We start from the raw sequence: 115,343 nt of genomic DNA, 5'->3' as shown, positions 1-115,343 counted from the left end.
CCTTTCATAAATTCCTGATGAAAATTCGCATAAGCATAAGCCGTACAATCTGCCGCAATTAAAAGTTTTGCTCCATCAAAATAAGGCGCATTGACCGGCACTAACTTAATCTGGCATGGCCACTGACCAAGCTGGGACTGCTGGACTCTTCTGGCAGTTTCTTCTTTTTTTATACTTTCTTCTCTGTTGAATTGATGCAGGGCATGTCCTGGACATCCGGAAAATACTGTTTTTCCTGATTTTTCTTCTTTGTCTTTCCTTTCCTGCGCTTTTCTTTTCATATTCTCTTTTACTGCTGTTTCATCATAAGCGGCTGCTTCTCTTTCTACAAATGTAATTGCTCCGGTTGGACAATTTGGCAGACAGTCTCCAAACCCATCGCAGTAATCATCTCTGGTCAGCTTCGCCTTTCCGTCAATCATCTCAATTGCTCCCTCATGACAAGCTGATGCACATGCCCCACATCCATTACATTTTTCTTCATTTATCTCAATAATTTTACGAACCATAAAAAAAATACCTCCGTTTGTTTTAGCTCTGTCTTGTTTACAAACACATAGTAAAACAAATGGAGGCAAAATTATGTTGTTGGTACAACAAATTTAAAAATCTTATTTTTAATTCTGAAGCATTTGGATTTCCATTTCAAAAAAACGTTCCTGAAATTCCACCAGTGCTGCAATCTGCTCTTTGCTGTATTTTTCTTTTTCCTTACAGACAACCAGCTTGTCTTCCACGTCATTTTTTCGTTTAATCACTGCCACGACATATCCCTCATAAGCTTCCACAGCTTCAAATTCTCCGACAACATAAGCATCGATTTCCTCTCCATCTCCAGATACGGTATCTGGAATGAAACCATAGTTTAAGCAATATACAAATCCGTGCTCTGGATGTCTTGAAGCAAGGGGACGGTCGATTTTCACCTTTATAAACTTTCCAAGGTAAGATTCCAGTGAAAGTGTTGTGTTTATATCTCTGTTCTTCATTTACATTTCTTCTTTCTATTCTTCAGCTCACATCGGAGTTCCCACTTCGATTAGATTTCCATCCAAATCATAAAATCGAACAATCTTTTTCCCAAAATCATTCTCCATCAGCTTGTTGACATATTCTACTTCTGGATACAACTGCTCTAGTTTTTTTACAAATTTTTCTATATCACGTTCTTCAAAATATAGCTCACTGGCATGATTTTTTTGTTTCACTTCTTTTTTCAAAAAATCCTGCCAGATTTTTTTCTGCTGTAATACAAGTCCTTCTGTTAAGATTACGGTCTCGTTGTTATCCAGAACAACTTCCAGACCAAAAAGGTCGTGATAAAAGTGTTTGGATTTATCAATATCTGTTACAATAATTAATACGTTTTTTAATCTCATGGACTCTCCTTTCCGCAGCCATAGCCAACATAAAGAACTACTTCGTTTTCATCTTTCAACAAAGTTTCTGCACCTGAAACAGCAGCACAATTAATATTAATGCTTCTTTCACGTTAATCTTATTATAACAGATATTGTCATTTCCGTGTTAAAAACAGGCTTTGGCAAACATTCTTTTGAGATTTTTATATGAATATGATAGACTACTAACTGTAATATATATTGGATTTCTTACTAAGAAATACTTACAAAAGAAAGGCTTTTTTATTATTTATGAAAGAAAAGATATTTAACATCATTCAAATTGGAGATAAAAGCAATAAAATCAGTCGTGCATTTGATATTTTTATTACGATTATCATTGTCGGTAATATTATTATCACTTTTTTGGAAACGTTTGACCAGTTAGCCTCTTTTTCCGGTCTATTTAAAACAGTAGAGGCTGTCACGGTTTTTGTTTTCTGTGTTGAATACATCTTGCGCATCTGGACTGCAAACTATCTTTACCCGGAAGTAACTGCCGGACATGCACGTTTTAAATTCTTGATTTCTTTTGATGGAATTATTGATTTACTGACCATCATTCCGGCTTTTTTCTTATCCGGTTTTGTCATTTTCCGTATGCTCCGCGTTGCCAGAATTTTTCATCTGTTTCGTCTCAATGCAAAATATGATTCATTTAATGTCATCACAACGGTTCTTTATGAAAAACGAAACCAGATTATTTCTTCGGTTTTTATTGTCTTGATTTTGATGCTCGCAAGCAGTCTGTGTATGTACAGTGTGGAACATGAAGCACAACCTGCCGTCTTTCGCAATGCCTTTAGCGGAATCTGGTGGAGCATGTCAACTCTGCTCACCGTCGGATACGGTGATATTTATCCGATTACAGCCCTTGGACGTATCATGGCAATCTGTATCGCCTATCTTGGTGTCGGAGCAGTCGCTATTCCAACCGGTATCATCAGCGCCGGTTTCGTAGAGCAGTACCAGAGAAAAAGCAGTATTTCTGATTTAAAAGATGCGGACATTCAGGAAATTGCAGAAGTGTTTGTTGATAAACGCTATGCCGGAAAAACTGTAGAAGAAATGGAAGAAGCACAGCAAATCACCATCTTTCTTGTTTTACGTGATGATTTTTCTGTGCTTCCTCAAAAAAATACGGTTTTGAAATTAAATGATATTATTATTATTCGGGTGGAAGGGGAGTAGTCAGGGATGAGACTTTCGTCCCTGATTATTTATCCTTGTTTATAAACTCACAATCTTACACTCAAACGGTGCAAGCGTGATTTCTCCCTGTTTCACTTCATGCGCATTATGGTTGATATACATAACCACTTTCTGTGTCTCATTTCCTCTGGTTACGATTTCCACACCTTCTTCAGAAGGTGTCATCTTAATTTCACATTCTTTCATAATGTGTTCCATCAAAAGATTGGTAATCTTTTCTTCCAGACCACATCCTACATAATAAGTCGTTCCTTTTTCGGTTTTCTTTCTGGTAATTGCTGCAAATTCTTCATAGAACTGGTCGCCATAATGGAATAACACTTCTGCATCTTTGACTTGAATCATATCTCTGAAAATTCCGCCTTTTCCGGAAATCCCTTCAAATTCACCAGTTCCGATTACCGGAAATGCCTCATAATCCTGAAGACTTTCGGTTTCTTCTACACTAAGACCGGTTAAGTCTCCATAATGAACCGGCATCGTTTCACCAAATGGAATATTATTGTCCACATCTTTTACTGCATGACGGTAAGTAACTACCACTGTTCCGCCATTTTTTACAAATTCATGGATACGTTTTTCCATCTCCGGTTTTGTAATAATCATCTGTGGCAGAATCACTACTTTATAGTCAGAAAAATCTCTATCTTCCGGAATCACATCCACACCGACATTCTGATCATGGAATGATTTATAGAATTTCTGCATTTCTACCGAACTGTCTAACAAAATGCTCTGTCGCTGGATTCTGAAAGATGCCAGTGAGTCATAGTCATATACAATCGCAACCTCATTTTTAATCGGGGCTTCCATTGCTTCTTTATAATTGGAAATATCCCGGAAGAAACTCTGTACTTCATAGAATTTTCTACGCTTTACATTATCTGCATCAATGACTCCATAACAGAACTGTTCTGCACCTTTTGTTGCACCTCGATATCTAAAATACATTAAGGAATCTGCACCATGCGCCATACTCTGATAGGACCACATTTTTGCCTGATTCGGTCTCGGAAGAAAACCTGTGACATCATGACCCTGAGCTCCCATAATGGCTTCTGTAATCCAGAAATTTTCCCCTTTTAAGCCTCTGATATAATCCAGTCCAAATGCAATTTCATGAGGTTGAATTGGCTCTTTCTGACCTCCCCACACCGGATAATTATTATAGGCTACCTGGTTCAGACTTTTTGCTACTTTTGAATAATCCACATGTTTTCCTAATCCTCCACCTGGAAAATCATGCATGACAACTGCATCCGGTATGATTTCTCTTACAAGATTTGCCTGAAACTCCATGAAATCCACAATCGACTGACTGCGGAATCTCTCCCAGTCCTGTCTCAAAGCCGGATTATGCGTTGTAATCGTCTCCATAGGGATTGGGATTTCTGAGAAATCATTGTATTCCTGTGACCAGAAAGTAGTTCCATAAGCTTCATTTAACCGGTCAATATTTCCTGCAAATTTTTCAGAAAGATAGCTCTGGAATTTTTTCTGACAGTTTTTACAATAACATATATCACTGCCTTCATGACCAATCTCATTATCTATCTGCCACGCTACAATACTCGTTTCCTCTTTATAATGTTCTACTAATTTCCGAATGATTTTCTCAGAATATTCATACATCCGTGGACTATTGAAACAATACACATGTCTTCCACCAAAAGTTCTCTTTTTTCCACCCTCAAATTCAGAAACAATATCCGGATATTTTGCCGCAAGCCATGCCGGAATTGTAGCCGTCGGTGTTCCCATAATAATTTTTAAGTTTCGTTCTTTTGCTTTTTCTATTACATGGTCAAAAAAGGAAAAATCATACTGCCCTTCTCTTTTCTCCATCAAATGCCAGGAAAATTCAGCAATTCGAATCACATTACAGCCCAGCTCTACAATTGTATCCAAATCCTGTTCCAGCATATCAGCATGCCATTGTTCCGGATAATAATCTACTCCTAGCCACATAATTTTTCCTCCCTAATCTTCATATAATCTCGGATTCTTTCCTGCACTTGCTTTTTCAAGTACGAGAGTACGTTTTCTAACTATATGGTAGCAAATAAATTTTTACCTGTCAACAAAATTTTACTAAATTTATTTATTTTTATAGTAAAATTTTTACTTATCATTATTTTCCTGCTTTTTGATACTTCCACGAATAACCAAACTACATGGAATGACAATTTTCCTTGGAAGTTTCTCTGCATTCCAGAATCTCTCAAGTGCAAACGTCGCCTCTTTTGCACTTTCTTTTAAATAAACCTCTATGGAATCAAGTGGAGGTGTACTGCTCTCAGAAAAGGTTGTATTATTATAAGTTACGATATTACAATCCCCAGGAACCAAGAAGCCATGTTCACGAATAGATTTCAAAATACCTGCTGCTGTAGCATCACTGGAAATAAAAAGTGCCTTGGGAGGTTTTTTATTTTTTTCTAAATAGCGTTCCATCGCCTCATAAGAACTTCCGGAATTCATCTCACAGTCAATCACCAGATTTTCATCAAACAGATTTCTGTTAATCATCGAATTTTTATAATAATAAAATCTCGGATCCATCGTAAGCATTTTCACCCTGTTATACGTATAAACTGCACCTGCATAGGCAACTCTCTCATATCCCATCTCATCAAAATGATTGAGCACCAGACGTATTGCCATATGATAGTTTGGAACAATACTGTAATACTTCATCTCATCCGGCGAGGAATCAATAAATACAATATTGGATGTATACTTTTCAAAACTGTGAATTTCTTCTGTTGTAAAACGTCCTATTGCCACTATTCCCTCTAAATTTCCATCACTGTTTTTCACAAAATTCCCATCACTGTTTCGATATAAACTTACTGTATTCCAGCCATTAGAAAAGCACTCTGCTTCTACCATATTTTTTAACATCATGTAATAAATATCATCCTGAAGCTGTTGCATTTCAAACATCTGTGCAATTCCTACCGTAATGTTTTTGCTGTTTTTAATCTTTTCCTGATTTCGAACTCTAGTATCCTTGTGCCTTTGAGATACTGAGCGATATCCCAACTCCACTGCAATTTTCGTCACTTTCTCTCTTGTTTCTGCCGCTACATTCAAAGTACTGTCGCCATTTAAAATTCTTGATACCGTTCCCTGAGATACACCGGCTTTTAATGCAATATCTTTTAATGTTGCCATAAGTTCCCCTTCCACAATATTTAAATTTTTACTAAAAATCTATTAAATTCATTAAAAACAGTTTATCACAAGAACTGCTGTAATGCAAAAAAACCGACTGAATAAGCCGGTTCTTTTGCGTTTTTATTCTAACTATTTTTCTTTTTATCCGTATTTACTTTTTTCAAAATTTCTTCCAGATAAGCGCCATCCAGCTTATATCCTTTTGCATAGATTACAAATGCAAGCACTGTAATGATGGTCGGAATCACTCCCATAAGAACTCTCATTCCCATGATAGTCGATGCAGACTGTTCTGCATTTGCAACATATCCTACAATTGTAAGACCCACACCGATGAACCATGCAGAAACAGCAGATGCGGTCTTAACAAGCAATGTCTGGAAGGAAGCAATAATACTTTCATTTCTGCTTCCAAGTTTCACTTCGCCATAATCAATGACATCGGCTAACATAACGGTTGTCGCACCTAATGTCAGACCCGAGCCCATTTTGTAAAGTACACCGCAGACTGCAATAATTACTACATTTTGCGGAGCAAAGAATCCGCTGATAACCAATCCTGCAAGACCAATTGCCGGACTGAAACTTGCGATTGCAAATACCTGTTTTTTGCTCAAATCTTTTGAAATCATTGGGAAAATAAACAGTGCCGCAATTTCCGCAAATTGAGAAGCCGTTGTGAAGATTGGATACAAGCTGTTGCTTCCTGCTACATATTTAAAGTAATAAATTGCAATACCACCTGCAAGCTGAACAACCAGATTGTAGCAAAGTACAACACCGATAAATACTTTTAACTGATCATTTCCAAGGATAACATGAATTGCATCTTTAATTGTTGTTCTTTCTGACTTTTTATCTGTTGTTTCATAACAACTGCGGTCTTTTACAAAAACAACTGTAATAACAGAAGTCAGTACAAAGATTACAGCAATTCCAATTGCCAGATAAAAATATCCTTTTGCATCATCGCCTTTTCCCAGCATGGAAACCAGTTTGATTGCAAATGCTCCCATTAACAGCCATGCAAGACTGGCAAAAATTCTCGGAATTACGGACATGGAATCTCTCTCTTCTTTTGTCCTTGAAAGAGAAGGAAGCATAGACCAATATGGGATATCAATAATGGTATAAGACATTCCCCAAAGGATATATATCACTGAAAAATAAGCATACATCGCAGTTCCTGTCATTCCAGCCGGTTTGTGGAACAAGAAGATAAGAATAATGGAGTTTACCACTGCTCCAATTAAAATCCATGGTCTGAATTTACCCCATTTTGTTTTAGTGTTATCAACAACAAATCCCATCATCGGGTCATTAAATGCATCCCAGATTCTGGCCACCAGAAACAGGTTACCGACAAACAAAGGTGTCAGTCCTACAGTATCTGTGAAATAAATCATCAGGAAATAAGAAATGATGGCATAGCACAAGTCTTTTCCAAGTGCACCGATACCAAATGAAAATTTACTAAAATTTGTTAACTTCATATGTGTTCTCCCTCGTAAGTTTTATTACTTTTATCATTCTCCAATGTAAAAAAGCAGGGGAATGCTTATCTGCAGTAAAGCGGACATTCGCAATCCGCTTCGCTACTTGCTCATGAACGCAGTCGCTTTGCGATCTGTCAGTGGGAGCTTTCAACTCCCACTGACAGAAGCATTCCCCTCACCCGCCGCTTAGTGCTCTGCGCACTTGAAGCGGTGGAATGCTTATCTGCGTTCAATTTCTTTAAATTGGATTAATGTACTTGCATAATCTCCTGTCAGACAAAGGTCAAAACCGTGCTGCATCAGATATGCACCACTCTTTTTAATTTCTTTTGTTTCAAGAATAACAGAATATACCGCCTCTTTTTTCAAGCCTCTTAATTTTACAGTCACTTTGCGGTGTCCGATTTTGGTCTGAGGAAGGAATGCGAAAACCAGTCCTTCTGCATCTTTTGTATATTCATAAAGATGATAGTCATTTTCAGAAGTATTTTGCAGACGGTAGAAATCTCCTTCCTGAATGATTGGTCTGATTTTCTTATAAAGTGCAATCATTTCTTTTGACAGATTGCTATCTTCCTCTGTAAATTTCAAAATATTACAGCCAATTCCAAGTGTTCCCATCATTGCACTGTGGAAACGGAATTTCATAGAAATCATACGATTTGAAATAAAATTCGGACAATCTGTTACCCAGGCACGCATTGCCTTGATTGGATAAATATAAGAATAACTGTCCTGAACAGTCAGACGATCATAAGCGTCTGTGTTATCACTGGTCCAGAAATCATCAAAAATCCCAAGGATTCCATAATCAATTCTTCCGCCACCAGAAGCACACGCTTCGAATAATACATTTGGATGCTTTTCTTTTAGTTTTTTCACAATATCATAGACTGCTTCGATATGTCGGTACCAGATATCTTTGTGAAGATTGGTCTGTGAAATTGGTCTGTTTGCATCCCATTTGATATAATCAATTTCATGATAAGAAAGCAGGTCATCTAACATTTGATAAACAAAATTCTGCACTTCCACTTTTGTCATATCCAGTACATACTGACCTCTTGAAGTATCACTTTCTCTTGTATCAAAGTGATAAATCCAATCTGGATGTTCAGCATAAAGTTTTGTTGGTGGATTTACCATTTCCGGCTCTACCCAGATACCAAATAAAAGTCCTAAAGATTTTACTTCTTTTATTAATTCATCTATACCATTTGGGAATTTTTCTTCATTGACATACCAGTCTCCCAGACCATTTTCAATGCCATTTCGTTCTCCAAACCATCCATCATCCACAACAAAAAGTTCTGCTCCAAGTTCCTGTGCTCTTTTTGCAAGCTTCTTTTGTTCCTCACAGGTAACACCAAATTCTGTTGCTTCCCAGGAATTATATAAAACCGGACGAAGCCCAGCTCTTAAGATAAAGTCTTTTGCAAAGTTATGAAGATTATGAGACATTGTTTCAAATCCACTATTTGAATAACCACAAATAATTGCAGGACTTGTGAATGTTTCTCCTGCCTGAAGCTTAAGACAAAAGTCGTGCGCATTTAAGCCCAGCTGCACCAACGTCTCACCATACGGTGTCTGCTCTACCACTCCACTGAAATTTCCGGTTCTGCGAAGCGCACCAAAATATACATCTCCACTTGTCTCCGTTGCATCTTTATCTAAAATAAAATATGGATTATGATTGTGAGAAGAGATTCCTCTTCGATTTTCAATTAAAATCTTTCCATAGCTTACCTTCTGTACAAACCTTTGCTGCTCAGCGCCCCAATGACCATGCACATTTGTAAAATTTAAGTCTTCATACGGAATATGAAACTGTCCACTCTGTAACTGCTCGACCTCCATTGCCTCATTGGATTCATTATGAAGCACTACAAAACGCTCCATCAAATCATACTTTTCATACACTTTATAATGTAATTCTATTTTCAAAGCATAATATTGATCCTTCAGTTCAAGAATCAGCTCATCATATGCTTCTGTTTTTTCAATTTGATATCCCACATACTCATATACAACTTCTCTGGTTCCATCTGCAAATGTTACTTTCAGACAATGCTCTTTATAACGCAGACTTCCGTAAACCGGAAATTCTTCTGGAGTAATCTCATAGACCGGGTCATTTGTAGATACCTCTGTCAACACCGGCATTTCAAAGTCCTCAACTGCTTCAATTCGCTTTCCCCAGTATAAGTGTCTCACTAAGCCCTGGTCGTCAATTCCAAACGCATAACTATTCGAAACTGTTTGTAACAAGAAAACATTTTTTGAATTGTTGATCACAATACTCATTTGCTCTTCCCCACTTCTTTTCTTTTAAAGTATCACTATTTTTCATTTCAGTAATAAATTTACCACAATTTTTTACTTTAAGTCAAACTCTTTTTACCATTGCTTTAGTAAAAATTTATCTATTTATTTTGTGAAATTTGCACAATAAATATTATTTTTTTTAATAACAAAAAAGACCCCTTTCGGAGTCTTTTCTCTTAACTTTTAAAATAGAAGCTGAAGTCCCATCACAATGTTCCACATATATGCACATGTCTTTTAATCCATCATATTCCCTGTCAAGTTCTGAAGTATCCATGCTGCTTCCTATCTGCTTACGAATTTCCCGAGCAAACTTTGAATTCTTCACAAATTTGCGGATAATTCCCTCAACTGCCGCATTAATCCTGTCCTCATTCCACTGTCTTTTATAAGTACAGCGGTGTCCGTTCACAAGCTTTCTATGTTTGAAGGCATATTTGATCTGTCTTCCAGTTTTTTCCTAGTGAATTGACAAATGCATAGATTCCATAATCTACACCTCCACGATTTTAAGCTATCCCGAAACATGAGACTATTCGATCACTTTTTAACAAAAAATCCCGAAGTTAAGTCAAGCGGATATTCGCAATCCGCTTTCGCTACTTGCTCATAACCAAATAGCTGCTACGCAGCTTATCAGAAAGGGCTTACCCCCTCCTGATACAAGCAAGTCCCCACCCTTGCTTATTGCTTTTTGCAATTAAAGCAGGGGACTTCCTTGATTTGGTTAAATTGCCATCATCCAGTTTTTTTCCAACTCTGTATCTTCATTTTCTTGTTCTTGTAAAATTCGGTAAATTGTTCTCCAATAGTGTTTTTTTACTTCCTGACAGATTTTTTCGCAATCTCCTTCTTTACAAGCTGCTAAAATTGCAAGATGATTTTCATACTGACGCTCCAAAATCTCTCCTTTATCTTTCAATAATTCATAGCCTGCCAAAAGATTACTGAAATATAACTCTTTCCATGCTTTTTCAAGACGCGGAAGTTTTGACATTATCACTAACTGCTCGTGAAATCGATTATCATATTCAAATACTTTGTCAAATTTTTCAATTGGAATATGTTTCATATGCTCCAAAATACTTTCCATTTTTCGAATCGTATCTTTCGGTATTTTTCCATTTAGCAAACGTATACTGACAATTTCATAATTTGTACGCAACAAATAAGCTTCATAAGAATCCATAAGAGAAAACCTTCTCACAGAACACCCCACGTTTCTTGTATACTCTACAAGCCCCTCAATTTCCAACTGGCGTAATGCCTCACGAATCGGTCCTCGACTGGTATGAAATTCCTGTGCCAGCTCCAGCTCCACGATCCGCTCTCCGGGACGAATCTGACGCTTCATAATTTTCGTTCGAATGGCATTTACTACGCTTTCTCTTAATGTTTTGTATAATAATTCACTCATATATCTCCTCTTACCACAAAGTGTTCTATGTGAATCCGTTACCACTGTAAAATTTATCACAAAGTATTTTACATGAATTTTCTTTCACTGTAAAGTTTTATCACAAAAACATCACATTTTTTTGATGATCTTCTTAACGATTTCTACGGATAAATCCATTCCTTCTACCGTTATGTGCTCAAATGGACCATGGAAGCCATCTCCACCGGTACCAAGATTCGGACATGGCAAACCTCGGAAACTCAGACGCGCACCATCTGTACCTCCTCGAATCGGAGAAACATCCGGTTCTACTCCTGCTTCTTTGCAAGCTGCTTTTGCATACTCAATTAACTGCATACATGGCTCAATCTTTTCTCTCATGTTACGATAAGATTCTTCGATTTTTACCTCTGCGGTTCCTTCTCCGTAAATAGCATTGATTTGCGCTACTGCCTGACGTAGTTTCTCCTGTTTTACATCAAATAATACCGGATCAAAATCACGAATAATATATTTCATCACAGCCTGCTCTACAGTCCCGTTAAATTCCATCAGATGATAAAATCCTTCATATCCTTCCGTCTTTTCCGGACACTCCGCTTTTGGAAGCATTCCGTGAAGTTCCATTGCAATGGTCTGCGCATTCTTCATAATATCTTTTGCGCTTCCCGGATGAACATTCACTCCATGCACAATGACTTCCGCACCGGCTGCATTAAAGTTTTCAAACTGAATCTCTCCTTCATGGCTACCATCTAAAGTATAACCGTAAACTGCGCCAAATTCGGAAAGTTTCAGGTAATCTGCTCCGCCTCCGACTTCTTCATCCGGTGTAAACGCAATACAGAGTTTTCCATGAGGAGTTTTTTCTTGCATCAGTTCTTCCACTACGGTAAGAATCTCTGCAATTCCGGCCTTATCATCTGCGCCAAGCAATGAAGTACCATCTGTTGTGATTAACGTTCTTCCTTTATAACTGCTTAATCTTGGAAAATCTTTTACCGTAAGCACTTTTCCAGAAGTACCAAGTTCGACATCTTTCCCATCATAATTTTCAATCAGCTGTGGCTTTACATCACGTCCATTATAATCCGGAGCTGTATCCAAGTGTGCGATTAAGCCAAGTGCCGGAACTGCCTCCATACCCTCGGTAGCAGGAAGATAGCCATACACATATCCATATTCATCCATTTTTACGTCTGAAAGTCCCAGTGCTTTCATCTCTTCTACAAGAAGCGCTCCAAGATCCAGTTGTCTTTTTGTTGTCGGAACACTCTTGCTGTTTTCATCACTTGCAGTCCAAACTGCAATATATTTTAAAAAACGTTCATAAGCTTTCATCTTATTTTTTCCTCTTCATTTTCAATTCTTATTAGAAAAATACAGCCCGGAGTTCAATGTCCGGGCTGTTTCATTATCATAACAAATTTTTATTACTGATGGGTATATCCAAAGAAGAAGTATCCCAGTGGACAGCAATATAAACCTTTGATGCCATCTGCCAGCATGTATTTCTGAGTATAGAAGTAAATTGGAGCTAATACACTATCTTCACCAACCAGTTTATCTTCTGCCTGATGTAACAGTTCCATACGTTTGCTGGTATCTGTTTCTGCTTTTGCTTGTGCAATCAGGCTATCATAGTCACTGTTAGAATACTGACAATCGTTATTTCCTCCGCCAGTCAGCCACATATCCAGGAAGGACATTGGATCATTGTAGTCAGCGATCCAGCTGTTACGTGCGATAGAATAATCTCCGTCTTTACGTGTCTGCAGGAATGCAGCCCATTCCTGGTTGTTTAATGTTACGGTTACACCAAGTTCATTTTCCCACATAGACTGCAGTGCTTCTGCTACTGCTTTGTGAGCATCACTTGTGTTGTACAGATATTCTACAACCGGGAAGCCCTCACCGTTTTCATATCCTGCTTCAGCAAGCAGTTTTCTTGCTTCTTCACAGTTCGCTTCATAGTCTGCATCTGTAGGTTTATAATAATCTCCACCAACTGTACGGAAGTCATCTCCGTCAGTGCCTTCTGCGTCATAGATACCAGCCGGAACGAATCCACCTGCTTCTACCTGTCCGGACTGTGTTACCTGGTTTACAATATAAGTACGGTCAATTGCCAGAGAGAATGCTTTACGAACTTTCGGATCGTTAAATGGCTCTTTCTCTGTCTGGAAACATACATAATAAGTTCCGATATAGTCTACGATTTTCATATCGCCGGAAGCGATCAAACTTGTAATTTCTGCCTGAGGCGCATCCTAGATGAAATCTAATTCGCCGGATTTAAATCCGGATAACATTGCGTTCTGGTTGTCCATTAATTTGAAAGTAATGGTTTCCGGTCCCAGATTTTCAAAATCATAGTAGTTTTCGTTCTTTTCTACTACGATCTGAGAGTTGTGTGTCCACTCTTTCATTTTGTAAGCACCGTTAGATATATAAGTATCAACGTTGAATGTCCACTGATCTCCGCCTTTTTCGATCATGTCCTGACGTACCGGCATCATAGCAGGGAACGCACATAATTCTTCAAAGTAAGGTAAATCATTTACTAAAGTTACTTCAAATGTTTTGTCATCTACTGCTTTAACAGCCAGTTCATCTGCTGATTTGTTACCATCGATAATATCCTGTGCATTTACAACACAGTCTAACATATAACTGTAGTCTGCTGCGGTTTCTGGGTTTACCAGACGTTTCCATGCATATTCAAAATCATTTGCTGTTACATCCTGTCCATCGGACCATTTGATTCCATCACGAAGTTTAAATGTATAAGTTACAGTTCCGTCATCATTTGCTACTTTTTCATAACTTTCTGCCTGTCCAGGAACCAGTGCAGCACTGTTTGCAGTACCATCAGAACCATTTGTCTCTTTTCCACTGTCTTCCCATTTCATCAGACCTTCAAATAAGTGATGAGCCATTGTTCCGGCATCTAAAGAAGTACTTAATGTCGGATCCATTGTCTGTGGCTCAGAAGCCAGGTTTACTGTGATGTTAAACTCTCCATCACTTGCGGTGTCTTTTTTTTCTGCATCGTCTGCCACATCTTCTTTCTTAGCTGCACCGTCATCCTTCGCTGTACTGCTTCCGCAGCCTGCAAGCATAGATACTGTAAATGTTGCAGCTAACAGGATAGATAAAACTTTTTTCTTCATATCTTCTCTCCTTTTCTTCTTTTATTGATAAACAGGAATCCCTGTATTATCCATGTGAGAACAGCTCGTTTCCCCGTGTTACTTACCGTTCCAAAAGGTGGCACGCCACCCAGTGTTCTTTTTCATACTCTTTAAATTTCGGCACCTCTTGCTTACATCTCTCTGTAGCATATGGGCAGCGAGTATGGAAACGACAGCCACTTGGAGGATTCATTGGAGATGGAATATCACCTTCTAATACAATTCGCTGTCGATTTTTGCTCACCTGCGGATCCGGAACCGGAACTGCTGAAAGCAAGGTTTTCGTATATGGATGTAATGGATTACGGTTCAACTCATAACTTTCTGCAAGCTCTACCATTGTTCCAAGATACATAACACCAATACGATGTGAAATATGTCTTACAACCGATAAGTCATGCGCAATGAACAAATAGGTCAATCCCAATTCCTGCTGCATATCTTCCAGCATATTAACAACCTGAGACTGAATGGATACGTCCAATGCAGAAATCGGTTCATCACATACAATAAACTCCGGATTTACTGCTAATGCCCGGGCAATACCTACACGCTGCTGCTGTCCACCGGAGAACTCGTGTGGATAACGATTCGCATGCTCAGTGTTTAAGCCTACATGGCTAAGTAACTCTTTGATTCTGTCGGTTCGATCTTTTTGATTCGGACATAGCTTGTGAATGTCCAATGCTTCACCGATAATTTCTCCAACTGTCATACGTGGATCCAAGCTGGCAGATGGATCCTGGAAAATGATCTGCATCTTCCGACGATATGGAAGCATATTTACCTGTTTTGCTTTTGGAACTTTCACCGGATGAAGAATTCCATTTTCATCTCTTTTCCAAGGATCTTGTCCTTCAAAAATCGTCTCTCCATCATATACAATTTTTCCGGAAGTCGGATTATATAACTGTAATACGGTACGACCAAATGTTGTTTTTCCACAACCGGATTCGCCTACCAGACCAAGTGTCTCTCCTCTTTTTACTTCAATGGAGATATCTTCTACAGCCTGCACTCCAGGTCCTTTAACACCTTTGATTGGGAAATATTTTTTCAGGTGCTCAACCTGAACAAGAGTATCTTTTTTCTCACTCATGGTTGTCTGCCTCCATTTTTTCATTATTATTTTTTGCTGCTTCTTTTTGTGCTTTAATCTGCTCCTGTACGCACAACCAACATGCTGATCTGTGATTTTCTCCTAATTCTACATATGGCGGCATTTTCTGTAAGCAAATTTTCATCGCGCTTTCACAACGAGGTGCAAACGGGCATCCTTCCGGCGGGTTTAACATATCAATTGGTGTTCCTTCAATTGGAATCAGTCGCTCATAGCTATCCGCATCGACACGAGGCATAGAGCGAAGCAGTCCTCTGGTATAAGGATGACCCGGCGCATAGAAAATATCTTCTACCGTTCCCTGCTCTACAATCTTACCTGCATACATAACAGATACTTTGTCACAGATTTCTGCTACAACACCAAGGTTATGGGTAATAAAAATAATACCCATTCGGTTTGTTTTCTGAAGTTTTTTCATTAATTCCAGAATCTGCGCCTGAATTGTTACATCAAGCGCTGTAGTCGGTTCATCCGCAATCAGAAGCTTTGGATGACAAATCAACCCCATTGCGATCATAACACGCTGACGCATACCACCGGAAAGTTCATGTGGATACTGCTTCATACGTTTTTCTACATTGTTGATACCAACTTCTTCCAGCATTTCCATCGCACGTTTCTGTGCTTCTTCTTTGCTGATGCTTTTATCATGCGCTTTTAAAGCCTCCATCAGCTGATTTCCAATCGTATAGACCGGATTCAAGCAGGTCATTGGATTCTGGAAAATCATTGCTACTTCGCTTCCACGGAAATCTACCATTTCTGACGGAGTTTTTGCCAATACGTCCTGACCTTCAAATGTGATAGAGCCACCGATTACTTTTCCCGGATTTTGTAACAATCCAATGATAGAATATGCTTCCACACTCTTTCCGGATCCGGATTCCCCTACCACACCCATTACTTCATTATAATCTAAATCATAACTGATTCCATTTACTGCTTTTACCTCTCCTGCCGGAGTGAAGAAAGAAACCTGGAGATCTCTGACTTCTAACAGCTTGTCAGTTTTATTATTCTGTTCCATTACGTCTCTCCCTTTCTTATTTTTTCAGTTTCGGATCTAATGCATCACGCAGACCGTCACCAAACAGGTTCAAAGACAGGATCATAACACTTAAGATCACTGCCGGAATGAGCAGTCGGTACGGATAGGTGCTTAATCCGCTTAATGCTTCGGAACACATGGAACCCAGACTGGTAAGCGGAGCAGATACACCAACACCCAGGAAAGATAAGAAAGATTCCAGGAAAATTGCGGATGGAATCTGCAAGAAGGTTGTTGTAACAATCTGTCCGATACAGTTCGGAAGCAGATGTTTACTAATGATACGTCCACCTTTCGCACCCAGTGCTCTTGCTGCTGTTACATATTCCTGCTGTTTTAACTGTAAAATCTGACCACGGATAATACGACTCATGGTTACCCAATATAACAGACCAAATGCAATAAACATAGAAATCAGGTTCGGTCCAAGTAAAGTTACCAGACGCTGTAAAACACCATCACCAGAATTCTGGAACTGTTCCAGAGCCGGTTTTAAAGTTGCAGAGAGCAACAAGATAATCAGCATCTCCGGAATAGAGTAAATAATTTCTACAATTCGCTGCATAACACTATCGACTACACCACCGCAGTAACCGGAAATGGATCCGTAAATTGCACCAATGATCAATACTAAGATTGCTGCACAAATACCTACGATAATGGATACTCTGGCACCAACCATAACACGCACCATAATATCACGGCCCTGATCATCGGTACCAAACACATGAGGGAATACTTTCTCTCCGGCTGCTTTCTTTTCTAATTCTACATTCGAATATCCAAACATACTATGTTTGATTTTCAGTGCTTTTGCTGCATCTTCTTCTGTCACTTCTTCACTTTCAGCTTCCTGCTGAGATACATTTGCTTTTGCACGAATTTTTGCTTCATCCACACGAGATAAGGTTTCACCTTTGGCTTCTGCCTCTTTACGTGCTTTTTCTACTGCTTCATCCGGTGTCAGGTTTCCTGCACCGTTATGTTCTTCCATATAAGCATTGATTTTTTCCTGTTCTTTCAGGCTGTAATGCCAAGGATGCAACGCTTCAGAACCACGAATCTGCTGTTTATAAGTATATGGTACAATAGATGGTCCTACAAACGCAAAAAGCGCCAGCAGGATAATAATTACCAATGCAACCATTGCAACGGTATTTTTACGAAGACGTCTCCATGCATCTTTCCAATAAGACACACTTTTGCGTTCCTGAATAAAATTCTCTTTCTCTTCAGAGGTTGCCGGTTCAAACGCATCTGCCGGCAAATCATTCCACTGGAGGATATCCTCAATATTCGGCTGAAGAGAACCTGGTTTATGATATCTTTTCTTTTCAGACATTACCTTAATTTCCTCCCTTTGCCAGATTGATACGCGGATCGACCAGTTTATAACATATGTCTACGAGCAAGTTCATGATGATAATAAATGCTGCCAGGAAAATAGTTGTTCCCATAATTAACGGATAGTCACGATTCTGAATTGCCTGTACAAAATATCTTCCCAGTCCCGGAATAGAGAATACGGTCTCTACAACCAAACCGCCGCAAAGTGTAAATGCGATCTGTGGTCCCAAATAAGTAATAACCGGAATTAATGCATTACGTAATGCATGTTTGAAAATAATTTTACTATTCTTCAAACCTTTTGCTCTTGCTGTTTTAATATACTCCTGATTGATTGCATCCAACATAGATGTTCTGGTCTGTCTGGACAAATAGCACATCGGATAAAAACCAAGGGCTACACACGGCAACACATAACTTTGCGGAGTACCATCAAACAACGCCGGGAAAACTTTGATTCCCTCAACACCACCACAGAATGTATGTAATAATAAAGTTGCAACTACAAACCCCGGCATGGAAATACCGATAGTACACAGCACTCGCAGAAAACTGTCAATCCAAGTTCCTCTCTTAAATGCTGCAAGACATCCCAACGGAATGCCTAAAAGCACTGCCCATAAAAGAGCAAGGCTACCTACTTTTGCAGATACCGGGAACATTTCTTTGATAATTCCCAGAACCGGACGGTTCTTCTGCATCTTGATGGAAGTTCCAAAATCTCCCTGTGCCAAGTTTTTCAGATACTTGCCCAGCTGAACATACATAGGCTGATCCAGTCCGTATTTTGCATTCAATGCCTGGATTGTCGCCTCAGACGGTGTTTTTTCTGATAACCATGGATTACCCGGAATCGCATTCATCAAAAAGAACGTAATACAAGCAACAAGCAGCAATGTAACAAATGCCATACAGATTCTTCGTATTGTGTATTTTGTCATCTTCTATACCTTTCCTCTCTTTCTCATCTCTCCTGTCGATGTAAAGCGGACATTCGCAATCCGCTTTGCTACTTGCTCATGAACGCAGATAAGCATTCCCCCACTTCAAGTGCGCAGAGCACTAAGCGGCGGGTAAGGGGGATGCTTATCTGCGTTCAAATTGTAAATTGTCGACAATATGACAATATTATACCCATTTTAACGCATTAATGTCAAGATAAAACAACCATTTTTATATTTTCTCTCCCACACAATTGTGCGTATATTATGGACATTTACGTTTTATAATCTCATACGGCTCGCTATACCAAATTTTTGGCTCATCTGCTTCATTTTTTTCTAAAACTTTCCTCATTAAGCCATCTATTTTTTCCACCTGATCTTCTACATTATTATCCACTGTCCCATAGATTTCGCCACTTAAGACCTTTTCATTCATTTCCTGACTATTATTGATTCCAAGAATTACCGGCACATCTAATTGATTGGCTTTGTAATAATCATAGATTCCAAGTGCCATGTCATCATTATTGCAAATAATAACTTCTGTATCTTGAATCATCACTTCCTCAAGCGCTGCGAACTTTTCAAATGCAAGTTCTCGTTTCCAATCTGCTGAAAGATTTTGTAGCTGATTTAATGGCAATTCTTTACTTGTTTCTAAAAATCCATTGGTCCTTCGAATCGTATCATAATGAGATTCTTCTCCTTCTACCAAGATATACTCTATCTTTCCGTTTTGATTCTTATCTACCGTCTCTTGCTGTTTTTCCCAAAGCTGTGCTAACATCTTTGCCTGGATTTTCCCGGCTGCTTCCGCATCTGTCCCTACATACCACACATCCTTTTTTATTTCCAAATCTTTTTCTTCCACTTCTCGATTAAATAGGATTACAGGTGTCTTAGACTCATTTAACTCATTTAAAACCCTGGCTGCAAATGATGGTTCAAGCAGATTAACAAGCACTAAGTCATATTCTTGTGCATACATATACTGTAACTGTTTCTCCTGCTGTGTGCTAATTCCTCTCGCATCATAAATTTCATATGATACTTTTTTTCCTGCTATATTATGCTCTTCAATCTGCTCTTGTAGTTCCTCTATATAGCTTTCAATAAAGGAATCTCCTAAATCATAGACGGCAATTCCCACATGAAAATACAAATCCTCTCTTTTTTGTAGCTTCCAAACCACAATAAACACCAATAATACCAGAATTAAGCCTATTAATATCATATTGTATCGTTTTGTTTGCTTTTTCATCACATTCCTCTAATCTACTAATAAAGCATCCAAGCTTCCATCACCCAGGGTTTCTTTGTTTAACTCGATTGGATTTATGCAAATGGTGCCCAACTGCTTTTGCTTTCCATATTTTGCAATCATATACATACTCTCATAGCCAAGCTGATACGTGTTTTCTAGATAAATATTTTCTTTTTTGCCATTTGCTATTGTTTCTAAAACGGATTTCTCAATCGGTAAACGGACTGTTTCTGCCTTTATCTCTGCAAACGTTGCATAATTTTTAAAAGACTCCTGCATGGTATCCGTAATTGCCAATACGTCTTCATAAGTATCCCCATCTTTTTGCTTTTTTAAATACTTTTCCGGATAAACTAACAGAATTCCTATAGAATGATTTTTCCTTTCTTCTTCTGCTAATTGCTGCAATTCTTTTGCACTCATCTGACTTCGATACCACGTATCAAGCTGTATCTGATTTTCATAGGCATAATCTCGGATTCCTTCTTGCAGCATACTTATGTCCTGTTGCGGCAGTTTAGGAAATACAACCGCTATTCGCTGCGTCTTTTCTTTATAGGCGCGATTTTTCATAAATGAAATAGAAAACACTGCAATAAGAATCAACAAAATCATTAAAATGAGATGTTTCTTTTTACTAAGTTTCATCAAACTCCTCCATTTTGGGAATCGTAATTGTGGCAACGGTACCTTCATCTAGTTCACTTGCAATCGTAATTCCATAATTTTTCCCATAGATCAGCTGAATTCGTTCATTTACATTTCGCACTCCAATCCCAGACCCCCGCTTGCTTGAAATCACTTTATTGTGCATAATATAGTCCAGCTTTTCTGCTGTCATTCCAGGTCCATTGTCTGCTACTTCAATCTTGATTGCTCCCTCTTTTTCATAAATTCGGATTTCGATTTCCCCATCTTCATACATGCCTTCCATTCCATGATAAATTGCATTTTCAAGCAACGGCTGAATCGAAAGCTTCGGGCACAGATAGTTTAATAGATTTGGGTCTGCATTCACTTGAAATTCAAACTTATCCTTAAATCTAATATTTTGAATTGCCAGATAGCTGGTCGCATGCTCCAACTCTTTTTTTAACGGAATCATATCTTTTCCCTGACTTAAAGAAATACGAAAAAATTTAGCAAGTAAAGAAACCATCTCTCCAGCTCCATCATATTCTTCACTTCGAATCATCCAGATAATCGAATCTAGCGTATTATATAAAAAATGAGGATTAATCTGAGATTGTAACAATTTCTTTTCCATTCGCTGTTTTTCTTGCTCATTTCTTCTAATTTCTTCCATTTGTTCTTCCAGCTTGTCTGCCATAACGTTAAAATGTTTGATTAAATTTTTCAATTCCCCAACACCTTTTTCTTTTGCTCGCACCTTATAGCTTCCTGTTCCAAATTTTTCCATTGTATAAAGCAAGCGGTAAATCGGCTCTGTAAAATTTCGAAAAACAAGTGTATCAATAAAAGTCAAAATAATTCCTACTAAAAGTAAAGTCAACCAGGCAACAAAATGCAAACTATAATTTTCTGTCGCTAAACTTGATATTGAGTTTACTACGACAAGATTCCATCCTGTATACCCAATCTGCTGCTGCTCGATTAACCATCTTTGTCCTTCCATTTTTTGCATTACATAATTTTTATCAGTAAATGCAGTCTGAATTGTTTTTTCAGTATAAAGCCCTGATGCAATTTGCTTGTCAAACGGATGGTAAAGTAGCTGCCTTTTTGCATCTAAAAAATAGCAATACGAGGTTTTTTGATTTTGATATTGATTCAAAATTTCATCAATTGGAGCCATATTATATTCCAATAAAAGAACTCCTGATTTCATCGTTCCTTTTTCAAGATATTCCACATATCGACTAACTTCCAGAATATTTGCTTTTTTGCTCCAAATTAGCTTTTTTGTTCCATAATGAATCGTTTCAATGTTATTTTTAGCCTGTATAAACCAAGCTGTCGCTTCGGCATTTACATTTTCTGGTTCCAAAAATTCATCTGACTTCCAAATACATTTTCCATCCCCGTCATACAGCCCGATTCCATATATATTTTTTGATTCTGTAAGCAACTTTTGCTTAAGTTTTGCTTCAAATTCTGTACTTCCCACATCATATTTTTTAATTTCCTGGTAATAAATCTCATTTATCCACTCATTCATACTTCCGATTTCTGTTTCCAGATTCTGCACAAGAAACTTTTTTTGTTTATCTACTTTCTCTATTGCATTTTTTTGAAAATATTTAGAAAAATAAGAAGAAAACAAAATCATGCAACTAATCACGCAAACTGCAATTGACGCTGAGATCATAACCGGAACCAAAACTCGAATACTTACTTTTTTACTTTTCATCCATTGCTCCCAATTTTCTATATTTTACCGGTGATATGCCGCAATTTTTTTTAAATACATAGCTAAAATAATTTGGCTCCGGATAGCCCACCATCGTTCCAATCGCATGACTTTTATAATCCGTCTGTAACAACAATTTTTTCGCTTCTTCCATTCGCCTCCCAATCAAATAGTTTAAAAATGTGCCACCGGTTACCTGCTTAAACACTTTAGAAAAATAAGAAGTACTAACGTGTAGCTGATTGCATACAGACTCCACGCTCAGCTCCGGATTTTGAAAACTTTCTTCTACAATCTTTTTTGCATTTTCTGCCAGCACTACATTATTATCCACTTGCTTTTTCTGAATTAAAGAACGAATAAGCAAAAAATAATTCAAAAGCCAGTGATCCAATTCTTCTCCTGTACTTAATGAAAGAATTTTTACCGCCATCTTTTTCGTACCTGCAAATTCTGTATCCGAAGTAATCTGATATTTTTTATAAAACCTTGCAACTGAAAAAGAAATTTCTAAAATCACAATCTGATATTCATTTAATGTATAATGTCCTTTGTGAAGCCAACGAAGTAGCTCCTGTACCTGAACTTTTAGTTCTGCTTCTGTCATATATGGAATCTTCTTTCCAATCATCTCAACTTGTATGCTCCAGTCCTCTTCGACTTCCTGATGAGGCATAATATCGTTATAATACGTATAGTTTTCATCTAGCAATACCAAATTATAATCCAATGCTTCGAGTGCCTGCGCATACAATAGTGGCATTTCACTTAGGTTTTCACTACACCCACTGATTCCACAGGAAATTCTTGCACCAAAAAGACGTTCAATCATAACTTCCGCTTCTTGAATACTTCTTGTAATTTTTCCAATTTCATGTTTTTTTTCTCCGCCAAGTAAAAAAATCTCTTTCTCACCCATACCAAATTCATAGACATGTGCGATATTTTCCAGTGCTTCTTTTAACGTTTCTTTCATTGACCATTCATTTAAAAAGTCTTTTTCTTCTTCCTTTTGTATTTTCACTGCCACAATAGAATATGCCAAATCAAAAAAATCCAATTTTAAGTTTTTAATCTGCAATTCTCGCTCGGCCTCTTCCATCGGTTCCGTTACTAACTGAGAAAAAAATTGCTGTCGAAGTAAAGGCAGACTTTTGGTATACGCCTCTTCTAGTCGAACACGGTTAATTTTTTCATTATATTCTTGATCTAATTCTTCATGCATCTCCATTAATAATTTTTGCATTTCATTATAGTCAATCGGCTTCATGATATATTCTGAAACACCATAGCTGATTGCCAGACGCGCATATTCAAAATCATCCCAACCGGAGAACAAGATTACCTTTGTATTTATATAATTTTCCTGAATTTGTTTTGCCAACTCCAGACCATCCATAAACGGCATTTTAATATCACTTATCACAAGATCGGTATGAAATTCTTCCATTAATTCTAAAACTTCTTTTCCATTTTGTGCTGTTCCGACTACGGAAAATCCAAGCCTTTCCCAATCAAGCCCTTTTTGCATTCCATAAAGAATATTTGGCTCATCATCTGCTAAAATAATACGAAATGTTCTCACCAATTCCCCTCCTCTCTTTTTTTATGTACTCTCGGAATCTTTTCGATAGTACATTTTTATCATATCATATCAAAAGAACAGATTCAAAAAAATGAGCAGAAGAACCCCTTCTTCTACTCATTTTTATTTTTGTTTTTATTTTTCTGTGCCGTTTAATTTTGCCACAACTTTTTTCATAAATGCATCATTCAGTTTGTACTTACTCTTGTATACCACATAAGCAAGAATAACACCGATAGTCGGCACAACGCACATTAATACTCGAATGGAATTCTGTGTTGCCAAAGACTGCACTGCATTTGGAACATATCCGGTTAACTCCAGTACAAATCCGATTGCCAGTGCGGTAAATGCTGCAGTTAATTTTACAATTAACGTCTGCAGTGAAAATACAACACCTTCATTTCGATTTCCAAGTACATATTCACCATAATCTACAACGTCTGCTAAAAATACGGTTGCACATCCAAGCTCCAGACCGGTTCCTGTTTTTACAACAATACCTGCGATTGCTGTTAATGCAATATTATTCGGGCATACAATTCCGACGATCAAAAGCAAGATTAATCCGATTGGAGGCAAAACACATGCAACAAAGAATGCTTTCTCTCTGGATAAAATTTTTGTTACTTTTGGGAAAATCAGAAGTCCCACTACTTCTGCAACTGAAGCACTAATCATAAACGCAGATAACATGCCTGCATTGTTACATACATAACTAAAGTAATAGGTTGCAACTCCCATGATTGCCTGAATTGCCACATTATATAATAAAATTAACAATACAGCCCATCTTAACTGATCATTCTTTTTGATAACTGTAAAAATGTCTTTAAATTTCATTTTTTCTTTTTTCTCAACATTATGCTGAATTTTTGGAAGGTTTAACACACATACAGCCATTGTGAAAATAAAGGTTGCTGCAATGATCAACGCAAATCTATGATATCCTGTATAATTTCCACCGAGTCCTTTGATAATCTGTACACCAAACCCTGCAATGATCAACGACTGACCGATACTTGCAAAAATTCTCGGTAATACCGACACTTTTTCACGTTCTTCCGGATCAGATGTTAAGTTTGGAATTACTGACCAGTATGGGATGTCCATGATAGTATAAGTCATTCCCCATAACACATAAACAACGGATGCAAAAACACAAAGGCTTATGCCGGATAAATGAAAATCGGTAAATACAATTACAAATACAAATGCATTTATCAGCGTTCCGATTACAAGCCACGGTACAAACTTACCAAAACGGCTTCTTGTATTATCTACAACCATTCCCATAAATAAGTCATTAAATGCATCCCAGATCTTTGCCACAAAGAACATGGTTCCGATAAATGCCGGCGCGACTTTAATAATATCAGTAAAATAAATCATGGAAAATGTTGCTATCATTCCATATATTAAATCTTTTCCTAATGCGCCAAAGGCAAATGAATATTTTACTTTTCCGGGAATTTTTCCCTGATAAACGACACTGCTTTTACTGTTGTTCTCCATTCCTTTTCTCTCCTTTTGTGTTTTACATACAGTTTTTTAACCGTTGCTAAGTGTAACACTTTAGAATGGATATGAACATTTGATATTCTATTTAAAAACTATGAATTTCTATTTTAATTGCTATTTTTTACTCGTAAATCCAACCCTGCATCTCTCGAATATAAAATGCGATATGATAAGGCAATTTCTCTTCCGGCGTCTTTAATTCATTTCCCAAAATTTTTTTAATATTTCCAATCCGATATAATACGGTATTACGATGTGTATACATTTCAGAGGCTACCGCCTGAATGCTCCCATTGTGTTTTAGATACGCATGCAATGTTTCCACATAATTTGCATGGTATCTGCGGTCATGTTCTTCTAATGCTGCCAGACATTCCGCTTCCAATTCTTTTAATATCCCTTTGTCCTCTACCCTATACAGTAATCGAAATAAACCACATTCATCAAATTTTATTACTCGTTTTTTTTGCACGATCGCCATATGCGCTGCTACCTTTGCCCTATGATAGCTTACCGAAAGTTTGGAAATATCCATACACCTGCTTCCGACTCCCACGCACAGTTCGAGCTCCGGCATACGCCTCTCTCCTCTTTTTATAGCTCCTTCTATTAATTGGTACAAAAGTTCTTCCGGAATGGATTCAGACCGAGCGTTATATGTATTGTAACAATTTTGTAAACGACTATATGAAATCTAATCGTTTTAGTCTTCTTTCTTTTGTCAGACATCTGTTTCACAGATAATCATATACCTCTCTTTTTGAAAAAAAGGACATCCGATTCGGGTGTCCTTTCTTCTTTTGGATGCTTTTTTTCTACATCCGACAGTTTTCTATTTATCTAAAACTGCAACCTGAATTGCCTTTACTGCCTCCTCCATGTATTTGACATCTTCCTCACATAGCTTAATATCCAGACATTTTACGGTATCTTCTACACTGGAAGCTTTTCGCATTCCAACCAGAAGACTCATTCTGTCATACTGAGACAGTGCCCAGGATTCTACTAATGCCGCAAAACTGCAATTGTATTTTTCACAAAGCGATCTCCAAGTTTTAAAAGCTCTGCGCAACCTCTCCTTCTTCTCCGGAGCTGTCCAAGGTATTCTGGATCGGATGTCAGTTTTTGCAAATTCACGTTCCATAAAGACCGGAGAAGTTAAGAATCCTTCCTCCAGTACACCATAAGTTTGAAATACCGTATTATACTTTTTACACAGTTCAAAATATTCTCTGCCATGGAAAGGAGAGAGAATACTGAAAAATTCTTGCACAACAGATACTCTTCCACCAGCTTCCTGATATGCAGCCAAATCCGCCGGCTGACTGTTAGAAAGTCCATAGGTGCGGATTTTTCCTTCACGAACCAGATCCTCCAAAGCCCCAACCGTCTCCTCCACAGGAAAGCTGCCGCAAACATAATGTACAATAATAGAGTCCAGATAATCGGTTCCCATTCTTCGCAGCGAATCCTCAACATCCTTTTTCACTGCTGCTGCTCGGGTGTCATTATTTACGGTATAACCGTCTCGTTCGTAATGGAAATTACCACCCTCATCTCTCCAATTCAATGAGCATTTGGTCTGCAAAATAAAATCTTCTCTTCTTCCCTTAAGCGCCTTACCAAGCAGCTCCTCACTTACGCCTGTGCCATACACCGGTGCGGTATCGATGTAATTCACGCCATATTCATGGCAAACGTCAAGCAGACGCTTCGCATCCTCAACTGTAGAATCTTTATCTGTCCAAACACTTCCGCCCCCAAGTCCCCAAGTACCTAATGCAACCACAGAAACATCGATATCCGTGTTGCCAAGCTTTTGAAATTTCATTGTAATTCCTCCGTTTTTGTTGTTTTCTATGCTATTGAGTAAAAACTATTAAGTCTATCCAAAAGTTATTTTCTATATTTTTTGTAGACAACAGACCGTTTCGACTGTGTTTTCGTTGAGCAACCGAATTGCTTCGCCTTCAAAACCTTCATATTATTTCTTCAATCGTCATCTCATATACTTCTGTTACTTTTTTCATTGCTTCTGATATCCCCGGCTGCTCTCCGGTCCTATCTCTCAAAAGTTCTGTTAACTCGTTACTAACCTCATACAGACGGTCAAAAGAAAGATTCTGGCAAACCCCTTTCAGTGTGTGTGCACCGCGGAAAGCATCTTCAAAATTTTTATTTTCCAATGCCTGTTTTAACTGTAGATAACTCTGGTCTTCAAGGAACTTTAATGTAAATCTCTGAATCAGTGCTTCGCTGTGAAGGCGCCCCAGGACAGCTTCATAGTTTCCTCCAATAGCTTCATAGCACTCTCGCATTGTCATATTTTAGTCCTCCTGTCAATTGTATTCCACTAATTCATGAACCTCTGCTAATCATTATGAACATACCTTAAAATCGTTTTTATAACTTCCTCAATCACAATCGGCTTTGACAAATGTGCATTCATTCCTGCATCCAGTGATGCCTGAACATCTTCAGCAAATGCATTGACTGTCATTGCTATAATAGGAATGTTTTTTCCAGCCGGTCTGTCATTCATCGCCCTGATTGCTTTTGCCGCTTCATAACCCTTCATTTCAGGCATCATGATATCCATCAGGATTACATCAAATGTGCCTTCCGGATGAAATCCGCAAACTCTTTATCTCGTGAGCTTCCGTTCAAAAGTGCTACACGCATACCATTGTAAGTACTGTAATCGCCATCCACAATCGTGCTGTTGTCACTGCGGACGGTCAGCATCCCATAATTGGTTCCGATCGGACGTGAAAAATCAAACTTTTCTTCTCTGTCCGGTGTTTTGCGGGCAGATGTTACCATATCAATCTCGCCATCTTCAAGCATCTGCTGCATATCATCCCAGCTCTGATCGTATCCGACATATTCGTAATCTACATCCCAATAACGGGCCATCAACCGAAGGAAATCATAGCCATAACCGCTGCGGTTCCCCTCTTCATCCATCATGTGATAACCATCCATGGCAAAGAAACCGACTTTGACAGTTTCATGCTGCGAACTGTCCTCGGATGCATATGCAGTCTGGGGAGAAAATATCATACACACGCATACAAAAACCAGTAACACTGCCACATATTTCTTTGCTCTCGAAATCATATTAAATCTCCTGTCTGTCAAATATATTTCTCTATACGTCTCCTTGTCAACCTCCTGTTTTAATAAATTTTCACCTGTCCCTACTGCTTCTCAATTCTTCGCATATAGTCTGCTTGATTGTTTTATCATCTAATGGCTTTGCAAGATGTGCGTTCATTCCTGCTTCCATACACCTTTCGGCATCTTCCCTGAATGCATTTGCAGTCATAGCAATGATAGGGATTGTTTTTGCATCTTGCCGTTCCAGGGATCTTATTGTTTTTGTAGCAGTAAGCCCATCCATCACCGGCATCATGACATCCATTAAAATAACATCGTATGTTCCCGGTTCGGAAGCTTCAAAATGCTGAACAGCTTCTAACCCATTGTTCACTGTTTCTACTTTAGCTCCATTTTCCGTCAGCATAAATTCTGCTATTTCCACATTCAGCTCATTATCTTCAACCAGCAATACCCGGATATCTGATATATATGCATCAAAATCTTCTTTTTCTTCTGGCCGTGCATTCGTATCAATTTTAAATGGAAGTATTACAGTAAAACAGCTTCCTTCACCAAGCTTGCTTTCAACTGTTATGGTTCCGCCCATCTTTTCTACAAGTTGTTTCACAATAGGCATTCCCAGACCTGTCCCATTATAATCAGAACGTGGGGAATTATCTGCCTGTACAAATGGAGTAAACAATTCATTTTTTATAAATTCTTCTGACATTCCAATTCCATTATCTTTTATTTTAAATTCACATGTCATATGATCTTCTGATCTTTCAATCGTTCTCATGCTCATGTAAATAAAACCATTCACCTTATTGTACTTCATACTGTTTGTAAACAGATTCATCAATATTTTTTTCAGATGAACTGCATTGCTCCAAACATATATACCACTGTAATCATCATGTTCTCCTATAACATGAAGTCCTTTTTCTTCTGCCTGAAAAGATAGTGACTCCGTGATTTCCTGACATACCTGATCCAGATTGATGGATTCATCACTAAAAACCACGGTATCAGATTCTAACTTTGCCATATCCAAAACATCATTTACCAATGATAATAGCAGTTTCGAAGACTCATTTATTTTATTCAGGCAATCTTTTGCCCGCTCACCATCATTTCCGCTTTTTTCAAGAATTGTAAGCATGCCCATAATGCCATTGATCGGTGTCCTGATGTCATGAGACATGTTATTTAAAAAGGAAGTCTTAGCCTTATTGGCACTCTGCGCTTCTGCAAGTGCATTTTGTAATTCCTGCTGTTTTTCTTCAAGCTCCTGATTCAGCTTCAATGCCTGCTCAGCAGACTTCTTGGATTTTTCTTCCGCACGTTTTGATTTTTTCAAAGAATCAAGAATTATACACAGGGTAACAAAAATAGAGATTCCAACTATGAGTGAGACAGCCAGTAAATTGTCCTGAATAAAATCCTTCGCTGTAACTTTTCGTGAAGAAGCATTATACGAAACTACTGCACCTGAAAATTGAGCTGTAGGCATAGATGTCAGTGTTTTATTCAAAATGGACAAAAGAACCGGTTCTCCCTGCTGAACAGCAAATGAAACATCAGCTTCTTTTGTCAGAAAAACACTATGAAGCTTATTATTTTTCAAATAGTCTGAAACAGTACCTGAATTGCTTACAATACAATCCGTCTCCCCTTTCTGCATTGCTTTTACTGCTGCATCTGATGTCTCATATTCCACAACCTCCCATTGCGGATAATTGTATGAAAGATATGCCTTCAATGCAAAATTATCTTTTTCAACGGCAACTATATTCTCTTTATTTTCATCAAAAGAATCCTTTGCCGTAATTGCTGCCATATTGAGAGTCAATAGCGTATCCGACAAAGCAAATCCATTTGTTTCTGCAAAGTATGGATTCTGGTTTGCATGAAAAATCAGGTCTATTTTTCCATCCTGCAATGCCTGAAGCAGTTCACTTCTTGTATCATATCCATTTAATTCAAATTCCAGAGTCTGACCTTGCAGACAATTTTCTGCAAGATCCACATAATCTGTGATAACACCTGTCAATTTACCTGTTGATGGATCTACACTGCTGATACCTCCATCCTGCTTCAGATACCCAATCCTGAGTGCACCATGCTGCCCGATCCACTCCCTTTCTTCTTTTGAAAGAAACGAGCTGCTCTGTGCAGAAAGATAACGCCTGTAGAGATCATCTGTGTAAAATGGGTTGTCATCCTTGATTCTGCGCATAGCACTATCCAGTGCTTCTTTGATATCCGGACGTTCTGGATTTATAGCGAAATAGATTTCTGTCTCTCCAATACTTGTAATCGGTGAAATATCCGATTCTTCCCAACGGGATTCTTCTACCGAAACAAAGCAGTCAATTTCATGTTTCGACAGTTTGTCCATAACTTCTGCGGTATTAGAAACATTGATATGCTTCGTATGCAGACCATATTTTGATTCCCATTCATTAAGCACATCCTCCACTATATTATCTTTAGACACACCAATATTTTTTCCCTCAAAAGAATCCAAATTTCCTGCTGTAAGATCCATATTGGATGCATCCGTATAGATGTAATATTTCTCTTCCCCCATAGGCATATCGGAAAAAAGCATATTTTCAGCACGTTCGTCTGTATAGGAAATGCCACCAAGAATATCAATCTCTCCATTTTCCAACTGTGTAAAGCAGTTTTTCCAATCACTTGTTATGTATTTATATGTCCATCCTGCATAACCTGCAATATCTTGAAGATACTCATAACCATATCCTCTTCTTTCCCCCTTTTCATTGACGGTATTATAAGTTTCTTCAAAAGATCCTACCCGGATAACATTGTCAGAGTTTTCTTTGGCAAATGTAGGAACGGATAAAACAATAAAACATATAATTGTGCAAAATATAATGTAACAAAATTTGAAATTCATTATATTCTGTACTAATTTGCACTTCTTCATCTTTCTCCCCTCCTCTAGGCTACAGTTGCTTGCTTCCAGATTTTAATTTTACATTCATTAATTATCAATAACCTCCCCGCTATTTTTCACAATATTTTTCCAAACAGCTTCTGTATTACTTATTCAAGTGCTCTACCAGAACAAAGCGGACAAGTCCGCTTCAAACTCCCTCAATCCCTCAATCTTTGAGGGACTTGTTACGCTTTGCGTCCCAGACTTTCATCTGGTTTGCCGATTTCCATATTATAGCTTTAATACTTATGCAAAAAAACTGGTTTTATTATACTATAGCACTCTACTGTACACAAGAAAAAACATTACCGTTTTAACGCCTGAAAACAAAAAAAGAACAGCCGATACATATACTCGAACTGTTCTTCTACTTCCGAAGTCCACGCAGCATTGACATTACTGTTTCCTGCTTCTTAGGTTGACGGCTAGATACGCATTAGAGATGTCTCCATTGTAATGCTATTTCTTCTAATGGTAACCATACTAACTGTTCTCCGTCATCAGTTTTACTCTTACACAATTTTAAATCTTCATCCAAAATTTTCATAATCTTGTTGCACCAAAATCATTTCAATATCGTTTTTTTATTAAATTAAAAAGTCTATCTGCAGTATCCGGTCCTGTTTTGCCAGTTTGCTTTGATTGATTGACTCCTACAAATGAATTCTTCGAAAGCCTTGTTGCAAACACGAGATAATCCTTAAACAACTCGACAGCTTCATTCTGAATAACATTTGCAGCGATAATAACGTCAATGCCTGGATTATGATTCTTTAACTCATCAATAATCCTCATTATTGATTTTCCAGTATTAATCACACTATCAACAATAACTACTCTCTCTGTATTAATCACAGGAGCATCATCTTGCTTCGGGTTCATCGAATAAAAAATGCCGCCTGCTCCCATATATACTCCGTCACCAAAAAACCTGCCACCTCGTTCCAAAACTAAGATTGATGTATTTTTCTCTGGAAATACGGTAGCAATGTGCCTTCCTATTTTTTCTCCTAAACGCACATGTGCTGCTGCCAGCCTACTTCCACTTATTCCTGAATTCGATTTGCAGATAGCAATATCAGCTTGTACTTCTTCGTCCTCATCAGCCAATATCACCAAAGAATGATCGTAAATCGGCACCAAGCCTGATAAGCTTTCATTCTTCAATGATCTGCTTATTCGCTTACCAATATACAGAAATCCTTTATCAGCCTCGCGTAACATATATAAATCAATCTTGCTATCTCCATAGGCAAAAATAGTGTATCCATGTTCTCGCAATTGCTTTACGACATAATACTTAACATCTGCACTTATGTATGGACTAGCAAATATAGTTCCAAGATTCTTAGCATTAGCAATATCGCTCCACAAATCTTTTATTCCGGAAGAAAGCACAACATAATTATTCGATGCAACTATGTCATACACTTCATTATTAATTGTTATCTCTGCAATTTTAGATTTGTCAATAGACGCGGTTTGTAATTCCTTTTCAAAAAGAAATGATTGATAGCCAGTATAAAAATCTCCATCGAAGATCTTTGTCTTACCATTACAACAGAACCTATATGAATCTTGAATAATAATGGTTTTATCTCCGTCAACCATATACAAGATATCCTGCTTGTTGAACTGCTCCATTATTTGATTACAGATATCTGTCGCTAAATCGTAGGAGCTGAAACCTTCTCGAAGTAAAGATAAGAAATCAAAAAACTTATTCTGTTCTTCTTCATTATCACTTACAACGTAAAAGTCCTTATTTCGCCTATGACATTCCTCTCTAAGATTATTTATTTCAAACTCCTGCCATTGTCTTAACGACTCAATGGACTCGCCAGCAAACTTAGCATTTTTCTCTGACAAAGCATATCTTTCCTTAAGATTTTCCGGAGAACAATACAGATAAATAAAGATGTCGTACAAATCTCCGTCAGCCTCAGTAAATGCAACAGTTTCCATAAATGAATAGTGTCCATCTGAAACAATTACTTCATCATTCAAACCATTAATATATTCTGTGTATTTAATTCTAACTTGATGTTTCTCTTCTTCTGATAGTTCCAAAAAGGAACCACCGCAAATACGTCTCAACTCCTGGCTGCCATTAATAACCTTTGCATCAGTTATTCTATCCATCAATGTACTTTTGCCTGCACAAGGCATTCCATATAATGCTATTTTCAACCAGTAAACACCTCCTTGAAACAACAGTTTCTGTCAAAATCGATAACGTCAAAACTGACCTCATTTAGAGGTGTGTCGTAAGGCATTGAAAAAGGTAAATCAATACAATTACCACATATGAATATCTTTCCATTTGCGTAAAAAATATTATCCATTCCTGCACCACACATACCACCATACATGGTACAGTCGTAGCCACCAGTTCTAACATTCAATCGTTCCATCGCCTTATTCAAGAACGCATTAAAATCAGGTAGCGATATCCCCTGTTTTCCAATCATCCTAGAAAACGTAATCCTATTACCAAATTGTTCAAAGAACCCTATGGTCGCTTCCGGATTATCAATTATCTCTTTTCCAACAGTACAATTCATAGAAGGATACTTCCCATTCACTTCTTTGTATAAAGCTATATTTTCCATCACTCGCTCATGAGTTCCACATCTATACTTGTCGTGAATAGCAGAGATTCCATCTACTGAAAAGCCAACATTTACATTGTATTCTTTGAAGAATTCTAACTTCTCACAATCAACTAAAAGACCGTTTGTAATGGTGTATGCAGCAATTCTTCCAGATTTCAAATAATCGCCAATATGAGCGATATACTGCTTAAGTTTTTCATAATCTAACATTGGTTCTCCATTACCCACGAACCCTAACTTAAACAAATCAATATCGTTGTCTTCAATATGCGAAGTAATAATATCAAGGATAGTAATTACATCCATATTGTCCTCTTGAATGTAATTCTTCTTCTCCTGAAAATGGCAATAAGTACAATTGAGATTGCATCGATTATTTATCGATATACAAGCTCGTGTTACCATCTTCTATTCCCTCTTTTCTGACTATTCTTATTGTTACCTCTATTAAACTGCTTTCTTGTAGGACCAGATTCATGATACTCACTAACCCAATCAGTAGCAGTTTTACCATCAATGTCAACGATCTTCTGATCAGCTCCTGCATCAATGAGTATCTTTCGAATATCCCAAGTATGCTTTTCCTTATTATTTTCAAAGTGACCATTCATGCAGGCCTTCATGAGCGCAGTAAATCCATTAGCGTCCTGCTGGTTAATACTGGTTCTTTCATCCTCACATAAAGCAATTACAAAATCCTTCTTTCCCTCCCAGGCAGCAATCATTAATGGCATATTGCCCTCATTCTTCTGGCGTACTTTTCCGGCATCAAAAGGATTTCTACTTCCAACATTAGGATTTGCCTTACACTCTAAAAGCAAAAACATAAACATCTCATAATCCTTCATCTGCACTGCATGCGATATAGCAGGGAAATATCTACGACTGCAATCACGCTTATTCACATCTGCACCAAGCTGAATGAGCCATTTGATTTTTTCTTTTCTTTGCTCAATTGTGACCCTATTATTTCTTACAGCAGAAATAATAAGGGTATTTCCATCCTGAAGATATGCATTAACTTCGTCTGCTGTCGGTTCTTCGCATTCCTCATATGAATCTGCGTAATAAGCGTCAATTCTAGCCAATTTAGTCATATTGATAAGATCCTGCTTAGTAGCCATATATTCTCTAAGATGTAATGCTGAAACGGATTCATGCCCTTTAAGATATGCTGAATAATCGGTGTCCTCTGTTATGATATCTACTTTGCAGTGATATGTATCAGAAGCCTCCTGTGCAATATATATTATTTTGCAATCTTCGTTATCTTCATCAGCATCGCCATTATATTCCATAAGAATTGTACGAGAACCATAGCTAATACCACGAATAACTTCCCAAGCCTTTCTCCCAAGAGAACCTGAGTTCTTATTCTTTATATTATCTAATTCATCAACAACTACCTTTGGAATAACTACCTTGCTATATTCCTTGTTCAGTTCATCAATTAACTGTGAATTCTTAAGTAACGCTGAAGTATCTGGAACTGCAACCTTCTCCCCTCTTAAAAATTGTTCGGTCTGTGATTCTGACATTCCAAAAACCTTACAATATTTTCTTGCCATTTCCAATAGAGTTTTTTCTGCAGTTTTTCCACCTTCAACACGTGAAATAGACGACTTGTTCATACCAGTTCCTGGTTCCAAGCCCTCTAATACATCAATCTTCTTTGCCATGCCATCCATGGTACAGCCATTCTTTTCACGAAGCTCCTTCAATCTCGAACAAAGGAAAGCTATCTGATTATAATTTGCCATAAGTAACGCCCCTTTCATAGGTATGTATGTAATTTGATTATTTGCTTTATCTCATACTCTCATTATATACCTCGTTATATTTTTCACAACGAAAAGGTGTGTTTTTGCAACAAATATTCAAAAGGCGCAACTCATCACTTCATTTACTTAATATATGCAACTAAATGAAGCTACTTGCAACAACACAAATAGATCAGTTGCATTAACCAGCTATTCAAATTTCTAAATGCATCACTACTTCTTATAATATCGTTGTCTATTCTCCGAATTATCCGCTCTGTCATTTCCATCTGTGTCACACTTCGGTCCAACTTGAGCCGAAGTCATATGATTTGCTTCATTACCTGCCAGCACTTCTGCTCCATTATCTGACAGTGAATCATCCGATAACCGCTTTCCCTGATGTTTCATGGCATCCAGCTTCATCTTATACGCAAATGCTTTCTCACTTGGCTTCAGATTCTCTCTATGCAGGTTAGAGTCAACCATTGCCACAACTGCCTGATCATCATCCAATTCTCTTATCACAACCGGAATCTTCGTCTCTCCTGCCCATATAGCAGCTTCCTTTCGCCTATGACCGGATATTATCTCATATCCATCCCCATAAGGATTCGTCCTTACCAGAAGTGGCACAATCACTCCTTCTTTCTCAATACTCTTCATCAGCTCGCATAATTCCGTATTTACTTCCACCTTAAATGGACGATTCTTAAAATCATGCAACTGGTTTATTTCCACATTCCGTATCGTCTCCATAAAATCGCCTTTCTCGAATACATCGAATTCATCTATTCTGAAATCCATCTGATACGATGACTTTCAGATACAAAGAAAGACCGCTCACTTTCAATTTTTCTTGAAAATGAACGGTCTTTCACGCTTCTGTTATTTAGTTGAATGATAAATGTATTACTTTCTCTTTGATGTGTTTCTGAAACCGCAGTCCAATACCACAGACACGTTTACTCCATCAGAAATAGCCTTTTTATACGTTTTTCGGTCACTCTGGTCAAACCTGAAAAACCTCTCAAAGTGCCTAAAATCAAGGATTCTTACAAATCGGTCCGATGTAGTGCAACTATTGTCTCTATATGCGTCTGCGTTTCTGCAGATACTTCTGTTACGATTGTTTCCTGCTCTGTTGCTGCTGTACTTTCTGTCTGTGCCGGTGACGGTGACTCAGAAGAAGTCTGGTCTGCTGCAGGTGCTCCGGAGCATGCTGCCATAGACATTGCCATTACAACAGCAAGCATACCCTTCATCATACTCTTAATTCTCATAATCGTTTCTCCTCTCTGAAACATGTTTAGTTTTTCCTCTGCTTCACTATACAATACCGTTGTAAAAACCAATGTCCAAAGTAGGAAAAATTTGAGTAAATTCCGACACTTATTTTATGCAGTTCTATCTTTATGAGATTTCATCAACATCATAATACTTAAAATCCCGGAAGCAGGCACTTCCTCCTGTTTCCTCTGCCGCATAGCAGAACAGACCAAACCGGCAACCAGTAAAATGATCCAGTTTGAAGTACAGCTTATGCACGGTTCCGATGGGTAGCCAGTCTCCCTTATTTACCCGGTAATAGCAGCGTGCTTCATCCTTCATGTTACAGAAATCTGCTTCAAGACGAAAATCCATCTGGTGTGATTCAACAACAGTTCCTTCCGTCATATCCAATATACCATCTTCTTTTTTATCCAGCATAAGGACTTCATATTTTCCATGATGTTTTGTAATGCCAACTGCAGCATAACAGCTCTGCAACACACACAAACCTGCGATATCGCCCTCTTTCAATGCAGAAGCATCAACAGTAACCTCAGCTGCGCAGGACGGATAACTCATCCTTTGCGTAAGCGTATTTACTGCCTGTGTAAGCTCTGTACAAACTTCCCGTGTTGTAATTGTATAGGTTCCCTGCAATGCATCCAGATGATAGTACCGTGGATCTGGATCATGATTAAACTGCCAGCGCGGAAGCAACCCATTACAGAAATCATCACTTCCCACTAATGGCTGATAAATATATCCTGGTCTGGTACTGTGAACCTCTATTTCTTCCGGCACATGTCCGTTCTGTCCAAAAAACGGAAAATGATCCTTCCAGGTAACCGGAAGCAGAATAGGAATCCGTCCAACTGCTCCGGAATCCTGAAACAGCATTGCATACCACTTTCCATCCGGCGTATCCACTATTCCTCCCTGTGCCACGCCCTGTCCACAATATCCACGATCATCACAAAGTACATCTCCACCCGTGAATTCTCCTTCCAGAGAATCACTGTAAAAGCATGCTTCCGTCCGCATCCAGCGGTCTCTCAGGGAATGAACCAGAAAAATATAATAATAGCCGTTTATTTTTTGAATATGAGAACCCTCATAGCCTAGCTCCGGGTTCTTATGATCACTGACTAAAAGACGATGTAATCCGTCCTTCTTTGGTGCAGTCAAATCTTCATTCAATTCTGTAATCCAAATTTCATCATTTCCATATACAATATAGTTTCTGCCATCCTCATCAAATAATAAAGAGCCGTCATGATAAAAGCCTTCTATCAGCTGCTTTTTCCATGGACCATCTATTTTTTCCGAAGTATACAAATAAGTCTTACGGGTATCATTTGCCACAAAGCAGATATAAAATCGGCCTTCATGATAGCGCAGGGAAGCTGCCCACATGCCCTGTCCGTAAATATTCTGACCGCTTTTCAGTTGCTGCGCATCCGTATGATCCAACGTCTCATAGACATAAGTCACATGCTCCCAGTGCACCAGATCAAAAGACTGCAGAATCTCACAGCCCGGCATAAAGTGCATGGTTGTGGATACCATATAATAGGTGTCTTCTACGCGGATCACGTCCGGATCTGGATAATCCAATCTTGTTATAGGATTTACATTCATTGTTTATTCCTTTCTGTTTTATCTCCATATTCTTTCTTTGTTCTATTCTATTTTTACTATTTTATCTTTGTTTCTTATCCGTCTGCCTTTTCAACTCTTCTCTGCTCCATTTCACTATTGCTAATATCACAATCTCACAGTAAAATATAATCCTGTCTTTGACAGTTCAATAGGCAAAAAATCGCTATAGGACTTTAAACTTAAGGCTTGTAGCGATTTTGGTTTTCGTTTTACAATGTAGTAATTTATCTCCTTTTACTAATTTTTTGAATTTCTTTCATCTTTCGTTTGGTAATGAATTGATAATCCGTGTTAAAACCACTTATATCATGAAGCGTATCTGTAAGTTTTGATCGTCTGTAAAGGGGCTTGAACTACCCCAACCGACTAACGTGAGGGCACTGAAAAACTGTTTTTACATACAATATATAGTAGTGTAAAACATATAAGTATGCTTTACCTTGTACCGTTTTGTGTAAAATAAGGACTTTTTCAGTAGCGTCGACTCGTCGGATGGGGTTTTCTGCTCTATAATAGATAAACGAGAGCAGACAGAATGGCATTTATATCGAATTTGAAATCATATTTATCCCGAATCTTACGGCAAGTCTTGTCTAGCTGCAAGCCATAGTAAATGTATTGTAGAAAGAGATAACCACCACAATAAAATTTTTGCTGGTTGAAATCAAGTCTTCGGTCGGCATGAAATGTTATCTGCACAGATTTCTCAGCCTGTTCCTTTTTATATTTTTCCGTTTCGAGTCGGGCTTCTTCACGTGCCCAAGCCATAACATCATCGCGTGTTGGCCCATGTTCTTTTAATAATTCATTAAACACGCCTAATTTTCTGACAGTGGCAGAAGTGCTTTTTCCTTTGCTGTTTTTAAAACTTTTGGTGATATAAAAGGATTCTGAATTTTTCTATTTGTTCGTTGTAACTCTCATAATTTCTCTATCTTTTTTAGTATAGCATACTATTAAGAGAATTACCACTAATTACTACTAAATAAAACAGAAAATTTGACATAAAAAATGCCGGTAGATCAATACCTGCGACCACTTTTTCTAATATTCAACTGTCAAACTCCCAAATACGAAGCATCCGTAAACCCGAATGTTTCAGCTATTACCATTCATCCCGATTTGTTTTCTCGGCTGGGCATCTTGAAAAATGCCATATAGTGCTTGCATATTTCACTTGTATAGATAGCAATTGGGGTATGTGTTTGCGGACACATACTTGGAGGAGTCTGTAAATTTTTTATCATTCATGCCTTCTAATTTTTCTAATACCTGCCCGGCAATATCTTCCATATCGCTGTCCTTTATGTACGGCATTATCCGTCTGATTTCTTCCATCATCTTCATTCTGTTCTGTGTCTCAAAAACACACATGAAATTGATTTCTTCTACTGTGAATTTATTCATCATCCTATATCCCCCTATATGAATTTTTTGGTTTTTCCAGTTCCTTCGTATCCTTATTGTTTCCCTGTGTTGCTTCCTTCTGCTTGGCTGCCAGTCGCTCCTTTAAAGAAGAACGTGCTTCTGACTTTTCCTGCTGTTCTTTCTTTTCTTCCTCACGATTGAATTTTCCCACGCCATTGTTGAGCCTCTCATCAATCATGTTATAATTCTGCTCCTCCAGTTCCTCAATCTTAGCAAGCGACTTGTATTCTGCCAATTTCACAAGCAGTTCCTTTGCCTGTCTCTCACTGTCCTCGTCTATTCCTTCGTCAATAGATAATTTTAATGTCACTGCCACACAGGACAGCTTTCTGTCAGTAGTATTAAAATATCGCTGCCAGATTTTGTTTACAACCAGAAGCAAACTGGATGAATACTGTACTCTGCCATTAAAAGAAATAGAGGATATGAACGCTCTCTTCCAGCTGACATCAGTATTTTATTCAGAGGCAGACACGTACCGGCCAACAGTTGAAAAGATCATCGAAACTGTTCACTCTCATACTTTTGCCGTGGAACTGGCAGCAAAACTTCTGGAAAATGGAATCTCAACTCCAGACCAGTTATTAACAAGACTTCAGGTGGAAAAAGCATCTTTCCATAACGAAGATAAAATTAAAATAATCAAAGATGGACAAAGCAGCAAAGCCACCTATTACAGTCATATCCATACGCTGTTTTCGTTATACACTTTATCTCTTAAACAGCAGGATATCATGTGTAATATGTGCTTTCTTCCTTCCACCGGTATTTCTGCCCGTATATTTGCCAAATGGCTGGAACTGCCCACACTAAATGAGATCAACGATTTAATTGAGACTGGTTTTGTCCAGACAACAAAACGTCGCACTATCTCTCTGCATCCGATGATTCAGGAAATCACCCTTTCAGAGACAAAACCATCTGTAACTCGCTGCCACATATTACTGGATTCTTTACAGAAAATATGTTTAATGCATGGGATTGAAGTTGATTATTACAAGAAGCTGTTTTAGACAGCAGGAAACATCATAGAATTGATTGAAAAAGATGATATACCAAAATATCTACTTTTTCTGGAAAATGTTTTTCCATATATGGATAATTATAATTACCAGAAAGGTATGAAAGCAATCATTCAGGAATTGAAAAATTTTTTGAAGCGTAAAGACATTGGCACCGATTCTGACCGGGCATTGTTACTGGATTTTCAGGCTACTCTTGAAATCAAGCCAGAAAAAGCAATAAAACTGGAAAAGGATGCACTTGCCCAGATAGAAACTATCACTGCTGACAATGCTCGCCTTGTTTCCAACCTTCATGCCAATCTCGGTGGACTTTACCGCATGAACGGTCATCCCGATCTTGCAAGAGAACACATGGAAAAAAGTATCTCACTACTTGACCAATTTAACCTGCTTCATATAAATGACAGCATACCTCAGATTGCCAATTATGCAATGTTCCTAGCAGAACAGCAGGAACCTGAAAGAGGAATCTCCAAATTACAAAGATTATCCGGCATCATCAAAGAATATCATTCCGATGACTGTCTGGATTATGCCAAAGTACAGGAAACCCTTGGAACCATTTATCTGATGACTGCCAATCTTCCGCAGGCCAAAACACATTTTAAAAGAGCTTTCAAAATATATAAAAAGATCTGGGCTGATGAACCAGAAATGATTAAAGCAAAATATCAGGAGATTCAGGAGTTATATCCACAGATTGGATTTTCCATTGGAAAAACTCTATCTGGTCTTTTAACATAATACGTGCAATTTAAGGCGGGCAACTTGCCCGCCTTAAATCTTTAAATTATGCTTGATTTTTCCAGAAAATATTTTACTTACTTTGTTTTTCATGAGTATGAATACAATTTTTACTTATTTCCGTATCTGCGAAAACTCTTATAAATAAAAGGCAGTAAGGCTATTGCCATCACGGTATACATTACCATTACAAGCGGAATTTGTCGAAATACACAATTCCCAATCTGATAAATAAGTGGGACTTTTACACTTGCCTGTACATTTGTCAAAATTGTTGGTATCAGATTGAAAAGCGTTGTATACCCAGAAAGTGCCCGTCCTATAAATGGCAATAAGCAATATAAAAAGAACGGAATGCAAACAGCGACACTAATTGTATGCATTTTAGCCGCTACTAACATAGACACTGAAGCCGCCAGCATACTGGCTATAAATCCACATACAACTGTCAACAAATAGTATTGCCCATATGACATAATGTAAATACTATATGCCTGATACATTTGATAGGGTGTATTCATACCACTGGTTCCCATAATTCCAAAACAAATCACACTAAGTAATATAATTCCCATACAATAAATCATAACTGTCGTAGCTATTCCTGCCAGTATTTTTGTTTTAACAGCTTTTGTACGTCCATACTTTGTAGAGAAAAATACTGCATCTGCTTTTGTCTGAAAATCATCTGCAAATATTCCAGCACAAATAAAACCAACTATGATTGCCAGAATAATAGAATACGTTTCTACATACATAATCATAGTATCCCATGAACTATAAGATTCGTATTCTACTGGTAATTTTATTTCATTATATTTCTTTTCCAAGTATTTTTTCTGTACAGAAGTCTTTCCACATTCTTCTGCCATCTTTTCCATATTTTTATGATAAGTGTCATAGAACTCTTGCACATTTTCTTCTGTAATTTGATTCAGAACACTTTCATCATATTCTGCATCCGGTGTTAATACCGATATTATAAAACTCCTAATATCATCTATCGGTTGTAATGTCGTTCCGTAAATCGCATTTTCTTCTTCTGAGGATTGTGTCACCGAATTTTTATTTTGTTCTATAACTTTTCCAAGTTCATCTTCTGTCAATGTACCTTTCCATGCTCGTCTGTTATCTGTAAGTTTTCTTGTTGCCATAATTCCAGTACTAGCATTTCCATTCTCATCCACATAGCGATTACTTGTAACTGCAAATCCGCTAAAAATGACAGCAAGTATCAATGCCAATCCGATTGCAAATACATTAATTTTCTTTGAAAAAACTCGTTTTAATTCTAATTTAAGCATCTTGTTTTTCCTCCGATTTTTCTCCAAAATAAAATAGAAATGCATCTTCCAGATTTTTTTCTACAGCCACAGCATCTTCTGTTGGCTTTTCTATTGAAATAATTCTAAGCTCTGCTCCGGTTTTTGTTGTTTTTATATTTCCAACCAAATATTCATTCATATATTTGTCTATCATACTTCTCGAAACATTACATTGCCATACCTTTTCTTTCATAGAAGATACTAAATCTTCCGCAGTACCTGCATAAAAAAGTTCTCCATCTTTCATTAACATAATGTTATTCGCAATGTACTCAATATCCGATACAATATGTGTAGACAAGAGCACCAAACGTTCTTCCGACAATTCACTAATTAAATTACGAAAACGTATTCTTTCATTCGGGTCTAATCCAGCGGTAGGTTCGTCCAGGACAAGAATTTGCGGATCGTTTAACATCGCCTGTGCTATTCCTACACGTCTAACCATTCCTCCAGACAAATTCTTCATTTTTCTTTTACTGAATTTTTCCATTCCTACTTGATTTAATAATTGCTTCACTTTATTTCTGGCAAACGGCATTTTTAACCCTTTTATAGAAGAAATGTACATCATGTAATCATATACGGTCAAATCTGGATAATATCCAAAATCCTGTGGTAAATATCCCAGAACTTCTCGGTATTCACCTCCTAGTTTCCATATATCTTTACCATTCCATAATATTTGTCCTTCTGATGGTTGAACAATCGTACAAAGCATACGCATTAATGTGGTCTTTCCTGCTCCATTTACTCCAAGCAGTCCATAAATTCCTTTTTCCATAGCACAATTCACTTTATTAACAGCATTTACTTCTCCGTATTGTTTTGTTACATTTTTAAATTCTAATTTCATACGTGTAATCCTCCAAAATTTTTTCATCAAATACCAATGACTTCTGAACACAAAAAATAAAATATACAAAAGTCAATATCAGCATAGCCACCCATACCGGAGTTACAATTTTCTGATAAATAACATCATTTGCAACAATTATCATCCATAAACCAACCCATACCAGACAGGAAAGCACTGCTATATATTCTGATTTTTCCCATCTGCTGTACAATACACGAAAACATATACAACATGAAACATTTACTGGAAGCAAAAAATTAACCACCAAATCACTTAACGAGAGTATTGTTGTTTGATATGTAATTGCCAAAAACACCATAACGATCACCAGATCCACTACTCCAAACATTAACATTCTTGCTGTACAAATCTGACGCAGTGTGTAATAAGACGCCTGCTCAATTTCAATCGCACCATTTCTTCTGTTTTTCCAAATTTCCGGGACAATCAGAACCACAAATATTGTGGCAGATATTCCCATAATCCTCATCATATCTTTTATGTCTGACGTATAACTACTCAACCATATCCATAGACACATAAGAATACAACCTTGTAAAATCCACCATCTTTTTTTTATGAATTTTGTCTGCTCATACAAAAATTCAAAATAAGATGTTCTATGCAATTGTTTCGATAAAACCGACTCTGACAAAATATTCTGACATGCTTTTACTGTTTTGTTCTCTGCTTCAGTCCTTACATACTTTTCTTCAATCTCCTCTTTATATTCCTTTATTTGTTGCTTATAATTCTTCATCTTTTTTCACCTCCAACTCTTTCATTAAAAGTTCTTTTGCTTTTCCGATTCGATATTTTACAAGAGAAAGTTTGATATGAAGTAATTCTGCAATTTCTCTTTGCTTCAATTCCTGAAAAAAATATAAAACTGCCGTTTCTCTAATTTCTTCCGGTAACTTTCTCACTGCCTGTTCAATCGTTAATCGGACTCCTAGCTCTTCTACATGATTTTTACTACAGTCCTCTGATTTTAGCAGTTCCTCTGATGGAATATCTTTTTTCTTTTTGTAATAATTTTTAACGGTATTTCCGGCAATTGTATAAAGATAATTCTTAACTTTTCCATATTCTTTATATCTATATAAATTGGAAAAGAAACGTGTAAACACTTCTTGTGTCAAATCCTCTGCCTCATAGGGATCATTGATATGTAGCAAACAATATTGATATATGCTTGAGTAATATTTTTTGACCAGTTTTTCACACGCATCTTCATCTCCTGCTCTTGCTAGATGTACTAACAAAGAATCAGTTTTGTATTCCATTCGCAAATTTGCCTCCCTCTGTTTTCTAAATAATATAACAATCCTACTATAAAAAAAGTTAGAATTTTCTTTTGTTTTTATTTATATTTTTCTAAATATTCTTCCAAACATAAATTTTCTTCTTTCATTATTTTAGCGACAGTCGTTCCAACATAACGGTAATGCCATGGTTCATTACTAATTCCTGTTATATCCGTTTTATCTTCCGGGTAACGTTTTACAAACCCATATTTATATGCATTTTCGTCTAACCATTGATATGCTTTTTCAGAAGAACATTTGTCGGTATCCGCATTAATATCAACACTCAGTCCTAATTGGTGTTCGCTTGTATCGGGAATTGCAACATATTTCTCGGCTCTTTTTTTTGCTTCTTTCGCAGAATATCCTTGTTTTTCATATTCATTGATTTTCTCGTCCATAATTTTTTGTTGTTCTCCTGTTGTTCGATATCCTTCTCTAACAAACAGTGCTAGCCCCTCAGCTCTTGCATCATTAAACATTTGTTGTAACTCTGGATAAATCCGTGAATCTACTTTTTTACCATTCGACAATTCTGTCAATTCTACTTGATAATTATTTGGAATATAATGATTTCGATCGACCAAAATAAGATTCCATTCACCCGAAGTGTCTGCAAAGGACTTTTCTGACTGCAAAATTTTCGGTAATGTTAATTCTCCAACCTGCACATCGATTTTTATTGTTCTCCACATTACAACGGTTATTATGATAGTCATTAAAAGAATGAATACACGTAAAATATTCTTTCTTCTGCGATTGCTGTATCTTCTTTTGTTCATTTTCTCTCCCACATTTTCATTATCAAAATATTTCTACTTTTAATATAATTAACAACCAAAACAACAAAAGAGTTAGTATCTAAACTTATTTATCAATAAAAAGTTTATTTTTTCTCAATTCCAGCTCAATTTCCCCTCAATGCCTTTTTCCTCCGATTTTCGTATGCTTATCCCACAGCAGAGCAGTACCACACCGGTACGACCTGCTGAATCAATCAATACGAAAAAAGGAGGGGATAAACCATGCAGAACAATATCCGCAACACAAACCTGCGCTTTAATCTGGACAAAGAACAACAGCGGAGAGCCTGGGAATATTTACAGACGATGGACAGGCAGGATTTTAAATCTTACAGTCAGGTAATCTCTCTTGCACTGGTAGATTATTTTGACCGCTACTACCGCACACAGGCTGATCCTTATCTGGAAACAAGAGAACGGGAAGAACTTTTTGTTAAACAGATTGTAGATGCAGTGGAAAACAGTCTGAAACAGGCATTGCCACTTTTTCTTTCCGGACTGACTGCAGGCATGGCGCAAAGGGAGCCCCAAATCAGTTAATGACATTACCCAAATCAGGGCGTCCTTTCCAACACCTGAAAATTCACAGCCAGATAATGATGTAGACTGGGATTTTCTTGGAGAATAACTGATTGGAGGTGAACACATAACGGACTTTCTGACAGCAGACACCAACCTGCCATCTTATATGATGTTTCCCCGTTTTCTTCTGGACATGGGAATAAACGAAACTGCCAAAATGCTTTATATTATCCTGCTCGACCGGGCAAGGCTTTCCTAGAAAAATGAGGGCTGGTCAGATATCGATGGTCATGTGTTCATTTACTTTACAATTGAAGCACTGGCAGAAGTTCTCCACAAAAGCCAGATGACGATTAAAACTGCTCTGGCAGTGCTGGAAAAACAGGAGCTTATCTTCCGAAAACGGCAGGGACCCGGACAGCCCAACCGGATTTATGTAAAACTCCCAAAAGAAACCATCCACTATACAGACAGATTTCTTTCCCTAAGACAGACAGAAAACTGTCCTATTGACAGACAGGATTCTTTCCCTGATACAGACAGAAAACTGTCTGGTAATAAGAAAGAGATAAAAAAGAACAATTTAGAAAAAAGAGGGAGTAAGGAGCCACTCTCACCCTATGGAAAATTTCAAAATGTTTTTCTGTCAGAAAAAGAGCTTGAAGATATCCGGCAGACAATCCCTGACTGGAAGGATTATATTGAACGCTTATCCGGTTATATGGCTTCTACCGGAAAGCAATATCAGAACCATGCAGCTACCATCATCAACTGGGCAAGACAGGATCATCCTGCTTCCCGGCAAAGAAATTACGAAAGTGAGGAATACGAAACACTATGACAAGATTTACAGAAAAAGCAACCGCTATAACACCAAACAGAGAGCTTCAGCCTGATGAATATTTTAACAAAACAGACCACCTGATCTACTGTTCCAAATGCAATACGCCAAGACAATGCCGGCATGAATTACAGGGAAAGGTTCTTATTCCTTCCATCCGCTGTAAATGCCAGCAGGAAATCTTTGAGCAGGAAGAAGTCCAGAGAAAACTTCATGAAAAACAAATGGAAATAGAGCATCTTAAAACCAGCAGCTTACAGGACAAAGTCCTCTATGACTACACTTTTGCCAGAGATAACGGCATCAATCCGGAAATAAAACTGGCACACAATTATGTAAGCAACTGGGAAGAGATGAAAGCAAACGCTTCCGGACTTCTCATCTGGGGTGATGTCGGTACTGGAAAATTTTTTTTGCAGGCTGCATTGCCAATGCCCTTCTGGAAAAAGGCGTTCCTGTACTGATGACCAACTTTTCCCGGATTCTGAATACCCTTACCGGAATGCATTTTGAAGACAGAAACCAGTTCATCAACTGTTTAAACCGCTACAGTCTTCTGATTATTGATGATCTCGGAATTGAGCGGAACTCTGACTTTGCACTGGAACAGGTATTCAATGTGATCGACAGTCGTTACCGCAGTAAAAAGCCCCTGATCATAACGACCAATCTCACTTTATCAGAACTGAATAACGCCGCTGATATCGCACACAAACGAATTTATGACCGTATTCTGGAGAGATGTCAGAATCCAGATACGTCCTGATTTTCGGGATAAGCTGATTGAACAGCTCAAGGGACTTTCGGTAAATATTATGACTATCACCGTCGTGATATTGCAGCCAATGAGGTGGATTATCTCAATGTGGAGGATCCTGATGTTTTCTCCCATCGTGCATGGGATCTTGAATATCAGAGGAAACAGGAGATGCGACGAAATCAGCCTGTTCGAGCTAAGAAAAGGTCACATGATATGGAATTATAATTTCCTTTAAAAAGAGGCGCATGGATCCATCAAATCCATACGCCTAATTTACACATTGTTATTATTCTTTCCGAATCCTTTCAACAATGCTTTCCCGACTCATCTTTTCAAACTGATACTTTGGTATCACATACGCAATCCCAACCAAAATTGGAATCATAAGCACACATGGCACTATCGTAAGATGCAGCCGGAAGAAAAATGCCGTACCGAGTGTATTTATTAAAATCTGCTTTGCTCCAACCACAACTAACAATACTGCAATCATAAATGCGCCTCCCAAATATAGGAATCCCTCAGCCACTAGCATTTTCGATATCTGTTTTTTCGTCATTCCAACAACTTCCAAAAGTGCCAGTTCTTTTTTTCTGCTAATTACAGAAGTTGCTGTTGTATTAAAGAAATTCATAATGCCAATAAATGCTAAAATAACGACAAGAAAACTACCGATCATATAATATTTACTGACATACCGCTGAAAACTCTCTTTCATGTCCAATACAGAAAACACATTGATCATTTCATTTTCTTTCAAAACATTTTCATCAATGTATTCTTTTATCTGCTTATCTGCTCCTTTCTTTGCATCGATGGCAGCATACATGGCTGATTCATTTCCCGTCTGGGTAATATACTCATCTTCTGGAACTAATACCGTAATATAGATAAGGTCTGCATACGGATAATCCAATGCATATGGCATCAGTGCTTCTCCAATGACTTCGTAATCTTTTTGGTTTCCATTTTTGTACTCCATCTGAAAAACATCCCCAGTCTGATAATAAGAAACCGGATGCTCTGCATATTTATCACCATAATCTACAAGCACATAATTTCCGCTTTTAAATGTATCCCAAGAGCATTTTTCCCCTCTCCATTCTAATTTGTCAAACACCGACTCGCTGATTCCGAGAAAATGAACACTTACTGTATTGGAAGCCTTTGCATCTTCCCAAACCTGTTCTTCATAATCGGTCCAGTTTTTTTCATATTTATCTGCGAATGCTTCCCATGTTTTCAGAAGTTCCGGCTCCATCTTGTGGGTTTCTTCAGAATAATACACATATCCTGTCTTAGCACTATCAGGACATTCGTCCAAAATCTCTTTGATTTCAGGTGTAATACCGTTGAAATTCGTATTTGACAAACTTCCCGTCATCTGATCCAGTTGAAAATCGGAAGCTAAAAACACTTTTCGGTAAGAATCAAAATCATATCCCTGCACCAACATCACGATACAGTTGACCACTACCATAGAAAGAGCGATAGAAAGCATAACAATCAATCCCTTTTTCCAGTTACGGAACACATTTTGAACTGCCATTCCCCACCAGGTTACAGAAGTATTCTTTTTTATTTTCTTCTGTGACTGCTCTCCTTCTGCCAAATGTAGGGCTTCCACAGGCGAAACTCTTTCCACCATTTTACAAGCCTGTAGACTGGATAAATACACCGTTAAAAGTGTCAGAAGAGCTGCTGCAAAAAAAATCAAAGGATTAGCTGATACTACTGTCTGTGTAGTTTGTCCTGCCTGTGCACTGATTTGGGCATCTGCTGTCAGAGCCGGCGACATACGAAAACCTGCAAGATAACCGAAGATCAATCCGATTGGAATCCCCACTGCTGACAATTTCCATGCCTGCATACGTACAATTTTTTTCAATTGTTTTCCTGTTGTTCCCACGTTCTTCAATAATCCGTAGGCTCTAATATCCGTTTTCACGGATATATTAAAAATATTATAAATAATTAAGTAACCAGCCAATATCACAAACAGTACCATTACAATAAGGGAAGTGAATGAAAATGAATCCTCTTCAAAAAGATTATATGCCGGATTGATCTCCAATCCTGTCCCTGCTTTCGTAAATCCTGCTGTCTTAGATATATTTTCTGTTTTCTTTTCCAGATTCCAAAGATTCTTGTACCAGACAGAATACTCCTTTCCCCCATTATAGATACCATTTTCTAATTCTTTCTGTGTAACAGGATAACAATTCTCCTTCGCATAGGCTTCAGATACCCAGACCATCTGACCTAAAACAGCCTTATCACCCTGCCAAAATCCACATATCTGGAATGTATCTGTTTTGTATTGTTTCAGCATTGGATTTACTTCCCACGTCAGCGTGACTTCTTCCCCAATCTTTGGTGTAACTCCCAGTGCTTCCAGTACCAAGCTGCTGACTGCTACTTCATTTTCCTTCTCTGGCAGTCTTCCTGTAGTTGGCAGACAATTAAAGCTTTCTGCCATATTTTTATCTGCATATCTAATTTCTACTGAAAAGCCAAAATGTTTATCTCTTCCTGCTCCCAGAAAAATGCCTGTTCCATATCGTTCCACCTCATCACTTTGTTCTATTGTTTTTTGCAATCTCTCCGCATCTTCTTCTGACAAATTCTGCGCAATAGCATGGGATGAGTCCATAAATTGCTTAATTTCCGTTGCTCTTTTGGAAAGTATCATGGATACGCTCCCCACAAAGAGGCTTGTAAATAACAGTGATGTCAACATGATTGCAATAACAGCAATAATATTTCTTGCTCGGTTCATTTTCATAAAACGTTTCGTCAATAATCGTAACGTTTCTTTATTTTCTACTTTTACCATATAATCGCCCTCACTATACCAAACCACTGTCTGAAACAATTTTTCCGTCTTCAATCTGTAAAATCCTGTCAGCCATCTGGGCAATCTCCTCATTGTGAGTAATCATTACAATCGTTTGATGAAAACGCTTACTGGTGACTTTTAAAAGTCCCAATACATCCTGACTCGTTTTGGAGTCCAGATTGCCTGTCGGTTCATCTGCCAGCAAAATAGCAGGTTTTGCCGCTAATGCTCTTGCGATTGCCACCCTTTGCTGCTGACCCCCTGACAGTGCACTTGGAAGATTTTCCAGTTTTGTCCGAATACCCAGTGTATCTATGATTTCATTTACATAACCTTTTTCAATCTTTTTTCCATCCAGTTTTACAGGAAGAACAATATTTTCCCATACATTCAGCATCGGAACCAGATTATACTGTTGAAATACAAATCCAATATTTCTACGCCTAAAAATAGTAAGCTCTTCATCTGACATATGGCTTAAATTCTGTCCGTCAACAATGACCTGACCGGATGTTGGATTATCCAAACCACCAATGATATGAAGCAATGTAGACTTTCCACTTCCAGAGGTTCCAACAATCGCTACAAACTCCCCTTTTTCTACTTCCAGGTTTATACCATCAAGAGCCCTGACTTCTGTTTCTCCCTGCCCATATATTTTTCGTAAATTTACTGCTTTTAATATATTCATGCCATCCTCCCATCAAAAAAGCCTGTATTGATCTTTACAATACAGACTTTATCATAACAATGTCTCCATCTAGTTTCTGAAATGTCACAGTTTTAATACTATTCCTTCTTTGCTATCGGAAGAAACACAGAAAATGTAGAACCCTTTCCTCTCTTTGATGTCACTTTTATATACCCCTTTTGTGCCTGAATGATCTCTCTTGCAAGGAATAAGCCAATTCCTACTCCTGGCTGGTCTGCCACTGACAGACTCCGATAAAACCTTCCAAATATCTTTGGTATTTCTTCTTTTTCTATTCCAATGCCATCATCAATGATATCGATCTTTACAAAGAAAGAATACTGCTCGGCTTTTATCTGAACATTTTCCCCACATGCTGTGTACTTAATCGCATTGTCTACTATATTTCCAAGTGCTTCCACAGTCCATTTTGCATCACACATAGCATGTAAATCCGTGTCAAATAGATTCAGGGAAATATCCTTCTCCATTGCTTTTACATTAAACTGCTGCTGTACAGATGCAAACATCTGTGCAATAGCAGTATCCTCCGGATGTACTGCTATAATTCCGCTCTCCATTCGTGATAATTTGACCAGTGATTGTATCAGAAAATCCAATTTCTCCGTCTGCTCCAAAATGGTAGCTATCTCCTCTTGATTTTCATTACTCACTTCAGAGAGTATTTCTCCATAGACTTTCAGATTTGAAATGGGAGTCAGTGTCTGATGCGCAATATCTGAAATAAGTTTTTGTATCACTTCTTTCTGTTCCTGTTGATTTTTTCCTGCCAGAAAGCTACTGTCTATATATTGTTTCATGCTGTTTTCAAGAGCAGAATACTTTTCTTCTGATATTTCTGTCCGTTCCAGTTCTCCATCTATTGCACAATCCAGCATTTGCTGCAGCCGGTTCAAAAGCTTTTTTTCTTTCTGATAAAAAAAGCTGTACCAAAAAACTCCGCTCAGGACAAATATAACTACAATCAACATAATTGTTTCTATCATCCATTCACCGCCCAGGTATAACCAATTCCATAAACCGTCTTGATATATTCAGGCTTCTGCGTATCATCTTCTAATTTGTCTCTGAGGCGTTTGATTGCAACAGTCAAGGCATGGGCATCCACAAACTCTGTATCTCCCTGCCATACCTCGTCAATCAGATATTCCCGTTTCAATACTTTTCCTCTGTTTTCACACAGCACTCTAAGGAGCTTTTGTTCTGTCTTACTAAGTTCAATAGGTTCTCCATCTTTGAAAAATTCCATTTTATCGAAATAGAACTCAAATCCATCAAGCTTCATAGAATTCTTAGCTGCTGCCTCTTTATTTCTAAGCTGCACAGACACTCTTGCACGTAAAACCATCAAGCTAAATGGTTTCGTAATATAATCATTTGCCCCAGCTTCCAATCCTGTTACAATATCTACTTCCATGTTATTTACTGTAAGCAGGATAATTGGCACCTGACTGTTTTTCCTTATTTCTCTTACAAAATCAATCCCATTCCCATCCGGCAAGTTCACATCTAATAAAACCAATGTGATATCTTCCTTTTTCAAGACTTCTCTAGCCTCCTGCAAAGTCTGGCACTGATAAAAGAAATAGGAATCATCCTTCAATGCGAGACGTATTCCATCATTTAATTTTTTGTCATCTTCAACAATCAGTAACTTTTCACTCATATTTTCTCTGCTTTCTTTCAAATTACGCTAATTGTATCATTGCCAGTTTTTTGAACTACCCCAACCGACTAACGTCGGATGGGGATTCCTACGGGATTTCGCCCGATACCCACTCGTTCAGCTCATGGGTGTTCCAACAGAGAACAAACCCTTTTTCAGGAATGTCTTTGTATGTTGGCGTAAGTCAGATATCCCCGTCCATCCAGCTCCCTGCCCACTCATTCAACTGACTAGTACAAAGTGACTGGTAAGAATATCCGAATATTTCTTCTATTTCTATATTTTTGTATTTCGCTTTTTCTTTTTTCTATCTTCTTTTATACATACTCATATCGATTATTTTGCGTCCATTTTTTCATTTCCGATGCAATGCTTTTTAAAGTTCCTTTTTTTCTTTCTTCTAAGACTTCATAAGGCAGTTCCCGGTAAAAACTATGGGGCGAAACTCCACGAAATGCTTTTGTTAACTGTTTCCATGCTGGAATGATACTCACAATATCGGTTCCATTTTTTAGTTTTTCTTTTGCCTTTTCTAGTAATAACGCAAGTAACCGCTCATCCGGTAACAGTTTTTCCCGAATTCCCATTCCTTTTAATCCAATCGCATACGATGCTGCTTCATGAATGGAAAGTCCGAATGGTCTTAAATACAAAAACTTCCCCATTTGGCTGGTATAAGCCGGATTCATTTTATAGATTCCAAAACTTTGTTTATAGGCTTGATTTTCCAAACAGGTCGTCATTTTTCGGTAAGCAAACAAAGAAGCATGTCGATTTTTTTTCTTACATCCATACTTCATTCCATGTTTTGCAAGCGTGGTATCCAAATCTTCCATAATAAGCGGTTTCCTCCGTTCGGCGCAATAACGTCCTACCTTTGCCATAACTCTTCCGATTTCTTCTGAAATCTGCCCTTTTGTTTTCAATTCCGGTGAAAAACGAATGACTGTCCCACCCAGACGATTTCCTTTTTCATCTAATTCTGAAACTGCTACATGGTCATAATTCAAATCAATCGAAACACAGCCTTTTTCCAAAGATTCATTGCAATCTTTATTTTCCAGTAAAAGCGTCACCGATACAATCAGATATCTTCGACCAGTTTTCTCTCGTTTCAACTGAAAATTATAACAAATCGCTTTTCGTTCCTGTTTTTTTGCCTGAAGCATTTCTTCCCAAAGTTCCTGTTGCCTTGCAAGATGGAACTGTTTAAATACCGTTTCTTTTCCATCCATACATTTTACAATCAATTTTCTTTCTTCTTTTCTGACCAGAAAGTTACAGTTTTTTGAAGTATGACGTCCCGGAAGGCTCATTGAAGCATGGCGGGATTCAAAGAATTCCTGTTTCCACTGTTCACGATCGACTTTTGGATTGTCTTTCTTTTGATATTGTTTTCTTCCACCAAATACAATTCTCTTCGGCGGAAACTTTTTTAACCATTCCAGCCTTTGAATGGCTCTTTTCTTAGAAGATTCCAGTAATGCAATTCTTGTTTTCAATCGACGAATGGAACGTTCTATTTTTCTTTCGTATTCTTCGGCTGGAAAGTATGTTCCATTTGGAAGAAAAATTTGGTTTCGTTCCATTGTAATTCTACACTTTGGATAAGGACGCTCCCAGATTCCGCTTTTAAAATAAGTTCGCAGAGAAGATTTGATTCCCTGCTTCTTTTCCAATTCTTCCTGTGTTCGTTTTATCTTTTGATTCCGTGTCTCAATGTCTTTTTCTTTTGTTCTCTGATACAATCGATTCAATTCCTTTTGAGAAGAAAGAACCGAAGAAGCATAAGTATAGATGGCACAATTATAATAGTCCGTTGTTCCATCGTTCCTTTTTAGCCAGGAGCTGTATGTTCCTTCTAATAACGGACCTCTTTTTAAAAAGGATTTGTCATACAAGCAGTTATAGAGCTTGATTTTGATATGATTAAATCGTTCCATCGTCTGAATCAAAGACTCTACGTTCTGGATTTCATCCTCATCCAGATAATACCGCTTATCTGCATTTATCGTTCTGGTTAACTGCATGAAAACACTCCTTTTCTCAAAACGGTTTGTCGGTTAAAAATATAATAATAATTGAAATAATCCTTTATTTATAGTATAATTATAGCACAAATCAAGCTATTTTACAACATCGGCTATTTTAAAGAAAGGAGAAATTTATGGACAACAAAACTTATACCAGAAATGCTCATTCTGTCTGCTGTCTGACCTATCATGCTGTTTTTGTCATTAAATATCGAAGAAAAGTAATCACTCCAGAAATCCTTGCTTTTATGCATAGTCACACAGATTACTTAATTTCACACCGTTATCATGGAACACTTTTGGAATTTAATGGTGAAGAAGACCACATCCATATCCTATTTGAACTTCCGCCATCCGCTGCACCTTCTGTTATTATCTGTAATTTAAAGACTCAGCTTTCAAAAGAAGTCCGAAAACGCTTCTGGGAACAAATTCACAATCAATTATGGAAAGATTCTTTTTGGAGTGACAGTTACTTCTTATCAACAACTGGAGGTGCAAATCTGGAATTTCTGGAACAGTACATTCAACAGCAAGGAATTGAAAAACCAAAACGAAAATATATTCATCACAAGAAAAAATGAGCAGAAAACCCCAACCGACTCGTCGAGGGCACTGAAAAACTGTTTTTACATACAATATATAGTAGTGTAAAACATATAAGTATGCTTTACCTTGTACCGTTTTGTGTAAAATAAGGACTTTTTCAGTGGTGTCGACTCGTCGGATGGGTTTTTCTGCTCTATAGTAGATAAACAGCCGAAATCTCCCGAAGGAGCTTTCTACGCTTTAAATATACACTAATTCTTTCAACACAATCTCTTCTGCAGCATTCCGGACATTATTTACCGCTCTGACCCATTCCATCTGATCACGAGCTTTCAATTCTTCCGTAATGCCCTGCCTATCCATCATCTGACGCACCAGAATATCCATTCTCTCCTGTGCTTCATCGTCCACAAGATTCAGATGTTCTGTCAGTTTGTCTTCCAAATTTGCGTTTTACCTGAGAAATATATAAACTTGAAACCTTCAAGCCAGATTCTTTCAGCACATAATCCTTGATTTCCTGATAGGTTGCTTTCAACTCGGCACTGGTGGCATCCAGCTCATCCAAGTCTAAGTCGATCTCTATCGTGTCATCTGGTTTTTGTTGGGACAAAAGAACAACCGTCTCTATATGTGTTGTCACTAGCATAGGAACACACATCCTTTACCTCGTCTGCGATATGGGAACACATTTCTTTCGCTTTTTCTACTGCTTTTGATTTCTTCCCAAATCGTTCTTTTGCGTTTCCAATTTCATTTTTGAATCCTGTTTTATATACGAAAATGATTTTATAGGGATCTTTCTCTCCATTTTCATCGTAACCACCGACAATAACTTTTTCGATGATACTTTCAAATATTCCTCTGTCAAATTCTTCTAAAATCTGATTTTTTGACAATGCTTTTCTAAAATCTGCCAGTCTTCTTTGCAAGCTGCCTTCATTGTCATATTGTTGTTCCAACATACTTAACTGTGTTTTTGCTTCAGACAATTTCTTTTCATACCCCACATCTGTTTCCTCATAAATGTTTTTAGCTACAACACCCTCTAAATAGTTTTCCAGCAACTTTTTTCTCTTATATTGAATATTATAAACACTTCTATTGAGTTTTTCAATTTTATCTTCTATCGAGTCCTCTGATAAAGTTTTCTCGACTCTCTTAATAAATTCTTCCAACACATCTTTATGATCTGTACATAACATACGGTAAGATTCAATAAAAGCATCTTCTATAACCTGCTCTGGAATTCCTTTACTATCTGGACAAAACCTTTTACCATGTTTTGTTGATTCTACACATTGCCAAATAGTTTTTGTATATTTCGAACTGCTATGCCACCTTCTCCTTGATAAATTCGCACCGCAAAATCCACATTCAAGCATACAACTAAAAGCATATTGTCTACTGAATTTTTCTCGTTTTCCAGGTGCTACTCCCTTTTTGCGTCCTCCATTACGGCGTTCCCGTATCTCCTGAGCTCTTGCAAATTTTTCTTCTGATACAATCGGTTCATGATGATTTTTGATGTAAAACCGATCTTCTTCTCCAAGATTTTCCAGCCTTCTTTTTGATATCGGATCTACTGTAAAGGTTTTTCCTAATAAAATATCACCTTTGTATTTTTCATTATTAATAATTCCCATTACACTGGAAGAAGTCCATGGATTCCCTTTAATAGTTGAAATTCCCTGTTCATTCAGTTCTCTTGCAATCATCGTACTTCCAGCACCTGCAACATATCTATCAAATATGTATCGGACCGTTTCCGCACCTTCTTCGTTAATAGACAGCGACTTTGTTACTACATCGTAATCATATCCAAGGCAGCCCTGAAAACCAACAAGTTCTCCACGTTTCATCTTCATTTTCAAACCTTTTTTTACATATGCAGATGTATTTTCCACTTCCTGCTGTGCAACAGAACTTAAAATAGTCAGTAAAAATTCTCCATCTTTTAAGGTATTAATTTTTTCGACTTCAAAATATACCGCTATATTCCTCTCTCTTAACATTCTTACATATTTTAATGTATCTAATGTATTTCGTGCAAATCTAGGAATGCTTTTTGCAATCACTAGATCAATATTGCCTGAAAGGCATTCCTGAATCAGTAATTGGAATTCTTCTCTTTTATCTGTTTTCGTGCCTGTAATTGCTTTATCAGCAAAAACTCCTGCAAAAACCCATTGCTTATTACTCTTTATCAAGTCCGTGTAATATCTGACCATTGAATTATAACTTTTAATCTGAGCTTCATCATCAGTACTAACACGACAATATGCGGCAACTCTTAATCTATCAATCTTTCTTCCCGTAGAAGTATCCTCACCAGCACCCTTCGCCTTAATGATTTCAACTTCCATTTCACCGCTCCTTTCTTTTTGTGTTCCTACCGTAGTGTTGATATAATCTTACAACGCAACACTCCGATAGTCAAGCGGTAATATTAGAAATAACACCATAATCTTTTTTTAACTTTTTCTCTACCAGCTGATACTCTGCTTCACTTATAAGTTTTAACGAGCGTAATTGTTTCAACATTGACAGCTGCATACAATATGGCAAATAGCACCATTAATCCAAGAAGTACCCATGGCAATGCAGCCGAAATAAAATCAATGAACGGATTGCCGTCAAATACATTACCAAGAATAATCATAACAACACCGATTACGATAGATATCCATACAAATTTGATAACGTTATTTTCGGCTTTGGCTACTTTCATGTCTCTTTCAATTTTATTAAGCAATGTCGCATCTCCTTTCAATAATTCATTCAGGCTTAAATCATATAATTCACTCATTCTTATAATGCTTACAATATCAGGTAGTGATTTTCCATTTTCCCAGTTAGAAATAGTCTGCCTGGAAACATTGAGGTCTTCAGCAACCTGTTCCTGTGTAAGTTTCTTTATAGTACGAGCATTTTTAATTTTATCAGCTATCATAATTCTGTATACCTCCTTTCTTCCATGAGATTACAGCAAACGTAGTAGTAACGTCTATCAAAAGGCTTTTACATATTAGATAAAATCATGTAAAATTTCTTTTACATAGCTTAATTGCAGTCTATTTAGCTTGTTTCTTGACTACTCATGAAAAATATTTTTACTTTCGCCCCACCTGTATTTTCAGAATTTGAAAGTTTAATCCCTCCGCCATATTTTTCAGCCACAGTTTTTGCAAAAAATAGCCCAATCCCATAATGGGCTTCTCCATTTCTACTTGTGTCATCCATAAAAAACTGCTCTGTGCCATGCAATAATGCTTCTTTTGTAAATCCTGATCCACTATCCTCCACAATGAATGTCAACCGACCATCATGCTCCTTTGCACCAATATAAATGATTCCATTTTCTTTTGTATGCTCCACTGCATTCTGAATCACATTCATTACTGCCCGAAACATTTGATCATAGACAATCATTACCTTTTTATCACTTTGCTTTGCCTTCCAATCTATTTTCTGGTGATAGATTTCTGCCAGCCCAAGTGCCTGCTCCTTTATATCTGTAAAAAAATCTTCTAACATCACCGTTGTATAGGTAACATCACTGCAATTCCATGATTTTGTGACATCTATCAACTGCTGGACATAACTTTGTATCTGTGTTGTACCGTTTAAAACATAGGTAATATTATTTTTCTGTTCCGTGGTCAGTTCAGTCTCTGAAAGTAGTTCTGCATTTCCCCTTACAATCGTAAGAGGTGTTTTAATATCATGCGCCAAAACAGACATCTGCTGGTTCTTTTCCTGCTCTGTTTTCCATTGCTTTTCTAAGGATTCCCGCAATGCATCTCGCATATCATCGATTGCCGATAAACAATCATCAAACTCTTTGATACCGGAACCAGATGTCCCATACTCCAGGTTCTGATTCTTTATTTGATCGATGGCATCTAACACAGGCTGCATCTGCTTTTTGATTCTTTTTCCAAAACATATGGACGGAATGATGATAATCGCTATCGCTCCAATCACAGCCATAATACTCATCACATTCTGAGGTCCTATAAAATGCTCCCTCAAAAAAGCCGAATGATACTGAGGTGTCAGGCGATATTGCAAAACAACATATTCATTTTCCCTTGAAATTACTTTATAAAAATATTTCCCGGATGCGGTTCCATACTTTGCAACATTCCATGCTATCTGTTCGTATTGTTCTGGAAGATTTCCACCTATTTCCTCTCCCTTCTCTGAAAAAATGACATAATTACAAAGTGCAGGAATCATCTCAGCAGTCACTTTATCTGCATGCAAAATCGTATCATATGCTTCATTAATCTTTTGCTCTGCATAATTCGCCGGATAAATGCAGCCTACACTGATCAAAAGGTAAAGTAGCAGATAAGCAACAATCACCAAACCGACTAATGATCCAAGCATGACAAGTACATATCTCATAAAAATCCTGCTGAGTGCATTGCTTCTCTTTACTCTTCCCATTTATATCCAATCCCCCAGACTGTTTTTATCGGTGTATAATTATACTCCGCAAATTTCGATCTTATATTTTTGATATGTGTAATAATGGTACTGTCATTACTCTCACTGTCAAAACCAAAGACCTTTTCTAAAATCTGTTCCTTCGAGAAAACCTGTCCTCTGTTTTTAGCCAGAAATTCACAGATTTCGTACTCCGCTTTCGTAAGAGGAAGTTCCTTATCATCAACCAATAGTTTCTTTTGAGATATTTGAATACAGACCCTCCCCAAAACCATCCGGACAGAATGTTCCCTGTGCTCTCTTCTAAGATGTGCATTGATCCTTGCCCGAAGTTCCATCACTCCAAATGGCTTTGAAATATAATCATCTGCTCCTAAAGAAAGTCCGTTTACCAGACTGTTTTCCTCCGTTTTTGCCGTAAGAAACAAAATCGGACAATCCACAAGTATCCTAATTCTTTTGCATAATTCGAAGCCATCAATTCCAGGCATCATAATGTCCAGTAAAATCAGGTCATAACGATGTAATTCTTCCATATTAATTTTTAGTGGATTACTTACTTTGGTAACCAGATGTCCATCCTTATTCAAAATGCTTTCTATCATTTCCAAAATTGCCGGTTCATCATCAACTGCCAGTATTTTTGCCATAGTTTCCCTCGATTCTATTCCGATATTCTGTTTCCTTCCCAGTGGTTTACCCACCAAAAATAGTATACCATACTAATCCCTGTAAATATTAAGCAACCTGGTATGAATGACAACCATTCACCTACACTAGTTTCTCCCAATACAGATTGCAGATAAGTATATGGTACTCTACCCGTCCAGCAGACAAATACATATTTCCACACATAATCTCCAAGTCCGGTAAGCATCAATGCACTAATTAGTCCTGATATAATCCCTGCTCCAATGGATACCCCTTTTCCAAACTGAAAAGCCAGAATCAGCTGCCACAGATAAAGTGGAACACTGCTTCCCCACAGCAGCAATGCTGCAAATATACATCCTTTCATGATTTCGATATCGCTTGATGCGATTCTTCCAAATCCAATTCCGAATATGATTGCTGTCAATAGGATAGAGCACAGACACAAAACCAGTAGCATCAACAGTTTCGATAAAAATGCTGCAGGTTTATCCGGTAAAGACAACAGATTTTGAAAATCACCTGCATTTTGTTCCTGTTCCATCACACTTGCTGTAAAAATTCCAATAAGTACCGGAAGTCCTGCTCCTATTGCCTGATAAAATGCAATCACTTTCATATTTTCATTCCATGGTGAAAAAAAGTAATATATTAAAAATATAACGCTGGTTATAATCGGAATCAGTAAGTGTGCCAGAATCACAGATGTTCCTTTCATCTTTCGCAAGTCTGCATTAAGAGATCTTCCAATCATCTTATTTCACCTCTCTTCTCTCAAACCATTTCAAAAACAGAACCGTTACAAAAACAAACCAGATGATTGAGAGACACATTCCCGGAACAATGACTCCCGTATCCAAAAGAGGATTCCCTGCTTCTGCGGCAAGTCCATTTGGTAAAACATGAAGCAACGGGCACATCATTCGCATAGGGATTGCAGAAACAAGTACATACCAGATTCTGGTTTGTGATATTACCACACCGCTGACGGTAATAAATAGGCAGACGAACAGGTTTACAATCATTCCAAATCGTTCACTTAAAAATAAAGCTACCGGAATCTCCCATAACTCAGAAACCGTCAGAAACAATACTGCAATCAACGCTCCTCCAACTGGAACATGTGTCGTTAGAAGAAAGCCTCCAAGCGTTGCTCCTGCAAACACAATCATATTAGAAAACAAAATCATGTACCCAATATAAATAATTTTCCCCAGCAACAATTTTCTTCTGTCTGTGGGAATAGTCATTAAATGATAGTATTTTATCTTTTTCTCCTGCGCCACAGAAAGATAACAAAATAGAGCAATCATCCCCGGCAGCAAAAGTGTATACCACCAGTTCCAAACACTTTCTGCATAAGCATTTGTCATCCCAAGAGTAAATATAAATGCCATAACAAATGTAAGAAGAGGAAATCCCCAGATAAACTTTTTTCGCATGGTTCTTTTGGCTTTTTGATGTTCTGCTTTTATAATATTAACCATGGATTTCACCTGCTTTCTGGTTTTTTCTTACCACATTCATAAACAAATCTTCAAGATTATCTCCCTGCTTTAATGCTCCTTCGTATCCTAAGATTCCACCTGAAATAATCCCGACTTTATCTGCAAGTAACTGTACCTCTGAGAGAATATGACTGGAGAGAATTACAGTGATTCCCTGTTCCGGAAAAGACCGGATCAGCTCTCGTAATTCCTCGATGCCTATTGGATCTAATCCATTCGTAGGTTCATCCAATATCAAAAGTTCCGGTTCTCCAAGCAATGCCATTGCAATGCCTAGTCTTTGCTTCATCCCCAAAGAAAACTGTCCTGCTTTCTTCTTTCCGGTGTTTATAAGTGATACAATCTGCAAGACCTCATCAATTCTGTTTTCATCTGTACCAAGCAATAATTGTCTTACCTTCAAATTCTCTCTGGCGGAAAGATTTTCATAAATAGGCGGATTTTCAATTAACGCTCCTATTTTTGATAAATCTTTCCTATCCAAAAGTTTTCCATCAAAGTAAATCTTTCCTGCAGTTGGTTTCATCATACCAGTCAACATTTTCAATGTGGTAGATTTTCCCGCACCATTCGGTCCAAGCAGTCCATAAATCTGTTCCTTTTCTATATTAAATGAAACATTATTTACCGCTTTCTGCTTTCTAAAATATTTACACAAATTTTGTGTCTGCAACATCATTTCCATCTTTACTATCCTTCCTTCCATATTTCATTTCTTACTGAAATATAACCTAACAGAAAAAAATAAAGATTTGATGAAGATTGCTAAATAATTCGTCTACTCTATTTTTATTCTCGTATGGAATAAACCATCAATTGAATATCATTATCAGAACTCGGCTTTCCACTGAAATCAGCAAAGCTGTTACAAATACGAAGTCCTAATTTACCGAATATCTCCGTGATTTCATCCAAACTATATAACCTTATAGGATTTCCTTCTTTCATTTCAGGCTTATAAAGTGCTTCTCCATACATATAGTCTACCTGCCCATATATCAGCGTTTTTCTATCCTTCTCCCATTCAAAAGCAGATAATGTAAGTCCCTTTTCTCCTGCATCCCATAACTTGCAAGGGAAATGTGTTTGGGCATAGCTTCCATTCATGATATCCATAAAGTGCTTTCCACCATTTTTTAATGCTTTCACAATGACAGAAAAAATCTTATGATTTTCCCCATCGTCTTCAAGATATCCTATTGCTCCATCCGCCATATTCAGCACAACATCAAATTCCTTATCAAATGTGATCGTGCGAATGTCCTGACAAATGAACTTTGCATTCAAATTTTCTTTTTTTGCCTGCTCGTTTGCATAATCTATGTACGCCGGTGTAATATCAATACCGGTAACATCATACCCACGTCTGGCAAACTCCAGTGAGTGCCGACCAAATCCACATGCCAAATCAAGTATTTTTTCCGTCCCTTTTAACTGCAACTGATTGATTAGAAAATCTACTTGTCTGTTGGTATCTTCTACCCATGACATATTGTGGATATCCAGAGTCCAATTTTTCTGATACCAGTCTTTTTTCATTGCTTTCATCTAAATTTATCTCCTGCCTTTCATCCTTCAAAAATCTGTCCCGGTAGTTTTTTCTTTTCTAAATATGGAAACGCTCTATCAAATTCTTCTGCTTCATTTTCATCCACCAGATACCCTGCTGGTGTTGCATATTCACCTGTTATGCCATCTAGATAACCCGAAATCAGTTCTTTACATAAAAAGAATGAAGCATCATCCCCTTCTTCCAGACCATGGTAACGAATACCAAATTCACTTGCTTGTTTAAATCCGCTTTTCCCATAAAAATCAATATTTCCTTCAAAACATAATGCTCCGCATCCAAGTTCTTTTGCTTTTTCTAAAGAATAATCCAGTAAAATCTTTCCATACCCTTTCCTTTTAAGCTCCGGTGCAATACAGATCGGTCCCATAGTCATAATGGGAATACTTCTGCCATCATCGGCTACAATCACAGCCTTCATAAACATATTCTGTCCAATCAGATGTCCATCTAATGTCATAACAAAATCCAACTCTGAAACAAATGCCGGATCATTGCGAAGCTGATGGAGTACATAATGTTCCAGACAGCCTGGTCGATCCTCCCAGTCTTTGTAAAAGCAATACTCTGGATAACGGATTTTAATGGCTTCCCAGAAATACCGGGCATATCCACAGCAAAACAGATCCTCTACGGTATAACACTGACATTCTTTCAACTGATCTTCTTCTGCTTCGTAATCTCCGACGCTTGGTGTTCCATTACAATACAGGTTAAATGCCATACGGACAATTCGTAAACTTCCACTGGTCTGCCACCCTTCCTGCAGGCATTCCGTTTTTACACATCCAGTTTTAAAATTATAGATTTTATTCACATTATTTCTTGTGTCTCTGTCGATATCCAGGCAATAAACCAAAGCCCGATGGTAGACATCCTGATATCTGCATTTTTTCAGATATTCCTCATAAAATTTTTCGTGTTCCCTGCTCTTGAAAGTAATTGTGCGAGAATTGCTATTCTCTGCTCTTAACGCTGTGTTTGTCATTTTCATTTTCCTCCTGAATTTTTAATATTTTGGTATAAAAAAGACACTCCATTTCTGGAATGCCCCATAAAAAATAGGGACACCCGCTTTTAACAAGTATCCCTATAATCTATCAATGATCTGATAGCTCTCTATTCATTTTCATATTCAAGATTCTTTGTGTTCCCCGTCCCGAGGTCTAACGCAACAACAACGGTTACTTTCTTCACAAGGCTCTTTTCTTTGTGATTTTCACCTATTTTTTTGAAACTGAAAAACTCCACAAAGTGCGTAAATTCAAGGATTTCTACATATTTTTCCTTTGTAGCAACACCACAGTCTCCACATGCTCGGTCCAACTAAACATATCAACTGGCACAGCGCTTTTTGCCTCATATCCATGTTTTGTTAAATATTTTAAGTCTCTTGCAAGTGTTTCCGGATTACAGGAAATATACACCACTTTTTCAGGTGCAAGTTTAATCACAGAACTCAAAAATGCCTCATCACTTCCGGCTCTTGGCGGATCCATAAATACAACATCGACTTTCTTACCCTGTCCGGCCAGATTTACCATGAATTTTCCGGCATCACCCTGATAAAATCTCACATTTTTAATTCCATTTCGTTTGGCATTGATAATCGCATCTTTTACAGCGTCTTTATTTAATTCTACACTGATGACTTCTTTTACATGACTGCTTGCAATCAGACCAATCGTTCCAATTCCGCAATAAGCATCAATGACTTTCTCTTCTCCCTGTAATTTCGCCATTTTAATTGCTTTTTGATACAGTTTTTCAGTCTGTACTGGATTGACCTGATAAAACGAAGCCGGAGAGAGGCGGAAGGTACAACCGCAAAGCGTATCTTCAATAAATCCTTTTCCATATAAAGTGATATTACGTTCTCCAAGTACCATGCTTGTCTTTTTGTCGTTTACATTTAAAATAACCGTTGTAATTTCAGGATGAAGTTTTCTAAGAGCTTTCACAAAATTATTTTTTGATGGGAAGATTGGAGAAGCACATACTAATACTACCATTACCTCACCGCTTGCAAATCCTCTCCTTACCATGACATGACGTAGTAACCCATATCCGCTGTCCTCGTTATAAACTTTTATCTTAAAAGATTTTAATAAGCCTCGGATATCTCTGATAATTGCATCCGCAGTCTGGTCTTCTATCAGACATTCATCAACCGGAACAATACGATGTGTTCCTTCTTCATAGACTCCGGAAACAATACTGCCATCTCGTCTGTGTGCAAACGCTGCATTGACTTTATTTCTATAATGATATGGATTTTTCATACCAATAATCGGTTCTACCGGACAGATATCTTTCAAAAGTTTTCTGATCTGCTTTTGCTTTTTCTTTAACTGTTCTTCGTAAGAAATCCCCTGCCAACTGCATCCGCCACATTTTTTTGCCACTGGACATACTTTTTGTTCTTCCATTTTATAACAACTCCAATTTTATTTTTTTGTTTCATTATATCAGATTTCCTCTTTGCTTAAAAGCTATGTTATTCTGTACTTTTTTTACAAAATATGCTATTATTTTATTTTGTAAACTTTTATAAACCTATTAAAAGAGAGGAATACAAAAATGCTCCAAACAATTGAAGCAGTTAACTCTGCTGTAAACAACTTTATCTGGGGTGTGCCTGCCATGATTTGTATCATCGGTGTCGGTCTTTACTTAAGTATCCGTACCCGATTTTTGCAAATCCGCAAGTTCCCTTATGCAATCAAAACCACAATTGGACGTGTTTTCCGTAAAAGAGAGGCTTCTGATGGCGCAATGACTCCATTTCAGGCAGTCTGTACGGCACTTGCCGCCACAGTCGGTACCGGTAATATCGCCGGAGTTGCAGGTGCAATCGCAATCGGCGGTCCAGGTGCCGTATTCTGGATGTGGATTTCTGCTGCCCTTGGCATGTGCACTAAATTTTCAGAAGTTACCCTTGCAGTTCACTTCCGTGAAACCAACGCACGGGGAGAACTGATCGGCGGACCTATGTACTACATAAAAAATGGTCTTGGAAAGAACTGGAGATGGCTTGCTGCTTTATTCTCTCTTTTCGGTGTCTTAACTGTATTCGGCACCGGAAATGCTACACAGGTTAATACAATTACGACCGCCATCAATTCTGCATTATTAAATTATCATCTTATCAACGAAGATGCTGTTTCCACCAGCAATCTGATTATCGGTATTATCATTGCCATTTTAGTTGCCACTGTACTTCTTGGAGGCGTGAAACGAATTGGACGTGTAACGGAAAAACTTGTTCCATTTATGGCACTTATTTACATTGTACTGTCCCTTGGTGTGATTTTATTAAATTTAAACCGTGTACCTTCTGTTTTTGCTTCTATTGTTGAAGGTGCTTTTTCTCCGGCATCTGTAACCGGAGGTGTCGTAGGAAGCTTCTTCCTGAGCATGAAAAAAGGAGTCTCACGCGGTATTTTCTCAAATGAAGCAGGTCTTGGTACCGGTTCTATCGCTCATGCCTGTGCGGATACCAAAAAACCGGTAAAACAGGGATTTTTCGGTATCTTTGAGGTTTTTACAGATACAATTGTAATCTGTACTTTAACTGCACTGGTTATCTTATGCAGTGGAACCCCTGTCGGATACGGAGAAGCAGCCGGTGCTGAACTGACTATTTCCGGCTTTACTTCTACTTATGGAAACTGGGTTTCCATTTTCACTGCAATTGCACTCTGCTGTTTTGCATTTTCCACTATCATTGGATGGGGACTTTATGGTGCACGTTGCATTGAATATCTGTTAAAAGAAAAATCTATCAAACCATTTATGGTTGCTTATTCTCTGGTTGCCATTATCGGTGCAACTGCTGATTTAGGTCTGATGTGGAGTGTTGCTGAGACCTTTAACGGTCTGATGGCAATTCCAAACTTAATTGCTCTGTTCTTACTTTCCGGAACGGTGGCCCGTTTAGTTAAACAGTATTTTGAAACAGAAGGAAAAACCAATTAGTTTTTTCAATAAAAAAAGCCGAAAGCTTTAAGGGGTTACCTTAACCTCTCTCAGCTCTCGGCTTTTTTCTTACTCTTCCCGTTCTAATTGTTTCAGCAGATATCTTCCTACAATCCCTGAAAATCCTGCCACATCCCGAATATAGGCAAAATCTTTTCCAAAGATCTTTTTTTCTGCCGGTAAATCTTTCTCTTCTCCTGCAAATACTCCAAGCACACAAACACCTTTACTTCGTAATTTACGTACTTCAAATGCAGTATCTGAAATCGCATACTTTCCCTGATAGGGTTGTGGATTTCTTGCATTTGGACGGTTTAAAATCACATCATAAGGTCGTCCGTCACTTAGTACAATCAGAATCTTATGTTCCTCTTCCCGATTTAACAATTCATACCCTGCTGCCTTAATTGCCAACCCATCGCGGTTATTGGAAGACGTATTATATTCAAAAATATTTTCATTGGCACTTCTATCATCTTCATATTCCCGAAAACGGTGCAAAATCGTATAATCCCAGAAGGTGCAAAAACTCATAACCCGATGTGGAACATTTGCGATGCTCAATGCTTCACTTAAAATATATGCCTGCATCGCCACCTGCCCCTGCCGTTTTCTCTGTGAGCCACTTGCATCAATTAAAACATCCACTACAAAATCACTGTTATCGTGATTTAGTTTTCTTAAAAACACTCTTGAATCATGACTTCTTCCAATTCTCCAAAGACGTGACGGCACAATTCTTCCCCTGTCAGATATTGTTTCCTGTACTTCATCACGCATCACCAGTGCTTTTTTTAGCATATCTGAGAGCTGTCGGATGTTATTTTTCACCATCCTGTGATTGTTATAATATTCATAGCGGTTTTTATCTCGCTGTTTTTTTGCATACTCATACTGATAATTACGAAGAACCGCATGTTTTAATACTCCTTCTGTAAAATACAGACTGCAGTCACTGTGAATTCCACGACATAATAACAGGTTTCGTCTTTTCTCTTCAGTTTCAGAAAGATATCCAATTCCGTAATTTCGCTGAACGTAACTGTGCATCTTAGAAAGTGCCTCTTCATCTACAACCAAAATTTTCTTTTTCTGACTTGTCTCTTCTTCGGATTCTTCTTTCTTTGTCTCCTGGTTTAATTCCATTTTATCCAAATTGGTCATTGCTTCATTTATATGTTCCAGATAGGTGCCAAAGCTCTCTTCTAATGCCTCTTCTTCCAGATAATCTTTCCAGGAAAACTCGGCAAGCTCTTCCAGCGAAACTGCAAGTACCGTTTCAAGATTTCCATAACGTTTTTCAAAATTAGGATCTACCATAGCGTTATATAACTTATCTATCGTGTGAATCAGCTCTATCGTTTCTTTTGCATCAGAAAGTGCCTGAACCTGTTCCATAAATGCTCTCATCCGGTTTGTAGCAGGCTCAGAACCGTTTAAACATTCTTTAAACAGCATTAGCTTCAAACGCCCTGGCTCAGAAGCTGCAAGGCGTGAAAAATCCATTTCCAGTATATCTTCAAGCGCCTCTTTTCGGATTTCTTTGATTCCTTCCCGCTCTTTTGTAATCCGCTCGGCTACCGACCATTCAATACAAAGCTGTGCAAGGCTCATAAGAGGCCCTTCTTCCCCATGCAGATAGATTTTCTTCATTAAGTATAAAGAAAGCTCTTCTCCGTTAAAATAACGTGCAAATGCGCCCTGTTTGATTCCGTCATAAAGCCCAACTGCATGAGAACGATGATAACTCTCAATGTCTGGTTTTACATCCAGCGTATAATCTCCACTTACCGTCCAAATCAGATTTTTGATCCGGTTTTCTAATTCCAATTCAAATTCTTCTCTCATTCAAATACATCCCCTGGATTCCAGGACTCCGGTATTCTTGTCATTACGACATCCTGCACAATTTCCTTCTCAAAAATATCAAAGCATTTATTTACAACTCCCATTTTCACTGCGAGGGACGGTTTTAATCCGCAGGAAATCGTGCGCAGTGCCCCAATCATCCCTCGCAAATCCAATGCTTTTGTTGTAATCTCGCTGTTATCTGCCTTTAACTGCAAATCCAAGAAGAGTCCAATCCATTGCTTTAACGCTTCCTCTTTGATAGTTGGAAATTTCGTTTTAAAAACGTACTCAAGTGTCTCTTCATTCTGACCCGGCATATCTATCACAAGGAAGCGGGAAACTAATGCTTCATTTAACTCTTTTGTTCCTGCATAACCATAATTCATCGTTCCGATAAAACGTGTTGCGTCGTCCATCTCAATTTTATCATATCCCGGCACATCAATACTTCTTCTATGATCGAGGGTAGCATGTAAAACGGAGACTGCATCATTTTTTGCCATATTAATCTCATCAAGGATTCCAAAACCACCATATTCGGCACAGCGGTAGATACTTCCTTTTCTTAATTTGACTTCATTATTTTCAAAGGTATCTGTACCAATTAAATCTCCACTGTCTGTATTGACATGAAAGGAAATATTATAAACCGGTCTTGCGAAAATCCATGCCAGATTCTCAGCCAGTATGTTTTTACCGGTTGCCTTTGGTCCTGTTAAGAGCAGATTTTCTCCCTTTAATAAAGTTGCAATTCCCATCTCTAATACTTCTTTTCCAAAAAATGCCATATCTGGCTTTATAATACGGTTTTTCACCCTCTCATCCACTTTATGTTCCGCACGAAATTCTGCAACCGCTTCAATCAATCCCTTATCTACTTTTTGTTCCTCTAAAACCTTAAGTTCTTGTTCCATTTTCTCCATCCTGTATTTTTTTACTTTTATTCTATTCTATTTCACCATATCCATCTGTTGGATTTCCAACATTTTTGAAAATCAGGCGCTACACTTATCATAGAATAAATTTTTCATATAACTAGAAAAGGCATCTGGATTTTCCAAATACCCTTTCTTTTTTCTCAATTTCTATTTTTATACATCAAATAATAAATCACCATAAGATGGCATCGGCCACATATCTTTGTCAACAATCATCTCAAGTTCATCAACCGGTGTACGAAGTGCTTCCATTGACGGCATTACTTTTTCATGATAGAACATTGCACTTTCTTTTCCTTCTTCTTTGGTCAGTGCTTCTTCTGTTACTTTCTTTAATTCATTTAATGCATCTTTTGTTTTCTTTAATAAGGCAGAAGTTTCTCTTAAGAGTTCTGTCTGTACTTCTACTTCTAAAACACCTGCTGCAACAACCGCATTAATAGAATCTGCAAGCTGTCTTGTATATTTAATTACTGCCGGAATAATCTGTTTGCTTGCCACATCAATCATAGTCTTAGCTTCAATATTGATTGCTTTTGAGTAAGCTTCGTATTTAATTTCTTTTCTGGATTCCAGTTCTGCTTTTGTAAATACACCAAATTTTTCAAACAATTCAATGGTCTGTTCGCTTGTCAGTGCTTCTACTGCATCTACCATACATCCGATGTTTGGAAGTCCTCTTCGTTTTGCTTCTTCCACCCATTCATCTGAATAACCATTTCCATTAAATACAATTCTCTGATGCTCAGTAAAGTTTTTCTTTATCAAATCATGTACAGCCATATCAACGTCTTCTGCATTTTCCAGTACATCGCAGACTTCTTTAAACGCTTCCGCTACGATTGTATTTAAGACAACATTTGCCGGTGCAATAGAATCTCTTGAACCAACCATACGAAATTCGAATTTATTACCGGTAAATGCAAATGGTGACGTACGGTTTCTATCGGTTGTATCACGCATAAATTCCGGAATGGATTTTACACCTGTCTCTAATTTTTCACTTCCGATACTGTGGTCAGCCATACCTGTTGTAATCAGCTGATTCATAACGTCAGTCAGCTGAGTTCCCAAAAATACAGAAATAATAGCCGGAGGTGCCTCATTTGCGCCAAGGCGGTGGTCATTTCCAACATCGGCTGCCGACTCACGAAGCAGAGCTGCATGTTTATCTACCGCTTTTAAAATACAGCTTAATACCAGTAAAAACTGCACATTTTCATGCGGTGTATTTCCAGGCTCTAACAAATTCACACCTGTATCTGTTGTCAAGGACCAGTTATTATGTTTTCCGGAACCATTGACTCCTGCAAACGGCTTCTCATGAAGCAGGCATTTCATTCCATGCTGGCTTGCAACACGTTTTAAGGTCTGCATAATAATCTGATTGTGGTCTACTTCCACATTGACTTCCGCATAAATCGGAGCTAACTCATGCTGTGCCGGAGCAACCTCATTATGCTGTGTTTTAGAAGTTACGCCCAATCTCCATAATTCTTCATTTACATGCTTCATATATCCGGAGATTTTCTGACGGATTGTTCCAAGATAATGATCATCCAGTTCCTGACCTTTTGGCGGCATTGCACCAAATAAGGTACGACCTGTGAAAGTCAAATCTTTTCTCTGCATAAATTTCTTCTCGTCAACCAGAAAATATTCCTGTTCTGCACCTACAGAAGGAATGACTTTTTTTGCAGTTGTGTCTCCAAACAGACGGATCAGACGCATTGCCTGTTTATCAATTGCCTGCATCGAACGAAGCAGCGGAGTTTTCTGGTCAAGTGCCTCTCCTGTATAAGAACAGAATGCGGTTGGAATACATAAGGTTGCCCCTGCTGCATCATGTCTTACAAATGCCGGTGAAGTACAATCCCATGCTGTATATCCTCTGGCTTCAAATGTCGCACGAAGACCGCCTGATGGAAAAGATGATGCATCCGGTTCACCTTTAATCAGTTCCTTTCCTGAAAAGCTCATAAGGACTTTTCCTGATGGAAGCGGTGCAGTAATGAACGAATCATGTTTCTCGGCTGTTACTCCGGTAAGCGGCTGAAACCAATGTGTATAATGTGTTGCACCTTTTTCAATCGCCCATTCTTTCATCTCATGTGCAATGACATCTGCCATCTCAAGAGACAATTCTTTTCCCTCCAGAATTGTCTGTTTTAATTCCTTATATACTTTTTTTGGAAGTCGCTGCTGCATAACAGAATCGTTAAACACATCTTCTCCAAAAATTTCAGTGACTTTAATGTTTTCACTCATTCGACTATCCTCCTGTATTATGTGCCTAAAAGCTGTTTCTACGATACCTCATATAAGAAAAAAAAGCAAGTGGAATTTTCAGATATCGCTTACCAAAATGCAAAGAAAGCTAAAAGTAAAAGACAAATCCCACCAACCCAGGACAAATCTTTTTTATAAAACTTTGCACAGCGTTTTCCAAGTTTCCACCCGATTTCCATCATAAAAATCCCCCAAAGAAATGCCCCTGCAATCAGCATCCAGCGTACTCCTTCTAAAAGTCCTGCTCCCATTCCAACTGCCACGCTGTCAATAGACAGTGCCACTGCCAGAATAATCCCACTCATAAAATTTAATTTTCTTGTTTTTTTCGTCATATTCTGCTTTTGTATCTGAACAGAGTGATAAATCTGGTATCCTCCCATTCCACCAAGTAAAACTCCTGCCAGAACATCTGTTGTCCTGCCTTCGATAAAATGAGAAAAACCATTTCCTATCCAGACCGCCATTCCCAACATTCCGCTCATAACCAGATTCATCCCTGCAACTACCGAAAATGAAATCTTAATACGGCTTGCCCCATACGAAAAACTGACCATGAATGAATCCATGGTCAGTGCAAAAATCAATATACTGTTTTTCAAAAAATCCTCTATATTCATATCCGTTCAGCATCCACTTTTTTTATTATACTATGATAATAAAAAGAAAAAGTCCGATGCCTTTTACGTTTTATTTACTGATACAGCATAAATTAAGCAGCTGCTATATTGACGCCAAGTGATTTTCTGCTATACAAGGCAAAAGAATAAAACATCAGGCAAGTCAATATGGTAGTTACTTAATATTCCCTGTATTAGCTTGAATCAACGGCACTTTCTCATCTTTTTTCAATATAATGTTCACCGCATGATTCATATTTTGGATTTCCACCTCTCGATGTTCTCCACCAAATTCTCCATCCAAAGTCCAGGAAATCTGTGTCTCCGAAGTAATTTTAAGGTAAGAAGTCTTAAAAGACTCAATGTTGGAAGTATCCGCTCCTCCTAAAAGAGCTGTAATAATCTCATTTAACTCCAGAATATTTTTCGGACGACGTATCAGTAATACTTCAAACACACCATCATCCAGCAATACATCTGGTCCGGTTAGTTTTCGGAATCCACCAACGGATGTCGCATTGCTGACCATTCCGAAAATAAAATCTCCCTCGAAACTGGTATCCTTTGTTTCTACCTTAAGCTGATAAGAAGCAATATTAAATAATCTCTGTGTTCCTTCTAATATATAGGCTGCATGTCCTAAAATATTTTTTAAGTCCTGATTAGTCTCATAAGAAACATCTGTAAATAAACCAAATGCTGCAATATAAACAAAAAAGTCATCATTAAATTTCCCGACATCAAAAGCATGTGGAATGCCCTCTACAATATCTGTAGCCGCCTGTAACATATTTTTTGAAACATGAAGACTATTTGCAAAATCATTCGTACTTCCTGCCGGTATGTAACCAAGTAACGTTTTATGATTTCCCTCCATCAATCCTGTTACCACTTCATCAAGAGTCCCATCTCCTCCACTTGCCACAATCAGGTCGAAATCCCCTGCTCTTTTTTTCGCAACCCGAAGTCCATCCTGATATGCCTGGGTAGAATGTACTGTTACCTCATATCCGCCTTTTATAAAAATATCTATAATATCAATCAGACGTGATTTAATACTTCCTTTTCCTGCTCTTGCATTAAAAATAAACAGTAATTTTTTTTCCATACGTCTTTCTCCTATAGAACTTTACTTTTCTAATTGATAGAACACCACTTTGTACAAGTATAAAATCAGGACAATACAAAAAAGAACATACAATTCCGGTGCAGCCATACTGTTACCGGAGGTATGTTCTTTTTACTTCAGCCTAAGGCTGCATTATCTTTTCAATTTGTCCACAACTGAAATTATACTAATTCTAATACAACTTCCATTGCTGCATCGCCCTTACGTGGTCCGATTTTGATAATTCTTGTGTAACCACCGTTACGGTCAACGTATTTTGGAGCGATTTCTGTAAACATTTTATCTACCATGTCTACATCTTTTGTATTTTTCTTTCTACCAGCAGCAGCTGTTGGAACTTCTTTTACCGGGTAGAAAACTTTTAACATCTGTCTTCTGGCATGTAATCTGGACGGAGCATCTTTTTTGATTTCTTTCTGAACTTCGTCATATACAGTTACTTTTTTACCATCAACAACTTCTTTTACTCTTTTTCCACTTTCGTCTTTACGAGCAACTTTTGCAGTTACTGTAACAGTTTCAAAGTTGTCTTTTTCTTTCACTGCCATTGCAATAAGACCTTCCGCAATTTTGCGAACTTCTTTTGCTCTGGTTTCAGTTGTAACGATTTTTCCATGATATAACAGGCTTGTTACCTGGCTTCTCAGTAACGCTTTTCTCTGGTCAGATGTTCTGCCTAATTTTCTATATTTAGCCATTTTAATATTTCCTCCATTTGTGGAACAATGAGCCATGCTTCTTCGGTCTTACTGGCTCATTGCTTATATTCCATAAATTCTCTTTACTTGGTTTACTCATCACTTGGGTTCAACTGTAAACCTAACTCTTTTAATTTTGCAAGTACTTCTTCAAGTGATTTACGTCCGAGATTACGAACTTTCATCATATCATCTGAAGTACGGTTGCAAAGTTCTTCTACTGTATTAATGCCTGCACGTTTTAAGCAGTTATAAGAACGAACAGATAACTCTAATTCATCAATGTTCATTTCGAGAACTTTTTCTTTTTCATTATCTTCTTTCTCAATCATGACCTCTGCTGTTTTTGCACTTTCAGACAGGTCAATAAAGAGGCTTAAATGCTCGCTCAGGACTTTTGCTGCAAGACTGACTGCCTCATCAGCATCCAAAGTACCATTGGTATAAATATCCAGTGTCAGTTTATCAAAGTCTGTAACCTGTCCAACACGGGTATTTTCAACAGTCATATTTACACGCTCTACCGGAGTATAAATTGCATCAACTGCAATCACACCAATCGGCATGTCGTCCGTTTTTCCTTTATCAGAGCTAACATATCCACGACCTTTTGTAATTGTAAGTTCTGCATTAAACTTACATCCTGCTCCACCATTCAATGTAGCAATTACCTGATCCGGATTCAGGATTTCAATATCCTGATCTGCCTGGATATCTGCGCCCTTAACAACGCCTTCTCCATCAAACTCAATATATGCAGTTTTTGGTTCTGCGCTGTCACTTGTGTTCTTAATTGCCAGGTTTTTCAGATTCATGATAATCTCTGTCATATCTTCTTTTACACCTGGAATGGAACTGAATTCATGCAGAACACCATCAATTTTAACCTGGCTTACAGCAGCACCTGGTAAGGAAGAAAGCATAATTCTTCTTAAAGAGTTGCCGAGTGTAATACCATAACCTCTTTCAAGTGGTTCCACAACAAATTTCCCATATCTCTTATCATCAGACATTTCTGTGATTTGAATTTTGGGTTTGTTAAAATCGAACATGCAAAGCCCTCCTTGCTACGTGCATCTTATTTAGAATATAATTCGACGATTAACATCTCATCAACCGGTACGTCGATTTCTTCTCTTGTAGGAAGTGCTTTCACTTCGCCTTTCAGAGCTTCCTGATCAACATCTAACCAAGCCGGTACAAGACGTCCGCCTGTTACTTCCACGATATCTTTGTATCTCTGGGAAGATTTACATTTTTCTTTAATTTCGATAACATCGCCAACTTTTACAAGGTAAGATGGGATATTAACCTGTTTTCCGTTAACCATTACATGTTTGTGGTCAACAATCTGTCTAGCTTCTTTTCTTGTTCTGGCAAGACCAAGACGGAAAACTACATTGTCCAGACGAGTTTCCAGCATAATCATCAGGTTTTCACCAGTCTGACCCTGTTTCTGGTCAGCTTTTTTATAGTAGTTACGGAAAGGTTTTTCCAGAACACCATAGATGAATTTTGCTTTCTGTTTTTCTCTTAACTGAAGTCCGTATTCGGACATTTTTCTATTTGCTCTTTTTAACTGTCTTGTTGATTTTTTGTCAATTCCTAAATAAATCGGATCAAGACCAAGGGATCTACATCTTTTAAGAACTGGTACTCTATTCACTGCCATGATTAATTAACCTCCTAATTAGACTCTTCTACGTTTTGGTGGACGGCAACCGTTATGTGGTACCGGTGTTACGTCGCAGATGCTTGTAACTTCCAGACCGCAGGCAGACAGCGCACGGATTGCTGCTTCTCTTCCTGAACCTGGTCCTTTTACGAAAACGTCAACAGTCTTAAGACCATGAATTAATGCTGCTTTTGTAGCAGTCTCTGCAGCCATCTGTGCTGCATAAGGAGTAGATTTCCTTGAACCTTTAAATCCCAGACCACCTGCACTTGCCCATGATAAAGCATTTCCTTCAGCATCTGTCAATGTAACGATTGTATTGTTGAAAGATGACTGGATATGTGCCTGTCCGCGTTCAACGTTTTTCTTAACACGCTTTTTTGTCACTTTTTTTGTAACTTTAGCCATTTCTAAACTAACCTACTTTCTCAAATATTTCAAATCATCATGTTATCATTTGCTTTAATTTTTCATCTAAAATTTAAAGCTTAATTATTTTTTCTTATTAGCAACAGTTCTCTTCGGACCTTTTCTTGTTCTGGCATTTGTTTTTGTCTTCTGTCCACGAACAGGAAGTCCTTTTCTATGACGGATTCCTCTGTAGCATCCGATTTCCTGTAATCTCTTGATGTTAAGAGCGATTTCTCTTCTTAAATCACCTTCTACATTGATGTTTAATTCATCAATTGCATCACGGATTTTACCAACTTCTTCGTCAGTTAAATCTCTGCAACGAGTATCAGGATTAATTCCTGCCTGCTCTAAGATACGGTCAGCACTTGTTCTACCAATTCCGTAGATATAAGTCAGACCAATTTCAACACGTTTTTCTCTTGGTAAGTCTACACCAGCTATACGAGCCATGTACTTGTTCCTCCATTGTTCTAATAAATATTGTTCCTAATTGAGACACATTGAAAATGACGGTTTCATGTGTCCAGCCGCAAATAAATTTCACACAGCCTTTCCGAATCATACAGTCCGGTATTAAGCAATATTCTGCAATCATCCTCTCGGTAGGACGACAAACGTGATAATATTACTATATTTAATCAGTATAAACAACGCATCCACGTGGTTCATACTGCAGCCGCACTAAAATAAAACTACACAAACTTTTCCTCGTCTAATTAACCCTGACGCTGTTTGTGTTTCGGGTTTTCACAGATAATTCTGATGCTACCTTTTCTTTTGATAACTTTGCATTTTTCGCAAATCGGTTTTACAGATGCTCTTACCTTCACGGAATAACCCTCCTTTCGTATTTTTGCTGTGCTCTGATTCGAGGGCAAAAATGCCCGAGCACAAAAGTACGCTTTATATAATAGCACTACTTACATAAGATTGCAAGTGTTTTTTTCAAATTTTTAGCTGCATATCTTTGTACTTTTTTCAGTACAGATATGCAGCTATTCTTGTCTGTAATCTTATTTATCTCTCCAGATAATTCTGCCTTTGCTCAAATCATACGGAGACATTTCAATTGTTACTTTATCTCCCGGAAGAATTCGAATAAAGTTCATTCTCAGTTTTCCACTGATATGAGCCAGAATTACGTGTTTGTTTTCCAGTTCCACTTTGAACATTGCATTTGGTAATTTTTCCAGCACTGTTCCTTCTACTTCAATAACATCTGCTTTTGACATAAATCAAACCTCCTGTCCGCTTTTGCGGTTTTTCAATACTCTCTTGATACGCTCATTTGTTAATTCATTTCCCTCATCGAGAAGCTTCTGGATTTCGGGAGCAATTTCATAGGCGACCTGAATATGTTTTACTTTTTTCTTTTTCTGGTTTTCAATTGTACGGATTTTTCCGTCTGCCAGATAAACATATTCACCTTCTGCTTTCATTATCATGTATCTTTTTCCTGTATCATGACCGGCAAGTGATACAGCCGTCATTCCGGTTCCAAGTTTTTTCATTAAACCGAACCTCCTATTTTGTAAAAGTGAGAATTTCCGGCTCACCATCCGTAATTAATACAGTATTTTCATAATGTGCAGAAAGGGAGCCATCCTCTGTTACAACGGTCCAGTCATCATCTAACCATTCTACATCGGCTCTGCCCTGATTAATCATTGGTTCAATCGCAAGAGTCATTCCTGCCTGCAGTTTCAGTCCTCTTCGTCTCTGACGGAAATTCGGAATTTCAGGGTCTTCATGAAGACTTGTTCCGATTCCGTGTCCAACTAGATCGCGCACGACTCCGTAACCGAATTTTTCTGCATAAGCACCGATTGCTGCGGAGATTTCATATAAATGATTTCCTGCTTTTGCAAATTTAATTCCTTCAAAGAAACTCTGTCTGGTTACATCAATGAGCTGTTGTGCTTCTTTTGATATTGTTCCTACAGCATGTGTTCTTGCTGCATCTGAATGATATCCCTGATAAATCAGACCTGCATCCAGACTTACAATATCACCATCCTGAAGAATTCTGTTTGCTTTTGGAATTCCATGGACTACTTCATCATTAACTGAGACACAGATGGATGCCGGATATCCATTATAATGAAGGAAGTTTGGAATACATCCCATCTGACGGATAATCTTTTCACCTAACTGGTCAATCTCAAGAGTAGAAACTCCTGGACGGATGAAGTTTTCAAGTTCATCGTGTACCTGCTCTAAAAGCCTTCCGGCTTCACGCATTTTTTCAATTTCTCTGGCAGTTTTTATCGTTACTGACATTTTTACGCTCCTAAAATCTCGACGATTGCCTGGAATACATCTTCCATATCAACAGTACCGTCTACTTCTTTTAACACACCGGATTTAGTATAGTAATCAATTAACGGCTGTGTCTGATCATGGTAAACTCCAAGGCGTTTCTGTACGGTTTCCGGTTTGTCATCGTCTCTTAACACTAATTTTTCACCGCAGGCATCGCAGACTCCATCTACTTTTGTCGGATTGTATTTAATATGATAAGTTGCACCGCATCCAACACAGGCTCTTCTTCCTGACATACGGTTTACAATGTTTTCATCCGGAACCTCCACATTAATTGCAAAATCCACTTTTTCTCCTCTTTTTTCAAGAGCAGCGTCCAGGCATTCTGCCTGCGGAATGGTTCTTGGGAAGCCATCTAAGATATAACCGTCTTTACAGTCATCCTGTCCAACACGGTCAATTACTAAATCTACCGTTAATTCATCCGGAACTAACAGACCCTGGTCCATATAAGTTTTCGCTTTTTTACCAAGCTCTGTTCCATTTTTGATATTTGCGCGGAAAATATCTCCTGTAGAAATATGAGGAATGTGATATTTTTCTGCGATTTTCTTTGCCTGTGTACCTTTTCCGGCACCAGGTGCCCCCAACATAATAATTTTCATACGCTTTTCCCTTTCTGTAATGCTTTTTTACTCTTTTTTTACATTTTCCTTATATAGCATTTTAGTGCACCCACAAAAGTGGGTACACTTCCATAATGTTATGCCTATTCACTTAAAAAACCTTTATAATTGCGTACCAACATACGTGATTCAATTTGTTTAAGAGTTTCCAGTACAACACCGACTACGATGATGATGGAAGTTCCGCCAAATGAAACATTTGCACCGAATACACCGTTGAAGAAAAACGGAATAACTGCTACAATTGTAAGTCCGGCAGCTCCAATAAAGATAATGTAATTCAAGATATTCTCGAGATACTCCTGTGTTGGCTTTCCAGGACGAATTCCAGGAATAAAGCCACCCTGCTTTTTCATGTTATCTGCAACTTCCATCGGATTAAATGTGATAGAAGTATAAAAATAAGCAAAGAAAATAACAAGTACGATATAAAGAATAAGACCAATTGAATATACCGGTTCATCCGGATTAAACCAATTACTGGAAGAAAGTCCTTTTAAAATCTTGCTTCCGATTCCTGTACCGTTGCCTTTATTTAAAAAGCTGGCGATAATAACCGGAAAAGACATCAAAGAAGAAGCAAAAATGATTGGAATAACACCGGCAGTATTTACTTTCAGTGGAATATTACTGGACTGTCCACCCATCATTTTTCTTCCTACCATTTTCTTGGAATATTGAACTGGTATTCTTCTTTCTGCACCATTCAGGATAAGTACCATAACGACTACCAGAATAATGATTGCCGCTATAATGATTACTGACAAACCACCTCTTGCGATGGTTTTGCCTTTTACGAATTTGTCAAACAAAGTAACCAAATCACTTGGTATTCTGGAAACGATGTTAATCATAAGTACGATAGAAATACCATTTCCTACACCTTTTTCCGTAATCTGCTCGCCAATCCACATTAACATAGCAGAACCGGCTGTCAAAGTGGCAACCGCAACAACTACGCTTGTGAAATTCATGTTTGTAAGCCATCCTCTGTTTCCAAATCCGATTGCCATTGTAACGGACTGGAACAGCGCTAAAGCTATTGTCACATAACGAGTGATGGCAGTCATTTTCTTTCTGCCCTCTTCTCCATCACGCTGCATTTCTTCCAGCTTCGGAATCGCAATCGTCAAAAGCTGAATGATAATGGATGATGTAATGTACGGTGTAATACTCAATGCAAAAATAGACATGGTCTCGAAAGACCCACCTGTAAATGCATTGAAAAAGTTAAACGCATCGTTTGACTGATTTGCAAACAATTGTTTAAAGAAATCTCTGTCAACGCCCGGTATTGGCAGCTGTGAGCCAATACGGACGATAACAAGCATTAACACTACATAGTAAATTCGACGTCTTACATCTTTTATCTTAAAAGCATTTTTAAGAGTCTCAAGCATTAGATCACCTCGACAGTTCCACCTGCAGCTTCAATTTTTGTTTTAGCGCTTTCACTTACAGCGTTAACTTTTACATTAACTTTCTTTGTAACTTCACCGTTACCAAGAAGTTTAACGCCATCTCCAAGACGAGAGATTGCACCTGAAGCAAGTAATGCTGCTGGTGTTACCTCAGCTCCGTCTTCGAATCTGTTTAATTCGCTTACGTTGATTGCAACGATATCTTTAGAATTTCTACATTTGAAGCCTCTCTTAGGAAGTCTTCTGTATAAAGGCATCTGACCACCTTCAAAACCTGGTCTCTTAGCGCCTGAACGTGCTTTCTGACCTTTATGGCCTTTACCTGCTGTTTTACCATTTCCTGAACCATGTCCACGACCTCTTCTGAAGTTGTCGCTCTGTCTGGAACCTTCAGCTGGTTTTAAGTTTGATAAATCCATGATGGCACCTCCTTCTTAATGATTAGATTTCTTCTACTTTAACCATGTGTCTTACCTGACGAATCATACCACGAACAGATTCATTATCAGGCATTTCCACTGTTTTGTTTAATTTTCTTAAACCTAAAGCTTCTACTGTTTTTTTGTTTTTCGGAACAGCACCGATTGTAGATTTCACCAGAGTGATTCTTAATTTATCTGCCATTTTTCAGTCCTCCTATGCAAAAATCTCGTCAACGGATTTTCCACGAAGTCTTGCTACTTCTTCCGGAGTCTTTAACTGACTTAAACCTGCGATGGTAGCCAGAACTACGTTCTGTTTGTTACGGGAACCCATACATTTTGTACGGATGTTTTTGATACCTGCAAGTTCGATTACCGCACGAGCCGGACCACCAGCGATAACACCAGTACCTTCCGGAGCTTTCTTCAGAAGCATTTCAGCGCTTCCGAATTTACCGATGAAGTCATGAGTGATACTTCCGTTTTCGTCTCTTGCTACTGTAACTAATTTTTTCATAGCGTCTTCTTTTCCTTTGCGGATTGCTTCCGGAATTTCTGCCGCTTTGCCTAAACCAGCGCCAACGTGTCCATTGCCGTCACCGACAACTACTAAAGCTGTGAATCGGAAGTTACGACCACCTTTAACAACCTTGGTTACGCGCTTGATTGATACTACTTTTTCTTCTAATTCAAGCTGACTAGCATCAATAATAGTACGTTTCATGTGTTCATTTCCTCCCTTATTAGAATTCTAACCCAGCTTCTCTTGCTGCGTCTGCTAATGCTTTGATTTTTCCCTGATATATAAAGCCACCTCTATCAAAGACAACTTCTTTGATTCCTGCTTCAACTGCTTTCTTACCGATTACAGTTCCTAAATATGCTGCTGCATCAACGTTATTGGTTTTTTCTAATTCTGCTTTTACTTCTTTCTGAGTAGTAGAAGCGGAAACCAGAGTTTTTCCAATGGTATCGTCAATAATCTGAGCATACATATGATTATTGCTGCGGAAAACTGCTAAACGCGGAGTTGTAGCTGTACCGCTCAGATGATTACGTAATCTTCTATGCTTTTTTGCGCGAACTTTCGCTCTTGATACTTTACTAACCATTTTTGCACTCTCCTTAATTATTTCTTACCAGTTTTACCAACTTTACGTCTGATAACTTCATCAGCATATTTAATACCTTTACCTTTGTAAGGTTCCGGTCTTCTCTTATCTCTGATTTCAGCAGCGTACTGGCCAACTTTTTCTTTATCAATACCTTTAACAACGATCTTGTTTCCATCAACTGTAGATTCAAGACCTTCTGGGTCTTCCATTTCTACCGGATGAGAATATCCTAAAGAAAGAACAAGTTTCTTTCCCTGTTTCTGTGCTCTGTAACCTACACCGTTAACTTCCAGAGCTTTTTCATATCCCTGGCTTACACCGATTACCATATTCTGAATCAGTGTTCTTGTTAATCCGTGTAAGGATTTCATTTTCTTTAAATCGTTTGGTCTTGTAACAACTACCTGACCATCTTCTAATTTGATTGACATTTCTGTTGGTAACGCTTTTTCAAGTGTTCCTTTTGGACCTTTTACAGTCACTACATTGTTCTCAGCAATTTTAACTTCTACGCCTGCCGGAACTGCTACTGGATGTCTTCCGATACGTGACATTCTTAATTTCCTCCTTACTTAAATTTTCGGAAAGGCCTATTATGGTTCCTCTCTGTTTTCAGTACTTCTTCGTCTGCTGTACTTAGCTTAGATTACCAAACAAATGCTAATACTTCGCCGCCTACATGCAGTTTTCTTGCTTCTTTGTCTGTAATAACGCCCTGGTTTGTAGACAGAATAGCAATACCCAGTCCACCCAGAACTCTAGGAATTTCCTGGCTTCCTGCATATACACGAAGACCTGGTTTAGAAATTCTCTTAAGACCTGTGATAATTTTTTCGTTCTTGTCTGCACCGTATTTCAGTGTGATATGGATTGTTTTGAATACTCCATCTTCAAGAACTTCGTATTTTGTAATATATCCTTCTTTTAAAAGGATTTCTGCGATAGCAAGTTTCATTTTAGATGCCGGAACATCTACTGTGTCATGTTTTGCAGTGTTTGCATTACGAATTCTAGTAAGCATATCTGCGATTGGATCGCTCATTGTCATGATAGTTTCCTCCTATAATTTAGACTTTTCATGTGAAATTAATAATTTATATTGTAACGACCCGGCACTAAGTGAAGTCTGCCGTAAGGCGAAGACTTCTCTTAAGTGGCTTATGGTCACTTACTTACATTTTCGGCTTACCAGGAAGCTTTTTTAACTCCCGGGATCTGACCTTTGTATGCTAATTCACGGAAACAAATTCTGCAGATTCCGTATTTTCTTAAATAAGCATGTGGACGTCCACAGATTCTGCAACGATTGTATTCTCTTGTAGAGAATTTCTGTTTACGCTGCTGTTTTACTTTCATTGCTGTTTTAGCCATGAATTTTCCCTCCTATAATTATTTTGCGAATGGCATGTTAAATAATGTCAATAATTCACGGGCTTCTTCGTCTGTCTTTGCAGTTGTAACGAAAATAATATCCATACCTCTTACTTTATCGACTTTATCATATTCCACTTCCGGGAAAATTAACTGCTCTTTGATTCCGAGTGCGTAGTTACCTCTTCCATCGAATGCGTTAGGATTAACGCCGCGGAAGTCACGTACTCGTGGCAGTGCTAAGTTAATAAGGCGGTCTGCAAATTCATACATTTTTTCGCCTCTTAAGGTTACTTTACAACCAATCGGCATACCTTCACGAATTTTGAAGTTTGCGATTGAATTTTTAGCCTTTGTTGTAACAGCTTTCTGACCTGTGATTAATTCCATATCAGCTACAGCTGCGTCTAACAGTTTAGCGTTATCTTTGGCTTCACCTACACCCATGTTAACAACGATTTTGTCGAGTTTCGGCACTTCCATGATATTCTTATAACCAAACTTTTTGATCATAGCATCTACGATCTCATTTTTGTATGTTTCTTTCAGTCTGCTCACTTTAAATGGCCTCCTCTCTTATTAATCGATTACTTTGCCTGTAGTTTTGGCGAAACGTACTTTTTTGTCACCTTCCATTTTGAAGCCAACACGAGTTGCTTTGCCTTCATGCATAACCATTACGTTAGATGCATCAAGCCATGCTTCTTTCTCTACAATACCGCCCTGCTGATTTGCCATGGATGGTTTTGTGTGTTTTGTGACCATATTTACGCCTTCTACCAGAACAGCACCTTTTTTCGGATTAACAGAGATTACTTTTCCTTCTTTGTCTTTATCTTTACCAGCGATAACTTTAACAGTATCACCTTTTTTAATTTTAAATGTTGACATCAGGTACCTCCTATAATACTTCCGGAGCTAAGGAAACAATTTTCATAAACTGTTTATCACGAAGCTCTCTAGCTACTGGTCCAAAAATACGAGTTCCTTTTGGTGTTTTATCATCTTTGATGATTACAGCAGCGTTTTCATCGAACTTGATGTAAGAACCGTCTTTACGACGAACTCCTTTTACAGTACGAACTACAACAGCTTTAACTACATCACCTTTTTTAACAACGCCACCTGGTGTTGCATCTTTAACAGTAGCAACGATTACATCACCGATGTTCGCATATCTTCTTGTAGAACCACCCATAACACGGATGCAGAGGATTTCTTTTGCACCTGTATTGTCAGCGACTCTAAGTCTACTTTCCTGTTGAATCATGCTTAGATTCCTCCTTACGAATTATTTAGCTCTTTCTACTACTTCAACAAGTCTCCATCTCTTATCTTTAGAGAGCGGTCTTGTTTCCATAACTTTTACAGTATCACCGATATGACATGTGTTTTCTTCATCATGTGCTTTCAGTTTATATGTTCTCTTCACGATTTTTTTGTAAAGAGGATGTTTTACATGGTCTTCGATAGCTACAACGATAGTTTTATCCATCTTATCGCTTACTACTTTACCAACACGTGTTTTTCTAAGATTTCTTTCCACGATTATGCCTCCTTAATTATTCGCTGTGTTTGCCTTCTGAGCAATCAGTGTCTGAATTCTGGCAATATTTCTGCGAACCTCTTTGATTCTGCTTGTATTGTCTAATTGATTGGTTGCATTCTGAAATCTCAAATTAAAGAGTTCCTTTTTAGCAGCTACTAATTCTTCCTGTAATTCTGCAGCTGATTTTGTCTTTAAATCTTCTACATAATTTTTAATTTTCACTGTTATCACCGCCTTCTAAGTCTGCACGAGAAACGATTTTACATTTACATGGTAACTTGTGCATAGCAAGACGCAATGCTTCGCGAGCTGTTTCTTCCGGAACGCCTGCGATTTCGAACATTACTCTGCCTGGCTTTACAACTGCTACCCAGTATTCTAAGGCACCTTTACCGGAACCCATACGTGTTTCTGCTGGTTTTGCTGTTACAGGTTTATCTGGGAAAATTTTAATCCAAACTTTACCACCACGTTTGATATAACGTGTCATAGCAACACGGGCTGCTTCGATCTGGTTGGAACGAATCCAGCATGGTTCTGTAGAAACCAAACCGAATTCACCGTAATTGATTTTATTTCCTCTAGTTGCTTTTCCTCTCATGGTACCGCGGAATTGTTTACGACGTTTTACTCTTTTTGGCATTAACATAATTATTTATCGCTCCCTTCCTTAGTTCCTTTAGTTGGAAGTACTTCGCCATTGTAGATCCATGCTTTAACACCAACTTTACCATAAGTTGTGTCAGCTTCGGCGAAACCGTAATCGATATCTGCTCTTAATGTCTGAAGCGGGATGTTTCCTTCGCTGTAGAACTCTGTACGAGCCATATCAGCACCACCAAGACGTCCGGATACGGATGTTTTGATACCTTTTGCTCCTGCTTTCATTGTTCTGGACATTGTAGATTTCATTGCACGACGGAAAGAAATACGATTCTCTAACTGAAGTGCGATGTTTTCAGCTACTAACTGAGCATCTTTATCTGGTCTTTTTACTTCTTTAATGTCTACAATTAATTTTTTATCTGTGTATTTCTGTAATTCAGCTTTCACTTTTTCGATTTCTGAACCGCCTTTACCGATTACAACACCCGGTTTAGCAGTATAGATAATCACTTTAACTCTGTCAGATGCTCTTTCGATTTCGATTTTAGAAACACCTGCGCTGTATAATTTCTTTTTCAGGAAAGTTCTGATGTTGTAGTCTTCAACTAAGTTATCAGCGAAATCTCCTTCAGCGTACCATTTGGAATCCCAATCTTTGATAACGCCGACTCTCAGTCCATGTGGGTTAACTTTCTGTCCCATGATAGTCCTCCTTATCTCTCATCCAACACAACGGTAATATGGCAGTTTCTCTTTTCGATTCTGTATGCTCTACCCTGTGCTCTTGGTTTGATTCTCTTCATGGTCGGTGCTTTGTTAGCGTAGCACTCTGCAACATAAAGGTTCTCTGGGTTCATTCCATTATTGTTTTCAGCATTAGCAACAGCTGATTCCAGTAATTTTTTGATTACGCTGGAAGCGTATCTTGGGTTGTATGTTAAGATACCAAGTGCAGTCTGAACATCTTTTCCACGGATTACATCCAGTACATAGCAAGCTTTCTGTACGGACATTCTAGCGTAGGATAATTTTGCAGACGGTCTTGTATCTTTATTAGCATTTCTTGCTCTTTTGATCTGACTTCTATGTCCTTTAGCCATGATAAAAGCCTCCTTCTAAAATATTAGCGAACACCTGATTTTTTCTCGTCTTTGCCGTGTCCTCTGTATGTTCTGGTTGCAACAAACTCTCCGAGTTTATGTCCAACCATATCTTCTGTAACATATACCGGCACATGTTTTCTTCCGTCATGGACAGCAATTGTGTGTCCAACGAATGAAGGGAAGATTGTAGAACGACGTGACCAGGTCTTAATAACTGTTTTATCTCCAGCAGCATTCATAGCATCTACTTTTTTCAGTAAGCTTTCATCTGCGAAAGGTCCTTTTTTTAATGAACGAGCCATTAGTCTTACCTCCTTATTTTGCTAATGTTTTACCATCTCTTCTTCTTACAATATACTTGTTAGACTGTTTGTTTTTCTTTCTTGTCTTCAAGCCAAGAGCCGGTTTACCCCATGGAGTACATGGACCTGGACGGCCGATACCGGTCTTACCTTCACCACCACCATGTGGATGGTCATTCGGGTTCATTACAGAACCACGAACTGTAGGTCTGATACCCATGTGACGTTTACGTCCTGCTTTACCAATGTTGATAAGGCTGTGCTCGCCATTTCCTACTACACCAATAGTAGCACGGCAGTTAATCGGAACCATTCTCATTTCGCCTGATGGCAGACGAAGTGTAGCGTATTTACCTTCTTTAGCCATTAACTGTGCACCGTTACCAGCGGAACGAACTAACTGTCCACCTTTTCCGGCGTACATTTCAATATTGTGAACCATTGTACCAACCGGGATTTCAGAAAGCGGCAGGCAGTTACCAACACGGATTTCAGCGTTTGCTCCGTTCATAACTTTCATACCAACTTTAAGTCCTTCTGGTGCAAGGATATATGCTTTTTCACCGTCAGCGTAGCAGATTAATGCGATGTTTGCTGTTCTGTTCGGATCGTATTCGATTGTTTTAACTGTTGCCGGAACATCATCTTTCTTTCTCTTGAAATCAATGATTCTGTATTTTCTTCTGCTTCCGCCACCGCGGTGTCTTACTGTGATTTTACCCTGATTATTACGTCCAGCGTTTTTATTTAAGGACACTACCAGAGACTTCTCAGGTGTTGATGTTGTGATTTCTGTGAAATCAGAACCTGTCATATGTCTTCTGGAAGGTGTATATGGGTTATAAGATTTAATTCCCATTACTGTCTCTCCTTTCATTGTAACGCCGTAAGCGTTGTGTACCAACGCATCCTGGCGTTTGTTGCCTGCAGTTAAATATTGGATTACTTTTTCTTAACTGCACTTTTCATATTTTCAGTCAAACTCTTAATCTTATAAACCTTCAAAGATTTCAATATCTTTGCTGTCTTCTGTAAGAGTTACAATAGCTTTTTTAGTTTTAGCTGTTTTACCAAATGTCATACCACGTCTTTTTGTTTTACCATCAAGATTCATAGTATTTACATTTTTAACTTTTGTTCCTTCGAACATTTTTTCTACAGCTTCTTTAATCATGGATTTGTTTGCTTCTGTATGAACAAGGAAAGTATATTTCTTTTCGCCCATAGCAGCCATGCTCTTTTCTGTAACGATTGGTTTCAGAATTACATCATAATACTGTACGTTTGCCATTATGCGTATACCTCCTCAATTGAAGCTACAGCAGATTTTGTCAGGATTAAAGTGTTGTATTTCAGGATATCAAATACATTGATTGTATTTGTGTATGCTGTTACAACATCCGGAATATTTCTTGTAGATAAAACTACGTTTTTGTTCTCTTCGTTAAGAACTACTAATGCTTTAGAAACATTCAGGTTATTTAATACTGTCTGCATTGCTTTTGTTTTTGCTTCGTCTAATGTTAAATCTTCAAGAACGATTAATTTGTTTTCCTGTACTCTGCTTGTTAAAGCGGATTTCAGAGCCAGTCTTCTTTCTTTTTTGTTCATTTTAATGCTGTAATCTCTCGGTACTGGAGCGAATACAACACCACCGCCTGTCCACTGCGGAGATCTTGTTGAACCCTGTCTTGCATGACCTGTTCCTTTCTGTCTCCACGGTTTTCTTCCACCGCCACTAACTTCAGAGCGTGTTTTAGCTTTCTGAGTTCCCTGACGATTATTTGCAAGCTGACGAACAACAGCTAAGTGCACTAAATGGTCGTTGATTTCAACGCCAAACACTGCATCGTTTAATTCCATTGTTCCAACTTCTTTGCCTTCCATATTATAAACAGATACGTTTGCCATCTGTGTGTTCCTCCTTTCCAACGAAAACTTTATTTAACAGTCTTAACTGTTTCTTTGATTGTTACTAAGGATTTCTTAGGTCCCGGTACAGAGCCTTTTACAAGAATCAGATTGTTTTCTGCATCTACGCTTACAACTTCAAGATTCTGAACTGTTACTTTAACATGTCCCATCTGTCCTGGCATTTTTTTGCCTTTGAATACTTTACTTGGGTCAGATGCAGCACCGTTAGAACCTGCATGACGATGGTATTTAGAACCGTGAGCCATAGGTCCTCTGGACTGTCCATGTCTTTTGATTGCGCCCTGGAAACCTTTACCTTTGCTGATTGCAGTTGCGTCAACTTTGTCTCCTGCTGCAAAAACATCGCATTTGATTTCCTGTCCGAGTGCCATTTCTTCAGCACCTTCCAGTTTGAATTCTCTTACGAATCTTTTGTAGGAAACACCAGCTTTATCAAAGTGTCCTTTAACCGGTTTGTTAACAAGTTTTTCTCTCTTGTCAGCGAAACCAACCTGTACTGCACTGTAACCATCATTGTCCTGTGTTTTAACCTGTGTTACTACACATGGACCAGCCTGCAATACAGTTACTGGAGTTAAAACTCCGTCTTCGTTGAAGATTTGAGTCATTCCGACTTTAGTAGCTAAAATTGCTTTCTTCATTGTTTACCTCCTGTGATTCTACAGCGGATTACACTGTGTTGTGCAATCATCCTAGACAGAAAGTTAATATATTTATATCAACCTTGTAAGGATAATTTCTCATTAAAAATTATTTCTGTTTCATCTTGATATCGATGGAAACACCTGCCGGCATCTCTAAACGAGACAGGGCATCAACTGTTTTCTGTGTTGGTGTGATGATATCAATCAGTCTTTTATGAGTTCTCTGCTCAAACTGTTCTCTGGAATCTTTGTATTTGTGTACCGCACGTAAGATTGTTACTACTTCTTTTTTAGTAGGAAGCGGAACCGGTCCACTCACAGTTGCTCCATTCTTTTTAACAGTTTCGATAATTTTGCTTGCAGACGCATCTACTAACTGATGGTCATAAGCTTTTAAAACGATTCTCATTACTTGACTTGCCATAAAAAAAGTCTCCTCCTTTTCGCACTTTATAAGTAGTACGACAAGCGGCGACTGTACACATTCCCGTGTGTGTCATCTCATTTTTACACACACTCCCACATACCCGTGGTAAGTCTTCAAGATTTTGTACAGTGACTTGTCGTCAGTTTCCTAACATGACATTCGCTCCACGGAAAACCTGCCTTTTCGGCAGCAACCTCGCGCTTCATAGCTATCAATGTCACAGCAAGAATGAGTATACACGATTCTTCAAAATAATGCAAGAGTTTTTTTTAATTTTTTTATTTTTTTTTGAACACAAGAAAAGGTTCCTATGACAAAGTGTTTCTACGCAACAAAAAAAGAGAGTCGAAACTCTCTTTCTTCGCTCCTATGCTTCTTATATACAGTTCTATATATATAGAAACATTTTAGAATAAATTCGTATAATCCAAAAGCGTCACCTTATTATCTGAATCCTCAATCACTTCCGGATGGTCTCCATGCGCCTGTGCATTTCTTAAGAGGTCTTCTACCGATGGACTCGGAAGAACTTCTTCTACTACCTCTTCTGCTTTTGGTTCTTCTTCTGATTCTGAAGTTTCTTCACCATGAACAGCTTCTGATTCTTCAGAGTTCATCTTAACAATCCCCGCATTCAGTGCTTCTTCAATTTTTGCTTCAAGCCCAATGGTATCTTCATTTTCTTCTGGTTTTATTTCTTCTGTCTTTGGTTCCTCTGTAGGAACCAAAACTTCACCGGCAGACTCTTCTTGTGTTCCCTCTACCTGCTCTGCCACTGTTTCTTTTTCCGCTGTTTCTTCCACAGCAGGCTCTTCTACTGTTTCTCCTGTTCTTAACAGTTCTGACTTTAACAATTCTGGTTTTAACACCTGTGTCTTTTCGCCGGCAATTTCTTTTTCATCTGCCGGCACTACTGTTCCCTCTTTACTCATCTCCACTGCATCCTGTAAATATGAATTTTCATCTGACTTTGGATTCTGCTCGAACTCTGTCTGGATGTTCTCTGTTTTTTGAACAGATTCATACTCTTTGGCAGTTTCCGGCTGTGCCTCTTCCTGCTTCTCATTTGTCGGCTCTTCGGAACGTTTCGATTCAAGCGGAATCACTTTTTCTTCTGTGTTCTTTTCTTCACTTTCTGATTTTGTTTCTTCCATATCTTTTTTATCTTTTCTCCACAATTCGGCAAGAATAAATAAAATAATTAAAAAGACAATTCCAAGACCAATCAAAATCAATCCTTCTTTACTTTGAACTGCAATCGCTGCATAAGCAATAAGTGGAACAACAAAAGACAGCTTCATAACATCTCCGCTAAGCTCTACACTGCGTTCTTCTGTCTTTTTATCATAAGCATCTTTCACCAGATACGTGTCATTTTCTGCATCCGATACATCTGAAATCTCATAAACATAAGCCTGATTATTTTTTGTATAAACAATCTTCTGTCCTTTCTTCAGATTTACCGCATCCGTCTGCTTACCATAAGCAACAGAACCGACCGGAAGATTTGTCTCCGCCGTACTGTTATCATTCATAACCGTCTTTACTCCTGCAAGAGGAGGTACTAACAAAGCCGCTGCTATAAGGATGGTACAGATGATAACCAGGTCCACAATAAGTTTTAAAAATTTTGACATCTCTGTTTCCTCATTTCGCAATTCTTTCATTTCTTATCTTAACATTTTCTGACAAAGATGTACACAAAAACTTTAATTGATATTCAAACTGATATTCTAATCAGATATCTGAAATGAATATTCTACAGATTCGTCAGAAATGCCTGATATCCCTTATATGCTTCATAAATATCCACTTTACTTGCAATTTCCCACGGAGCATGCATATTTAATACGGCAACTCCACTGTCAATTACATCCATATCGTATGCTGCAAGAATATAGGCGATAGTTCCGCCGCCTCCAACATCTACTTTTCCAAGTTCTGCGGTCTGGAAAGAAACATTTTGCTCGTCCATCACACGACGCAATCTTGCAATGTATTCCGGATTTGCATCATTAGAACCGCTCTTTCCTCTTGAGCCGGTATATTTATTAAAGGTTAATCCGTGACCTAAAAATGCACAGTTATTCTTTTCCATCACTTCCGGATAATTTGGATCAAATCCGGCGCTGACATCAGAAGAAAGCATGCAGGAATTTTTTAATGCTCTGCGCACAAGCAGTTCACTGTAAGTTCCACACGCATTCATCACTTCCGCCACCGTATTTTCAAAGAATCTGGAATGCATACCGGTTGCTCCTACACTTCCAATTTCCTCTTTATCTACCAACAAACATACAGAAGTATATTCTGCCTCTGTAACTGCCTCAATCGCTTTATAAGACGGATAAGCACATACTCTGTCATCCTGCCCATAAGCCATAATCATACTTCTGTCTAATCCAAAGTCTCTTGCTTCTCCAGCCGGAACAACTTCTAATTCAGCGGATACAAAATCTTTTTCTTCAATTTCATATTTTTCTTTTAATATAGAAAGAATATTTTCTTTTACGCCTTCGGTCTCCTCTCCCTCTAACGGAATACTTCCAACCAGTACGTTCAAATTTTCTCCCTCAATAACTTCTGTCGCTTTTTTCTGCATCTGTTTTGCAGAAAGATGAATCAATAAATCCGAAATTCCGACAACAGGGTCATCTTTGGATTCTCCGATTACCACGTTTACTTTTGTTCCATCTTCTTTCACCACTACACCATGAAGTGCCATTGGAAGTGTCACCCACTGATATTTTTTCACACCGCCATAATAGTGTGTATCAAGCAATGCCTGTTCTGCTTCTTCGTACAACGGATTCTGCTTTAAATCCAAACGTGGAGAATCGATATGTGCTCCAAGGATACGCATTCCTTCCTGAATTGGTTTTTCTCCAATTACAAAAAGAGCCAGTGCCTTTCCCATATTGTTGGCGTACACCTTATCCCCTTTTTTTAAAGTTTCTCCTTTTTCAATAACAGTATCAAGATTTTTAAAACCGGCTTTTTTTGCCTGTTTTATAATTTCATCTGTACATTCTCTTTCTGTTTTGCATAAAGACATAAATTCTTTATAGCCCTCGCAGAAATCAAAGACTGGTTTCTTATCTGCATATTTTTTCCAAGCATTTTCTGTTTTCATTCTCTTCACCTCAATCATTTTATTCTTCCTACAGCTTACTACACCTTCATTTGAATTGCAACCTGCCAAGATTGACTTTTTATCCAGTTTCTATCATAATAAGTTCAAGTCGAACGCATGTGAGACTTGGCGCGTGATTTTTGTGGAACATTTATCTTAACCAGAGAATAAGTTTCCGACGGAGATACCGTTATTTTGTACGAAAGGATTTTGCCTTATGAAGATGAAAATAAAGACCATAGAAGACCTCTCTTTAAATGCCTGGCCTTCTCATAAAATTTTAATTTACGACGGATGGATTATCCGCTTTTCCTGTTTTTATACCCACCGCACAAACTGTGTGGAGCAAATCGGCTCTTCACAGATTGCGCTCTCTGATAAGATTGCCTATTGCGAAGAAGTCTATGAAAAATGGAATACACCTGCTATTTTCAAAATTAATCCTTTAATGGACAGTTCCTTTGACCAGAAACTAATGGAACGAGGCTATCATATTGCACATACCACGGAAGTCATGACAATGAGCTTGGAATCTTATGAACCAAAAGAACCACTTGCCGAGGTTTCCCTTACTCCACATATTACCTCTGACTGGTTAAATGCTCTTTTTGAAATGAACGGTACAACCAATCCGATTCACAAAAAAATTGTTCCTTCCATGTATCATGCGATCCCAGGAGATACCATTTTTGCCACTGTCTATGACGGTGATAACGTCATTGGAACAGGTCTTGGAATTTTAGACCGTGATTATGTCGGCATCTACGCGATTCATGTCGCTCCCGGTTACCGCAGAAGAAAAATCGGTCAGTCTATCTGCCGTGCACTTCTTAAAAGTGCGAGAGAACAAGGCGCCTGTTATGCCTACCTTCAGGTTGTAAAAGGCAATTTTGGTGCTCGTACTTTATATGAATCACTTGGTTTTGAATATCTTTACACTTACTGGTTCCGCCAGCAGTTTTAAATTTTAAAAAATAAAAAAGGAACTCCGCAGAGCTCCTTTTTTATTTTTTGCTATTTATTCAATCTTTTTATCTGTAGAACAGGCTTCCAAGCTGTAAATCTCTCTTGAAATCTCTGATTCTTGTTTCTCCATCGATATAAACAGCTTCAATTCCCATTGCTGCTGCCCAGTCTCCCATCTGTTCTGCTGTGATATCATAAGAGAATGCGGTATGATGTGCTCCACCTGCTAAAATCCATGCTTCTGCACCTGTAGCTAAATCTGGTTTTGGTGTCCAGAATGCGGTTGCAACCGGAAGTTTCGGCATTGGTTTTTCTGTTTTCTTGCAGTCTACTTCGTTGATAATCAGACGGAAACGATTTCCAAGGTCAATTAAAGAAGTTGCAATTGCCGAACCTGTCTTAGATGTAAATACTAAACGTGCAGGGTCTTCTCTGTCACCCATAGTTAACGGATTTACTTTGATGCTGATTGGACCATCAGAAATAGTCGGGCAAACCTCTAACATGTGCGCTTCCAAGATACCTTCTTTTCCCGGTACTAAATTATAAGTATAATCTTCCATAAAGGAAGTTCCTTTTGCATCTTTCATTCCGGCAGTCATGATTTTCATCAGGCGAACCATAGCAGCTGTTTTCCAGTCACCTTCTCCACCGAATCCATAACCTTTTTCCATCAATCTCTGAATAGCAAGACCCGGAAGTTGTTTTAAGGAGCCTAAATCTCCAAAATGAGTAACGATTGCCTGATAGTTTTTCTCCTCTAAGAAACGTTCAAACCCGATTTCAATCTGAGCCTGCGCAGCTACATGTTTCTTAAATTCTTCCGGGTCTCTTCCCTCTAAGAGAATGTCGTATTTGCTGTAGTATTCTTCTACTAAAGCATCTGTATCAGCTTTGGATACTGCTGAAACTGCTTCTGCAATCTCATTAACCGGATATGCATCAATTTCCCAGCCAAATTTAATCTGAGCTTCTACTTTATCACCTTCTGTTACAGCTACGTTTCTCATGTTATCTGCGATTCTCATAACACGGATATGGCTGCTTTCCATGATACCAATTGCTGTACGCATCCAGGAAGCAATTCTTTCCTGAACTTTTTTGTCGCTCCAATGTCCAACGATAACTTTTCTTTCAATTCCCATACGGCTTACGATATGACCATATTCTCTGTCTCCGTGAGCAGACTGATTTTCGTTCATGAAGTCCATATCGATGGTATCATAAGGAATTTCCTGATTAAACTGTGTATGCAGATGAAGCAGCGGCTTTCTGTATTCCTGAAGACCTAAAATCCAGGATTTTGCCGGTGAGAAGGTATGCATCCATGTGATAACACCTGCACATTCTTCATCTTCATTTGCTTCATTGAAAGTTCTTCTGATTACTTCGTTTGTAATTAAAGTTGGTTTTAATACAACTTCATAAGGAAGTACTCCTGATTTATTTAATTCTTCTACGATAATTCTGGAATGTTCTGCAACTTTTCTCAAGCACTCATCTCCGTATAAATCCTGTGAGCCTGTTGCAAACCAAAACTTATAATTTTTTGATGCTTTCATTTTAAAAAAATCTCCTTTCACCGTTACGATTTTCTCTCATGGTTTTTCTAATTCCCATGATACAGCTTGTATGGTCATCTTTACAAGTTGTATCATGGGAAAACAGACAAGTTTTTCTTGTACACATACAAGTTCTATTTATACAAAAAGAAGAAAGAGCAGACAAACAAAACTGTTTATCCACTCTTTCTTCTTTTCTTTTTCGTTTTCTTCCTGTATTTCTTTTCCGTCAAATATTACTCTTTAAAACAAAAGCAATTACTTCCGATTTGATAAATAAGCCTCGATACTCTTCATCGCTTCTTCTTCATCTTCACCTTCTACAGATACTGTTACACTTTCTCCAGCATCTAATCCAAGACTCATCATTCCCATAATACTCTTGGCATTTACTTTCTTTGCTTCACTCTCCAGATAAATATTGCTGGAATACTGACTTGCCACCTGAACTAACATAGCGATTGGTCTAGCCTCTAACCCATTTGAAATGCCGATTGTAATTGGTTTTCTGATCATACTTGTTCCTCCTTACTTCCCCTAAGTTCTTCTGCTATCCTGCCAATTTTACGCAATCTGTGATTGACTCCTGACTTTCCTACTCTTGGATTTAACCGTTCTCCTAATTCTTTTAGGGAAGCATCCTGATATTTCAATCGAAGTTCCGCAACTGCTTTTAGATTGTCCGGCAGTGTCTGAAGTCCTACCGTATTCTGGATATACCTGATATCCTGTGTCTGCTTTACCGATGCCGACACCGTCTTGTTAATATTTGCCGCTTCGCAGTTTACCTTTCGGTTTACACTGTTTCGCATTTCCTTAAGGATTCTGACATTTTCCAGATTCATAAGTGATACGCCTGCTCCCATGATTCCAAGAAGCTCTACTATCTGTGCTCCCTCTTTTACATAAACCACTTCGTGCCTTTTTCGACTCACTATCTTAGCCTCTACTTCAAAGCTGTGAAGCGTTTCCTGAAGCTGTTCTGCCTTTATCGAACTTGTACAGACAATTTCAAAGTGGTAAAACTTTTCCGGATCACTGATTGATCCTGCACATAAAAACGCACCTCTTAAGAAAGCTCTTTTACAACAATTTTTCTGGATTATCAACGGATTTACCAGACCACTAAATGTAATCGGCATTTTGTCCTGTGACAGATACTTCATAGCCTGCAAAATCCGAACCGCCTCATCCTCACTTGGAATGTCAACTACATACTTATTATTTTTCCTGTATAAGACATCCCCTATCGAAAACACTTTACTTATTCTAAATGTTTTTTCCAATAAAGTAAAGTACTTTCTTGCAACACTTTCGTTTTCTGCTAAAAAATGTAATGACAATCTCCTTTCTGTTCCATATTTTATCTCCCCTCCAAATGCAAACATTGCCGCAAGTTCTGCTATCTGGCAATGCCTTGCAGGGCTGATAATTCCCTCCAGTTCTTCTTTTACACTCGCCGAAAACGTCATCTCTTTGCATCCTTTTCAATGTCTCTATGTTCAATCCGAACACCATATTCCCCATTTTTATTCAGTCTGTTATATAATTCATTGGCAAGAGTTACACTTCTATGTTTTCCTCCTGTACATCCAATTCCAATCACCAGCTGACTTTTTCCCTCGGAAATATAATTTGGAATTAAAAACCGCATCATATCTTCCAGCTTATCTGAAAATATATGTGCTAATTCAGACCTCATCACATAATCCCGAACCGGCGGGTTATTTCCGGTCTGAGGACGAAGTTCTTCTATGTAGTACGGATTCGGAAGGAAACGAACATCGAATACCAAATCTGCATCTTCCGGAATTCCGTATTTAAATCCAAACGACAAGACCGTAATAATCATATTTTGGAATGATTGATTATCTACAAAAATCTTTTCCAGTTCCGCCTTTAATTCCCTTGTCAAAAGCTGGCTTGTATCCAAAATATAATCTGCCGATTTTCTTAAAAATTTTAAATATTCTCTCTCTTTTCGAATTCCCTCATCTACTCTTCCCTTACCGGACAGTGGATGAGAGCGCCGTGTTTCTTTATATCTTTTTACCAGAGTTTTATCATCTGCATCTAAAAATAAAATTTCAGGTTCAAATCCCGGAACTCTAAGGCGTTCCAGTGCCTGCTCCAGCTCCCCAAATGCCATCCCGCTGCGGATATCCACTCCAAGTGCCACTTTATTAATGTCTCCTGAACCTCCGTCACGCACCAGTTGTGCAAATTTATCCAAAAGCGGAACCGGAAGATTATCCACACAGAAATATTCCATATCTTCAAGCATCTTTAATGCTGTACTTTTTCCGGCCCCGGACATTCCCGTTACAATTACAAAACGCATCTTTAAAACTCTCCCAAAAATTTTATCTCAGTCTCCAGTAAAATACCGAACTCATCCTGTACTTTTTTCTGCACTGCTTTCACCAGATTTAAAACATCCTCAGCTGTTGCTCCGCCTGCATTTACTACAAAACCACAGTGTTTTTCAGAAACCTGTGCACCACCGACCTGAAACCCTCTTAAGCCTGCATCCATAATCAGTTTTCCTGCAAAATGTCCCTCCGGACGTTTGAAAGTGCTTCCTGCGCTCGGTCTGTCCAACGGCTGTTTGCTGACTCTTTTTTCTTTTAAATCATCCATAACTGCCTTAATTGAATCCGCACTGCCTTTTCTTAACTCAATAACTGCCTCTAATACAATATAATTTTTCTCTTTTACAATACTGTGGCGGTATCCCAGCTCTAATTCTTCATTTTTGAGTGTTCTTACATTTCCCTCTGTATCAAGGACAGTTGCCTCTACCAGCACATCTTTCAGCTCTCCGCCATAAGCACCTGCATTCATGACAACTGCTCCGCCAAGTGTTCCCGGAATTCCTGCTGCAAATTCAAATCCTTCCAGAGACTGTTCAAGCGCACAGGATGCAATTTTAGAAAGCTGTGCCCCCGCCTGTGCGCGAATTTTTGTTTCATCTTCTACCGATACTTCACTCATATTTTTCCAAATCTGAATGACCGCACCGCGATAACCTTTATCACTGACAAGGAGATTGCTTCCATTTCCCAGAATAAAATACGGTGTCTCTGTCTCCTTACAGACATGTATTACTGCTTTTAATTCTTCCGCTGTCTGCGGACATAAAAAATAATCTGCCGGTCCTCCGATTCGAAACGTGGTATGTTTTTCCATCGGTTCTTCTAACTTAACATTCTCAATTCCAATACAATCAATTAATTTATTTTCAATTTCTTTCTTCACTTTTTTACCTCTTAACTTATATTATGATGTACTACAGAAAAGTTCCGAACGTACATGACTCATTCTGTCAGGTCTGAAATCACCTGCGCTGCTATCATAAACCCCGCAATTCCGGAAGAAAAAGAAATACTGTTCACCTGTGTACCTACACTGGTCTGGTCTTCTTTCAAAACAGAACGTTTCTTTTTGGAAAACTCCTGTGTAGAATAAAAAACTTTTATATTTTTTGCTTTTTGAATCTTTAATTCCTGGCGGATTTTTCTCATAAACGGAAGATTCACCGTCTTAGAAAAATCTGCTATGCGAAAACAGGAAGGATTCCACGCATTTCCAATTCCCATACAGGTAATTATCGGCGTATGAAACTTTCTCATCTGCTTTAACAACAACAATTTTGCCGGAACATGATCCATTGCATCTACAACATAATCATAAGAGGAAAAATCAAATAAATCAATCGTGTCCTCTCCTAAAAAAGTTTCATAAGTATGGACAATCGCATTCTCATTAATATCCATGATGCGCACTTTTTCCACCTGCACTTTTTTCTTTCCTATTGTAGAACGCAGTGCCACAATCTGACGATTCAGTTTCTTCGCCGACACCTCACCATAATCTACCAATATTAACGTCCCCACTCCTGCTCTTGCCAGCGCTTCAACCGCATAAGAACCCACTGTTCCAATGCCAAATACCGCCACCTTAAACTGATCCGGACTCTTTCTTTTTTCTGTTCCTGATAATCCTTCCGTACGGGAGAATACGTGGAGCATACGTTTCCTTCCTCCTAATGTTTCTATGAAATATAAGGATGCCAAAATTTCCAAGCTCAATTCCAACATCATTACGTTTCATTATACTATTAATTTTGGAAGTTGTATAGAACTACTTTTTCATCTTTGGCTTAAAAATCAGGCTCGCAAGATAGCCAAAAATCAGCGCTGCCGAAATCCCTACGGCACTCGATTCAAAACCACCCTGAAAAATGCCAAGCAGTCCCTGCTTATCTACCGCCTTTTTGATTCCTTTCCACAAAGTATTTCCAAATCCAAGCAGAGGAACACTCGCCCCTGCTCCTGCAAAATCAATCAGTTTTTCATAAATTCCAAGCGCACCAAGCACCGTTCCGGTACAGACCAACAGCACCATAACTCTTCCGGGCAGAAGTTTCGTCCGGTCAAGCAAAATCTGCACCAGTGCACAAATCAGTCCGCCCACCCAGAATGCATTCAGATAATCCATAAGTTCGCCCTCCACATTGCGTATTGCACATCTTTTTTGCATTGCCAAATCTATTTTAACAATGTTCGATTACAACTGCCTGGGCAATCCCAGGCACACTTTTTCCCTCATTATAACTTACTTTAGATAACAGCGCTCCAGTCGGTACAAACAGCACCCGCTTCCATTCACCTTTTTCAATTTTGGGCAGAATATACGAAGCAAATGTCGTGGCAGAACATCCGCATCCACTTCCTCCTGCATGGGTGTCCTGTGTTTCTTTATCATAAATTTCGATTCCACAGTCCATCAGCTTTGCCGTAACATCATATCCCTTTTCTTTCAATAAATCAATCAAAATTTCTTTTCCCACTTCTCCCAAATCACCGGTAATAATGCGGTCGTAGTCCTCCGGTTTTCGTCCAAAATCCTCCAGATTCTGATAAATGGTATCGCTTGCAGCCGGTGCCATACAGGCTCCCATATTCAAAGAATCCTTTAAGCCGTAATCTATGATTTTCCCTGTTGTAATTCCGGTAATTCTTGCTTTTCCGCCTTTTCGGCCAAGCACACAGGCTCCGCTTCCTGTCACAGTCCAGGTAGCTGAAAACGGTCTTTGATTTCCATATCCAAGTGGAAATCGAAATTCTTTTTCTGCACTTCCAAAATGACTTGAAGTTACTGCCACAACATAATCTCCATATCCTCCCGCCACCGCCATAGAAGCAAGCGACAGTGCTTCTCCCATTGTCGCACAAGCTCCATACAATCCATAAACCGGAATTTCAAATCCAATAATCCCAAAGGAAGAGGCAATCGTCTGTGCCAGCAGGTCTCCGGCATAAATCATACGGATTTCTTCCTTGGAGAGTCCCACTTTTTTTATCGCCATCGATACTGCTTCTTTTTGCAGGATACTTTCGGCTTCCTCCCACGACTGGCATCCAAACAGTCCGTCCTCTTCTCCTATTTTGTCAAAATATTTTCCAAGCGGTCCATCTCCCTCTTTTTTTCCAACCATAGAGGCTCCACTTAAAATATGCACTGCATTATGAAATAAAATACTCTGTTTCCCTATCATCTGTTCCCGTTCCATTTTATCCAGACCTCCTTATACGATTCCACATTGTCTGAGCGCATAATAAATCAGCCCCATCAGTGCCGAAGTCAAAATCCCATACAGAATCACCGGTCCTGCAATGATAAAGATTTTACACCCAATGCCGAATACCTGTCCTTCTTTTTGATATTCAATTGCCGGTGCCGCTACTGAATTCGCAAACCCTGTAATCGGTACTAACGTGCCTGCTCCTCCCCATTTTGCAAGTCTTGGATAAATATTAAATCCGGTAAGAATGACACTAAAAAGAACCAGGAGGAGCGAAGTCCAGCTTCCACCGGTCTGCGCATCAAGCCCCTGGCTCTTACAAATATTCATAATTCCCTGTCCTATCGTACAGATAATCCCACCTGATAAAAAAGCACGCGCCATATTTTTCGGCAAACTGTGAACAGGTGTCATTTTTTTTACGTACTTTCCGTATTCTTCTTGTTGTTTTATTTTTTCAATTGCTTCTGCTGTGGTTTGAGTGTTCTTAGCCATACCAGTCACCATCCTCTTCTATATTCTTGAAATTTTTCTACAGCTCATTTCAAAAATATATCTTTTTACTTTAGGATTAGTATGGCTTTTCAAAAGCAAAATTATTACTTCTCCGCTTCTTTTTCTTCTCCGTACAACCGTTTTGCCCTCTTCAAACAATGATACCGGTCTATCGACATCACAAGTCCCATTTCAGCCATAATAATAACGATAGAAGTACCTCCATAGCTAAAAAATGGGAGCGGAATACCTGTATTTGGAAATAAATTAATATTTACTGCAATGTTAATAATACTCTGAACTCCAATGTGGAAAAAGACTCCCATCGCCAGTACAGAACCGTAGACATTTTCAGAATTCTTTGCCACCTGATAAATCAGGTACAACAGATAAATCAAAAGTCCGATAATAACTAATGCGCCCACCAGTCCAAGTTCCTCACAGATAATTGAAAAAATCATATCTGTATGAGCTTCCGGAATAAATCCCGGCTTCTTTTGTACCGAATTACCAAATCCCTTTCCAAAAATCCCACCGGAACCAATCGCATACAAAGATTGAAGCGTCTGATACGATTTTGTCGAAGCATATTTCTGTGGTGCAAGCCATGCAGCAATTCTCGCCTTACGGAACGAATATGTATCCGCATTAATCAATGTTTCACTTGGCAGATTAAAGTAAATCGAAAGCACCATTGCAAGACTGACGGCTATTACACAGACAAGTGCAAATATTTTTAATTTCGGTGATTTAATGCAGACCACCGTGATTAGGTAAGTAATCCCAAGTACAACAATTGCAGAACTCAAATCCCTCGACAACTGCCACAACATCACCGCCGGAACTGCCCCGACTCCCCACAATAAAACCACAAAATAAGAATTATTTTTTATAATTGTCGGTCTAATCCAGTCAGCTGCCTGAATAACCTTTGCCGACCGCTTCTCAAAAATCTTGTGTCTTGGCTTCATATAAACATACCGTCTTTGAATCAGACAGGCCAATGCCAGGATCACAAATACTTTTACCGGCTCAGCCACCTGAAAGGAAATCGGTCCTAACTGAAACCAGCGCTTCGCACCGTTTATCTCTTCTCCTTTTGCAAACACCCATAAAATCAATCCAATTCCAACAAGATACCCCACTGTCGTAAAATGCCAGAATCCTGTATAATTCAATTTCGGCAAAATTACCATGCAGACTAATCCAAGCAAAATGAATACCATCTGCCGTTTAAAATAGTAGAAAGAATCATAATTATACTTTTCTGAATTCGCACAGGTCGTACTCGACGCAGAATAAATCATAATTGCACCAAAAAAGCACAAAATAAGCGTCACTGCCCAAATTTGAAACTCTCTTCTCTTTACCATTGAAAGATACTTTTCTTTTATCTGCTTATTTCGTTTTTTATTTTCTTTTTTCCGGTTTTTCTCTCTTATTTTATCTCTTTGGCTTTGATTTTGTTTCTTTGAGCCCTTTTTTTTCTCACTTTTTACAGCCATCTTTTCTCTCCCCATGAATCGCTAACTTTAATAGATTAACACACCGGCAGTTTATTTGTCTATGTTTATCCGTAAAATCGGTCAATTCGTTTTATGAGAAAGTCTGGCTTTTTCATTTTGATTTTGCTCGTTATAACCCTCAAAGCCCTCTTCAATTTCTTTTAAAATCTCTGCATAACGAAGCAGTTCTCTTTGAATTTCTTCTTTATTATCACGCTCCTGTTTATAACAGATTCGATGCTCCATGCTTGCCCAGAAATCCATGCCAATGGTGCGAATCTGCACTTCCACCGGATAATATTCTGTACTTTCCATCGAATATACCTGAATCCCCAGAATCATGTGAAAACTGCGGTATCCATTTGGTTTTGGATTTGTAATATAGTCTTTTTCTTTGACTAAAATCAAATCACTCTGTTTTCTTAACTGTTCTGCAAGGAGTTCGACATCCTTTTCAAAGTAGCAGATAACACGGATTCCGGCAATGTCCTGCAAATGCTCTTTTGCATTCATAAAACTCCCCTGCAAATCCATGCGTTTTAATTTTTCTTCGATACTTGCTTTTTGTTTAATACGAAACTGTATATTATGAATCGGATGTGATTTATTGCCATACATGGAATGATTGAGTACATCAAGTCTGGCTTTTAAAAGATTCAATGCATCCTGATACGGCACAATCAAGTCGTAGTATTGTTCATTTGTCATAAAACTTTCTTTCCTCCGGTCTTAAAAAACTTACAGCAGTCCGCCCATTCTGCTGCCATGGGTTATTATACCATATTCAATGCCGGTGGAAAATAAATCTTCCATGAAATTTCTATGAAACTCTTATAGATTTTTTATCCTGTAAAATGCTTCTCCTGATTTCCCCAGACTCACTATCCTTTTCTTAATCTTTAACAAAAAAACTGAACCAGACTTCCAAGTATCTTTCCAACTGCAAGCGATAAAATGACCAGTCCTGCACCTTTCGTAAGACCGACTCTTCTTGCCATAATTGCAAATACATTCACGACTTCTCCAAGCGCAATCACCCAGCTTCCCAGAAAAATCCCAAATCCGATTCCAACAAGAGCTACGCACCAGATACCCAGATTGATATGAATCCGATAAAGTAAAAACAGATTTCCCAGAAAACTGCCAAGCATCAGGCTGTTTTCATAAAACAGTAAATGATTTCCGGTGTGTGTCACTCCGGCATATCTCGGAATCATTCCAAGTCCGATAATAAATGCCGCCAGAGCTGTTGCTACAACCATACCGCCACATAATCCCACAATTCCGGCCAAAAGCTCTCTTAACATCTTATTTTCGTTCCTTTCTTTTTTCCTGCTCAATCAGTGTCTTATTGACATCATCCTCATAAACCCGCATTTCTACTTCCATTGGAGTCGGGTCTTCCGTAATCTTTCTGCCACCAAAATGATTAAAGAAAAAGATAACACCGAGTCCGATTCCAATTGAATACGATAGTTCCAAAATTGTTTTTCCATTTGAAACTCTTCCGGTGATCTGCTCATATACTTTCATAAATAAACCTGCCGTATCAACATCCGTATTGAAGGTCATAATCGAAAATGCCCCTCCAAAAAATGTCACAAGCGATACAAAAATTGTTTTTAACCAGGAATAGAATTGATGGGCGTGTTTCTGTGTTTCATAAGTCAGAATAAAATTTGCCTCTCCGATATGCGTCACATCTACGCTCTCTTCATTTCTTTGAATTAAATCCACGATTTCCAGTGCAGATATTACATACCGCCCTGGTTTTTCATTTGGAATCGTAAATAATTTGCGGGCTTTATTTCGGTTTAATACTTTTCCATTACTGCATGACAAACTTGCCACATCCTGAACGTAAACTTCGGGACTGTGTACTTCTACATTTTTTTCGGTCTGTATATATAAAATATCACTCATGTTTTCTGCTGCTCCTTGCCTTATAAGATGCAGAATTTAGTATTTAACAAACGTCTGAAAATTATACCTGAATTACTCTGGATTACTCCTAATCAATCCGTTCCCTTAAAACTTTTAAAATCTTTTTCTCCATTCTCGACACCTGAACCTGCGAAATTCCAAGTTCTCCTGCAATCTGCATCTGTGTTTTCTCCTGAAAAAACCGCAGATAAATCAATTCCCGCTCTTTTGCCTCCAGACTTCCCAGAAGCTGTTCGAGAAGCATTTTATTTAAAAGACTCTCCTGTCCGTTTTCCGGTTCTTCGATTTTATCTTCCAGTACAATTCCACTTCCATCCCCCTGATAAATCATCTTCTGCAGGGATTCAATCTGTGCACCTGCCTCCATTGCCATCACGAGTTCTTCTCTCGTCACCGCAATTTTCTCTGCAATCTCCTCAAGCCCTGGTTCTCTTCCACTTTCGGCAAATAGTGCCTCATGTACCCGATAAGCCTTTGCATTAATCTCTTTTAAAGAACGGCTGACCTTTATCATTCCCTGATCCCTTAAGTAACGCTTGATTTCTCCGGTTATCATCGGAACTGCATAAGTAGAAAATTTCACATCAAACGAACAGTCAAATTTATCAATGGCTTTTAATAGCCCAATCGTTCCGATTTGAAATAAATCCTCCATCTCCACTCCACGATTTAAAAATCGTTTTACGATACTATGCACCAGACCCATATTTTTCTCTACCAGCGTATCTCTTGCTTCCTTATCCCCTTGGTGTGCACGCCCGATAAGGGCAAGGACCTCATCCATAGCGCCTCCTTATTCTTCAAAGCTTTCCCTGCTTATGCCAATTTTCTTTCTCATACGCACGGTTGTTCCTTTTCCCACCTCGGATTCAACCAAAAGCTCGTCCATAAATGCTTCCATAAATGCAAATCCCATACCGGAACGTTCCTGGTCCGGTCTTGTCGTAAACATTGGCTCCATTGCCTGTTTTATATCTTCAATTCCCTTTCCATAATCAATTATCGTAACAAACAACTCTCTTTTACCTGTCTTACATTCAATCCTGATTTTCTCCTGCTTCTTATTGTCATAAGCATGAATAATGCAGTTTGTAATCGCTTCTGATACGGCGGTTTTAATATCTGCGACTTCTTCTAATGTCGGATTTAACTGCGTTGCAAATGCTGCAACGGTCACTCTTGCCAGGCTTTCATTACAAGAACGGCTGACAATTTCTAATGTCATTTCATTCGTATACTCCATTTTTATGCTCCCCCTTATCTTTTTTTCTGATGCCAGACTGTTTCCTGACTGATTTCAATATATTTATAAATTCCGGAAATCCGCATAATCCGATATACACGGTCATTCACATGAATTGCCGTCACTCTTCCCCCACTGTAACGCACAATCCGATACCGTCCCATTAGCATTCCAATCCCTGAACTGTCCATAAATGTCGTCTTCGAAAAATCAAATACCAACTGGGAAATCTCCCCCTTTTCCAGTTCTTCATCTACCACCTTGGTAATCTGCTGTGCAAAATGATGGTCCAGCTCTTCCGGCACATAAACCATCAGACAATTTTCCCTTCGTTTGATTACATCACTCATACTGATTACCCCTTACTCTATTCTTTCAATCTTTTGTAAAAAAAGGATGAATACTCATCGTATCCATCCTTTTTCTCAAGGTTTCTCTTTTGATTTTTCTATTCTTCTGAATCTTCTTCACTATAATCAGAATAACTGTTATCCTCTTCATCCGAGTTGCTGTAATCTTCATCATTATTATCATTAGAGGTATCTTCTTCATCATAATTATCATAATTCGAATCATCCTCTTCTGAATTATCTTCTTCATCATAATTCGTATCGTCCGAATTATCCGAGGTATCTGCCTGACTTTGCGTCTGACTGGATTGTGAAGAACCAGAAGAAGAACTTCCCCCTGTCAATGCATCTAAATAATCCTGCGCATCGGATGCATTCTGTGTTCCAGGGAAGGTATCAATAATCTTCTGATACCAGGTCTTTGCATTGTCTGTATCCCCACTCTTCTGATAGGCCTGTGCCAGATAGAACATCGAAGTGAAGTCCGGTTCTCCGATATCAAGCGCTTTTGTATAATTTTCAATAGCAGTTGCATAATCACCGCTCTCATAAGCATCCATCGCCGTACTTTGATATTTCTGTTTGACACTGGAACCAATGTCTCCCATAATCGCATCGTACATACTCTTTGCTTCAACAGAAAGCAGGTCACTGTTTACTCCTTCTAAGGCATTTGCTGCTGTCTCATAATTTTCATCATTATATGCCTGCCATGCCTTTAAAAGATTTTCATAGCTGGTTGTTGTTTCTTTTGCCTGAGAAATCTGGTCTGTCGCTGTATTTACAGATTCCGAAGAATTGTCAATTTCTTCCTGCAGACGAGTCAGTTCTGCTGCCTGTGTCGCTACTTTATCGCTGTATTCTACTACTTTTTGATTTGCTTTTTGATTAATCCGCTGATTCTGTGCCGGAACAACCAAAAACCACAATGCGGAAGCCCCGACCAAAAGCCCGATAATCAAATTGATTAACGTATTGGTAACGGTACGCTCCCGATATTCCATTGGTTGAATGACCACGTCATTTCCGGAGCGATAAACGACTCTTCCTTCTTTTTCCTGTTTTACTTTTTCTCTCGCCTTAAATCTTGGCTCTAAATTTGTAATTTTACCGGTCTGCTGTTCTACTTCTCTTAAAAAACGCAGAGTAGTCGTATTGGTCTTATCAATTTTTGCCGCTGATTTCAACTGCTTTCTTGCCTTCTCATATTTTCCATTGCGAATATAAATCAGTGCCAGTAAATGATAACCTTTAATCAGTTTCGGATTGTCCGCAAGCACTTTTCTAAGCTGCATCTCTGCCATGTCGATACTGCCTCTTTTACAGTATTCCAGACATTGATTGTACTTTTTGATACTCATGTTAATCGTATCAAGGCGGTTTGCATTTTTCTGCAGACGGTTGATATAATCAGCTGCGATATTATTTTCCGGCTGCATATTTTTACTGATTACCCATTCACTTAATGCCGCAACCACTTCACCGGTCTCAAAATAAACCAGTCCGAGAAGATTTCTCGCATGAATATTGTATTTATACATTCTAAGACTTCTCTGCAGGCAGGTAATTGCCCCTGACAGGTCACGAATCTGTGCTTTTTCCAAACCTCTGTTATAATACAAATTCGATAATGCGACAATCTGTTTCTGCACCGTCACATTGCATCCGCATCCAGGGCAATAGGAAGAGCTGTTAAGCTGGGTATTGCATATCATACATTTCATCTGTTTACTCCCTATTTTCTGGTGTTCCCTTCAGTTTCTTTTAAAATTTCTTTGAGTATATCCACAACATCTGTCAAATCCTGACGATAAATTGCATTTTCTGCATCGTCCACATCCTGACACGGCTCAAATTTTTTTAATTCCTCTTCGTAATTAATCATTTGTTTCTCCTTTTTAAATAGTCCTTAATCTCTCCAACGAGATACAAAGAACCTACAACAAATAGTAACCCGTCTCCTTTTTTTGCATAAGCCAGTTCAAATGCTTTTTCACAATCCGGTTCTGCATAGACCTGCTTACAACCGTTTTCTCTAAACAATTCTGCAAGTTCTGTTGAAGACTGTTTTCTGCTTCCCCAGATTTCTGTTACATACACATTGGAGAAATGAAGTCCATTACAGATTTTCTGAATCATGTCTTTAAAATCTTTATCGGAAACCGTTGTAAAAAGCAGAGTAATTGAATAATCATCCTGAAAATATCGAACTGTTTCTACAAATCTTGCAATTCCATCTTCATTATGAGCTCCATCCACAATGACACCTGGCAGTACTGTTTCCATTCTGCCCTGCCATTTTGTATGTTCCATCCCGGCTTTTAAGGTTTCTTTTTCGATTTTATGAACTTCTTTTAATACTCCCATTGTTTCCACCGCAAGAGATGCATTCATCATCTGATATTTTGCAATAAAAGGAATGAACAAGTCTATTGTACCATAAATTTTAGAATCGTAGGTAAATGAAATTCCATCCGGTGTATAAGAAGTCATCTTCTGGCTTGCCTGTTTTACCTCATAGTACGGACACCCCAGTTCTTTTGCCCGATTTTTGATGACTTTTTCGGCCTCTTCCTGATTTCCATCAAAGATAACCGGAACACCCGGCTTGATAATGCCGGCTTTTTCACCTGCAATCTTTTCAATCGTATCGCCAAGATATTCCACATGATCCAGACTGATAGAAGTAATCACGCAGGCAAGCGGAGATACAATCGAATTTGTCGCATCTAAACGTCCGCCCAGCCCGGTTTCCAGTACCAGTAAATCTACATCTGCCTCATCAAAAATGACCATTCCCATTAAAAATAGAAATTCAAAATAGGTTGGATGGTAATCTCCTACCTCTACAAGCTCATCTGCAAGCGCTTTGATTTTTAAGAAAGCCCGTAAGAATGCCTCATCTGAAACCATTTCTTCGTTAATCTGAAATCGTTCATTAATCTTTATCAGATGCGGTGAAGTAAACAACCCGCACTTATAGCCGCCTTCTTCAAGCATTGTGGAAAGAAACGCACAGACACTGCCTTTTCCATTTGTTCCTGCTACATGTATAATTTTTCGTTTTTTATCCGGACTTCCCAGTAAATCCAGACACTTTCTGGTATGTTCTAATTTATTTTTCGTTGTAAATTTCGGAATTTCTTCTATGTATGCAACTGCTTTTTCGTAAGTAAACAAAAATTAATCCTTCTTTCTTTTGTCATTTCCCTAAAAAATCACCGCTCCATTCACAATGATAAGGGTCACTTACCATTATAATGAAGCGGTGACAATATGCAAGCAAATTATGTCGGTTGTAAACTTTTTCTTTTACTGTGTCTCGACAGTAGTTTCTGACTTCTCGGAAGATGCCCCGTTTTCCACCGCGTCTGCTTTTTCATCTGTTTTTGTTTCTGTCTGTCCTTCTGTCTGCGAACCCATATCTGTCTCTGTTGTGTCTTCTGTGGATTCATCTGTTTGTGCTTTGGATGTTTCATGATAAATCTGTGTTTCTGTCCGACTTAATACCTTTCGGGTAGAACTGTTACTGCGAATTGCGATATCCACTTCATCTCCATCCTGTAAATCACCATCTGTCAGAAGAAGCGTCGTCGGACTGACATACGTTACTTCCACTAATTCTCCATTCACCTCAAGATAAGCAGACTGCGTGAAGTTTGTACCGGTAATATAATACCTGCCATCCGAAATTTTTTCAATTTTATCTAAGCTTACTTCTTCCACTCCAAGATGCAGCTTTTCTTTCTGATATGGATTTTTTCCGCCATAGACATACTGTTTTCCATATAAAATATCATACTGCAGCATTTCCAAATCTGCCTGATAATTCTTTGTCTGTCTTCTTGCCTGATGATAACGGAACACATTTCCTTCATGAATTCCAACACGGTTCATGACTTCTGCTGCCATCTGATAAGCAGCAATATTTGCATCTTTCTTTTCAAGCTCCATATTATCCCAGATTACATATTCTGTCTGGAACAGATAACGATTCTCCATATCTTCTACGGTCAATCCCATTGTCGGAAGATGATCCCCATACATGACAAGCACTACATCTTCATCAAGTTGAGATAAGGTATCCGTCAGTTCTTTTACAAACTGGTCCATCTCATAAATCTGATTACAGTAATACTCCCATTTATTATTTAACGCCTCTGTACTCGAACCGCTTACTGTAATCTTCGGATTTTCAATCGTCGGTTCTTCCGGATAATCTCCATGTCCTTGTACCGAAATCGTATAAATATAGTCCGGATCATCTGTCTCATTTAACGCCTGCATAATATATTTTGTCAGATTTCGATCTCTCATCCAGTCATTCGGGTTTGTATCATCCTGTTCCGACATATACTCTTCCGAAGTAAAGGTATCAAATCCAAGATTTGCAAATACACTTTTTCTTCCATAAAAGTTCGCCTCATTATTATGAATGGCATGAGTCCGATATCCCAGACTCTTTAATACATAAGGTGCACTTTCACAAGTTGTTTCTTTTAAAATACTCTTATATGGATATTCGCCAGGTCCAAAATAATGTAAGCTCATTCCTGTAATGCTTTCAAATTCTGTATTTGCTGTACCTGCGCCTACAGAAGGCACTTTATAATATCCGGAAGAATATTCCTTCATCAGTTTTCTGAAATTTGGAATCGGGTCTTCCGAAACATTTAAATAATTAACCAGTGTCGGATCAAAAAAGGATTCCAGCTGTAAAAAGATAATATTTGGTCTTTTTTCTCCTGTTTTGGGCAGATTTGATTCACTGTCCTCAATTTCATTGATTGCTGATTCAGAATAATCTCTCGGACAGCTGATTCCGGTATTAAAAATCGTAGTTGCCAGACAGTATGGATATCCATAATCCTGATAAGCAAATGCAATATTTCCAAAGTAATTGGAAAGCACTCGTTTATCCAGTGCCAGTCTGGTTGTTCCTGCAAATGCCAGCACTACAATCAGCACAAACGGAATATTGACACGGTAACGTAATTTCCCTCTGTATCTTGGCCCTTTTACAAATAAAATAATCATTGCAATCAGCACCAGTATTGCAATAATCATTACAATAACAAAGAAAAACGGATTCAAATACTTATTTGCAATCTTGACTGCGTCGGTAATCAGATGTAAATCCGGTCCTGTAAATGGAGTGACACGGTTTGCCAAAAGCACACCATTAATAATTCCAAGTCCAAGCCAGAAAATAGTTAACAATACCCTCATAAATACTCTTCTTCTTACCAGATACACTAACATAGTGGTTGTAAAAATAAGAAATGAGTTATATAAAAACACTAACGGTCTTTCTGTCATATAGCTAAAAGCTTCTGACACAGAATGTCTGGAGATGGCCTCGATTACAAAATATAAGACCATCACTCCAAACATCTGAAGAGGTACTGACAGAAAGTTCAAAATTTTGATAAACTGTTTTTTTATGGATTTCAAATGCTCAATCTCCTATCAGCCTTGCTTACTTTTCAAGCTGTTTCAGTCTCTCTCTTACCTGTTCCATCATATTTGTATATTTTTCAAGTTTTGCTTTTTCTTCTGCAACCTTACTTTCCGGAGCTTTGCTTACGAAGCGTTCATTGCTTAACATTCCTTTTACGCGGGCAAGCTCTTTGTTTAATTTTTCTTCTTCCTTGTGAAGTCTTTCTACTTCTTTTTCGATATCTACCAGTTCTGCGAACGGCATATAGATAACTGCCTTTGAAGTTACAGCAGAAACAGCATCTTCATCGATTCCGGCTTTGTCTGCCTGTACAACAACTTCACTTGCATAACCAAGTGTTCCAAAGAATACTTTTCCATTTTCAAATGTCTCACGGATTGCTTCATCTTCAGAAACAACAAATACTTTTGCTTTCTTGCTCGGCGGTACATTCATTCCGGTACGCACATTACGAATGCTTCTGACTGCTTCTTTGATGATTTCAACTGCTTCTTCATCCGCTTCAAAATCCCATTCTGCTTTTCTTTCCGGCCAGGAAGCAATCATGATAGATTCTTCTTCCGGACGAAGAGTGCAGTAGATTTCTTCTGTAATAAACGGCATATATGGATGTAATAATTTCAGTGCATTTCCAAGAACTGTTTTTAAAGTCCAAAGAGCTGCTGCTTTTGTGGTGTCTTCTTCATTGTACAATCTCGGTTTTACCATTTCGATATACCAGTCGCAGAATTCTTCCCAGATAAAGTCATAGACTTTCTGAACAGCAATACCAAGTTCATATTTATCCATATTTTCGGTTACTTCTTCTGCCAGTTTGTTTACTTTAGAAAGAATCCATTTATCGGCACCAGTTAAAGCATTTAAATCAATTTCCTGCGGTACTTCTGCTTTTTCCAGGTTCATCATGATAAATCTGGAGGCGTTCCATACTTTATTTGCAAAGTTACGGCTTGCTTCTACTCTCTCCCAGTAGAATCTCATATCATTTCCAGGTGCATTTCCTGTCATCAGAGTCAGACGAAGTGCATCCGCACCATATTTATCGATAACCTCAAGCGGGTCAATTCCATTTCCGAGGGATTTACTCATTTTACGTCCCTGTGAATCACGTACCAGACCATGAATCAGTACATGATGGAATGGAGTTTTTCCGGTCTGTTCCAGACCTGAGAATACCATTCGGATAACCCAGAAGAAAATGATATCATATCCGGTTACCAGTACATCGGTCGGATAGAAATAATTTAATTCTTCTGTATTGTCCGGCCAGCCAAGTG

At 38.3% G+C, this 115,343-nt stretch carries 118 protein-coding genes, 9 pseudogenes and 1 riboswitch (2 of these 128 cut by a window edge); of the genes and pseudogenes, 9 read left to right on the top strand and 118 right to left on the bottom strand.

The window, feature by feature from the left end; genetic code table 11:
• The 3 genes from ACYQ2D_RS14535 to ACYQ2D_RS14525 form a co-directional block, all read right to left on the bottom strand.
• Positions 1 to 509, bottom strand: partial view of an ATP-binding protein gene (locus ACYQ2D_RS14535; RefSeq protein WP_459785941.1) — the 5' portion only. The gene continues 229 nt to the left of window position 1, outside the view; only the first 509 of its 738 coding nucleotides appear in the window; the start codon lies at positions 507 to 509; the stop codon falls past the left edge of the window.
• A 108-nt stretch (positions 510 to 617) separates the two neighbouring features.
• Positions 618 to 989, bottom strand: a complete 372-nt coding sequence (locus ACYQ2D_RS14530; protein ID WP_459785939.1) for an inorganic diphosphatase — start codon at positions 987 to 989, stop codon at positions 618 to 620.
• Positions 990 to 1,016: 27 nt separating this feature from the next.
• Positions 1,017 to 1,379, bottom strand: a complete 363-nt coding sequence (locus tag ACYQ2D_RS14525) for a VOC family protein (RefSeq protein WP_459785938.1) — start codon at positions 1,377 to 1,379, stop codon at positions 1,017 to 1,019.
• Positions 1,380 to 1,652: 273 nt separating this feature from the next.
• Here ACYQ2D_RS14525 and ACYQ2D_RS14520 point away from each other — a divergent pair, with 273 nt between their 5' ends.
• Positions 1,653 to 2,591 (top strand): ion transporter, encoded by a 939-nt coding sequence (locus tag ACYQ2D_RS14520; RefSeq protein WP_459785937.1) that lies wholly within the window; start codon positions 1,653 to 1,655, stop codon positions 2,589 to 2,591.
• Positions 2,592 to 2,630: 39 nt separating this feature from the next.
• Here ACYQ2D_RS14520 and ACYQ2D_RS14515 read toward each other — a convergent pair whose 3' ends face one another.
• The 32 genes and pseudogenes from ACYQ2D_RS14515 to ACYQ2D_RS14360 form a co-directional block, all read right to left on the bottom strand.
• On the bottom strand, positions 2,631 to 4,580 hold the full coding sequence (locus ACYQ2D_RS14515) for a beta-galactosidase (RefSeq protein ID WP_459785936.1): 1,950 nt from the start codon (positions 4,578 to 4,580) through the stop codon (positions 2,631 to 2,633).
• 153 nt (positions 4,581 to 4,733) lie between these two features.
• Positions 4,734 to 5,789 carry a LacI family DNA-binding transcriptional regulator gene (locus ACYQ2D_RS14510; RefSeq protein ID WP_459785934.1) on the bottom strand — a complete coding sequence of 352 codons (1,056 nt, stop codon included), beginning with the start codon at positions 5,787 to 5,789 and terminating at the stop codon, positions 4,734 to 4,736.
• 128 nt (positions 5,790 to 5,917) lie between these two features.
• A complete protein-coding gene (melB, locus tag ACYQ2D_RS14505; protein WP_187558706.1) occupies positions 5,918 to 7,285 on the bottom strand; it encodes a melibiose:sodium transporter MelB in 1,368 nt (455 codons plus the stop codon).
• A 222-nt stretch (positions 7,286 to 7,507) separates the two neighbouring features.
• Entirely contained in the window at positions 7,508 to 9,595 is a 2,088-nt protein-coding gene (locus ACYQ2D_RS14500) for an alpha-galactosidase (RefSeq protein ID WP_187558705.1), read from the bottom strand.
• 160 nt (positions 9,596 to 9,755) lie between these two features.
• Positions 9,756 to 9,893, bottom strand: coding sequence for a hypothetical protein (locus ACYQ2D_RS14495; protein ID WP_459785932.1), 138 nt, complete (start codon positions 9,891 to 9,893; stop codon positions 9,756 to 9,758).
• A gap of 450 nt (positions 9,894 to 10,343) precedes the next feature.
• Positions 10,344 to 11,033 (bottom strand): GntR family transcriptional regulator, encoded by a 690-nt coding sequence (locus tag ACYQ2D_RS14490; protein ID WP_117457224.1) that lies wholly within the window; start codon positions 11,031 to 11,033, stop codon positions 10,344 to 10,346.
• A gap of 111 nt (positions 11,034 to 11,144) precedes the next feature.
• Positions 11,145 to 12,356 (bottom strand): peptidase T, encoded by a 1,212-nt coding sequence (pepT, locus tag ACYQ2D_RS14485; RefSeq protein WP_118701130.1) that lies wholly within the window; start codon positions 12,354 to 12,356, stop codon positions 11,145 to 11,147.
• A 92-nt stretch (positions 12,357 to 12,448) separates the two neighbouring features.
• A pseudogene (locus ACYQ2D_RS14480) lies at positions 12,449 to 13,927 on the bottom strand (peptide ABC transporter substrate-binding protein).
• A 343-nt stretch (positions 13,928 to 14,270) separates the two neighbouring features.
• Positions 14,271 to 15,308 carry an ABC transporter ATP-binding protein gene (locus ACYQ2D_RS14475; protein ID WP_459785930.1) on the bottom strand — a complete coding sequence of 346 codons (1,038 nt, stop codon included), beginning with the start codon at positions 15,306 to 15,308 and terminating at the stop codon, positions 14,271 to 14,273.
• Positions 15,301 to 16,359: an ABC transporter ATP-binding protein gene (locus tag ACYQ2D_RS14470; RefSeq protein ID WP_459785928.1), complete on the bottom strand. Its 1,059-nt coding sequence runs from the start codon at positions 16,357 to 16,359 to the stop codon at positions 15,301 to 15,303. The genes ACYQ2D_RS14475 and ACYQ2D_RS14470 overlap by 8 nt, the downstream gene beginning before the upstream one ends.
• Positions 16,360 to 16,375: 16 nt before the next feature.
• On the bottom strand, positions 16,376 to 17,722 hold the full coding sequence (locus tag ACYQ2D_RS14465; RefSeq protein ID WP_459785926.1) for an ABC transporter permease: 1,347 nt from the start codon (positions 17,720 to 17,722) through the stop codon (positions 16,376 to 16,378).
• A 4-nt stretch (positions 17,723 to 17,726) separates the two neighbouring features.
• Entirely contained in the window at positions 17,727 to 18,668 is a 942-nt protein-coding gene (locus ACYQ2D_RS14460) for an ABC transporter permease (RefSeq protein ID WP_118701135.1), read from the bottom strand.
• A 265-nt stretch (positions 18,669 to 18,933) separates the two neighbouring features.
• Complete coding sequence (locus ACYQ2D_RS14455) at positions 18,934 to 19,932, bottom strand: substrate-binding domain-containing protein (RefSeq protein WP_187558702.1); 999 nt, start codon at positions 19,930 to 19,932, stop codon at positions 18,934 to 18,936.
• Between the two features lie 9 nt (positions 19,933 to 19,941).
• Positions 19,942 to 20,583: a hypothetical protein gene (locus ACYQ2D_RS14450; RefSeq protein WP_459785924.1), complete on the bottom strand. Its 642-nt coding sequence runs from the start codon at positions 20,581 to 20,583 to the stop codon at positions 19,942 to 19,944.
• The gene (locus ACYQ2D_RS14445) at positions 20,573 to 22,306 is read right to left on the bottom strand and encodes a cache domain-containing sensor histidine kinase (RefSeq protein WP_117457228.1); all 1,734 of its coding nucleotides are present in this window, start codon (positions 22,304 to 22,306) and stop codon (positions 20,573 to 20,575) included. Before ACYQ2D_RS14445 ends, ACYQ2D_RS14450 begins: the two co-directional genes overlap by 11 nt.
• A complete protein-coding gene (locus ACYQ2D_RS14440; RefSeq protein WP_187558700.1) occupies positions 22,296 to 23,891 on the bottom strand; it encodes a response regulator in 1,596 nt (531 codons plus the stop codon). The genes ACYQ2D_RS14445 and ACYQ2D_RS14440 overlap by 11 nt, the downstream gene beginning before the upstream one ends.
• Before the next feature lie 135 nt (positions 23,892 to 24,026).
• Positions 24,027 to 25,406 (bottom strand): melibiose:sodium transporter MelB, encoded by a 1,380-nt coding sequence (gene melB / locus ACYQ2D_RS14435; RefSeq protein ID WP_117457230.1) that lies wholly within the window; start codon positions 25,404 to 25,406, stop codon positions 24,027 to 24,029.
• A 127-nt stretch (positions 25,407 to 25,533) separates the two neighbouring features.
• Positions 25,534 to 25,989 carry a helix-turn-helix domain-containing protein gene (locus tag ACYQ2D_RS14430; RefSeq protein ID WP_459785922.1) on the bottom strand — a complete coding sequence of 152 codons (456 nt, stop codon included), beginning with the start codon at positions 25,987 to 25,989 and terminating at the stop codon, positions 25,534 to 25,536.
• A gap of 255 nt (positions 25,990 to 26,244) precedes the next feature.
• On the bottom strand, positions 26,245 to 27,243 hold the full coding sequence (locus tag ACYQ2D_RS14425) for an aldo/keto reductase (protein ID WP_459785921.1): 999 nt from the start codon (positions 27,241 to 27,243) through the stop codon (positions 26,245 to 26,247).
• A 148-nt stretch (positions 27,244 to 27,391) separates the two neighbouring features.
• The gene (locus tag ACYQ2D_RS14420) at positions 27,392 to 27,736 is read right to left on the bottom strand and encodes an Hpt domain-containing protein (RefSeq protein ID WP_459785919.1); all 345 of its coding nucleotides are present in this window, start codon (positions 27,734 to 27,736) and stop codon (positions 27,392 to 27,394) included.
• A gap of 47 nt (positions 27,737 to 27,783) precedes the next feature.
• A complete protein-coding gene (locus ACYQ2D_RS14415) occupies positions 27,784 to 27,990 on the bottom strand; it encodes a response regulator (protein ID WP_459785918.1) in 207 nt (68 codons plus the stop codon).
• A gap of 26 nt (positions 27,991 to 28,016) precedes the next feature.
• Complete coding sequence (locus tag ACYQ2D_RS14410) at positions 28,017 to 28,532, bottom strand: transporter substrate-binding domain-containing protein (protein WP_459785916.1); 516 nt, start codon at positions 28,530 to 28,532, stop codon at positions 28,017 to 28,019.
• A 70-nt stretch (positions 28,533 to 28,602) separates the two neighbouring features.
• A complete protein-coding gene (locus tag ACYQ2D_RS14405; RefSeq protein WP_459785915.1) occupies positions 28,603 to 31,470 on the bottom strand; it encodes a response regulator in 2,868 nt (955 codons plus the stop codon).
• A 159-nt stretch (positions 31,471 to 31,629) separates the two neighbouring features.
• Positions 31,630 to 31,713, bottom strand: a riboswitch (cyclic di-GMP riboswitch).
• 339 nt (positions 31,714 to 32,052) lie between these two features.
• The gene (locus tag ACYQ2D_RS14400; RefSeq protein WP_118701141.1) at positions 32,053 to 33,672 is read right to left on the bottom strand and encodes an AAA family ATPase; all 1,620 of its coding nucleotides are present in this window, start codon (positions 33,670 to 33,672) and stop codon (positions 32,053 to 32,055) included.
• Positions 33,669 to 34,502 (bottom strand): radical SAM protein, encoded by an 834-nt coding sequence (locus ACYQ2D_RS14395; protein ID WP_459785913.1) that lies wholly within the window; start codon positions 34,500 to 34,502, stop codon positions 33,669 to 33,671. The genes ACYQ2D_RS14400 and ACYQ2D_RS14395 overlap by 4 nt, the downstream gene beginning before the upstream one ends.
• The gene (locus ACYQ2D_RS14390) at positions 34,496 to 35,857 is read right to left on the bottom strand and encodes an ankyrin repeat domain-containing protein (protein WP_118701143.1); all 1,362 of its coding nucleotides are present in this window, start codon (positions 35,855 to 35,857) and stop codon (positions 34,496 to 34,498) included. The genes ACYQ2D_RS14395 and ACYQ2D_RS14390 overlap by 7 nt, the downstream gene beginning before the upstream one ends.
• A gap of 234 nt (positions 35,858 to 36,091) precedes the next feature.
• Complete coding sequence (locus ACYQ2D_RS14385; protein ID WP_459785912.1) at positions 36,092 to 36,664, bottom strand: ParB/RepB/Spo0J family partition protein; 573 nt, start codon at positions 36,662 to 36,664, stop codon at positions 36,092 to 36,094.
• Between the two features lie 248 nt (positions 36,665 to 36,912).
• The gene (locus ACYQ2D_RS14380) at positions 36,913 to 37,140 is read right to left on the bottom strand and encodes a hypothetical protein (protein ID WP_372555371.1); all 228 of its coding nucleotides are present in this window, start codon (positions 37,138 to 37,140) and stop codon (positions 36,913 to 36,915) included.
• Positions 37,141 to 37,270: 130 nt separating this feature from the next.
• Positions 37,271 to 38,767 (bottom strand): glycoside hydrolase family 43 protein, encoded by a 1,497-nt coding sequence (locus tag ACYQ2D_RS14375; RefSeq protein WP_118701145.1) that lies wholly within the window; start codon positions 38,765 to 38,767, stop codon positions 37,271 to 37,273.
• Positions 38,768 to 39,304: 537 nt separating this feature from the next.
• Positions 39,305 to 39,667, bottom strand: a pseudogene (locus tag ACYQ2D_RS14370) (IS1634 family transposase); the annotation flags it as partial.
• Positions 39,668 to 39,961: 294 nt separating this feature from the next.
• On the bottom strand, positions 39,962 to 40,198 hold the full coding sequence (locus ACYQ2D_RS14365) for a transposon-transfer assisting family protein (protein ID WP_330600367.1): 237 nt from the start codon (positions 40,196 to 40,198) through the stop codon (positions 39,962 to 39,964).
• Position 40,199: 1 nt separating this feature from the next.
• Complete coding sequence (locus tag ACYQ2D_RS14360; RefSeq protein ID WP_330600365.1) at positions 40,200 to 40,532, bottom strand: DUF4316 domain-containing protein; 333 nt, start codon at positions 40,530 to 40,532, stop codon at positions 40,200 to 40,202.
• Between ACYQ2D_RS14360 and ACYQ2D_RS14355 the strand changes: the two are divergent.
• Positions 40,504 to 41,985 (top strand): annotated as a pseudogene (locus tag ACYQ2D_RS14355) (tetratricopeptide repeat protein); the annotation flags it as partial. The gene ACYQ2D_RS14360 and the pseudogene ACYQ2D_RS14355 overlap by 29 nt on opposite strands.
• Positions 41,986 to 42,095: 110 nt before the next feature.
• On the opposite strand, the gene ACYQ2D_RS14350 reads toward ACYQ2D_RS14355, so the two are convergent.
• The 5 genes from ACYQ2D_RS14350 to ACYQ2D_RS14330 form a co-directional block, all read right to left on the bottom strand.
• Complete coding sequence (locus ACYQ2D_RS14350; protein ID WP_187558693.1) at positions 42,096 to 43,289, bottom strand: ABC-2 family transporter permease; 1,194 nt, start codon at positions 43,287 to 43,289, stop codon at positions 42,096 to 42,098.
• On the bottom strand, positions 43,282 to 44,166 hold the full coding sequence (locus ACYQ2D_RS14345) for an ABC transporter ATP-binding protein (protein WP_118701151.1): 885 nt from the start codon (positions 44,164 to 44,166) through the stop codon (positions 43,282 to 43,284). Before ACYQ2D_RS14345 ends, ACYQ2D_RS14350 begins: the two co-directional genes overlap by 8 nt.
• Positions 44,150 to 44,929, bottom strand: coding sequence for a hypothetical protein (locus ACYQ2D_RS14340; RefSeq protein ID WP_459785909.1), 780 nt, complete (start codon positions 44,927 to 44,929; stop codon positions 44,150 to 44,152). The genes ACYQ2D_RS14345 and ACYQ2D_RS14340 overlap by 17 nt, the downstream gene beginning before the upstream one ends.
• A complete protein-coding gene (locus ACYQ2D_RS14335; protein WP_459785907.1) occupies positions 44,916 to 45,455 on the bottom strand; it encodes an RNA polymerase sigma factor in 540 nt (179 codons plus the stop codon). Before ACYQ2D_RS14335 ends, ACYQ2D_RS14340 begins: the two co-directional genes overlap by 14 nt.
• Before the next feature lie 77 nt (positions 45,456 to 45,532).
• Positions 45,533 to 46,258 (bottom strand): M15 family metallopeptidase, encoded by a 726-nt coding sequence (locus tag ACYQ2D_RS14330; RefSeq protein WP_459785905.1) that lies wholly within the window; start codon positions 46,256 to 46,258, stop codon positions 45,533 to 45,535.
• A 243-nt stretch (positions 46,259 to 46,501) separates the two neighbouring features.
• On the opposite strand from ACYQ2D_RS14330, the gene ACYQ2D_RS14325 reads away from it, so the two are divergent.
• The 4 genes and pseudogenes from ACYQ2D_RS14325 to ACYQ2D_RS14310 form a co-directional block, all read left to right on the top strand.
• Complete coding sequence (locus tag ACYQ2D_RS14325) at positions 46,502 to 46,819, top strand: adenylate cyclase (protein WP_243182713.1); 318 nt, start codon at positions 46,502 to 46,504, stop codon at positions 46,817 to 46,819.
• A 106-nt stretch (positions 46,820 to 46,925) separates the two neighbouring features.
• Positions 46,926 to 47,642, top strand: a pseudogene (locus ACYQ2D_RS14320) (replication initiator protein A).
• Positions 47,639 to 48,387 (top strand): annotated as a pseudogene (locus ACYQ2D_RS14315) (ATP-binding protein); the annotation flags it as partial. The pseudogenes ACYQ2D_RS14320 and ACYQ2D_RS14315, both read left to right, overlap by 4 nt.
• Positions 48,383 to 48,627 (top strand): annotated as a pseudogene (locus ACYQ2D_RS14310) (MobQ family relaxase); the annotation flags it as partial. The pseudogenes ACYQ2D_RS14315 and ACYQ2D_RS14310, both read left to right, overlap by 5 nt.
• 61 nt (positions 48,628 to 48,688) lie before the next feature.
• Here the strand turns inward: ACYQ2D_RS14310 and ACYQ2D_RS14305 are convergent.
• The 5 genes from ACYQ2D_RS14305 to ACYQ2D_RS14285 form a co-directional block, all read right to left on the bottom strand.
• Complete coding sequence (locus tag ACYQ2D_RS14305; protein WP_459785904.1) at positions 48,689 to 51,238, bottom strand: ABC transporter permease; 2,550 nt, start codon at positions 51,236 to 51,238, stop codon at positions 48,689 to 48,691.
• 13 nt (positions 51,239 to 51,251) lie between these two features.
• Positions 51,252 to 51,932 carry an ABC transporter ATP-binding protein gene (locus tag ACYQ2D_RS14300; protein WP_117457863.1) on the bottom strand — a complete coding sequence of 227 codons (681 nt, stop codon included), beginning with the start codon at positions 51,930 to 51,932 and terminating at the stop codon, positions 51,252 to 51,254.
• Positions 51,933 to 52,030: 98 nt separating this feature from the next.
• Positions 52,031 to 52,939, bottom strand: coding sequence for a sensor histidine kinase (locus ACYQ2D_RS14295; RefSeq protein ID WP_117457864.1), 909 nt, complete (start codon positions 52,937 to 52,939; stop codon positions 52,031 to 52,033).
• On the bottom strand, positions 52,936 to 53,619 hold the full coding sequence (locus ACYQ2D_RS14290) for a response regulator transcription factor (RefSeq protein ID WP_117457865.1): 684 nt from the start codon (positions 53,617 to 53,619) through the stop codon (positions 52,936 to 52,938). Before ACYQ2D_RS14290 ends, ACYQ2D_RS14295 begins: the two co-directional genes overlap by 4 nt.
• Before the next feature lie 317 nt (positions 53,620 to 53,936).
• Positions 53,937 to 55,649, bottom strand: coding sequence for a hypothetical protein (locus ACYQ2D_RS14285; protein ID WP_459785902.1), 1,713 nt, complete (start codon positions 55,647 to 55,649; stop codon positions 53,937 to 53,939).
• Positions 55,650 to 55,786: 137 nt separating this feature from the next.
• On the opposite strand from ACYQ2D_RS14285, the gene tnpA reads away from it, so the two are divergent.
• The gene (gene tnpA, locus ACYQ2D_RS14280) at positions 55,787 to 56,236 is read left to right on the top strand and encodes an IS200/IS605 family transposase (protein ID WP_459785900.1); all 450 of its coding nucleotides are present in this window, start codon (positions 55,787 to 55,789) and stop codon (positions 56,234 to 56,236) included.
• Between the two features lie 205 nt (positions 56,237 to 56,441).
• Here the strand turns inward: tnpA and ACYQ2D_RS14275 are convergent.
• The 13 genes and pseudogenes from ACYQ2D_RS14275 to rlmD form a co-directional block, all read right to left on the bottom strand.
• Positions 56,442 to 56,645, bottom strand: a pseudogene (locus ACYQ2D_RS14275) (TnpV protein); the annotation flags it as partial.
• A pseudogene (locus ACYQ2D_RS14270) lies at positions 56,641 to 56,841 on the bottom strand (23S rRNA (uracil(1939)-C(5))-methyltransferase RlmD); the annotation flags it as partial. The pseudogenes ACYQ2D_RS14275 and ACYQ2D_RS14270, both read right to left, overlap by 5 nt.
• Positions 56,792 to 58,567: a recombinase family protein gene (locus ACYQ2D_RS14265; RefSeq protein ID WP_459785898.1), complete on the bottom strand. Its 1,776-nt coding sequence runs from the start codon at positions 58,565 to 58,567 to the stop codon at positions 56,792 to 56,794. The pseudogene ACYQ2D_RS14270 and the gene ACYQ2D_RS14265, both read right to left, overlap by 50 nt.
• A 140-nt stretch (positions 58,568 to 58,707) precedes the next feature.
• Positions 58,708 to 59,154, bottom strand: coding sequence for a helix-turn-helix domain-containing protein (locus ACYQ2D_RS14260; RefSeq protein WP_459785896.1), 447 nt, complete (start codon positions 59,152 to 59,154; stop codon positions 58,708 to 58,710).
• A gap of 125 nt (positions 59,155 to 59,279) precedes the next feature.
• Complete coding sequence (locus ACYQ2D_RS14255) at positions 59,280 to 60,656, bottom strand: sensor histidine kinase (RefSeq protein ID WP_459785894.1); 1,377 nt, start codon at positions 60,654 to 60,656, stop codon at positions 59,280 to 59,282.
• Positions 60,644 to 61,306, bottom strand: coding sequence for a response regulator transcription factor (locus ACYQ2D_RS14250; protein ID WP_459785893.1), 663 nt, complete (start codon positions 61,304 to 61,306; stop codon positions 60,644 to 60,646). The genes ACYQ2D_RS14255 and ACYQ2D_RS14250 overlap by 13 nt, the downstream gene beginning before the upstream one ends.
• 14 nt (positions 61,307 to 61,320) lie before the next feature.
• Entirely contained in the window at positions 61,321 to 62,061 is a 741-nt protein-coding gene (locus ACYQ2D_RS14245) for a lantibiotic immunity ABC transporter MutG family permease subunit (protein WP_005330844.1), read from the bottom strand.
• 1 nt (position 62,062) lies between these two features.
• Entirely contained in the window at positions 62,063 to 62,794 is a 732-nt protein-coding gene (locus tag ACYQ2D_RS14240; RefSeq protein WP_117457301.1) for a lantibiotic immunity ABC transporter MutE/EpiE family permease subunit, read from the bottom strand.
• The gene (locus tag ACYQ2D_RS14235) at positions 62,787 to 63,500 is read right to left on the bottom strand and encodes a lantibiotic protection ABC transporter ATP-binding protein (protein ID WP_459785891.1); all 714 of its coding nucleotides are present in this window, start codon (positions 63,498 to 63,500) and stop codon (positions 62,787 to 62,789) included. Before ACYQ2D_RS14235 ends, ACYQ2D_RS14240 begins: the two co-directional genes overlap by 8 nt.
• 104 nt (positions 63,501 to 63,604) lie before the next feature.
• Positions 63,605 to 64,363 carry a methyltransferase domain-containing protein gene (locus ACYQ2D_RS14230; RefSeq protein ID WP_459785890.1) on the bottom strand — a complete coding sequence of 253 codons (759 nt, stop codon included), beginning with the start codon at positions 64,361 to 64,363 and terminating at the stop codon, positions 63,605 to 63,607.
• Between the two features lie 20 nt (positions 64,364 to 64,383).
• Positions 64,384 to 64,845 (bottom strand): GNAT family N-acetyltransferase, encoded by a 462-nt coding sequence (locus ACYQ2D_RS14225; RefSeq protein WP_372555638.1) that lies wholly within the window; start codon positions 64,843 to 64,845, stop codon positions 64,384 to 64,386.
• Between the two features lie 78 nt (positions 64,846 to 64,923).
• Positions 64,924 to 65,373 (bottom strand): annotated as a pseudogene (locus ACYQ2D_RS14220) (DUF6075 family protein); the annotation flags it as partial.
• A gap of 286 nt (positions 65,374 to 65,659) precedes the next feature.
• Positions 65,660 to 66,814: a 23S rRNA (uracil(1939)-C(5))-methyltransferase RlmD gene (gene rlmD, locus ACYQ2D_RS14215; protein ID WP_459785888.1), complete on the bottom strand. Its 1,155-nt coding sequence runs from the start codon at positions 66,812 to 66,814 to the stop codon at positions 65,660 to 65,662.
• A 151-nt stretch (positions 66,815 to 66,965) separates the two neighbouring features.
• On the opposite strand from rlmD, the gene ACYQ2D_RS14210 reads away from it, so the two are divergent.
• A complete protein-coding gene (locus ACYQ2D_RS14210) occupies positions 66,966 to 68,363 on the top strand; it encodes an alanine/glycine:cation symporter family protein (RefSeq protein ID WP_022303876.1) in 1,398 nt (465 codons plus the stop codon).
• Between the two features lie 69 nt (positions 68,364 to 68,432).
• Here ACYQ2D_RS14210 and ACYQ2D_RS14205 read toward each other — a convergent pair whose 3' ends face one another.
• The 39 genes from ACYQ2D_RS14205 to ACYQ2D_RS14015 form a co-directional block, all read right to left on the bottom strand.
• Positions 68,433 to 70,211, bottom strand: a complete 1,779-nt coding sequence (locus tag ACYQ2D_RS14205; RefSeq protein ID WP_459785886.1) for a cobaltochelatase CobT-related protein — start codon at positions 70,209 to 70,211, stop codon at positions 68,433 to 68,435.
• Positions 70,208 to 71,128 carry an AAA family ATPase gene (locus tag ACYQ2D_RS14200; RefSeq protein ID WP_117457298.1) on the bottom strand — a complete coding sequence of 307 codons (921 nt, stop codon included), beginning with the start codon at positions 71,126 to 71,128 and terminating at the stop codon, positions 70,208 to 70,210. Before ACYQ2D_RS14200 ends, ACYQ2D_RS14205 begins: the two co-directional genes overlap by 4 nt.
• A 177-nt stretch (positions 71,129 to 71,305) precedes the next feature.
• Entirely contained in the window at positions 71,306 to 73,420 is a 2,115-nt protein-coding gene (locus tag ACYQ2D_RS14195) for a glutamine synthetase III family protein (RefSeq protein WP_022303879.1), read from the bottom strand.
• An 89-nt stretch (positions 73,421 to 73,509) separates the two neighbouring features.
• Positions 73,510 to 74,061, bottom strand: a complete 552-nt coding sequence (locus ACYQ2D_RS14190) for a manganese efflux pump MntP (RefSeq protein ID WP_117457297.1) — start codon at positions 74,059 to 74,061, stop codon at positions 73,510 to 73,512.
• A gap of 175 nt (positions 74,062 to 74,236) precedes the next feature.
• A complete protein-coding gene (locus ACYQ2D_RS14185) occupies positions 74,237 to 75,169 on the bottom strand; it encodes a diacylglycerol/lipid kinase family protein (protein WP_022303881.1) in 933 nt (310 codons plus the stop codon).
• Positions 75,170 to 75,351: 182 nt separating this feature from the next.
• Complete coding sequence (gene rplQ, locus ACYQ2D_RS14180; RefSeq protein WP_117457296.1) at positions 75,352 to 75,888, bottom strand: 50S ribosomal protein L17; 537 nt, start codon at positions 75,886 to 75,888, stop codon at positions 75,352 to 75,354.
• Between the two features lie 92 nt (positions 75,889 to 75,980).
• Positions 75,981 to 76,940 carry a DNA-directed RNA polymerase subunit alpha gene (locus ACYQ2D_RS14175; protein WP_117457295.1) on the bottom strand — a complete coding sequence of 320 codons (960 nt, stop codon included), beginning with the start codon at positions 76,938 to 76,940 and terminating at the stop codon, positions 75,981 to 75,983.
• A gap of 26 nt (positions 76,941 to 76,966) precedes the next feature.
• Positions 76,967 to 77,560, bottom strand: a complete 594-nt coding sequence (gene rpsD, locus ACYQ2D_RS14170) for a 30S ribosomal protein S4 (protein WP_022303884.1) — start codon at positions 77,558 to 77,560, stop codon at positions 76,967 to 76,969.
• Between the two features lie 18 nt (positions 77,561 to 77,578).
• Positions 77,579 to 77,971 carry a 30S ribosomal protein S11 gene (rpsK, locus tag ACYQ2D_RS14165; protein ID WP_022303885.1) on the bottom strand — a complete coding sequence of 131 codons (393 nt, stop codon included), beginning with the start codon at positions 77,969 to 77,971 and terminating at the stop codon, positions 77,579 to 77,581.
• Positions 77,972 to 78,055: 84 nt separating this feature from the next.
• Positions 78,056 to 78,427 (bottom strand): 30S ribosomal protein S13, encoded by a 372-nt coding sequence (rpsM, locus tag ACYQ2D_RS14160; protein WP_022303886.1) that lies wholly within the window; start codon positions 78,425 to 78,427, stop codon positions 78,056 to 78,058.
• Between the two features lie 266 nt (positions 78,428 to 78,693).
• Entirely contained in the window at positions 78,694 to 78,807 is a 114-nt protein-coding gene (rpmJ, locus tag ACYQ2D_RS14155; RefSeq protein ID WP_021915989.1) for a 50S ribosomal protein L36, read from the bottom strand.
• A gap of 183 nt (positions 78,808 to 78,990) precedes the next feature.
• The gene (gene infA, locus ACYQ2D_RS14150) at positions 78,991 to 79,209 is read right to left on the bottom strand and encodes a translation initiation factor IF-1 (RefSeq protein WP_003022750.1); all 219 of its coding nucleotides are present in this window, start codon (positions 79,207 to 79,209) and stop codon (positions 78,991 to 78,993) included.
• 3 nt (positions 79,210 to 79,212) lie between these two features.
• Positions 79,213 to 79,488, bottom strand: a complete 276-nt coding sequence (locus tag ACYQ2D_RS14145) for a KOW domain-containing RNA-binding protein (protein WP_022303887.1) — start codon at positions 79,486 to 79,488, stop codon at positions 79,213 to 79,215.
• A 13-nt stretch (positions 79,489 to 79,501) separates the two neighbouring features.
• Positions 79,502 to 80,257, bottom strand: coding sequence for a type I methionyl aminopeptidase (map, locus tag ACYQ2D_RS14140; protein ID WP_022303888.1), 756 nt, complete (start codon positions 80,255 to 80,257; stop codon positions 79,502 to 79,504).
• Between the two features lie 2 nt (positions 80,258 to 80,259).
• Positions 80,260 to 80,904: an adenylate kinase gene (locus ACYQ2D_RS14135; protein ID WP_459785884.1), complete on the bottom strand. Its 645-nt coding sequence runs from the start codon at positions 80,902 to 80,904 to the stop codon at positions 80,260 to 80,262.
• Positions 80,905 to 81,008: 104 nt separating this feature from the next.
• Positions 81,009 to 82,325, bottom strand: coding sequence for a preprotein translocase subunit SecY (gene secY, locus ACYQ2D_RS14130; protein WP_022303890.1), 1,317 nt, complete (start codon positions 82,323 to 82,325; stop codon positions 81,009 to 81,011).
• Positions 82,325 to 82,765 carry a 50S ribosomal protein L15 gene (rplO, locus tag ACYQ2D_RS14125; RefSeq protein ID WP_117457294.1) on the bottom strand — a complete coding sequence of 147 codons (441 nt, stop codon included), beginning with the start codon at positions 82,763 to 82,765 and terminating at the stop codon, positions 82,325 to 82,327. Before rplO ends, secY begins: the two co-directional genes overlap by 1 nt.
• Positions 82,766 to 82,787: 22 nt before the next feature.
• On the bottom strand, positions 82,788 to 82,970 hold the full coding sequence (gene rpmD / locus ACYQ2D_RS14120; protein ID WP_022303892.1) for a 50S ribosomal protein L30: 183 nt from the start codon (positions 82,968 to 82,970) through the stop codon (positions 82,788 to 82,790).
• 12 nt (positions 82,971 to 82,982) lie between these two features.
• Complete coding sequence (gene rpsE / locus ACYQ2D_RS14115) at positions 82,983 to 83,492, bottom strand: 30S ribosomal protein S5 (RefSeq protein WP_022303893.1); 510 nt, start codon at positions 83,490 to 83,492, stop codon at positions 82,983 to 82,985.
• A 19-nt stretch (positions 83,493 to 83,511) separates the two neighbouring features.
• Complete coding sequence (rplR, locus tag ACYQ2D_RS14110) at positions 83,512 to 83,880, bottom strand: 50S ribosomal protein L18 (RefSeq protein WP_022303894.1); 369 nt, start codon at positions 83,878 to 83,880, stop codon at positions 83,512 to 83,514.
• Between the two features lie 17 nt (positions 83,881 to 83,897).
• Positions 83,898 to 84,437, bottom strand: a complete 540-nt coding sequence (gene rplF, locus ACYQ2D_RS14105) for a 50S ribosomal protein L6 (protein WP_022303895.1) — start codon at positions 84,435 to 84,437, stop codon at positions 83,898 to 83,900.
• A gap of 92 nt (positions 84,438 to 84,529) precedes the next feature.
• Positions 84,530 to 84,931, bottom strand: a complete 402-nt coding sequence (gene rpsH / locus ACYQ2D_RS14100; RefSeq protein WP_022303896.1) for a 30S ribosomal protein S8 — start codon at positions 84,929 to 84,931, stop codon at positions 84,530 to 84,532.
• Positions 84,932 to 85,068: 137 nt separating this feature from the next.
• A complete protein-coding gene (locus ACYQ2D_RS14095) occupies positions 85,069 to 85,254 on the bottom strand; it encodes a type Z 30S ribosomal protein S14 (RefSeq protein WP_006862754.1) in 186 nt (61 codons plus the stop codon).
• Positions 85,255 to 85,272: 18 nt separating this feature from the next.
• Positions 85,273 to 85,812, bottom strand: a complete 540-nt coding sequence (gene rplE / locus ACYQ2D_RS14090; RefSeq protein ID WP_022303897.1) for a 50S ribosomal protein L5 — start codon at positions 85,810 to 85,812, stop codon at positions 85,273 to 85,275.
• A gap of 21 nt (positions 85,813 to 85,833) precedes the next feature.
• Positions 85,834 to 86,145, bottom strand: coding sequence for a 50S ribosomal protein L24 (rplX, locus tag ACYQ2D_RS14085; protein WP_022303898.1), 312 nt, complete (start codon positions 86,143 to 86,145; stop codon positions 85,834 to 85,836).
• Positions 86,146 to 86,155: 10 nt separating this feature from the next.
• A complete protein-coding gene (gene rplN, locus ACYQ2D_RS14080; protein ID WP_022303899.1) occupies positions 86,156 to 86,524 on the bottom strand; it encodes a 50S ribosomal protein L14 in 369 nt (122 codons plus the stop codon).
• Positions 86,525 to 86,545: 21 nt separating this feature from the next.
• Positions 86,546 to 86,800, bottom strand: a complete 255-nt coding sequence (gene rpsQ, locus ACYQ2D_RS14075) for a 30S ribosomal protein S17 (RefSeq protein ID WP_022303900.1) — start codon at positions 86,798 to 86,800, stop codon at positions 86,546 to 86,548.
• A 12-nt stretch (positions 86,801 to 86,812) separates the two neighbouring features.
• Complete coding sequence (rpmC, locus tag ACYQ2D_RS14070) at positions 86,813 to 87,025, bottom strand: 50S ribosomal protein L29 (protein ID WP_022303901.1); 213 nt, start codon at positions 87,023 to 87,025, stop codon at positions 86,813 to 86,815.
• Positions 87,015 to 87,452, bottom strand: a complete 438-nt coding sequence (rplP, locus tag ACYQ2D_RS14065; RefSeq protein ID WP_022303902.1) for a 50S ribosomal protein L16 — start codon at positions 87,450 to 87,452, stop codon at positions 87,015 to 87,017. The genes rpmC and rplP overlap by 11 nt, the downstream gene beginning before the upstream one ends.
• Positions 87,453 to 87,454: 2 nt before the next feature.
• A complete protein-coding gene (gene rpsC, locus ACYQ2D_RS14060; RefSeq protein WP_022303903.1) occupies positions 87,455 to 88,111 on the bottom strand; it encodes a 30S ribosomal protein S3 in 657 nt (218 codons plus the stop codon).
• Positions 88,112 to 88,122: 11 nt separating this feature from the next.
• Positions 88,123 to 88,509 (bottom strand): 50S ribosomal protein L22, encoded by a 387-nt coding sequence (gene rplV / locus ACYQ2D_RS14055; RefSeq protein ID WP_022303904.1) that lies wholly within the window; start codon positions 88,507 to 88,509, stop codon positions 88,123 to 88,125.
• A gap of 23 nt (positions 88,510 to 88,532) precedes the next feature.
• Positions 88,533 to 88,814 carry a 30S ribosomal protein S19 gene (rpsS, locus tag ACYQ2D_RS14050; RefSeq protein ID WP_003022807.1) on the bottom strand — a complete coding sequence of 94 codons (282 nt, stop codon included), beginning with the start codon at positions 88,812 to 88,814 and terminating at the stop codon, positions 88,533 to 88,535.
• A 13-nt stretch (positions 88,815 to 88,827) separates the two neighbouring features.
• The gene (rplB, locus tag ACYQ2D_RS14045; RefSeq protein WP_022303905.1) at positions 88,828 to 89,673 is read right to left on the bottom strand and encodes a 50S ribosomal protein L2; all 846 of its coding nucleotides are present in this window, start codon (positions 89,671 to 89,673) and stop codon (positions 88,828 to 88,830) included.
• A gap of 132 nt (positions 89,674 to 89,805) precedes the next feature.
• On the bottom strand, positions 89,806 to 90,105 hold the full coding sequence (gene rplW, locus ACYQ2D_RS14040; protein WP_022303906.1) for a 50S ribosomal protein L23: 300 nt from the start codon (positions 90,103 to 90,105) through the stop codon (positions 89,806 to 89,808).
• Positions 90,105 to 90,725, bottom strand: coding sequence for a 50S ribosomal protein L4 (rplD, locus tag ACYQ2D_RS14035; RefSeq protein ID WP_022303907.1), 621 nt, complete (start codon positions 90,723 to 90,725; stop codon positions 90,105 to 90,107). Before rplD ends, rplW begins: the two co-directional genes overlap by 1 nt.
• Before the next feature lie 29 nt (positions 90,726 to 90,754).
• Positions 90,755 to 91,390, bottom strand: coding sequence for a 50S ribosomal protein L3 (gene rplC, locus ACYQ2D_RS14030; RefSeq protein ID WP_022303908.1), 636 nt, complete (start codon positions 91,388 to 91,390; stop codon positions 90,755 to 90,757).
• Positions 91,391 to 91,499: 109 nt separating this feature from the next.
• A complete protein-coding gene (rpsJ, locus tag ACYQ2D_RS14025; RefSeq protein ID WP_022303909.1) occupies positions 91,500 to 91,817 on the bottom strand; it encodes a 30S ribosomal protein S10 in 318 nt (105 codons plus the stop codon).
• A gap of 410 nt (positions 91,818 to 92,227) precedes the next feature.
• Complete coding sequence (locus ACYQ2D_RS14020; protein WP_117457293.1) at positions 92,228 to 93,457, bottom strand: hypothetical protein; 1,230 nt, start codon at positions 93,455 to 93,457, stop codon at positions 92,228 to 92,230.
• 122 nt (positions 93,458 to 93,579) lie between these two features.
• Positions 93,580 to 94,953, bottom strand: coding sequence for an aminopeptidase (locus ACYQ2D_RS14015; protein WP_459786188.1), 1,374 nt, complete (start codon positions 94,951 to 94,953; stop codon positions 93,580 to 93,582).
• Positions 94,954 to 95,170: 217 nt separating this feature from the next.
• On the opposite strand from ACYQ2D_RS14015, the gene ACYQ2D_RS14010 reads away from it, so the two are divergent.
• Complete coding sequence (locus ACYQ2D_RS14010; protein ID WP_117457292.1) at positions 95,171 to 95,917, top strand: GNAT family N-acetyltransferase; 747 nt, start codon at positions 95,171 to 95,173, stop codon at positions 95,915 to 95,917.
• Positions 95,918 to 95,984: 67 nt separating this feature from the next.
• Here ACYQ2D_RS14010 and araA read toward each other — a convergent pair whose 3' ends face one another.
• From araA to ACYQ2D_RS13905, 21 genes are all read right to left on the bottom strand, one after another.
• Positions 95,985 to 97,481 carry an L-arabinose isomerase gene (gene araA, locus ACYQ2D_RS14005; protein WP_022303913.1) on the bottom strand — a complete coding sequence of 499 codons (1,497 nt, stop codon included), beginning with the start codon at positions 97,479 to 97,481 and terminating at the stop codon, positions 95,985 to 95,987.
• Between the two features lie 258 nt (positions 97,482 to 97,739).
• Positions 97,740 to 97,997: an HPr family phosphocarrier protein gene (locus ACYQ2D_RS14000; RefSeq protein ID WP_022303914.1), complete on the bottom strand. Its 258-nt coding sequence runs from the start codon at positions 97,995 to 97,997 to the stop codon at positions 97,740 to 97,742.
• Positions 97,994 to 98,953: a DNA-binding protein WhiA gene (gene whiA, locus ACYQ2D_RS13995; RefSeq protein ID WP_459785876.1), complete on the bottom strand. Its 960-nt coding sequence runs from the start codon at positions 98,951 to 98,953 to the stop codon at positions 97,994 to 97,996. The genes ACYQ2D_RS14000 and whiA overlap by 4 nt, the downstream gene beginning before the upstream one ends.
• Positions 98,950 to 99,822: an RNase adapter RapZ gene (gene rapZ, locus ACYQ2D_RS13990; RefSeq protein ID WP_022303916.1), complete on the bottom strand. Its 873-nt coding sequence runs from the start codon at positions 99,820 to 99,822 to the stop codon at positions 98,950 to 98,952. The genes whiA and rapZ overlap by 4 nt, the downstream gene beginning before the upstream one ends.
• A 2-nt stretch (positions 99,823 to 99,824) precedes the next feature.
• Positions 99,825 to 100,739 (bottom strand): UDP-N-acetylmuramate dehydrogenase, encoded by a 915-nt coding sequence (gene murB, locus ACYQ2D_RS13985; RefSeq protein WP_459785874.1) that lies wholly within the window; start codon positions 100,737 to 100,739, stop codon positions 99,825 to 99,827.
• 59 nt (positions 100,740 to 100,798) lie between these two features.
• Positions 100,799 to 101,512 (bottom strand): tRNA threonylcarbamoyladenosine dehydratase, encoded by a 714-nt coding sequence (locus ACYQ2D_RS13980; protein WP_459785873.1) that lies wholly within the window; start codon positions 101,510 to 101,512, stop codon positions 100,799 to 100,801.
• A 112-nt stretch (positions 101,513 to 101,624) separates the two neighbouring features.
• On the bottom strand, positions 101,625 to 101,981 hold the full coding sequence (gene spoVAE / locus ACYQ2D_RS13975; protein ID WP_459785871.1) for a stage V sporulation protein AE: 357 nt from the start codon (positions 101,979 to 101,981) through the stop codon (positions 101,625 to 101,627).
• Between the two features lie 55 nt (positions 101,982 to 102,036).
• Entirely contained in the window at positions 102,037 to 103,056 is a 1,020-nt protein-coding gene (gene spoVAD, locus ACYQ2D_RS13970; RefSeq protein WP_022303920.1) for a stage V sporulation protein AD, read from the bottom strand.
• A gap of 15 nt (positions 103,057 to 103,071) precedes the next feature.
• On the bottom strand, positions 103,072 to 103,563 hold the full coding sequence (locus ACYQ2D_RS13965; protein WP_022303921.1) for a SpoVA/SpoVAEb family sporulation membrane protein: 492 nt from the start codon (positions 103,561 to 103,563) through the stop codon (positions 103,072 to 103,074).
• A gap of 104 nt (positions 103,564 to 103,667) precedes the next feature.
• On the bottom strand, positions 103,668 to 105,068 hold the full coding sequence (locus ACYQ2D_RS13960) for an FtsW/RodA/SpoVE family cell cycle protein (RefSeq protein WP_459785867.1): 1,401 nt from the start codon (positions 105,066 to 105,068) through the stop codon (positions 103,668 to 103,670).
• 81 nt (positions 105,069 to 105,149) lie between these two features.
• The gene (locus ACYQ2D_RS13955) at positions 105,150 to 105,776 is read right to left on the bottom strand and encodes a GTP pyrophosphokinase (protein ID WP_022303923.1); all 627 of its coding nucleotides are present in this window, start codon (positions 105,774 to 105,776) and stop codon (positions 105,150 to 105,152) included.
• A gap of 191 nt (positions 105,777 to 105,967) precedes the next feature.
• Entirely contained in the window at positions 105,968 to 106,375 is a 408-nt protein-coding gene (locus tag ACYQ2D_RS13950; RefSeq protein ID WP_372554755.1) for a stage V sporulation protein AB, read from the bottom strand.
• 1 nt (position 106,376) lies between these two features.
• Positions 106,377 to 106,991 carry a stage V sporulation protein AA gene (locus ACYQ2D_RS13945; protein WP_459785866.1) on the bottom strand — a complete coding sequence of 205 codons (615 nt, stop codon included), beginning with the start codon at positions 106,989 to 106,991 and terminating at the stop codon, positions 106,377 to 106,379.
• 88 nt (positions 106,992 to 107,079) lie between these two features.
• Entirely contained in the window at positions 107,080 to 107,796 is a 717-nt protein-coding gene (locus tag ACYQ2D_RS13940) for a SigF/SigG family RNA polymerase sporulation sigma factor (protein WP_459785865.1), read from the bottom strand.
• 9 nt (positions 107,797 to 107,805) lie between these two features.
• Complete coding sequence (gene spoIIAB, locus ACYQ2D_RS13935) at positions 107,806 to 108,255, bottom strand: anti-sigma F factor (protein ID WP_022303927.1); 450 nt, start codon at positions 108,253 to 108,255, stop codon at positions 107,806 to 107,808.
• Between the two features lie 14 nt (positions 108,256 to 108,269).
• Positions 108,270 to 108,605 carry an STAS domain-containing protein gene (locus tag ACYQ2D_RS13930; RefSeq protein ID WP_459785864.1) on the bottom strand — a complete coding sequence of 112 codons (336 nt, stop codon included), beginning with the start codon at positions 108,603 to 108,605 and terminating at the stop codon, positions 108,270 to 108,272.
• Positions 108,606 to 108,703: 98 nt separating this feature from the next.
• Positions 108,704 to 110,329, bottom strand: coding sequence for a tetratricopeptide repeat protein (locus ACYQ2D_RS13925; protein ID WP_459785863.1), 1,626 nt, complete (start codon positions 110,327 to 110,329; stop codon positions 108,704 to 108,706).
• An 11-nt stretch (positions 110,330 to 110,340) separates the two neighbouring features.
• Positions 110,341 to 110,490 carry a hypothetical protein gene (locus ACYQ2D_RS13920; RefSeq protein WP_022303930.1) on the bottom strand — a complete coding sequence of 50 codons (150 nt, stop codon included), beginning with the start codon at positions 110,488 to 110,490 and terminating at the stop codon, positions 110,341 to 110,343.
• Positions 110,487 to 111,785 (bottom strand): bifunctional folylpolyglutamate synthase/dihydrofolate synthase, encoded by a 1,299-nt coding sequence (locus ACYQ2D_RS13915; protein ID WP_459785861.1) that lies wholly within the window; start codon positions 111,783 to 111,785, stop codon positions 110,487 to 110,489. Before ACYQ2D_RS13915 ends, ACYQ2D_RS13920 begins: the two co-directional genes overlap by 4 nt.
• Positions 111,786 to 111,917: 132 nt before the next feature.
• A complete protein-coding gene (locus ACYQ2D_RS13910) occupies positions 111,918 to 113,999 on the bottom strand; it encodes an LTA synthase family protein (protein ID WP_459786187.1) in 2,082 nt (693 codons plus the stop codon).
• 85 nt (positions 114,000 to 114,084) lie between these two features.
• Positions 114,085 to 115,343 carry the 3' end of a valine--tRNA ligase gene (locus ACYQ2D_RS13905; protein WP_459785860.1) on the bottom strand. The gene runs 1,390 nt beyond the window's last position, so 1,259 of the gene's 2,649 nt are visible here — the last part of the coding sequence; its start codon lies beyond the right edge, outside the window — the gene reads right to left on this strand; it ends in the stop codon at positions 114,085 to 114,087.

The sequence above is a fragment of the Blautia stercoris genome (genome assembly GCF_054657695.1).
Note: the sequence above shows the minus strand (reverse complement) of the source record. Positions and strands in the feature narration are given on the sequence as shown.

What these genes read in the sequence shown, in the direction of transcription:
- rplD (WP_022303907.1), bottom strand. Translation starts at nt 90,725, where the DNA reads ATGGCAAACGTATCTGTTTATAATATGGAAGGCAAAGAAGTTGGAACA.
- ACYQ2D_RS14420 (WP_459785919.1), bottom strand. Translation starts at nt 27,736, where the DNA reads ATGACAATGCGAGAGTGCTATGAAGCTATTGGAGGAAACTATGAAGCT.
- spoVAE (WP_459785871.1), bottom strand. Translation starts at nt 101,981, where the DNA reads ATGGATTATCTGAATGCATTCTGGGTGGGCGGACTGATTTGTGCACTG.
- ACYQ2D_RS13965 (WP_022303921.1), bottom strand. Translation starts at nt 103,563, where the DNA reads ATGGCTAAGAACACTCAAACCACAGCAGAAGCAATTGAAAAAATAAAA.
- ACYQ2D_RS13950 (WP_372554755.1), bottom strand. Translation starts at nt 106,375, where the DNA reads ATGTTAAGAGAGCTTTTGGCCGGAATTGTGGGATTATGTGGCGGTATG.
- ACYQ2D_RS14510 (WP_459785934.1), bottom strand. Translation starts at nt 5,789, where the DNA reads ATGGCAACATTAAAAGATATTGCATTAAAAGCCGGTGTATCTCAGGGA.
- ACYQ2D_RS14405 (WP_459785915.1), bottom strand. Translation starts at nt 31,470, where the DNA reads ATGAAGAAGTGCAAATTAGTACAGAATATAATGAATTTCAAATTTTGT.
- ACYQ2D_RS13960 (WP_459785867.1), bottom strand. Translation starts at nt 105,068, where the DNA reads ATGGCTGTAAAAAGTGAGAAAAAAAAGGGCTCAAAGAAACAAAATCAA.
- ACYQ2D_RS14415 (WP_459785918.1), bottom strand. Translation starts at nt 27,990, where the DNA reads ATGAAGGGTTATGAAGCGGCAAAAGCAATCAGGGCGATGAATGACAGA.
- ACYQ2D_RS14305 (WP_459785904.1), bottom strand. Translation starts at nt 51,238, where the DNA reads ATGGTAAAAGTAGAAAATAAAGAAACGTTACGATTATTGACGAAACGT.
- ACYQ2D_RS14395 (WP_459785913.1), bottom strand. Translation starts at nt 34,502, where the DNA reads ATGGTAACACGAGCTTGTATATCGATAAATAATCGATGCAATCTCAAT.
- rpsM (WP_022303886.1), bottom strand. Translation starts at nt 78,427, where the DNA reads ATGGCTCGTATAGCTGGTGTAGACTTACCAAGAGAAAAACGTGTTGAA.
- ACYQ2D_RS14475 (WP_459785930.1), bottom strand. Translation starts at nt 15,308, where the DNA reads ATGAGTGAGAAAAAAGATACTCTTGTTCAGGTTGAGCACCTGAAAAAA.
- ACYQ2D_RS14460 (WP_118701135.1), bottom strand. Translation starts at nt 18,668, where the DNA reads ATGACAAAATACACAATACGAAGAATCTGTATGGCATTTGTTACATTG.
- infA (WP_003022750.1), bottom strand. Translation starts at nt 79,209, where the DNA reads ATGTCAAAAGCAGATGTTATTGAAGTAGAAGGAACAGTGCTGGAAAAA.
- rplV (WP_022303904.1), bottom strand. Translation starts at nt 88,509, where the DNA reads ATGGCTAAAGGACATAGAAGTCAGATCAAAAGAGCAAGAAATGCTAAT.
- ACYQ2D_RS14495 (WP_459785932.1), bottom strand. Translation starts at nt 9,893, where the DNA reads ATGGATACTTCAGAACTTGACAGGGAATATGATGGATTAAAAGACATG.
- ACYQ2D_RS14430 (WP_459785922.1), bottom strand. Translation starts at nt 25,989, where the DNA reads ATGCCGGAGCTCGAACTGTGCGTGGGAGTCGGAAGCAGGTGTATGGAT.
- ACYQ2D_RS14225 (WP_372555638.1), bottom strand. Translation starts at nt 64,845, where the DNA reads ATGACATTAGATGGACATCTGATTGGACAGAATATGTTTATGAAGGCT.
- ACYQ2D_RS14520 (WP_459785937.1), top strand. Translation starts at nt 1,653, where the DNA reads ATGAAAGAAAAGATATTTAACATCATTCAAATTGGAGATAAAAGCAAT.
- ACYQ2D_RS14135 (WP_459785884.1), bottom strand. Translation starts at nt 80,904, where the DNA reads ATGAAAATTATTATGTTGGGGGCACCTGGTGCCGGAAAAGGTACACAG.
- ACYQ2D_RS13910 (WP_459786187.1), bottom strand. Translation starts at nt 113,999, where the DNA reads ATGTTTGGAGTGATGGTCTTATATTTTGTAATCGAGGCCATCTCCAGA.
- rplO (WP_117457294.1), bottom strand. Translation starts at nt 82,765, where the DNA reads ATGGATTTATCAAACTTAAAACCAGCTGAAGGTTCCAGACAGAGCGAC.
- ACYQ2D_RS14205 (WP_459785886.1), bottom strand. Translation starts at nt 70,211, where the DNA reads ATGAGAGAAGAATTTGAATTGGAATTAGAAAACCGGATCAAAAATCTG.
- rapZ (WP_022303916.1), bottom strand. Translation starts at nt 99,822, where the DNA reads ATGCGTTTTGTAATTGTAACGGGAATGTCCGGGGCCGGAAAAAGTACA.
- ACYQ2D_RS13980 (WP_459785873.1), bottom strand. Translation starts at nt 101,512, where the DNA reads ATGCTCCACGTATTCTCCCGTACGGAAGGATTATCAGGAACAGAAAAA.
- ACYQ2D_RS13940 (WP_459785865.1), bottom strand. Translation starts at nt 107,796, where the DNA reads ATGGATGAGGTCCTTGCCCTTATCGGGCGTGCACACCAAGGGGATAAG.
- ACYQ2D_RS14190 (WP_117457297.1), bottom strand. Translation starts at nt 74,061, where the DNA reads ATGAATATAGAGGATTTTTTGAAAAACAGTATATTGATTTTTGCACTG.
- ACYQ2D_RS14425 (WP_459785921.1), bottom strand. Translation starts at nt 27,243, where the DNA reads ATGAAATTTCAAAAGCTTGGCAACACGGATATCGATGTTTCTGTGGTT.
- ACYQ2D_RS14235 (WP_459785891.1), bottom strand. Translation starts at nt 63,500, where the DNA reads ATGGAAATGATGTTGCAGACACAAAATTTGTGTAAATATTTTAGAAAG.
- ACYQ2D_RS14255 (WP_459785894.1), bottom strand. Translation starts at nt 60,656, where the DNA reads ATGGGAAGAGTAAAGAGAAGCAATGCACTCAGCAGGATTTTTATGAGA.
- ACYQ2D_RS13955 (WP_022303923.1), bottom strand. Translation starts at nt 105,776, where the DNA reads ATGACAAATGAACAATACTACGACTTGATTGTGCCGTATCAGGATGCA.
- ACYQ2D_RS14195 (WP_022303879.1), bottom strand. Translation starts at nt 73,420, where the DNA reads ATGAGTGAAAACATTAAAGTCACTGAAATTTTTGGAGAAGATGTGTTT.
- spoVAD (WP_022303920.1), bottom strand. Translation starts at nt 103,056, where the DNA reads ATGGAACGGGAACAGATGATAGGGAAACAGAGTATTTTATTTCATAAT.
- ACYQ2D_RS14445 (WP_117457228.1), bottom strand. Translation starts at nt 22,306, where the DNA reads ATGAAAAGTAAAAAAGTAAGTATTCGAGTTTTGGTTCCGGTTATGATC.
- melB (WP_117457230.1), bottom strand. Translation starts at nt 25,406, where the DNA reads ATGGAGAACAACAGTAAAAGCAGTGTCGTTTATCAGGGAAAAATTCCC.
- ACYQ2D_RS14290 (WP_117457865.1), bottom strand. Translation starts at nt 53,619, where the DNA reads ATGAGTGAAAAGTTACTGATTGTTGAAGATGACAAAAAATTAAATGAT.
- rplR (WP_022303894.1), bottom strand. Translation starts at nt 83,880, where the DNA reads ATGGTTAGTAAAGTATCAAGAGCGAAAGTTCGCGCAAAAAAGCATAGA.
- ACYQ2D_RS14015 (WP_459786188.1), bottom strand. Translation starts at nt 94,953, where the DNA reads ATGAAAACAGAAAATGCTTGGAAAAAATATGCAGATAAGAAACCAGTC.
- ACYQ2D_RS14465 (WP_459785926.1), bottom strand. Translation starts at nt 17,722, where the DNA reads ATGTCTGAAAAGAAAAGATATCATAAACCAGGTTCTCTTCAGCCGAAT.
- ACYQ2D_RS13920 (WP_022303930.1), bottom strand. Translation starts at nt 110,490, where the DNA reads ATGATTAATTACGAAGAGGAATTAAAAAAATTTGAGCCGTGTCAGGAT.
- ACYQ2D_RS13925 (WP_459785863.1), bottom strand. Translation starts at nt 110,329, where the DNA reads ATGAAATGTATGATATGCAATACCCAGCTTAACAGCTCTTCCTATTGC.
- ACYQ2D_RS14470 (WP_459785928.1), bottom strand. Translation starts at nt 16,359, where the DNA reads ATGGAACAGAATAATAAAACTGACAAGCTGTTAGAAGTCAGAGATCTC.
- melB (WP_187558706.1), bottom strand. Translation starts at nt 7,285, where the DNA reads ATGAAGTTAACAAATTTTAGTAAATTTTCATTTGGTATCGGTGCACTT.
- ACYQ2D_RS14340 (WP_459785909.1), bottom strand. Translation starts at nt 44,929, where the DNA reads ATGAAGAATTATAAGCAACAAATAAAGGAATATAAAGAGGAGATTGAA.
- ACYQ2D_RS14530 (WP_459785939.1), bottom strand. Translation starts at nt 989, where the DNA reads ATGAAGAACAGAGATATAAACACAACACTTTCACTGGAATCTTACCTT.
- ACYQ2D_RS13945 (WP_459785866.1), bottom strand. Translation starts at nt 106,991, where the DNA reads ATGAGTGATATTTTATATATACAGACCGAAAAAAATGTAGAAGTACAC.
- ACYQ2D_RS14375 (WP_118701145.1), bottom strand. Translation starts at nt 38,767, where the DNA reads ATGAATGTAAATCCTATAACAAGATTGGATTATCCAGATCCGGACGTG.
- rpsS (WP_003022807.1), bottom strand. Translation starts at nt 88,814, where the DNA reads ATGGCTCGTTCATTAAAAAAAGGACCTTTCGCAGATGAAAGCTTACTG.
- rplC (WP_022303908.1), bottom strand. Translation starts at nt 91,390, where the DNA reads ATGAAGAAAGCAATTTTAGCTACTAAAGTCGGAATGACTCAAATCTTC.
- ACYQ2D_RS14410 (WP_459785916.1), bottom strand. Translation starts at nt 28,532, where the DNA reads ATGATTTCGAGAGCAAAGAAATATGTGGCAGTGTTACTGGTTTTTGTA.
- ACYQ2D_RS14250 (WP_459785893.1), bottom strand. Translation starts at nt 61,306, where the DNA reads ATGGCAAAAATACTGGCAGTTGATGATGAACCGGCAATTTTGGAAATG.
- rlmD (WP_459785888.1), bottom strand. Translation starts at nt 66,814, where the DNA reads ATGGAAGAACAAAAAGTATGTCCAGTGGCAAAAAAATGTGGCGGATGC.
- ACYQ2D_RS14500 (WP_187558705.1), bottom strand. Translation starts at nt 9,595, where the DNA reads ATGAGTATTGTGATCAACAATTCAAAAAATGTTTTCTTGTTACAAACA.
- ACYQ2D_RS14145 (WP_022303887.1), bottom strand. Translation starts at nt 79,488, where the DNA reads ATGAAAAAACTTGGAACCGGAATGACGGCTGTATCACTTGCCGGTCAT.
- ACYQ2D_RS14020 (WP_117457293.1), bottom strand. Translation starts at nt 93,457, where the DNA reads ATGTCAAAATTTTTAAAACTTATTGTGGACCTGGTTATCATCTGTACC.
- ACYQ2D_RS14265 (WP_459785898.1), bottom strand. Translation starts at nt 58,567, where the DNA reads ATGGAAGTTGAAATCATTAAGGCGAAGGGTGCTGGTGAGGATACTTCT.
- rpsE (WP_022303893.1), bottom strand. Translation starts at nt 83,492, where the DNA reads ATGAAACGTACTATTATTGATGCTAGTCAGCTTGAATTAGAAGAAAAA.
- ACYQ2D_RS14295 (WP_117457864.1), bottom strand. Translation starts at nt 52,939, where the DNA reads ATGATAGAAACAATTATGTTGATTGTAGTTATATTTGTCCTGAGCGGA.
- ACYQ2D_RS14455 (WP_187558702.1), bottom strand. Translation starts at nt 19,932, where the DNA reads ATGAAAAAGCAAACAAAACGATACAATATGATATTAATAGGCTTAATT.
- rplW (WP_022303906.1), bottom strand. Translation starts at nt 90,105, where the DNA reads ATGGCAAACGTACAGTATTATGATGTAATTCTGAAACCAATCGTTACA.
- ACYQ2D_RS14185 (WP_022303881.1), bottom strand. Translation starts at nt 75,169, where the DNA reads ATGGAAAAAAAATTACTGTTTATTTTTAATGCAAGAGCAGGAAAAGGA.
- map (WP_022303888.1), bottom strand. Translation starts at nt 80,257, where the DNA reads ATGTCAGTAACGATAAAAACTGCCAGAGAAATTGAAAAAATGCGTGAA.
- ACYQ2D_RS14390 (WP_118701143.1), bottom strand. Translation starts at nt 35,857, where the DNA reads ATGGCAAATTATAATCAGATAGCTTTCCTTTGTTCGAGATTGAAGGAG.
- ACYQ2D_RS14335 (WP_459785907.1), bottom strand. Translation starts at nt 45,455, where the DNA reads ATGGAATACAAAACTGATTCTTTGTTAGTACATCTAGCAAGAGCAGGA.
- rpsC (WP_022303903.1), bottom strand. Translation starts at nt 88,111, where the DNA reads ATGGGACAGAAAGTTAACCCACATGGACTGAGAGTCGGCGTTATCAAA.
- ACYQ2D_RS14350 (WP_187558693.1), bottom strand. Translation starts at nt 43,289, where the DNA reads ATGCTTAAATTAGAATTAAAACGAGTTTTTTCAAAGAAAATTAATGTA.
- ACYQ2D_RS14285 (WP_459785902.1), bottom strand. Translation starts at nt 55,649, where the DNA reads ATGCAGTTAACCAGAACGATAAATGCAGATAAGCGGTATTATCTGGAT.
- ACYQ2D_RS14200 (WP_117457298.1), bottom strand. Translation starts at nt 71,128, where the DNA reads ATGGAACAAGAACTTAAGGTTTTAGAGGAACAAAAAGTAGATAAGGGA.
- ACYQ2D_RS14525 (WP_459785938.1), bottom strand. Translation starts at nt 1,379, where the DNA reads ATGAGATTAAAAAACGTATTAATTATTGTAACAGATATTGATAAATCC.
- ACYQ2D_RS14000 (WP_022303914.1), bottom strand. Translation starts at nt 97,997, where the DNA reads ATGATCAGAAAACCAATTACAATCGGCATTTCAAATGGGTTAGAGGCT.
- ACYQ2D_RS14175 (WP_117457295.1), bottom strand. Translation starts at nt 76,940, where the DNA reads ATGTTCGATTTTAACAAACCCAAAATTCAAATCACAGAAATGTCTGAT.
- rpsD (WP_022303884.1), bottom strand. Translation starts at nt 77,560, where the DNA reads ATGGCAGTGAATAGAGTACCAGTTCTTAAAAGATGTAGATCCCTTGGT.
- ACYQ2D_RS14345 (WP_118701151.1), bottom strand. Translation starts at nt 44,166, where the DNA reads ATGAAATTAGAATTTAAAAATGTAACAAAACAATACGGAGAAGTAAAT.
- rplF (WP_022303895.1), bottom strand. Translation starts at nt 84,437, where the DNA reads ATGTCACGTATCGGAAGACATCCAGTAGCAGTTCCGGCAGGCGTAGAA.
- ACYQ2D_RS14095 (WP_006862754.1), bottom strand. Translation starts at nt 85,254, where the DNA reads ATGGCTAAAACAGCAATGAAAGTAAAACAGCAGCGTAAACAGAAATTC.
- tnpA (WP_459785900.1), top strand. Translation starts at nt 55,787, where the DNA reads ATGGACAACAAAACTTATACCAGAAATGCTCATTCTGTCTGCTGTCTG.
- rpmD (WP_022303892.1), bottom strand. Translation starts at nt 82,970, where the DNA reads ATGGCAGATAAATTAAGAATCACTCTGGTGAAATCTACAATCGGTGCT.
- ACYQ2D_RS14210 (WP_022303876.1), top strand. Translation starts at nt 66,966, where the DNA reads ATGCTCCAAACAATTGAAGCAGTTAACTCTGCTGTAAACAACTTTATC.
- rplP (WP_022303902.1), bottom strand. Translation starts at nt 87,452, where the DNA reads ATGTTAATGCCAAAAAGAGTAAAACGTCGTAAACAATTCCGCGGTACC.
- rplN (WP_022303899.1), bottom strand. Translation starts at nt 86,524, where the DNA reads ATGATTCAACAGGAAAGTAGACTTAGAGTCGCTGACAATACAGGTGCA.
- ACYQ2D_RS14490 (WP_117457224.1), bottom strand. Translation starts at nt 11,033, where the DNA reads ATGAGTGAATTATTATACAAAACATTAAGAGAAAGCGTAGTAAATGCC.
- ACYQ2D_RS14515 (WP_459785936.1), bottom strand. Translation starts at nt 4,580, where the DNA reads ATGTGGCTAGGAGTAGATTATTATCCGGAACAATGGCATGCTGATATG.
- ACYQ2D_RS13930 (WP_459785864.1), bottom strand. Translation starts at nt 108,605, where the DNA reads ATGAGTGATGTAATCAAACGAAGGGAAAATTGTCTGATGGTTTATGTG.
- ACYQ2D_RS14230 (WP_459785890.1), bottom strand. Translation starts at nt 64,363, where the DNA reads ATGAAAGCAATGAAAAAAGACTGGTATCAGAAAAATTGGACTCTGGAT.
- ACYQ2D_RS14325 (WP_243182713.1), top strand. Translation starts at nt 46,502, where the DNA reads ATGCAGAACAATATCCGCAACACAAACCTGCGCTTTAATCTGGACAAA.
- pepT (WP_118701130.1), bottom strand. Translation starts at nt 12,356, where the DNA reads ATGAAAGCTTATGAACGTTTTTTAAAATATATTGCAGTTTGGACTGCA.
- secY (WP_022303890.1), bottom strand. Translation starts at nt 82,325, where the DNA reads ATGCTTGAGACTCTTAAAAATGCTTTTAAGATAAAAGATGTAAGACGT.
- rpsH (WP_022303896.1), bottom strand. Translation starts at nt 84,931, where the DNA reads ATGACAATGAGCGATCCAATCGCAGATATGCTTACTAGAATTCGTAAT.
- ACYQ2D_RS14385 (WP_459785912.1), bottom strand. Translation starts at nt 36,664, where the DNA reads ATGGATTTCAGAATAGATGAATTCGATGTATTCGAGAAAGGCGATTTT.
- araA (WP_022303913.1), bottom strand. Translation starts at nt 97,481, where the DNA reads ATGAAAGCATCAAAAAATTATAAGTTTTGGTTTGCAACAGGCTCACAG.
- whiA (WP_459785876.1), bottom strand. Translation starts at nt 98,953, where the DNA reads ATGACGTTTTCGGCGAGTGTAAAAGAAGAACTGGAGGGAATTATCAGC.
- ACYQ2D_RS14365 (WP_330600367.1), bottom strand. Translation starts at nt 40,198, where the DNA reads ATGATGAATAAATTCACAGTAGAAGAAATCAATTTCATGTGTGTTTTT.
- rpsJ (WP_022303909.1), bottom strand. Translation starts at nt 91,817, where the DNA reads ATGGCAAGTCAAGTAATGAGAATCGTTTTAAAAGCTTATGACCATCAG.
- ACYQ2D_RS14245 (WP_005330844.1), bottom strand. Translation starts at nt 62,061, where the DNA reads ATGATTGGAAGATCTCTTAATGCAGACTTGCGAAAGATGAAAGGAACA.
- ACYQ2D_RS14380 (WP_372555371.1), bottom strand. Translation starts at nt 37,140, where the DNA reads ATGAGAATTAAGAGTATGATGAAGGGTATGCTTGCTGTTGTAATGGCA.
- rplB (WP_022303905.1), bottom strand. Translation starts at nt 89,673, where the DNA reads ATGGGAATTAAATCTTATAACCCATATACACCTTCCAGAAGACATATG.
- spoIIAB (WP_022303927.1), bottom strand. Translation starts at nt 108,255, where the DNA reads ATGGAGTATACGAATGAAATGACATTAGAAATTGTCAGCCGTTCTTGT.
- ACYQ2D_RS14450 (WP_459785924.1), bottom strand. Translation starts at nt 20,583, where the DNA reads ATGAAACTTAGTAAAAAGAAACATCTCATTTTAATGATTTTGTTGATT.
- ACYQ2D_RS14260 (WP_459785896.1), bottom strand. Translation starts at nt 59,154, where the DNA reads ATGATAGCTGATAAAATTAAAAATGCTCGTACTATAAAGAAACTTACA.
- ACYQ2D_RS14300 (WP_117457863.1), bottom strand. Translation starts at nt 51,932, where the DNA reads ATGAATATATTAAAAGCAGTAAATTTACGAAAAATATATGGGCAGGGA.
- ACYQ2D_RS14240 (WP_117457301.1), bottom strand. Translation starts at nt 62,794, where the DNA reads ATGGTTAATATTATAAAAGCAGAACATCAAAAAGCCAAAAGAACCATG.
- ACYQ2D_RS14330 (WP_459785905.1), bottom strand. Translation starts at nt 46,258, where the DNA reads ATGAACAAAAGAAGATACAGCAATCGCAGAAGAAAGAATATTTTACGT.
- rplX (WP_022303898.1), bottom strand. Translation starts at nt 86,145, where the DNA reads ATGTCAACATTTAAAATTAAAAAAGGTGATACTGTTAAAGTTATCGCT.
- rplQ (WP_117457296.1), bottom strand. Translation starts at nt 75,888, where the DNA reads ATGGCTAAATATAGAAAATTAGGCAGAACATCTGACCAGAGAAAAGCG.
- ACYQ2D_RS14010 (WP_117457292.1), top strand. Translation starts at nt 95,171, where the DNA reads ATGAAGATGAAAATAAAGACCATAGAAGACCTCTCTTTAAATGCCTGG.
- rpsK (WP_022303885.1), bottom strand. Translation starts at nt 77,971, where the DNA reads ATGGCTAAAGTTACAAAAAAAGTGACAAAAAAGCGTGTTAAGAAAAAC.